Origin of the sequence: Citrobacter sp. Res13-Sevr-PEB04-36, assembly GCF_015672735.1 — a bacterium.
GTDB lineage: Bacteria > Pseudomonadota > Gammaproteobacteria > Enterobacterales > Enterobacteriaceae > Citrobacter.
The window spans coordinates 1-115,343 of the sequence record NZ_JADABY010000029.1; the positions used below are offsets into that span (position 1 = coordinate 1).

At 52.7% G+C, this 115,343-nt stretch carries 106 protein-coding genes and 7 tRNA genes (1 of these 113 running past the window's edge); 39 read left to right on the plus strand and 74 right to left on the minus strand.

Going from position 1 to position 115,343, the window contains the following annotated elements; genetic code table 11:
• Positions 1-653: 653 nt before the first annotated feature.
• The gene (locus IMQ48_RS07940; protein WP_196208594.1) at positions 654-1,829 is read right to left on the minus strand and encodes a DnaJ family molecular chaperone; all 1,176 of its coding nucleotides are present in this window, start codon (positions 1,827-1,829) and stop codon (positions 654-656) included.
• A gap of 300 nt (positions 1,830-2,129) precedes the next feature.
• On the opposite strand from IMQ48_RS07940, the gene IMQ48_RS07945 reads away from it, so the two are divergent.
• The 6 genes from IMQ48_RS07945 (at position 2,130) to IMQ48_RS07970 (ending at position 9,430) form a co-directional block, all read left to right on the plus strand.
• Positions 2,130-3,212 (plus strand): YncE family protein, encoded by a 1,083-nt coding sequence (locus IMQ48_RS07945; protein WP_196208595.1) that lies wholly within the window; start codon positions 2,130-2,132, stop codon positions 3,210-3,212.
• A 166-nt stretch (positions 3,213-3,378) separates the two neighbouring features.
• Positions 3,379-4,773 (plus strand): phenylalanine transporter, encoded by a 1,395-nt coding sequence (gene pheP / locus IMQ48_RS07950; RefSeq protein WP_196208596.1) that lies wholly within the window; start codon positions 3,379-3,381, stop codon positions 4,771-4,773.
• A 165-nt stretch (positions 4,774-4,938) separates the two neighbouring features.
• Positions 4,939-6,180 carry an MFS transporter gene (locus IMQ48_RS07955; protein ID WP_196208597.1) on the plus strand — a complete coding sequence of 414 codons (1,242 nt, stop codon included), beginning with the start codon at positions 4,939-4,941 and terminating at the stop codon, positions 6,178-6,180.
• 15 nt (positions 6,181-6,195) lie between these two features.
• Positions 6,196-7,224 carry a sugar phosphate isomerase/epimerase gene (locus IMQ48_RS07960; RefSeq protein ID WP_196208598.1) on the plus strand — a complete coding sequence of 343 codons (1,029 nt, stop codon included), beginning with the start codon at positions 6,196-6,198 and terminating at the stop codon, positions 7,222-7,224.
• Positions 7,221-8,372 carry a Gfo/Idh/MocA family protein gene (locus IMQ48_RS07965; RefSeq protein ID WP_196208599.1) on the plus strand — a complete coding sequence of 384 codons (1,152 nt, stop codon included), beginning with the start codon at positions 7,221-7,223 and terminating at the stop codon, positions 8,370-8,372. The genes IMQ48_RS07960 and IMQ48_RS07965 overlap by 4 nt, the downstream gene beginning before the upstream one ends.
• A 77-nt stretch (positions 8,373-8,449) precedes the next feature.
• Complete coding sequence (locus IMQ48_RS07970; RefSeq protein WP_196208600.1) at positions 8,450-9,430, plus strand: LacI family DNA-binding transcriptional regulator; 981 nt, start codon at positions 8,450-8,452, stop codon at positions 9,428-9,430.
• 3 nt (positions 9,431-9,433) lie between these two features.
• On the opposite strand, the gene IMQ48_RS07975 is transcribed toward IMQ48_RS07970, so the two are convergent.
• The 4 genes from IMQ48_RS07975 to IMQ48_RS07990 all read right to left on the minus strand — a co-directional run bounded on the left by IMQ48_RS07975 (position 9,434) and on the right by IMQ48_RS07990 (position 12,465).
• Positions 9,434-10,678, minus strand: a complete 1,245-nt coding sequence (locus IMQ48_RS07975) for a mechanosensitive ion channel family protein (protein WP_196208601.1) — start codon at positions 10,676-10,678, stop codon at positions 9,434-9,436.
• A gap of 64 nt (positions 10,679-10,742) precedes the next feature.
• Positions 10,743-11,396: an oxygen-insensitive NAD(P)H nitroreductase gene (gene nfsB, locus IMQ48_RS07980; RefSeq protein WP_196208602.1), complete on the minus strand. Its 654-nt coding sequence runs from the start codon at positions 11,394-11,396 to the stop codon at positions 10,743-10,745.
• Between the two features lie 119 nt (positions 11,397-11,515).
• On the minus strand, positions 11,516-11,884 hold the full coding sequence (locus IMQ48_RS07985) for an MmcQ/YjbR family DNA-binding protein (protein ID WP_115259144.1): 369 nt from the start codon (positions 11,882-11,884) through the stop codon (positions 11,516-11,518).
• Positions 11,884-12,465 carry a TetR/AcrR family transcriptional regulator gene (locus IMQ48_RS07990; RefSeq protein ID WP_196208603.1) on the minus strand — a complete coding sequence of 194 codons (582 nt, stop codon included), beginning with the start codon at positions 12,463-12,465 and terminating at the stop codon, positions 11,884-11,886. Before IMQ48_RS07990 ends, IMQ48_RS07985 begins: the two co-directional genes overlap by 1 nt.
• A gap of 189 nt (positions 12,466-12,654) precedes the next feature.
• On the opposite strand from IMQ48_RS07990, the gene IMQ48_RS07995 reads away from it, so the two are divergent.
• Both IMQ48_RS07995 and IMQ48_RS08000 read left to right on the plus strand, forming a co-directional pair.
• Complete coding sequence (locus IMQ48_RS07995; protein ID WP_196208604.1) at positions 12,655-13,767, plus strand: MBL fold metallo-hydrolase; 1,113 nt, start codon at positions 12,655-12,657, stop codon at positions 13,765-13,767.
• 15 nt (positions 13,768-13,782) lie between these two features.
• Positions 13,783-14,124 carry a RamA family antibiotic efflux transcriptional regulator gene (locus tag IMQ48_RS08000; RefSeq protein ID WP_096757950.1) on the plus strand — a complete coding sequence of 114 codons (342 nt, stop codon included), beginning with the start codon at positions 13,783-13,785 and terminating at the stop codon, positions 14,122-14,124.
• Between the two features lie 21 nt (positions 14,125-14,145).
• Here IMQ48_RS08000 and IMQ48_RS08005 read toward each other — a convergent pair whose 3' ends face one another.
• The gene (locus tag IMQ48_RS08005; RefSeq protein WP_196208605.1) at positions 14,146-14,394 is read right to left on the minus strand and encodes a DUF1158 domain-containing protein; all 249 of its coding nucleotides are present in this window, start codon (positions 14,392-14,394) and stop codon (positions 14,146-14,148) included.
• 66 nt (positions 14,395-14,460) lie between these two features.
• On the minus strand, positions 14,461-15,579 hold the full coding sequence (locus IMQ48_RS08010) for a YbdK family carboxylate-amine ligase (protein WP_196208606.1): 1,119 nt from the start codon (positions 15,577-15,579) through the stop codon (positions 14,461-14,463).
• Positions 15,580-15,967: 388 nt separating this feature from the next.
• Here IMQ48_RS08010 and IMQ48_RS08015 point away from each other — a divergent pair, with 388 nt between their 5' ends.
• Positions 15,968-16,672 (plus strand): GNAT family N-acetyltransferase, encoded by a 705-nt coding sequence (locus tag IMQ48_RS08015; protein ID WP_196208607.1) that lies wholly within the window; start codon positions 15,968-15,970, stop codon positions 16,670-16,672.
• A gap of 69 nt (positions 16,673-16,741) precedes the next feature.
• Here the strand turns inward: IMQ48_RS08015 and IMQ48_RS08020 are convergent, their stop codons facing one another.
• From IMQ48_RS08020 to IMQ48_RS08035, 4 genes are read right to left on the minus strand one after another with little or no spacing between them, the layout of a single operon-like run.
• Positions 16,742-18,253 carry an FGGY family carbohydrate kinase gene (locus IMQ48_RS08020; protein WP_196208608.1) on the minus strand — a complete coding sequence of 504 codons (1,512 nt, stop codon included), beginning with the start codon at positions 18,251-18,253 and terminating at the stop codon, positions 16,742-16,744.
• Between the two features lie 33 nt (positions 18,254-18,286).
• On the minus strand, positions 18,287-19,705 hold the full coding sequence (locus tag IMQ48_RS08025; protein ID WP_196208609.1) for an L-fucose/L-arabinose isomerase family protein: 1,419 nt from the start codon (positions 19,703-19,705) through the stop codon (positions 18,287-18,289).
• A 37-nt stretch (positions 19,706-19,742) separates the two neighbouring features.
• Positions 19,743-20,690, minus strand: coding sequence for a transketolase family protein (locus IMQ48_RS08030; protein ID WP_196208610.1), 948 nt, complete (start codon positions 20,688-20,690; stop codon positions 19,743-19,745).
• The gene (locus IMQ48_RS08035) at positions 20,683-21,513 is read right to left on the minus strand and encodes a transketolase (protein WP_196208611.1); all 831 of its coding nucleotides are present in this window, start codon (positions 21,511-21,513) and stop codon (positions 20,683-20,685) included. Before IMQ48_RS08035 ends, IMQ48_RS08030 begins: the two co-directional genes overlap by 8 nt.
• A 316-nt stretch (positions 21,514-21,829) precedes the next feature.
• Between IMQ48_RS08035 and IMQ48_RS08040 the strand changes: the two genes are divergently transcribed.
• Positions 21,830-22,780 (plus strand): sugar-binding transcriptional regulator, encoded by a 951-nt coding sequence (locus IMQ48_RS08040; protein WP_196208612.1) that lies wholly within the window; start codon positions 21,830-21,832, stop codon positions 22,778-22,780.
• A 108-nt stretch (positions 22,781-22,888) separates the two neighbouring features.
• Here IMQ48_RS08040 and IMQ48_RS08045 read toward each other — a convergent pair whose 3' ends face one another.
• The 6 genes from IMQ48_RS08045 to IMQ48_RS08070 form a co-directional block, all read right to left on the minus strand.
• On the minus strand, positions 22,889-23,977 hold the full coding sequence (locus IMQ48_RS08045) for an ABC transporter permease (protein ID WP_196208613.1): 1,089 nt from the start codon (positions 23,975-23,977) through the stop codon (positions 22,889-22,891).
• A gap of 1 nt (position 23,978) precedes the next feature.
• On the minus strand, positions 23,979-25,505 hold the full coding sequence (locus IMQ48_RS08050; protein ID WP_196208614.1) for a sugar ABC transporter ATP-binding protein: 1,527 nt from the start codon (positions 25,503-25,505) through the stop codon (positions 23,979-23,981).
• Entirely contained in the window at positions 25,505-26,113 is a 609-nt protein-coding gene (locus tag IMQ48_RS08055; protein ID WP_196208615.1) for a DUF2291 family protein, read from the minus strand. The genes IMQ48_RS08050 and IMQ48_RS08055 overlap by 1 nt, the downstream gene beginning before the upstream one ends.
• 11 nt (positions 26,114-26,124) lie before the next feature.
• On the minus strand, positions 26,125-27,066 hold the full coding sequence (locus tag IMQ48_RS08060) for a D-ribose ABC transporter substrate-binding protein (protein ID WP_196208616.1): 942 nt from the start codon (positions 27,064-27,066) through the stop codon (positions 26,125-26,127).
• A 117-nt stretch (positions 27,067-27,183) separates the two neighbouring features.
• Positions 27,184-27,846 carry an enterobactin synthase subunit EntD gene (gene entD, locus IMQ48_RS08065; protein ID WP_196208617.1) on the minus strand — a complete coding sequence of 221 codons (663 nt, stop codon included), beginning with the start codon at positions 27,844-27,846 and terminating at the stop codon, positions 27,184-27,186.
• 49 nt (positions 27,847-27,895) lie between these two features.
• Positions 27,896-30,190 (minus strand): TonB-dependent siderophore receptor, encoded by a 2,295-nt coding sequence (locus tag IMQ48_RS08070; RefSeq protein WP_181618860.1) that lies wholly within the window; start codon positions 30,188-30,190, stop codon positions 27,896-27,898.
• 252 nt (positions 30,191-30,442) lie between these two features.
• On the opposite strand from IMQ48_RS08070, the gene fes reads away from it, so the two are divergent.
• From fes to wzz(fepE), 4 genes are all read left to right on the plus strand, one after another.
• Positions 30,443-31,660 (plus strand): enterochelin esterase, encoded by a 1,218-nt coding sequence (gene fes / locus IMQ48_RS08075; RefSeq protein ID WP_196208734.1) that lies wholly within the window; start codon positions 30,443-30,445, stop codon positions 31,658-31,660.
• A gap of 30 nt (positions 31,661-31,690) precedes the next feature.
• Positions 31,691-31,909 (plus strand): MbtH family protein, encoded by a 219-nt coding sequence (locus tag IMQ48_RS08080; RefSeq protein WP_096757939.1) that lies wholly within the window; start codon positions 31,691-31,693, stop codon positions 31,907-31,909.
• Positions 31,906-35,796, plus strand: a complete 3,891-nt coding sequence (entF, locus tag IMQ48_RS08085; protein WP_196208618.1) for an enterobactin non-ribosomal peptide synthetase EntF — start codon at positions 31,906-31,908, stop codon at positions 35,794-35,796. Before IMQ48_RS08080 ends, entF begins: the two co-directional genes overlap by 4 nt.
• Positions 35,797-36,020: 224 nt before the next feature.
• Entirely contained in the window at positions 36,021-37,154 is a 1,134-nt protein-coding gene (gene wzz(fepE) / locus IMQ48_RS08090) for an LPS O-antigen length regulator Wzz(fepE) (RefSeq protein WP_196208619.1), read from the plus strand.
• A gap of 46 nt (positions 37,155-37,200) precedes the next feature.
• Here wzz(fepE) and fepC read toward each other — a convergent pair whose 3' ends face one another.
• The 3 genes from fepC to fepD are packed head-to-tail and all read right to left on the minus strand — an operon-like array spanning position 37,201 to position 39,991.
• Complete coding sequence (fepC, locus tag IMQ48_RS08095) at positions 37,201-37,998, minus strand: iron-enterobactin ABC transporter ATP-binding protein (protein ID WP_181631465.1); 798 nt, start codon at positions 37,996-37,998, stop codon at positions 37,201-37,203.
• Positions 37,995-38,987, minus strand: a complete 993-nt coding sequence (fepG, locus tag IMQ48_RS08100) for an iron-enterobactin ABC transporter permease (protein WP_196208620.1) — start codon at positions 38,985-38,987, stop codon at positions 37,995-37,997. The genes fepC and fepG overlap by 4 nt, the downstream gene beginning before the upstream one ends.
• Positions 38,984-39,991 (minus strand): Fe(3+)-siderophore ABC transporter permease, encoded by a 1,008-nt coding sequence (gene fepD / locus IMQ48_RS08105; RefSeq protein ID WP_196208621.1) that lies wholly within the window; start codon positions 39,989-39,991, stop codon positions 38,984-38,986. Before fepD ends, fepG begins: the two co-directional genes overlap by 4 nt.
• Positions 39,992-40,100: 109 nt before the next feature.
• Between fepD and entS the strand changes: the two genes are divergently transcribed.
• The gene (gene entS / locus IMQ48_RS08110) at positions 40,101-41,339 is read left to right on the plus strand and encodes an enterobactin transporter EntS (RefSeq protein ID WP_196208622.1); all 1,239 of its coding nucleotides are present in this window, start codon (positions 40,101-40,103) and stop codon (positions 41,337-41,339) included.
• Positions 41,340-41,366: 27 nt separating this feature from the next.
• Here the strand turns inward: entS and fepB are convergent, their stop codons facing one another.
• The gene (gene fepB, locus IMQ48_RS08115) at positions 41,367-42,323 is read right to left on the minus strand and encodes a Fe2+-enterobactin ABC transporter substrate-binding protein (protein WP_196208623.1); all 957 of its coding nucleotides are present in this window, start codon (positions 42,321-42,323) and stop codon (positions 41,367-41,369) included.
• A 187-nt stretch (positions 42,324-42,510) separates the two neighbouring features.
• Between fepB and entC the strand changes: the two genes are divergently transcribed.
• From entC to IMQ48_RS08150, 7 genes are all read left to right on the plus strand, one after another.
• Positions 42,511-43,686: an isochorismate synthase EntC gene (entC, locus tag IMQ48_RS08120; protein WP_196208624.1), complete on the plus strand. Its 1,176-nt coding sequence runs from the start codon at positions 42,511-42,513 to the stop codon at positions 43,684-43,686.
• A 33-nt stretch (positions 43,687-43,719) separates the two neighbouring features.
• Positions 43,720-45,330, plus strand: a complete 1,611-nt coding sequence (gene entE / locus IMQ48_RS08125) for a (2,3-dihydroxybenzoyl)adenylate synthase EntE (RefSeq protein WP_196208625.1) — start codon at positions 43,720-43,722, stop codon at positions 45,328-45,330.
• Between the two features lie 13 nt (positions 45,331-45,343).
• Positions 45,344-46,201 (plus strand): isochorismatase, encoded by an 858-nt coding sequence (locus IMQ48_RS08130; RefSeq protein WP_115259126.1) that lies wholly within the window; start codon positions 45,344-45,346, stop codon positions 46,199-46,201.
• Positions 46,201-46,956, plus strand: coding sequence for a 2,3-dihydro-2,3-dihydroxybenzoate dehydrogenase EntA (gene entA, locus IMQ48_RS08135; RefSeq protein ID WP_196208626.1), 756 nt, complete (start codon positions 46,201-46,203; stop codon positions 46,954-46,956). Before IMQ48_RS08130 ends, entA begins: the two co-directional genes overlap by 1 nt.
• A gap of 2 nt (positions 46,957-46,958) precedes the next feature.
• On the plus strand, positions 46,959-47,372 hold the full coding sequence (gene entH, locus IMQ48_RS08140) for a proofreading thioesterase EntH (protein ID WP_115259979.1): 414 nt from the start codon (positions 46,959-46,961) through the stop codon (positions 47,370-47,372).
• 184 nt (positions 47,373-47,556) lie between these two features.
• Positions 47,557-49,662 (plus strand): pyruvate/proton symporter CstA, encoded by a 2,106-nt coding sequence (cstA, locus tag IMQ48_RS08145; protein WP_096757929.1) that lies wholly within the window; start codon positions 47,557-47,559, stop codon positions 49,660-49,662.
• Positions 49,663-49,725: 63 nt separating this feature from the next.
• Positions 49,726-49,923: a YbdD/YjiX family protein gene (locus tag IMQ48_RS08150; RefSeq protein ID WP_196208627.1), complete on the plus strand. Its 198-nt coding sequence runs from the start codon at positions 49,726-49,728 to the stop codon at positions 49,921-49,923.
• A gap of 111 nt (positions 49,924-50,034) precedes the next feature.
• Here IMQ48_RS08150 and IMQ48_RS08155 read toward each other — a convergent pair whose 3' ends face one another.
• The gene (locus IMQ48_RS08155; protein WP_196208628.1) at positions 50,035-51,123 is read right to left on the minus strand and encodes an oxidoreductase; all 1,089 of its coding nucleotides are present in this window, start codon (positions 51,121-51,123) and stop codon (positions 50,035-50,037) included.
• 132 nt (positions 51,124-51,255) lie between these two features.
• Between IMQ48_RS08155 and IMQ48_RS08160 the strand changes: the two genes are divergently transcribed.
• Entirely contained in the window at positions 51,256-52,416 is a 1,161-nt protein-coding gene (locus tag IMQ48_RS08160; protein WP_196208629.1) for a pyridoxal phosphate-dependent aminotransferase, read from the plus strand.
• Here the strand turns inward: IMQ48_RS08160 and IMQ48_RS08165 are convergent, their stop codons facing one another.
• The 4 genes from IMQ48_RS08165 to dsbG form a co-directional block, all read right to left on the minus strand.
• Positions 52,417-53,034 (minus strand): ParB/RepB/Spo0J family partition protein, encoded by a 618-nt coding sequence (locus IMQ48_RS08165; protein ID WP_196208630.1) that lies wholly within the window; start codon positions 53,032-53,034, stop codon positions 52,417-52,419.
• Complete coding sequence (locus IMQ48_RS08170) at positions 53,019-54,242, minus strand: phosphoadenosine phosphosulfate reductase (RefSeq protein WP_196208631.1); 1,224 nt, start codon at positions 54,240-54,242, stop codon at positions 53,019-53,021. Before IMQ48_RS08170 ends, IMQ48_RS08165 begins: the two co-directional genes overlap by 16 nt.
• Before the next feature lie 163 nt (positions 54,243-54,405).
• Entirely contained in the window at positions 54,406-55,311 is a 906-nt protein-coding gene (locus IMQ48_RS08175) for a LysR family transcriptional regulator (protein ID WP_196208632.1), read from the minus strand.
• Between the two features lie 204 nt (positions 55,312-55,515).
• Positions 55,516-56,262, minus strand: a complete 747-nt coding sequence (gene dsbG / locus IMQ48_RS08180) for a thiol:disulfide interchange protein DsbG (protein ID WP_196208633.1) — start codon at positions 56,260-56,262, stop codon at positions 55,516-55,518.
• 371 nt (positions 56,263-56,633) lie between these two features.
• Here dsbG and ahpC point away from each other — a divergent pair, with 371 nt between their 5' ends.
• The 6 genes from ahpC to IMQ48_RS08210 all read left to right on the plus strand — a co-directional run bounded on the left by ahpC (position 56,634) and on the right by IMQ48_RS08210 (position 63,370).
• Positions 56,634-57,197: an alkyl hydroperoxide reductase subunit C gene (gene ahpC, locus IMQ48_RS08185; RefSeq protein WP_115259117.1), complete on the plus strand. Its 564-nt coding sequence runs from the start codon at positions 56,634-56,636 to the stop codon at positions 57,195-57,197.
• Positions 57,198-57,437: 240 nt separating this feature from the next.
• Positions 57,438-59,003 (plus strand): alkyl hydroperoxide reductase subunit F, encoded by a 1,566-nt coding sequence (ahpF, locus tag IMQ48_RS08190; protein WP_196208634.1) that lies wholly within the window; start codon positions 57,438-57,440, stop codon positions 59,001-59,003.
• A gap of 224 nt (positions 59,004-59,227) precedes the next feature.
• On the plus strand, positions 59,228-59,782 hold the full coding sequence (locus IMQ48_RS08195) for a molecular chaperone (RefSeq protein WP_196208635.1): 555 nt from the start codon (positions 59,228-59,230) through the stop codon (positions 59,780-59,782).
• Positions 59,779-62,049, plus strand: a complete 2,271-nt coding sequence (locus tag IMQ48_RS08200) for a molybdopterin-dependent oxidoreductase (protein WP_196208636.1) — start codon at positions 59,779-59,781, stop codon at positions 62,047-62,049. The genes IMQ48_RS08195 and IMQ48_RS08200 overlap by 4 nt, the downstream gene beginning before the upstream one ends.
• A complete protein-coding gene (locus IMQ48_RS08205) occupies positions 62,046-62,603 on the plus strand; it encodes a 4Fe-4S dicluster domain-containing protein (RefSeq protein WP_196208637.1) in 558 nt (185 codons plus the stop codon). Before IMQ48_RS08200 ends, IMQ48_RS08205 begins: the two co-directional genes overlap by 4 nt.
• On the plus strand, positions 62,603-63,370 hold the full coding sequence (locus tag IMQ48_RS08210; RefSeq protein WP_196208638.1) for a DmsC/YnfH family molybdoenzyme membrane anchor subunit: 768 nt from the start codon (positions 62,603-62,605) through the stop codon (positions 63,368-63,370). Before IMQ48_RS08205 ends, IMQ48_RS08210 begins: the two co-directional genes overlap by 1 nt.
• A gap of 70 nt (positions 63,371-63,440) precedes the next feature.
• Here IMQ48_RS08210 and uspG read toward each other — a convergent pair whose 3' ends face one another.
• From uspG to citC, 10 genes are all read right to left on the minus strand, one after another.
• The gene (uspG, locus tag IMQ48_RS08215) at positions 63,441-63,869 is read right to left on the minus strand and encodes a universal stress protein UspG (protein ID WP_196208639.1); all 429 of its coding nucleotides are present in this window, start codon (positions 63,867-63,869) and stop codon (positions 63,441-63,443) included.
• Between the two features lie 197 nt (positions 63,870-64,066).
• Positions 64,067-64,477, minus strand: a complete 411-nt coding sequence (gene rnk, locus IMQ48_RS08220; RefSeq protein WP_196208640.1) for a nucleoside diphosphate kinase regulator — start codon at positions 64,475-64,477, stop codon at positions 64,067-64,069.
• A 146-nt stretch (positions 64,478-64,623) separates the two neighbouring features.
• Positions 64,624-65,430: a ribonuclease I gene (gene rna / locus IMQ48_RS08225; RefSeq protein WP_196208641.1), complete on the minus strand. Its 807-nt coding sequence runs from the start codon at positions 65,428-65,430 to the stop codon at positions 64,624-64,626.
• A 123-nt stretch (positions 65,431-65,553) separates the two neighbouring features.
• On the minus strand, positions 65,554-67,017 hold the full coding sequence (gene citT, locus IMQ48_RS08230; RefSeq protein ID WP_196208642.1) for a citrate/succinate antiporter CitT: 1,464 nt from the start codon (positions 67,015-67,017) through the stop codon (positions 65,554-65,556).
• Between the two features lie 23 nt (positions 67,018-67,040).
• Positions 67,041-67,946, minus strand: coding sequence for a triphosphoribosyl-dephospho-CoA synthase CitG (gene citG, locus IMQ48_RS08235; protein WP_196208643.1), 906 nt, complete (start codon positions 67,944-67,946; stop codon positions 67,041-67,043).
• Positions 67,918-68,469 carry a citrate lyase holo-[acyl-carrier protein] synthase gene (gene citX / locus IMQ48_RS08240; RefSeq protein ID WP_196208644.1) on the minus strand — a complete coding sequence of 184 codons (552 nt, stop codon included), beginning with the start codon at positions 68,467-68,469 and terminating at the stop codon, positions 67,918-67,920. The genes citG and citX overlap by 29 nt, the downstream gene beginning before the upstream one ends.
• Before the next feature lie 3 nt (positions 68,470-68,472).
• A complete protein-coding gene (gene citF / locus IMQ48_RS08245; protein ID WP_196208645.1) occupies positions 68,473-70,005 on the minus strand; it encodes a citrate lyase subunit alpha in 1,533 nt (510 codons plus the stop codon).
• A gap of 9 nt (positions 70,006-70,014) precedes the next feature.
• Complete coding sequence (locus IMQ48_RS08250; RefSeq protein WP_115259109.1) at positions 70,015-70,923, minus strand: aldolase/citrate lyase family protein; 909 nt, start codon at positions 70,921-70,923, stop codon at positions 70,015-70,017.
• On the minus strand, positions 70,920-71,216 hold the full coding sequence (citD, locus tag IMQ48_RS08255) for a citrate lyase acyl carrier protein (RefSeq protein WP_196208646.1): 297 nt from the start codon (positions 71,214-71,216) through the stop codon (positions 70,920-70,922). The genes IMQ48_RS08250 and citD overlap by 4 nt, the downstream gene beginning before the upstream one ends.
• Positions 71,213-72,289 (minus strand): [citrate (pro-3S)-lyase] ligase, encoded by a 1,077-nt coding sequence (citC, locus tag IMQ48_RS08260; protein WP_196208647.1) that lies wholly within the window; start codon positions 72,287-72,289, stop codon positions 71,213-71,215. Before citC ends, citD begins: the two co-directional genes overlap by 4 nt.
• Before the next feature lie 389 nt (positions 72,290-72,678).
• Here citC and dpiB point away from each other — a divergent pair, with 389 nt between their 5' ends.
• Both dpiB and dpiA read left to right on the plus strand, forming a co-directional pair.
• On the plus strand, positions 72,679-74,340 hold the full coding sequence (gene dpiB / locus IMQ48_RS08265) for a sensor histidine kinase DpiB (protein WP_196208648.1): 1,662 nt from the start codon (positions 72,679-72,681) through the stop codon (positions 74,338-74,340).
• Positions 74,309-74,989, plus strand: a complete 681-nt coding sequence (dpiA, locus tag IMQ48_RS08270; protein WP_096757908.1) for a two-component response regulator DpiA — start codon at positions 74,309-74,311, stop codon at positions 74,987-74,989. Before dpiB ends, dpiA begins: the two co-directional genes overlap by 32 nt.
• A gap of 116 nt (positions 74,990-75,105) precedes the next feature.
• Here the strand turns inward: dpiA and dcuC are convergent, their stop codons facing one another.
• Positions 75,106-76,488 (minus strand): anaerobic C4-dicarboxylate transporter DcuC, encoded by a 1,383-nt coding sequence (gene dcuC / locus IMQ48_RS08275; RefSeq protein WP_096757907.1) that lies wholly within the window; start codon positions 76,486-76,488, stop codon positions 75,106-75,108.
• A gap of 462 nt (positions 76,489-76,950) precedes the next feature.
• Here dcuC and pagP point away from each other — a divergent pair, with 462 nt between their 5' ends.
• A complete protein-coding gene (gene pagP, locus IMQ48_RS08280; RefSeq protein ID WP_196208649.1) occupies positions 76,951-77,514 on the plus strand; it encodes a lipid IV(A) palmitoyltransferase PagP in 564 nt (187 codons plus the stop codon).
• Positions 77,515-77,701: 187 nt separating this feature from the next.
• Positions 77,702-77,911 (plus strand): transcription antiterminator/RNA stability regulator CspE, encoded by a 210-nt coding sequence (cspE, locus tag IMQ48_RS08285; RefSeq protein ID WP_000034826.1) that lies wholly within the window; start codon positions 77,702-77,704, stop codon positions 77,909-77,911.
• A 51-nt stretch (positions 77,912-77,962) separates the two neighbouring features.
• Here cspE and crcB read toward each other — a convergent pair whose 3' ends face one another.
• Positions 77,963-78,346 carry a fluoride efflux transporter CrcB gene (gene crcB, locus IMQ48_RS08290; protein ID WP_196208650.1) on the minus strand — a complete coding sequence of 128 codons (384 nt, stop codon included), beginning with the start codon at positions 78,344-78,346 and terminating at the stop codon, positions 77,963-77,965.
• Between the two features lie 89 nt (positions 78,347-78,435).
• Between crcB and IMQ48_RS08295 the strand changes: the two genes are divergently transcribed.
• Both IMQ48_RS08295 and tatE read left to right on the plus strand, forming a co-directional pair.
• Positions 78,436-79,224: a deaminated glutathione amidase gene (locus IMQ48_RS08295; protein ID WP_196208651.1), complete on the plus strand. Its 789-nt coding sequence runs from the start codon at positions 78,436-78,438 to the stop codon at positions 79,222-79,224.
• A 128-nt stretch (positions 79,225-79,352) separates the two neighbouring features.
• Positions 79,353-79,556, plus strand: coding sequence for a twin-arginine translocase subunit TatE (gene tatE, locus IMQ48_RS08300; RefSeq protein WP_135322698.1), 204 nt, complete (start codon positions 79,353-79,355; stop codon positions 79,554-79,556).
• A gap of 98 nt (positions 79,557-79,654) precedes the next feature.
• Here tatE and lipA read toward each other — a convergent pair whose 3' ends face one another.
• The 10 genes from lipA to IMQ48_RS08350 all read right to left on the minus strand — a co-directional run bounded on the left by lipA (position 79,655) and on the right by IMQ48_RS08350 (position 89,115).
• Positions 79,655-80,620 carry a lipoyl synthase gene (gene lipA / locus IMQ48_RS08305; RefSeq protein ID WP_049269752.1) on the minus strand — a complete coding sequence of 322 codons (966 nt, stop codon included), beginning with the start codon at positions 80,618-80,620 and terminating at the stop codon, positions 79,655-79,657.
• Positions 80,621-80,826: 206 nt separating this feature from the next.
• Complete coding sequence (gene lipB, locus IMQ48_RS08310; protein ID WP_196208652.1) at positions 80,827-81,468, minus strand: lipoyl(octanoyl) transferase LipB; 642 nt, start codon at positions 81,466-81,468, stop codon at positions 80,827-80,829.
• 116 nt (positions 81,469-81,584) lie between these two features.
• A complete protein-coding gene (gene ybeD, locus IMQ48_RS08315; protein WP_003022706.1) occupies positions 81,585-81,848 on the minus strand; it encodes a DUF493 family protein YbeD in 264 nt (87 codons plus the stop codon).
• Between the two features lie 106 nt (positions 81,849-81,954).
• Positions 81,955-83,166 carry a D-alanyl-D-alanine carboxypeptidase DacA gene (gene dacA / locus IMQ48_RS08320; RefSeq protein ID WP_045441033.1) on the minus strand — a complete coding sequence of 404 codons (1,212 nt, stop codon included), beginning with the start codon at positions 83,164-83,166 and terminating at the stop codon, positions 81,955-81,957.
• 142 nt (positions 83,167-83,308) lie between these two features.
• Complete coding sequence (gene rlpA / locus IMQ48_RS08325) at positions 83,309-84,403, minus strand: endolytic peptidoglycan transglycosylase RlpA (RefSeq protein ID WP_196208653.1); 1,095 nt, start codon at positions 84,401-84,403, stop codon at positions 83,309-83,311.
• A 10-nt stretch (positions 84,404-84,413) separates the two neighbouring features.
• A complete protein-coding gene (gene mrdB / locus IMQ48_RS08330) occupies positions 84,414-85,526 on the minus strand; it encodes a peptidoglycan glycosyltransferase MrdB (protein ID WP_196208654.1) in 1,113 nt (370 codons plus the stop codon).
• A 2-nt stretch (positions 85,527-85,528) separates the two neighbouring features.
• Positions 85,529-87,430 (minus strand): peptidoglycan DD-transpeptidase MrdA, encoded by a 1,902-nt coding sequence (gene mrdA, locus IMQ48_RS08335; protein WP_196208655.1) that lies wholly within the window; start codon positions 87,428-87,430, stop codon positions 85,529-85,531.
• Positions 87,431-87,460: 30 nt separating this feature from the next.
• On the minus strand, positions 87,461-87,928 hold the full coding sequence (gene rlmH, locus IMQ48_RS08340) for a 23S rRNA (pseudouridine(1915)-N(3))-methyltransferase RlmH (RefSeq protein WP_003022725.1): 468 nt from the start codon (positions 87,926-87,928) through the stop codon (positions 87,461-87,463).
• Between the two features lie 3 nt (positions 87,929-87,931).
• Positions 87,932-88,249, minus strand: coding sequence for a ribosome silencing factor (gene rsfS / locus IMQ48_RS08345; protein ID WP_096757898.1), 318 nt, complete (start codon positions 88,247-88,249; stop codon positions 87,932-87,934).
• 254 nt (positions 88,250-88,503) lie between these two features.
• Positions 88,504-89,115 carry an adenosylcobalamin/alpha-ribazole phosphatase gene (locus tag IMQ48_RS08350; protein WP_196208656.1) on the minus strand — a complete coding sequence of 204 codons (612 nt, stop codon included), beginning with the start codon at positions 89,113-89,115 and terminating at the stop codon, positions 88,504-88,506.
• 96 nt (positions 89,116-89,211) lie between these two features.
• Here IMQ48_RS08350 and cobD point away from each other — a divergent pair, with 96 nt between their 5' ends.
• Positions 89,212-90,306, plus strand: coding sequence for a threonine-phosphate decarboxylase CobD (gene cobD, locus IMQ48_RS08355; protein WP_196208657.1), 1,095 nt, complete (start codon positions 89,212-89,214; stop codon positions 90,304-90,306).
• Here the strand turns inward: cobD and nadD are convergent.
• From nadD to leuS, 4 genes are read right to left on the minus strand one after another with little or no spacing between them, the layout of a single operon-like run.
• The gene (gene nadD, locus IMQ48_RS08360; RefSeq protein ID WP_196208658.1) at positions 90,281-90,922 is read right to left on the minus strand and encodes a nicotinate-nucleotide adenylyltransferase; all 642 of its coding nucleotides are present in this window, start codon (positions 90,920-90,922) and stop codon (positions 90,281-90,283) included. The genes cobD and nadD overlap by 26 nt on opposite strands.
• A 1-nt stretch (position 90,923) precedes the next feature.
• The gene (gene holA, locus IMQ48_RS08365; RefSeq protein ID WP_196208659.1) at positions 90,924-91,955 is read right to left on the minus strand and encodes a DNA polymerase III subunit delta; all 1,032 of its coding nucleotides are present in this window, start codon (positions 91,953-91,955) and stop codon (positions 90,924-90,926) included.
• Positions 91,955-92,548 (minus strand): LPS assembly lipoprotein LptE, encoded by a 594-nt coding sequence (gene lptE / locus IMQ48_RS08370; RefSeq protein WP_196208660.1) that lies wholly within the window; start codon positions 92,546-92,548, stop codon positions 91,955-91,957. Before lptE ends, holA begins: the two co-directional genes overlap by 1 nt.
• A 14-nt stretch (positions 92,549-92,562) precedes the next feature.
• Positions 92,563-95,145, minus strand: a complete 2,583-nt coding sequence (leuS, locus tag IMQ48_RS08375) for a leucine--tRNA ligase (protein WP_196208661.1) — start codon at positions 95,143-95,145, stop codon at positions 92,563-92,565.
• 235 nt (positions 95,146-95,380) lie between these two features.
• Here leuS and IMQ48_RS08380 point away from each other — a divergent pair, with 235 nt between their 5' ends.
• On the plus strand, positions 95,381-95,863 hold the full coding sequence (locus IMQ48_RS08380) for a zinc ribbon-containing protein (RefSeq protein WP_096757892.1): 483 nt from the start codon (positions 95,381-95,383) through the stop codon (positions 95,861-95,863).
• 45 nt (positions 95,864-95,908) lie between these two features.
• On the opposite strand, the gene rihA is transcribed toward IMQ48_RS08380, so the two are convergent.
• From rihA to miaB, 10 genes are all read right to left on the minus strand, one after another.
• Complete coding sequence (rihA, locus tag IMQ48_RS08385) at positions 95,909-96,844, minus strand: pyrimidine-specific ribonucleoside hydrolase RihA (protein ID WP_196208662.1); 936 nt, start codon at positions 96,842-96,844, stop codon at positions 95,909-95,911.
• Positions 96,845-96,960: 116 nt separating this feature from the next.
• Positions 96,961-97,686 carry a glutamate/aspartate ABC transporter ATP-binding protein GltL gene (gene gltL / locus IMQ48_RS08390; RefSeq protein WP_196208663.1) on the minus strand — a complete coding sequence of 242 codons (726 nt, stop codon included), beginning with the start codon at positions 97,684-97,686 and terminating at the stop codon, positions 96,961-96,963.
• Positions 97,686-98,360: a glutamate/aspartate ABC transporter permease GltK gene (gene gltK, locus IMQ48_RS08395; protein WP_135322684.1), complete on the minus strand. Its 675-nt coding sequence runs from the start codon at positions 98,358-98,360 to the stop codon at positions 97,686-97,688. Before gltK ends, gltL begins: the two co-directional genes overlap by 1 nt.
• The gene (gene gltJ / locus IMQ48_RS08400; RefSeq protein WP_096757888.1) at positions 98,360-99,100 is read right to left on the minus strand and encodes a glutamate/aspartate ABC transporter permease GltJ; all 741 of its coding nucleotides are present in this window, start codon (positions 99,098-99,100) and stop codon (positions 98,360-98,362) included. Before gltJ ends, gltK begins: the two co-directional genes overlap by 1 nt.
• Before the next feature lie 288 nt (positions 99,101-99,388).
• Positions 99,389-100,297 carry a glutamate/aspartate ABC transporter substrate-binding protein GltI gene (gltI, locus tag IMQ48_RS08405; protein ID WP_196208664.1) on the minus strand — a complete coding sequence of 303 codons (909 nt, stop codon included), beginning with the start codon at positions 100,295-100,297 and terminating at the stop codon, positions 99,389-99,391.
• A 397-nt stretch (positions 100,298-100,694) separates the two neighbouring features.
• Positions 100,695-102,233 carry an apolipoprotein N-acyltransferase gene (lnt, locus tag IMQ48_RS08410; RefSeq protein WP_196208665.1) on the minus strand — a complete coding sequence of 513 codons (1,539 nt, stop codon included), beginning with the start codon at positions 102,231-102,233 and terminating at the stop codon, positions 100,695-100,697.
• A gap of 24 nt (positions 102,234-102,257) precedes the next feature.
• Entirely contained in the window at positions 102,258-103,136 is an 879-nt protein-coding gene (gene corC, locus IMQ48_RS08415; protein ID WP_181618902.1) for a CNNM family magnesium/cobalt transport protein CorC, read from the minus strand.
• Between the two features lie 98 nt (positions 103,137-103,234).
• Positions 103,235-103,702 (minus strand): rRNA maturation RNase YbeY, encoded by a 468-nt coding sequence (gene ybeY / locus IMQ48_RS08420; RefSeq protein WP_196208666.1) that lies wholly within the window; start codon positions 103,700-103,702, stop codon positions 103,235-103,237.
• On the minus strand, positions 103,699-104,745 hold the full coding sequence (locus IMQ48_RS08425) for a PhoH family protein (protein ID WP_003022776.1): 1,047 nt from the start codon (positions 104,743-104,745) through the stop codon (positions 103,699-103,701). The genes ybeY and IMQ48_RS08425 overlap by 4 nt, the downstream gene beginning before the upstream one ends.
• A gap of 273 nt (positions 104,746-105,018) precedes the next feature.
• Positions 105,019-106,449 carry a tRNA (N6-isopentenyl adenosine(37)-C2)-methylthiotransferase MiaB gene (gene miaB, locus IMQ48_RS08430; RefSeq protein ID WP_196208667.1) on the minus strand — a complete coding sequence of 477 codons (1,431 nt, stop codon included), beginning with the start codon at positions 106,447-106,449 and terminating at the stop codon, positions 105,019-105,021.
• A gap of 145 nt (positions 106,450-106,594) precedes the next feature.
• On the opposite strand from miaB, the gene ubiF reads away from it, so the two are divergent.
• On the plus strand, positions 106,595-107,770 hold the full coding sequence (gene ubiF / locus IMQ48_RS08435; protein ID WP_196208668.1) for a 3-demethoxyubiquinol 3-hydroxylase: 1,176 nt from the start codon (positions 106,595-106,597) through the stop codon (positions 107,768-107,770).
• Between the two features lie 136 nt (positions 107,771-107,906).
• Here ubiF and IMQ48_RS08440 read toward each other — a convergent pair.
• The 12 genes from IMQ48_RS08440 to nagB all read right to left on the minus strand — a co-directional run bounded on the left by IMQ48_RS08440 (position 107,907) and on the right by nagB (position 114,852).
• Positions 107,907-107,981, minus strand: a tRNA-Gln gene (locus tag IMQ48_RS08440).
• 36 nt (positions 107,982-108,017) lie between these two features.
• Positions 108,018-108,092: transfer RNA gene (locus IMQ48_RS08445), tRNA-Gln, on the minus strand.
• 44 nt (positions 108,093-108,136) lie between these two features.
• Positions 108,137-108,213: transfer RNA gene (locus IMQ48_RS08450), tRNA-Met, on the minus strand.
• A gap of 21 nt (positions 108,214-108,234) precedes the next feature.
• Positions 108,235-108,309: transfer RNA gene (locus IMQ48_RS08455), tRNA-Gln, on the minus strand.
• Between the two features lie 36 nt (positions 108,310-108,345).
• Positions 108,346-108,420: transfer RNA gene (locus tag IMQ48_RS08460), tRNA-Gln, on the minus strand.
• A gap of 23 nt (positions 108,421-108,443) precedes the next feature.
• Positions 108,444-108,528: transfer RNA gene (locus IMQ48_RS08465), tRNA-Leu, on the minus strand.
• An 8-nt stretch (positions 108,529-108,536) separates the two neighbouring features.
• A tRNA-Met gene (locus IMQ48_RS08470) sits at positions 108,537-108,613 on the minus strand.
• Between the two features lie 223 nt (positions 108,614-108,836).
• Positions 108,837-110,501, minus strand: a complete 1,665-nt coding sequence (asnB, locus tag IMQ48_RS08475; protein WP_196208669.1) for an asparagine synthase B — start codon at positions 110,499-110,501, stop codon at positions 108,837-108,839.
• A 253-nt stretch (positions 110,502-110,754) separates the two neighbouring features.
• The gene (gene nagD / locus IMQ48_RS08480) at positions 110,755-111,507 is read right to left on the minus strand and encodes a ribonucleotide monophosphatase NagD (RefSeq protein WP_196208670.1); all 753 of its coding nucleotides are present in this window, start codon (positions 111,505-111,507) and stop codon (positions 110,755-110,757) included.
• Between the two features lie 105 nt (positions 111,508-111,612).
• Positions 111,613-112,833: an N-acetylglucosamine repressor gene (locus IMQ48_RS08485; RefSeq protein WP_196208671.1), complete on the minus strand. Its 1,221-nt coding sequence runs from the start codon at positions 112,831-112,833 to the stop codon at positions 111,613-111,615.
• An 8-nt stretch (positions 112,834-112,841) separates the two neighbouring features.
• Positions 112,842-113,990: an N-acetylglucosamine-6-phosphate deacetylase gene (gene nagA / locus IMQ48_RS08490; RefSeq protein WP_196208672.1), complete on the minus strand. Its 1,149-nt coding sequence runs from the start codon at positions 113,988-113,990 to the stop codon at positions 112,842-112,844.
• Between the two features lie 61 nt (positions 113,991-114,051).
• On the minus strand, positions 114,052-114,852 hold the full coding sequence (gene nagB / locus IMQ48_RS08495; RefSeq protein ID WP_003022803.1) for a glucosamine-6-phosphate deaminase: 801 nt from the start codon (positions 114,850-114,852) through the stop codon (positions 114,052-114,054).
• Positions 114,853-115,195: 343 nt separating this feature from the next.
• Between nagB and nagE the strand changes: the two genes are divergently transcribed.
• Positions 115,196-115,343, plus strand: partial view of a PTS N-acetyl glucosamine transporter subunit IIABC gene (gene nagE, locus IMQ48_RS08500; protein WP_196208673.1) — the 5' end (the start) only. 1,799 nt of this gene lie beyond the right edge of the window; only the first 148 of its 1,947 coding nucleotides appear in the window; it begins with the start codon at positions 115,196-115,198; the stop codon falls past the right edge of the window.

Genomic DNA, 115,343 nt, shown 5'->3' on the forward strand with positions numbered 1-115,343 from the left:
CACGGGTAAAGTGAGTCACCCAAAAATACAGCGTTAGACATAACGATCTCCTTGAAATTTCGATGCAAGCAATCGCCTCTTTTTTATTAAAAAGAGTTCCTCGCGACGCGTGAAATGTTAAATAAAACGTATATTCCGTTCTATGTTTTGAACGTATCCTTGTTTATTTTGGTTTCAACAGATACTTTCTGTATTTATTAAAATCTTTAACTATTCTTAATGTTGATATTACACTTCGTTAAAATTTAAGATAAATCGTTTAAATCACCTCTGGGCAACTTATTGATAGATTTCGCTTATGAATCGAGTGATTCTCTTGTTTGATAGCCCTGTAAACACAGGGGATTCTGATAAGTGTAGGGCAGGGTCTAGCCAAAAAAGACCTTAATTCAGATGCATAGGGCTTATTTTTAGCGGGATGAGAGTGGTGTAAGATAATTCTTAACTTAAACCAGGCAGGAGCGGAGGGATTATGGTTGAAGGATGAAAATATTGTCATATTCGAATTTATTTACGTCTTCACTTCATTCTATAGCGTTTAATGCTTTGAGTTTATTAATTTCAGGTTTTTAGTTCTAAAATTATCTTTTTGTGCTTAATTTGAAAATCAAACGTAAGAATAGCGATTCGCTTGTTTTTTGTACGTTGCGGGGTTATCCGGCCAGCAGATCTTGCTCAACCTGGCGCACCTGATCTTCCAGCGTATTGCGGATCTCGTTTAATGCTCGCTGCTGATCGGCAAAATAGGTCTCTTTGTCTGTCACAGAGGCGGCGAGACGCCAGGCGTTCTCGGCTTCCAGTTCGCTAATCTCGTGAAGCAGGGTGCTAATTTGCTCCCTGAGCTGCTGTATCTTGCGACGTAAATGTTGCAGATCGTTGAGGCGGTCGCTTGCCATCATCGGTTCGAGACCGTTTTGCAGTTGGGTAAGCAGCGTACGAACGGCGACCAGATCGGCATTTTGTCGTGCCTGATTCAACTGCACCATCATCTGGTGCGCCTTCTCTTTGAGGTCATCTGCGACCACGTCCGGGTGGCAAAGGCGACTGGCCTGGCGCCACAGACGTTTTAGCTCATTCCGTTCGTCATGAGAAAGGTTCTTGTCGCGGTTGTAGCGATGCTGGGCGTCCTGCTGTTGCTCCTGATATTCATCATACTCGTGACGGGCTTCTTCCTGCGCCTGACGGGTGGCGCTGTCATCCTGGCGGGAAAAGTCGTTTTCCAGTCCGCGGATTTCCGCCAGCAGAGCGGTAATAAGCTCCGTTTGTTGCTGAATGCGCTGCCGGGTTTCCACCGATTCGCGCGAGTCTGAACGCTGGCTCATCCACTGTTGTTTGAGCTGGGCCAGTTGGTCGACCGCCTGAGAAATAAAGTGCTGACAGGACTGATAATCTTTTTCCCGCCGTTGGCGCTCGGCCTCCTGCTTACGTTGCGCACTGGCGGCCAGATGTTTACGCAACTCAAGAATGCGGCTCATCAGTGGCCCCAGACGCAGATGGTACAAATCGTTGAAGTCATCAAGGATTTGAATGCGTGCATTGCGCTTATCAATTAAGTCGCGCAACTGTGTTTCAAGCGCTTTCAGCTCAAGTTTGCTGGCGGCAATACCGGGATCTTGCCATGTTGATACCGCTCGCTGCGATTGCAGCCAGTCGGTGATTTCATGCAAGGCATCGCTGAAACGTCGCGCCTCAAGTGCTTGCACAATTGCCTTCGGCACGTCCGCCAACGCATCATTTTTCAAATGCACCAGTTGCTGGAAAATGATCTCTTCATCTTCCAGTTCAATGGCGCTTTTGACGATTTCAAGACGTTTAATGATCTTATTCATGACGGTCGCTGCCTGGTATGGCTTAAAAACGAGTGGCACGAATCTGGCCTGGTTCACCCGTTTGAAAATGTTGAAAAAACAGTAAAGTGCATTCTGTGGCCTGGGATGCCTTTTCGTCCAGAATAATTCACGGTAATTATAAGAAAGCGGAGGCAACGCGCATCGATAGCATTCTTCAAACCCCTGTTTCATCTTTTTTATTCACCGGTTAATTATTCTTGATTCAATAAAGATAATGCGTATAGTTCTCATTCTCTTTGTTATTAACCGTTTCCGTACACTCTGGTAAGGATCCCCGCAATGAAAAAAACAACATCCGCTCTGGCATTGCTGATTGCCGCAGCGCTAAGTGGCTGTGCCGCGCATTCAACGCCAGCCAGTCGTACGGCGGTGCAGGAAAAAGCCGCGATGCCGGCAGCCACTGATGTCCAGCAGCGCGCTCTGGCTGACGGTCTGTATGAAATGGCACTGAGCCCGGCGGGTGATGCACTGTATGTTGCCAGTGCGGAAGGATTTAAAGATGTCCAGGGCGGGGTGGTTTACAAACTGGATCCGAAAACGCTCAAGACTCTCGGCCTAAGCCATACCGATATGAAAAACTTTGGTATGGCGCTCTCGCCAGACGGTAAAACGGTGTACGTTACCAACTCACTGGATGGCGGCCTGAGTGCCCTGAATACCGCCGATGGTAAAGTGAAAAACCGCGTGCTGTTCCCGGAACGTAATGCTGAAGGCTTCCCGTACGGTGCGCGCCAGGTGTTGCTGCATAATGGCCTGCTCTACATTGGTGCGGTGGCCGACCCGGCGGTAATTTGGGTGGTGGATGCCGAAACCCTGAAGCTGAAAACCCGTATCAAAAATACCGGGAAATGGATGACCGGACTGCATTATTCTGACGCCACTCAGCGTATTTATGCCGCCAATGGCGGCGGCGAAATTCTGGTGATCAACCCGCGTAATCAGCGTATAGAGAAACGCTGGAAGCCGCTGGGTGAGAAACCGGCGCTGTTGCTGAATATGGCAGAAGACGCGCAAACGGGCCGTTTGTTTGTCACTGATAACTCGCAAGCGAAAACGACTCTGGTGCTGGATATCCACACCGGTAAATTGATCAAGCAACTCGATGTTGGCGATTCGTTAGCGGTGAAATTCAATGCAAAGCGCAACGAAATCTATATTACCCAGCGCGATGCCGGGAAACTACTTAGCCTGAATGCAACCGACTACAGCGTGAAGAAAAGCTGGGATCTGCCACCGAACCCGAACAGCCTGCTGCTCTCTGCGGATGGGCAAACGCTGTTTGTCACTGTGAAGCAGAAATTCAATAAAGACCACTCCACGGATGCACCCGACAACGTGGTGCGTATTGAGCTGAATAAATAACAACAACGCGTTGGCTTCCGCTAACGCCCGTTGATTTGTGACTTTTATCCTGCGCCTCGGTGCGTTGGGCAAGGATGCCCGGCGTATCCAAACGATTGCGCCTTGCGACAACCAGGTTGAAATGTTAAAAGAAGCCCCTTCAATAAAAACGACACAGGGGTAGGGCGTGAAAAACGCGTCATCTGCATCCGACACCAGCGTGTCCGATGCCGCGTCAACGAATGAGCCGACGCTTCAGCGGGGGTTGCAAAACCGCCATATTCAGTTAATTGCGCTGGGCGGCGCAATTGGTACGGGTCTGTTTCTGGGCATTGGCCCGGCGATTCAGATGGCAGGACCGGCGGTGCTGTTAGGTTATGGCGTAGCCGGGATCATCGCGTTTCTGATCATGCGCCAGCTGGGCGAAATGGTGGTTGAAGAACCCGTTTCCGGATCGTTTGCCCACTTTGCCTATAAATACTGGGGACCGTTTGCCGGTTTTCTGTCTGGCTGGAACTACTGGGTGATGTTTGTGCTGGTCGGCATGGCTGAACTGACGGCGGCCGGGATCTACATGCAGTACTGGCTGCCGGATGTGCCTACCTGGATTTGGGCTGCTGCGTTCTTTGTTATCATCAATGCCGTTAATTTGGTCAACGTGCGCCTGTATGGCGAAACCGAGTTCTGGTTTGCCCTGATCAAAGTTCTGGCGATTATCGGCATGATTGGCTTCGGCGTCTGGATGCTATTTTCCGGCCACGGCGGCGAACATGCGAGCATTGATAACCTCTGGCGCTATAACGGCTTTTTTGCCACTGGCTGGAACGGCTTGATCCTTTCGCTGGCGGTAATCATGTTCTCCTTTGGTGGCCTGGAACTGATCGGCATTACCGCGGCAGAAGCACAGGATCCGCAAAAAAGTATTCCGAAAGCGGTAAACCAGGTGGTGTATCGTATTCTGCTGTTTTACATCGGTTCACTGGTGGTGCTGCTGGCGCTATACCCGTGGGTTGAAGTGAAATCAAACAGCAGCCCGTTTGTGATGATTTTCCATAACCTCGACAGCAACGTGGTGGCTTCTGCGCTGAACTTCGTCATTCTGGTGGCTTCGCTGTCGGTGTATAACAGCGGCGTGTACTCCAACAGCCGCATGCTGTTTGGCCTCTCCGTGCAGGGTAATGCACCGAAGTTTTTAACCCGCGTCAGCCGTCGCGGCGTGCCGGTTAACTCACTGGTGCTTTCCGGCGCAATTACTTCGCTGGTGGTGTTGATCAACTACGTGTTGCCACAAAAGGCCTTTAGCCTGCTGATGGCGCTGGTGGTGGCGACGCTGCTACTGAACTGGATCATGATTTGCCTGGCGCACCTGCGCTTTCGCGCGGCAATGCGCCGTAAAGGGCGTGATACTCAGTTCAAAGCGCTGCTGTATCCGGCCGGAAACTACCTGTGTATCGCGTTCCTTGGCATGATTCTGGTGCTGATGTGCACCATGGATGAGATGCGCCTGTCATCGATGCTACTGCCCGCATGGATCCTGTTCCTGTTTGTTGCCTTCAAACTGCTGCGTCGTAAAGTCCGCTAATTCCTTACCGATCTCATCCCTTGCGATGAGATCGGTCATTCCCTGAACTTTATCGTGATTGATCTCCCAGTTCTGTTCTTACTGACAGGATCTTTATTTTGTAATCGATTACTTTTTATTTGAGCTGATTTGTAATCGATTACTTTTTTAAGGGTGGGGCAAAAAATGGTGTCGACAACCGAGAGTAGTGGAAAACAGAACGTACAGTACCGGCTGCTGGTGCCGAGGCTGTCGCTGATGATGTTCTTACAGTTCTTTATCTGGGGAAGTTGGTCCGTCACGTTAGGGCTGGTGATGAGCCAGCACAACATGTCGCTGCTGATTGGCGATGCGTTTTCCGCCGGACCGATAGCCTCAATCTTGTCGCCGTTTGTCTTAGGTATGTTGGTGGATCGCTTTTTTGCTTCGCAAAAAGTGATGGCGGTGATGCACCTCGCCGGGGCTGCGATCCTGTGGTTTGTGCCGCAGGCGCTGGTGGCGCAAAACGGTGTGCTGCTGATTGGTCTGCTGTTTGGCTACACGCTGTGCTATATGCCGACGCTGGCGCTGACCTATAATATCGCGTTTCACAGCCTGTCGGATAAAGACAAAACCTTCCCGGTAGTACGGGTGTTTGGCACCATAGGCTGGATTGTTGCGGGGATCTTTATCGGCGTGACCGGCATTTCAGATACCACCGGCATCTTTACGCTGGCGGCGGTTATTTCCGTGATTCTGGCTCTCTACAGCCTGACGCTGCCAAACACGCCTGCGCCCGCGAAAGGGTTGCCGGTAAAAGTCCGCGATCTGTTTTGCGCCGATGCTTTCGCCTTACTCAAAACCCGTCACTTCTTCGTCTTCTCACTCTGCGCCACGTTAATCTCGGTGCCACTGGGAACCTACTACGCGTATACCGCATCGTTTCTGGCGGATGCGGGCGTTGGGGATGTCAGTACCGCGATGTCGTTCGGTCAGATGTCTGAAATCTTCTTCATGCTGGTGATCCCATTCCTGTTCAGACGGCTGGGCGTGAAATACATGCTGCTGATCGGCATGTGTGCCTGGTTTGTGCGTTACGCCTTCTTTGCGCTGGGCATCAGCGAAGAAGGGCGCATCCTGCTGTATCTCGGTATTTTGCTGCACGGGGTATGTTACGACTTCTTCTTTGTAGTCGGCTTTATCTACACCGACCGTATTGCCGGGGAAAAAGTGAAAGGCCAGGCGCAAAGCATGATCGTGATGTTTACCTACGGGATCGGCATGTTACTGGGCTCGCAAATCTCCGGCGCGCTGTATAACCGTCTGGTAGCAGGGCAGGCAGTACCCGAGTCATGGATCCCGTTCTGGTGGATCCCGGCCGTTGCTGCGGCGGTAATTGCCGTGATTTTCCTTTTCTCTTTCAAGTATGACGAGAAAGAGCAGGCGTAATATTCAGGAGGGGTTATGAGAACCATTAAGGGACCGGGGATTTTTCTGGCGCAGTTTATCGGCGGGCAATCCCCGTTCAATACCCTGGACGGGCTGGCGCAGTGGGCAGCGGGGCTGGGCTACAAAGCTATACAGATGCCGTGTAATCATGCGTCGCTGTTTGATGTTGAACAGGCCGCTGTTAGCCAGACCTACTGCGATGATATTCGTGGAATGCTGGCGCAATACGGACTGACGATCAGCGAATTATCCACCCATCTTGAAGGCCAACTGGTTGCTGTTCATCCCACCTACGATGACGCTTTTGATGGTTTTGCGCCGCAGGCGGTACGCGGCAATCCCCAGGCCCGCCAGGCGTGGGCGACGCGGACGTTACACCAGGCAGCGGCAGCCTCACAAAAACTGGGGTTGACGGCGCACGCCACGTTTTCCGGGTCGCTGGCGTGGCCCTATTTTTATCCCTGGCCGCCGCATAATGCGCAGCGTTTTGCCGAGGCATTTCAGGAACTGGCTAACCGTTGGCGGCCGATTCTCGACGGTTTTGATGCACAGGGGGTTGATGTCTGTTTTGAAATTCATCCCGGCGAAGATCTGCACGATGGCATCACGTTCGAGCGTTTTCTTGCGCTGGTTGATAATCATCCGCGTTGCAATATGCTCTACGATCCCAGCCATCTGCTGTTGCAGCAGATGGACTATCTCGGATTTATTGACGTCTATCACTCGCGCATCAAAGCGTTTCATGTCAAGGATGCGGAGTATCGAGCCAGCAGCTGCAGCGGCGTCTACGGCGGTTACCAGCCGTGGATCGACCGCGCCGGACGCTTCCGCTCATTAGGCGACGGGCAGGTTGATTTCAAAACGATTTTCAGCAAGCTCACGCAATATGATTATCCCGGCTGGGCGGTACTGGAGTGGGAATGCTGCCTGAAAGACGCGGAAACCGGTGCCCGCGAAGGCCGTGAGTTTATTCAGCGGCATATTATTCCGGTTTCATCCCACGCATTTGATGATTTCGCCGCAGGCGATGAGGTACGCAAATGATCCAGGTTGGCATTATTGGCAGCGGGTTTATTGGGCCTGCACATATTGAGGCGCTGCGTCGGCTGGGGAATGTGCAGGTGGTGGCGCTCTGCGACAGTTCGCTGGCGGTGGCTCAGGCGCGGGCCAGCGAGTTACAGGTGCCTCATGCCTATGGCAGTGTGGAAGCGCTGTTGGCGCATCCGGGGCTGCAGGTGGTCCACAACTGTACGCCGAATCATCTGCATGCCGACATCAACCGGCAGATATTGCGTGCCGGGCTGCACGTATTTTCTGAAAAACCGCTGTGTATGACCCCCGAAGAGGCCCATGACTTGGTGACGCTGGCGGAGCAGGCGGGGGTCGTGCACGGCGTGAGCTTTGTCTATCGCCAGTTTGCGATGGTGCAGCAGGCGGCCAGCATGGTACGCAATGGCAGAGTTGGACGTCTGTTTGCCGTGCAGGGTAGCTATTTACAGGACTGGATGCTGCTGGAGACCGACTACAACTGGCGGGTTGATGCGGCGTTGGGCGGCGACTCGCGGGCGGTGGCCGATATCGGCTCGCACTGGTGTGACACGGTGCAGTTTGTTACCGGGAAACGCATTGTTGAAGTGATGGCCGATCTGGCGATCGTCTGGCCCACGCGGAAAGCGGACGTGGCCGGTGGCGCGACGTTTAATTCGCAGACGGTTGGTCGGCAGTTTGAGGATAAACCGGTGAACACTGAAGACTGCGGGTCGGTGCTGGTGCGGTTTGACGACGGCAGCAAAGGCTGCTTTAGCGTCTCGCAGGTTAGCGCCGGGCGCAAAAACCATCTGAGCTTTGAGATTAGTGGCAGCCAGTGCGCGTTGAGCTGGGATCAGGAAACCCCGCAGCAACTGTGGGTAGGCCACCGCCAGCAGGCGAACCAGATCCTGACGGACGATCCGGGGTTAATGAATGCCGATGTCGCCGCCAGCGCGCATTTCCCCGGTGGGCATATTGAGGGCTGGCCGGATGCGTTTAAAAATATGATGCTGCAGTTCTATCAGGCCGTACAGGCAGGCCAAATGCCCGCGCCACAGGCCCGACGTTTTGCCTCGTTCAGGGATGGCGCAGACGTGATGTACATCATTGATGCGATTATAAAAAGCCATCAACAGCAGCGCTGGGTGTCGGTACAGCGTTAAACCGGTACCCGGTTCGCCGGGCGGTGATTTTATGGTAGCCTCAGCACAAAGCGTAAAACGCAGGATGTGTCGTCGTTATGTCTATTCAAAAAATCGCCCAGCTTGCCGGTGTGTCGGTGGCGACGGTATCACGTGTGCTGAATAACAGTGAGTCCGTTAAGGCCAAAAACCGCGAGCGTGTGCTGCAGGCCATCAAGGAAAGTAATTACCAGCCCAACCTGCTGGCTCGTCAACTGCGCACGGCGCGAAGCTCGATGATCCTCGTGATGGTCTCCAACATTGCCAACCCGTTTTGTGCCGAGGTGGTGAAAGGTATTGAGGAGGAGGCGGAGAAAAATGGCTATCGCATTTTGCTGTGTAATTCCGGTTCGGATACAGCGCGTTCGAAGTCGGCGCTGAAGTTGCTGTCGGGTAAAATCGTTGATGGCATCATCACCATGGACGCTTTTTCAAAATTACCGGAACTGACCACCCTGATTGGCGACGCCCCGTGGGTGCAGTGCGCGGAATATGCCGATAAAGGCGCGGTTTCCTGCGTGGGCATTAACGATGTAGACGCCGCGCAGTCGGTGATATCGCATCTGGTAGACAAGGGCTATCGCCGTATTGCGCTGATCAACCATGATCTGAGCTACAAATACGCCCGTTTACGTGAACGCGGATACAAGACGGCGCTGCATGCGTTATCGCTGGAGTATCAGGCAGTGGAGTACGCCCGTGAATTAAGTTCCAGCGCCGGGATCGCGGCGATGGAAAGCCTGCTGGCGGCCGAAGTGAAACCCGACGCGGTGTTTGCGGTATCGGACACGCTGGCTGCCGGTGCGATGCGTGCTATTAGCAACGCCGGGTTACAGATCCCGCAGGATATCGCCGTGGTGGGCTTTGACGGTACGGAATTGGCTGAAATGGTCTCCCCACAGCTTTCAACCATCGAGCAACCTTCACGTGATATTGGTCGTAAGGCGGTGGGGTTATTACTGAATAAAATCGACAACCCCGATGCCCCAACCGAAAGGGTGATGATGGACTGGCGCTATATTGCACGCGCCAGTACCTGAGGATTAACGCTGAAACGCCCCAGACAGGGCACGAATATCATTCCCGGTCGGCGACTGATGAATGCGTAAACCGAACTCTTCGACCACAGCAAAAATATGGTCGAAGATGTCAGCCTGAATACTTTCATATTCCAGCCACACCACTGTATTGGTAAACGCATAAATCTCAATAGGCAACCCGTGGTCGTCCGGAGCTAACTGGCGAACCATTAACGTCATATCTTTGCGAATGCGCGGATGGTGACGTAAATATTCGTTCAGGTAGGCGCGAAACGTCCCGATATTGGTCATCCGGCGATGATTCAAGACGGATTCAGGCGCATCTAATTGCTGGTTCCACTCGTTAATTTCCTGATGGCGCGTGGTCAAATACGGTTTTAGCAGATGCGCTTTATGCAATCGCTGGCGCTCATCTTCATCGAGAAAACGAATGCTGGTGGCATCGATGCTGATACTGCGCTTAATTCGCCGACCGCCGGACGCTGACATGCCGCTCCAGTTTTTAAACGAGTCAGAGACCAGCGACCACGTAGGAATGGTGGTGATGGTATTATCCCAGTTGCGCACTTTGACGGTGGTTAAACCAATATCGATCACCGCACCATCCGCGCCGTATTTCGGCATTTCCAGCCAGTCGCCCAGTTTGAGCATATCGTTGGCTGAAAGCTGTATTCCGGCCACCAGACCGAGGATCGGGTCTTTAAACACCAGCATTAAGACCGCCGCCATGGCACCCAGACCGCTTATCAGGATGGCGGGTGATTGACCAATCAGCAGCGAAATCATCAGAATGCCGACGAGAATCGCGCCGATTAACTTGATGCCCTGAAAGATGCCTTTCAGCGGCAACTGCGAGGCGGCGGGGAGTTTTTGTGACAGATTAAGAATAACGTCGAGCAGAGAAAAGACCGACAGCAGGGCGTACATCATGATCCACAGCTGGGCGCAGGTGACTAATATATCTGAGGCTTCGCTGCCTTTTTGTAGCCACAGCGCGGCCTGTATATTGACGATGATACCTTGCAGCGTAAACGCCAGGCGGTGAAATAGCTTGTTCTGCGTGATGATTTGCAGCCACAGGCGGGAGCTGGCGTTGGCGCGTTTTTCAAATGCGCGTAGTACCACCCAGTGCAAAATAACGTGAACAATAATGGCGGTAATAAAAATAATGCCAAAAATCATCACCAGCGAAGTGGTGTGATTCATTTCAATGCCGAGGTCTTCTACTTGAGATATCAATTCCTGCATAACGTCTCCTTAATAAACAGCGGTCTATGATGACCGCTGTGCGGAGGTTATGCAAATGTGAGGATCAGACTTCCGTCAGGGTAGTTTCCTGCGGCAGACGTGATTTTGGCAGCGCGGCGTTGAAGTCTTCTACGCTGTGATGCCCCACCGGGACGATAACCACGCTGGTGAACCCTTTTTCTTTCAGGCCAAATTCTGTATCGAGAACCGCGGCATCAAAGCCTTCGATGGGTACCGCATCCAGTCCCATTGCCGCCACGCCTAACAGGAAGTTACCGACGTTCAGGTACACCTGTTTTGCCATCCAGTGCGCGTCATCTTTGAGCTCTTTGCGGTGCAGATCGGCAAAGAATGTACGGCCTTTGTGGTTGGCGGCTTTGGCTTCCGGTGTGGCGAAACGACCGTCGACTTCTTCTTGATCCACTACACGTTCCAGCCACGCATCGTCCATCGCTGTTTTGGCACAGAACACCACAACGTGGGACGCATCGAGGATTTTACGTTCGTTGAACACAAAACCACCTGCGGCGGCTTTGGCTACGCGCGCTTTGCCTTCGTCAGTGCTGGCCACGATAAAATGCCACGGCTGCGAGTTGGTGCTGGACGGACTGAATTGCAGCAGCGTTTTTAATTTTTCTGCCTGCTCAGCGGTCAGTTTTTGGGTCGGATCGAATGCCTTGGTGGAGTAGCGTTTTAAGGCGACAGAAACAATATCCATAAAAACTCCTGGTCGTTTTTCTTACCCTGCGGGTGCGTTTTGTTTCAGCAGGGTACAGGGAAAGCGGCAAAAAGATAAGACAGAAAAAGGCATAAACACTTATCGGGGTTAGCGATAAATCAGACGGGGCGCAGGCGTTTTTGATCCCGCTTAGGCAGGCCGTCCACCACTCTGTGCCACGAGTCGTTTACCAGGTCTGCCAGCAAGGACTCGGTGATATCGTCACCTGGGTAGACTGAAATCCAGTGCTTTTTATTCATGTGGTAACCGGGTTCAATACTGGGGTAGATCTGCTGATTGAGCAGAGACTTTTGCGGATCTGACTTCAGATTGACCAGCGGGCGTCCGTGATGCTCTGAGACCAGCATAAAAATCTTACCGCCGACCTTAAAGACGTCGTATTCCGGGCCAAACGGCCAGCAGTGTTCGGTAAATGGCAGTTCAAGCGCAAGGCGTTTTGCGCACGCATGTAATGTCTGACCGTCCATTATTTTTCCTCGCGGGTGAGGGCGCGCCACATGGTTTCAAACCCCATGGCAATGTATTCATCGGCGCGGGCAGGGGTGCGGGTAGCAAATTCCATTGTGGTTTCAGCCAGCGACAGAAAAAGCGCGTCACCAAAGGCGCGATACTCGTCGGACATAAACTCCGGGCGCACCGAGCGATGACAAAAATCGCGCAGTTCGGGGAACATATCTTCAGCCCGTTGCTCGGTTTCTTTGGTGATTTTCTCGCTGACGGCAAGCTGGCGGATGGCGCGATGCCCGGCGGTGTTACGCAGGCCCCAACTTATGTAGCTATTCCAGATGAAGTGAATCATGGTCTTGGCATCGGTCACTGAACGGTCCTGAATGGCCATCATTGACTGGTACATATCGTGCTTTAAATGGAGGTAAAGTTCGTTGATGAGGTCATCTTTTGTCGCGAAATAGCGAAACAAGGTTCCCTCAGCAACGCCTGCATTGCGGGCAATGACGGCGGTAGAGGCCGCAATGCCGGACTGCGCAAATGCTGTGGTTGCAGCTTCCAGTAATGCCAGTTTTTTATCTTCACTCTTCGGACGCGCCACTACACTTTACCCTTAAGTCTGTTAAAAACACGATTGAATCACGGCCTTCACAGCACCGCAACGGCGAATGTCAAAGATTGAAAATCATCTTGACGGCGAACTTTCTATTTCTATAATGAGTGCTTACTCACTCATAATCAAGAGTCAGTCGCGCAAACCAACGGAAAGGGGCGCGTTTAAGGTCAGGATATGAAGCGTCTCACCGTTTGTGTGGTTGTTATTATGCTCATTGCCGCTGCTGCAAGTTTACCGTTTGTACTTAATGCCGGGTTCGGTCAGGCGCCGCAAGGGGCACAGCTGAGTCAGGTTGAACAGTCACCACACTATCGTGAAGGACAGTTTCACAATCAGGTACCCACGCCGGGCTATACCGGCAACAAAGGCATGCTGGCAGCCTGGTGGGAATTTCTGGTCGCAAAGCGCGAAAATGCCCGCCCTGCGCAGCCGCTACCGCTGGTGGCAACCGAACTCGCGCACCTGTCACCGCAGCAGGATACTCTCGTCTGGTTGGGGCATTCCTCGTGGTATTTGCAGCTGGCGGGTCAACGCATTCTGATCGACCCGGTATTGAGTAACTACGCTGCGCCGTTTTCATTTCTGAATAAAGCCTTTGCCTGGGAGTATCCGTGGACGGCACAAAACATGCCGGAAATCGATCTGCTCATCATCTCGCACGACCACTATGATCACCTGGATCTCGCCACCATTAAGGCGTTAATGCCGAAGATTAAACGGGTGATTACGCCGCTTGGCGTCGGGTCGCATCTGCGGTACTGGGGAATGAACAGCCAGATAATTGAAGAGCGGGACTGGAATCAGTCCGTCAGAGTGACGGACTCACTGATTGTACATGTCCTGCCGGCACGGCATTTTTCGGGGCGCGGCATCAAGCGTAACCAGACCTTGTGGGCCAGTTTTATGTTTGAAACGCCGGAACAGAACGTTTATTACAGCGGAGACTCTGGTTACGGGCCGCATTTTAAAGCGATTGGCGAACAGTTCGGCACGGTCGATGTGGCGATTATGGAGAACGGTCAATATGACCAGGACTGGAAGTTCATTCATATGATGCCGGAAGAGACCGCGCAGGCATCCGCCGATCTCCATGCTAAAGCCGTTGTGCCCGGTCATGCCGGTCGTTTTGTACTGGCGAAACATAGCTGGGACGATCCCTACAAGCGTCTGGCGCTGGCCAGCCGTCTCAAAGATTACCGTCTGCTGACGCCGATGCTGGGTGAGCCGGTCGTACTGTCCGAACCGGACCAACCGTTCACGGCCTGGTGGCAGCCAGCGGCTCAATAAAAAAGGGAGATAACGATGACGATTTCTGCACAAGTTATCGAGACGATTGTCGAATGGATTGATGATAATTTGAATCAACCATTACGCATTGATGATATTGCCCGCCACGCGGGGTATTCAAAATGGCATCTGCAACGTCTGTTTATGCAGTATAAAGGTGAGAGTATCGGGCGCTACATTCGCGAGCGTAAACTGCTGCTGGCGGCGCGTGATTTACGTGATACCGACCAGAAAGTGTACGATATCTGCCTGAAGTACGGTTTCGATTCGCAGCAGACCTTCACGCGAATCTTCACCCGCACGTTCAGTCAGCCCCCCGGCGCGTACCGCAAAGAAAACCACAGCCGTACGCATTAACGACGCAGGATTCTCGCGGGGCTAATCTGCCAGCGAGAACCAGCGTCGCCAGATAAATCGCAGAATAAAATACTCAATCACCCCAAGCAGTAAAAACCACAAGCAAAATAGCAACGTGTAAAACTGGTTAAGATCCATCAAATGAAAGGTGGCGACGAGTTTTTGCGCCAGCGCCAGACCAAGCGAAGGTGCGGGCAGCAGCAGACAGGACAGAAAAGCCAACAGCAGGATCCCGGCGGCGGTCATCAGTGATTCAAGTGGGTGTTTCATAAAATTGTTAAACTTGAGTTAAAAGAGCATTGTCCGGGATCTCTTGTGCTAACGCAAACCCCCCGCTTAACGCCCCGCCCAGATCTCACAATGTTTTTTCACCAGTCCGCTTAGCGATCCGCCATCGGCCACGAAATCGCGTATACGCTGGGCTTCGTTGTGCCCATTTTTTACCTGCTGGCGTAAGGCGTCAATGGCACTGGCGGCACCTACTTTACTCGCCGAGGGGGCGACAAGCTCCAGCAGTCGAAGCGTATCATCTGCCAGGCGATGATGACTGCCGGTATGCACGTCGGTGACTATCCCTTCCAGACCAAAGCGACAGGCCTGAAAACGGTTAAATTTATACAGCAGGTAATCTCGCTCCTGGTGTTTGAAGGGACGATCTTTCAGCAGCCAGTGGGCCGTGGCTTGAATGAGTCCGGCCATGTTGATCGCATGTTCGAGGGTGAGCGGGGTGTCCATTACGCGAACTTCTACCGTACCAAAGTGCGGACTTGGGCGGATGTCCCAGTGCAAATCCTTAATGCTGTCAACGAGGCTGGTGTATGCGAGTCGGCGAAACAATCCCTCAAATTCCTGCCAGTTGTTAACCCACGGCATCGGACCGTTATCGGGAAATCCTGAGAAGATATTGAGTCGAGCGCAGGCAAATTGGGTATCAGCTTCCTGCATATATGGCGAGGCGGCAGACAGCGCAATAAAATGCGGCACAAAGCGCGACAGGCCATGCAGCAGGTAAATGGCGTCGTCGCCGTGGGTACAGCCTACGTGGACATGCTGGCCAAACACCGTTGCCTGCTGAATAAGATAACCAAAATTTTCCAGGTTGCGGCGGTAGCGTTCGTCATCGCACACTTCCTGACGTCGCCATGTCTGAAACGGGTGCGTGCCGCCGCCGCAGATCTCGAGATGATACTCTGCCGCTGTCCGCAGAATTATCTGCTGCATGGCAGAAAACTCTGCTGCTGCTTGGTCAATGTTGCGACAGACCCCGGTTGCCATCTCCAGCATGCTTTCAGTGATATCGTGCTTCACTTCTCCGGCGGTGAGCTGCGGCTTCACGGCGTCAATCAGACGGGAAGAGTCCTGGCTCAGGTCATAGCCTGGCGGATTGACCACCTGCATTTCCAGCTCAATGCCTAATGTAAACGGTTCGGAGACATGAAAGTCGGGTAGTGGCATAGTGTTCCCTTGAGCGTTGATTTTTAATCAGTATATACTCGTCGTCTTTCGAGCCGCAGGTGCGTTGACAGCGCCTGCTCATCCTGGTCACTTACTCTAGTAAGCTCCCAGGAATTTGCAGTCTTGTCGCCTTCCTGCAACTCGAAATCCTTAGAGTATAGAAGGGCTGACGGTTTTCCGTACGGTAAGGGAAATTCACATCCTGCGCTTTGAACGTAAAATGACTGGTGCTATACCCTAAATAATTCGAGTTGCTTAAAGGCGGCAAGGGAGTGAGTCCCCAGGAGCATAGATAACTATGTGACTGGAGTGAGCGTAGCCAACACATAAGCAACTTGAAGTATGACGGGTATATAACCGTTTTTCGCTTTCACTACAGGGGGGAACAGTGCCGGAAATCAATCTCTATGGACAGACGGTAGGCGATGCTCTGCCGGACTGGAAGAGTGCGTCAGTGCTGCCGCGAAGTGGACTGGAAGGACGCTATTGCCGTCTTGAGGTACTGGACGCCGACAGCCATGCCGCCGATTTGTTTGACGCCTATGCGCAAGCACCTGACGAACGAGACTGGACCTGGCTTGCCAGCGAGCGGCCGACTAGCGTTGCGACAGCGGCCCAATGGGTGGTGGGAAAATCCACTGACGCCGGGCTGGTTCCCTACGCAGTTATCGATTTACGCTCCGGGCGAGCTGTCGGGCTGGTATGCTTTATGGCGATCGACTGCGAGAACGGCTCGGTCGAGATTGGCCACGTGACCTGGTCGCCGCGCATGAAAAATACGGTGTTGGGCACGGAAACCGTCTGGCTACTGCTGCGGCAGGCATTTGCCCTCGGGTATCGTCGTGTGGAGTGGAAATGTGACTCGCTGAACGTTGCATCCCGCCGGGCAGCGGAGCGCTTAGGCTTTGTCTTTGAAGGACGCTTTCGCCAGAAAATCGTGCGCAAGGGCCGTAACCGCGACAGCGACTGGCTATCTATTATTGACGGCGAGTGGCCACAACGCGACGCCGTTTTACAACGCTGGCTGGCCCCGGAAAACTTTGATGCACAGGGACAGCAGCGTCAGTCACTGGCGGCGTGTCAGCAGGAATAGAGAGTTTCATCTTTAATATTTAGCCCGCATTCAGCAATGACTGCGGGCTAAATATTTTGTGCCAGAGTGTCATGGAAGCATCTGCCAACGGGTGCGCTCTATGGCACTTTGCCACTCGTACCAACGTTGTTGCAATCGCTCGTGACGCTTGATATCCGGCTGGAACGACACATGATCCGGTAGATAACGTCGAAGTTGGTTGGTCTCGATGCCAAGCAGTGTCTTGCGAGCCAGCAGCGCCGCGCCAGTGGCGGAAAGTTCAGGAACATCGCTACGCATTACCGGACACCCCAGTAAATCAGCCTGATACTGCATCAGCCAGTCATTTTTAGTCGGGCCGCCATCGACCATTAATGCGTTGAGTCTGAAACCGCTGTGCTGACGCATTGCCAGTACTACATCGGCAATCTGATAGGTGATTGACTCCAACGCTGCGCGAACCAGATGTGCACGTTTTACACCGCGGCTGAGGCCCTGAATTAACCCTCGGGCATTTTCATCCCACCAGGGGGCACCCAGCCCGGTGAGCGCGGGAACAAAATAGACCCCTAATGTGGAATCGACCGTTGCGGGAAGCGTATTTAACGCGTGCAGTAGTTGGTCTTCCGACAATTCACTTAACCCGGTGCTATCTGCCATCCAGGCCACGGCATCACCGGTATGTGGAATGTTGCCTTCCAGACCGTAGACCAGCGTTTCACCGTCATGCCAGGCGATGGTGGTGGCCAGTGTATTAACATCACATTGGGTCGATAATACCGGTGCCATCACCGATGAACCGGTGCCGTAAGTTGCTTTAACGCCACCTTCTGCGCCCAGGCTGTGGGCGAATAGCGCGGCATGAGAATCGCCAATCATCGCCAGTATGGGGATCCCGTCGGGGATGGTCGCCAGGCCTTTCGTCACGCCAAAATAGTGACTGGAAGGGCAAACCTCTGGCAGCGCGTGTTGCGGAATACCAAACAGTGCCAGCATCTCGTCATCCCAGTGCGCACTGTTCAGATTGAGCAACTGCGTGCGCGAAGCATTGGACACGTCGCAACGGAATGCTTCGCCCTGAGTCAGGTTCCACAGTAACCAGCTATCAATGGTTCCAAGGCAAATGTCTCCTTGCTGCGCGAGAGTCATGCCGTTGGGTACGGACTCCAGCAGCCAGCGCATTTTAGAGGCGGAGAAGAGCGGGGCGATGGGTAACCCGGTGGCGGATTTGATCTGCGCTTCTCGTCCCTGTTCGCGTAACGTGCGGCAAAAATCTGCCGTGCGCGAGCATTGCCAGGTAATGGCGGGGCCGAGTGGTTGCCCGCTGGAGCGATACCACCCCATGGCAGTTTCACGTTGATTACTGATAGCCAGAGCGGCGACGCGCTCCGTACCGACGGCGGCGATAGCCTGTGCCACAACATCCAGGGATGCTGTAAGCAGCGCTTCGCCAGACTGCTCGACCCAGCCTTCGCGAGGAGTGTGGATAGTCAGTGCGCGAGAGAACTTCGCCACCACATTTCCCACACCGTCCAGCGCGACGGCTTTAGCATTGGTAGTACCTTCATCAAGCGCAATAATGATGTCTTTCTTTGCTGACATGGTCTTCTCCAGCCCCTCTTTTATCCCTGAGTATTAGCGATGGAAAAAGGTGTCCACCCCAAGGTAGCGGGTGAAGGCTTCGTGCAGTACCTCGGCGCTGGCGGAATGGTTCATCGCGACGTGGTGTTCAAAACCGTTGCGACAGATCCATGCCAGTAATTTCTCCAGATGAGGTACCTGAATCACTGCGCGACAGCCGACCGTATCCAGCGGATCGTCTACCGATTGACCTTCGCCAACGTAGGCTTTGATCTCACCGGTTAAATCATCCGTGCTCAGGCGGAAGTAAGTCAGTTCACCACTTTTCATCCGACCGTGTACCGCACCGCAGGTGTTCTCTTTCCCAACGGTGGTACCGATGATATCGGCGGTGCCCATCTTCGGGCTTTCCAGACTGGCTGAGGCAAAGTTACCGCAATGGAACAGCACACATTTATCACGATCGTCGCCGAAGTTGTTATTCCAGTCAGCAATCGAGGCCGGGCTTAAATTACTGCTGGCGAGGGCGTACATTGACAAGGCGCCCATCACATCCACTTCGCAGGCGCTGGGCATTAACTGCCCGGACATCACGCTCATGATTGAGCATACATTGATGCCCAAATTTTCCTGCAGCGAGGTCCAGCACTGGATAGCTGTGGTATCGATATCGTTGGCAATGACCCATTCGCTGATGACGACAAACAGTTTTGCCATCGTGACCAGTTTTTCGGCAGGGATGGCGCTGGCGTCGGCGTTATCCAGCAGTAAGCGGCGTTTTTCATCCACGCGGATATCGTCATCGCGCAGACATTTGATGCGGGTAAAGACTTCAGACAGATCCAGTGTTTCAACGGCGATACCCAGCCTTTCGAGTAACTTTTCACTGTAGCGGACGGTATTAAACCCGGCTGGCCGCGCGCCGATGGCACCAACGCGCACGCCGCGCATACTGGTGACAACGCGGCAAATTTGCTCGAAGCGCTTCAGGTCTTGTTCAAACACACTGCCTGCCAGGTCGCAGACATGTTGGGTGGTCAGGGTGAATGGAATGCCGTACTGGCGCAGGTTATTGCACAGGGAAATTTTACCGCAGAAGCTGTCACGGCGCGTAGCGAGCCCCATTTTATCGAGATTGTCTTCCTGCGCCTGAACCAGTACCGGAACGTTCAGGCCGGAAAGACGCAGCGTTTCCGCTATCGCCTTTTCATCACCAAAGTTAGGCAGCAGTACCACAACACCGTGAATATCGTCGCGATGTGTGCGGAAGAGTTCAGCACAAATTTTCGCATCCTGGCGGCTTTCGACCCCGCCGAGTTCCGTCTGTGTATCGTCGAGCATAATGGTTTTTATGCCCAGTCGGTCAAAGAGTGCGTTGGCTTGTTCGCGGGCTTCAGCGACCAGATAGCTCGGGAAAAATCCCCGGTTACCAATAATCACTGCCATGGTGAGCTGTTGAGGGATACGTGACATCGCTTTCTCCAGTAAGTGTTCTGCAGTTGTTATTGTTTTATCGTTTTGTCTGTAACAGCACGGTGGCGTTTTTCACGACGCCTGCTGCATCAATTTCATGGCGCGCGCGCGTTGCTGTGCGATCGGCTGCGATGGCATATTGACCATCGGCAATGCCCAGTCGACGCAGTGGAATGGCGCAACCCGCTTCTGCCAGCACCTCTGCTACCAGACTTCCCACTCCGCCATTAATGTTATGTTCTTCCACGCTAACCACGGCTTTGCAGTGGGCTAACGCCGCCAGTAATTGTTGGGTGTTGCAAGGACGAATTGACGGTACACTGATTACACAGGCGTCAATACCCGCCTGTTCCAGCAGTGTGGCAGCATCGACAATTTCATGTACGGTGGAGCCCATCGCTACCAGTGCGACATCTTTTCCTTCACGCAAAATATCGATATTACCCGGTGCGAACTGGTAGTTTTCGTCGTGCAATTCGGGTAAGGCTTTTCCATCGAGGCGAATATAAACCGGTCCAACGTGGTTTAAGGCATAGTCGACAATCTGGCGGCATTCCACCGGACAAGAGGGCGCATAAATTTCAATATTGCCAAAACCGCGCAGTACGGAAATGTCATCAATACTGTGATGCGTACTGGCGAGTGGGCCGTAGCTGGCACCCGCGTTGAGTCCAATGAGCTTCACGTTAGTGTTGTTGTAGCAAATATCGACTTTGATTTGTTCATTGGCTCGAGAAATCAGAAACGGAGCGGCGTTACAGGTAACGGCGATTTTACCGCCCAGCGCCAGTCCGGCTGCGGCACCGACCAGCGTTTGTTCGGCGATACCAACGTTAACCAGACGACCAGGAAATTCTTTCATGAATGGCGCGATTTTGGCCGTTGATGTAGAGTCTGCGACCACTGGCACAACGTCCATCCCGCGCTCGACCGCAGCAATTAACGTATTCACCATTACGGTGGCAAGGTGTTCACTATTACGCATCTTTCAGTTCCTCCAGCGCCAGTTCAATTTCTTCACCTTTCGGCACGCGGTGGTGCCATTCCGGGCGACCCTGAATAAAGGAGATCCCGGCACCTTTGGTGGTGTGTGCTATGACGACGTGAGGTTTCCCCTCTGGGGTGAGTCCTTCCAGTGTGTGCACCACATCGGCCATATCATTCCCGTGACATTCTGTAACCTGCATACCGAAGGCTAGCCATTTTTCATCCAACGGATCGGTATTCATGATTTCTCTCGTTGCCCCGGCAAGCTGGAGATTATTTTTGTCGTTGATGATGATGAGGTTATCCAGTTTATAGTGGGCTGCGACCAGTGCGGCTTCCCAGTTGCTGCCTTCGGCCAGTTCGCCATCACCGGTGACGACGAATACCCGACGCTGGCTGTTGCTACGTTTTGCCGCCAGTGCAATTCCTACGGCGACGGGCAGGCCGTGGCCCAGCGCCCCGGTATTGAGTTCGATACCCGGCGTTTTATGTTTTACCGGATGCCCCGGTAGATGCGAATCGGCATGCTGATACGTTGCCAGCCAATCCACGGGAATGAATCCAGCTTCTGCCAGTACGCAGTAGTAACCGCCAACGGCGTGGCCTTTCGACTGGATATAAATATCGCGCTCGTCGCTCTCTTTGAGTTCTGGCGAGCAGTTCAGGATGCGAAAATAGAGCGCCGTGAGCAGTTCAACCTGCGACAGGTCAGCGCCGGTATGCCCGCCAGCTGGGCTTTCAGCATTCAACACGATGATGCGACGACGCACCGCGCGTGCTTTCTTTTCTAGCTCTGGTACTGAGAGCGAAAACGGATTCATATGACACCTCTTGAATGTTTAATCTTATATGAATAAATATTCCGTTAGGGTGCAGTAGTGCAACTGTCTTTCGATCCGCTGCGTGATCCGCAGGTAAAACAGTCTATTGTTATTGATTAGAATAAATATTCACTACTGATTTATTATTCATGATTAAAGATATGCCTTGTCTGGTAGTTTGTCTACGCCTTAAAGCACCAAATTTTGGAGAAAAGAGAAAAGGATCACAGTCCCGTCCTTACAGGAAAGGTGCAGATGGCTTGTTATCTATTCAGGTATGAATAAAAATAACAGTCAGTTTACCAGGGGGAATGCCATGTCAAAGCAGGATGAACAGCGGTTGTTGGTTAAGATCGCCACACTCTATTATGCCGAGAATAAAAAACAATCTGAGATCGCCACGCTGCTGCACTTGTCGCAGTCCTTTGTCTCTCGTGCGCTAACGCGCTGTCAGAAAGAAGGGCTGGTGAAAATCACCGTCGTTCAGCCGACGAATATTTTTGTTGAGCTGGAAAAAGCCATTGAACAGCAGTTTGGTATTCGTCAGGCGATTGTTGTGGATGTCGGTGACTCCCCCAGCAGTACACAAATTAAACACGCGATTGGCAGCGCGGCGGCGCATTACGTTGAAACCCGTCTGCGAGCTGAAGACCTGGTCGGCATTTCTTCCTGGAGTAGCACCATTCGCTGCATGGTTGATGAGATGCACCCGCAAAATATTCGTGCGGCGGGTGTTATCCAGTTGTTGGGCGGTGTAGGGCCGAATGGCAACGTGCAGGCCACGATCCTCACTCAGCAGCTGGCGGCGCATCTTGGTTGCCCGGCCTGGCTTCTGCCTTCACAAAGTATTGAGCATTCGGTGGAGGAGCGTTCACGTCTGGTCAATAGCCCGGATGTTGCAGCTGTTGTCGAAAAATTTGCTGAAGTGGACGTGGCGATTGTAGGTATTGGCGAGCTGGAACCTTCTCAGCTTCTGAAAAATTCGGGTAACTATTACAACGAAGAGATGCTGCGCCTGCTTGCCGAGCGCGGCGCGGTAGGGGATATCTGTCTGCATTATTACGATGCAGCAGGCAATCCGGTACTTAGCCACGATGAAGATCCGGTTATTGGCATGGAATTGTCGCAAATACGCGACTGTAAGCATGTAATTGCGTTGGCGGGCGGCGTGGAAAAACAAAACGCGATACGCGGAGCGTTGCAGGGAGATTATATTGACGTGTTGATTACTGATTACCCGACCGCACGAAGTTTGGTGAAGGGGTGATTTCGTTGTTACCTCCTAAACTTGTACACGTTGAATAGCGCCCGTTTGTCTACAAAGAGTGAATCCCCCGAAGGATAACCCAGGGGGGATTTTTGTCAGGCAATGTGGCTACTGACTTTCCATCGTCGCCTTTTGCGCCACCACCGCGGCTTTTTGCTGCATCCGATTTTGCATTTGGTCGATGATAACCGCGACGATAATCACGATGCCTTTAATCACCATTTGCCAGAACTCGCTGACGCCCATCATCACCAGGCCATCGGCCAGAAAACCGATAACAAATGCGCCAATCAGCGTGCCCAGAATGGTGCCACGGCCACCGGCCAGTGACGTCCCACCAAGTACCACGGCGGCAATCGCGTTCATTTCAAATGCTGTACCATTGGCAGGATGACTGGCGGAAAGTTGGGCTGAAACGACAATACCGGCAATCGCAGCGCACAGCCCGGAAAGGGTATACACCCAGATTTTCACCTGCTTAACCTTCACACCGGACAGTTCAGCTGCACGTTCGTTATCGCCAATGGCGTACACGTGACGACCAAAGGGCAGGCGACGGGCGACGTAAGCTATGACCAGCGCCAGTACGATCATCATCCAGATGGCCCATGGAAGACCTAACAGTGTCCCGGCTCCAATCTCATCAAACCCTGTGTTGCCAAGCTGCGGATTACCGGAAAGCCCAGGGAAGGTTTGCCCGTCAGAGGTCAACATTGCTGCTCCGCGCAGAACGTACATAGTGCCGAGCGTGCAGATAAAGGGCGCGACGTTATAGCGAGTAATGATCCAGCCGTTGGCCGCGCCGATAAGCCCGCCAATCAGCAGGACGATGGGGACTATCACCCAAACGCTGGGGAAAATGGCGATACCGAACATCGGTAGCACAATGCCTTTGGTGATGAGCCATCCGGCAATCATGCCGCACAGACCCAGCGTGGCTCCTATCGAGAGATCGATTCCGGCGGTAATAATGACAAACGTTATCCCCAGTGCCAGAAACGCGTTAATGGCGATGTGTTTGATCATGATGACCATGCTGCCGCCAGAAAGGAACCCTGGTACGGTAATAGCAAAAAAACCGACGATCAGAAACAGCGCAATAAAGGTGCGCAATTTCAGGATCAGCAGCAGAATGTTTTCTCGCGAGAAAGCGACCGTGGAACGCGGCGCGACGACAGCAGTTTGTAGCGTTTTCATGTCAGAACCCCTGAGCACTTGCGGTTACCAGTGCCGATTCTTCGGCACGATCGCGGACGATATCAGCAGTAAGTTTGCCACCGGACATCACCAGAATGCGGTCAGATACCGCCATGATTTCTTTTAAATCTGAGGTAGAAAAAACGACAGCAATGCCCTGTTGTGAAAGCTTTACCATCATGCGAAAGACATCGGCTTTTGCCCCCACGTCGATGCCACGCGTAGGCTCATCCAGAAATAGAATTTTGGGATTGGTGAGCAGTGAGCGACCAATCACCACTTTCTGCTGATTACCGCCGCTCAGTGCCTGGATCTCAACATCTGGCGAAGAAACTTTAATCGACAGATCGCCAATCGTACTGGCGACCACCGCCTCTTCGTCTTTGCGGGCAATGGCAAAGCCGCGATGCAGGCGCCGCCATAGGCTGGCAATCGTCAGGTTGGTCGCCACGGACGATATGGGAAAAATTCCCGTGCGCTTACGGTCTTCCGGGACCAGGCTCATTCCCATACGAATGCGATCGGCGGTGGTTAGGCGCAGCGGGACCGGTTTGCTGTCGAGCCACAGTTTGCCGAGATAGTTGCGCTCCGTACCTAACAGGCACTCAAATAATTCCGTGCGCCCGGCGCCCATCAGCCCATAGATACCGACAATTTCACCGGCATGAACATTAAACGTGACGTCATTAACTACCGCATTGCCAGCAGCATTGACACAGGTAATATGCTCCGCTTCCAGAACCGGAGCGCCAAATTCGCGACCTGCCTCGAGAAAATTACTTACCGGGTCACTCCCTAACATTTCTCGCACAATCCATGGCACATCTATATCGCTGACCCGGGCTTCCGCCTGAAACTTGCCATCGCGCAGAATAGTGATCACATCGCCAATTGCCATCAGTTCTTCCAGTCGATGCGAGATATAGATGATTGAAACACCCTGGCGGGTAAGTTCGCGAATTACGCGAAACAGGATCTCGACTTCGGTTTTGCTGAGTGCTGATGTGGGCTCGTCGAGGATCAGGATGTCCGCATCTTCGGCCAGCGCCTTGGCAATTTCGACCAGTTGTTGTTGTCCTACCTTGAGATTACCGACCAGCTCGCGGGGTGAAATTGGCTGGTCAAGACGGGTTAAAAGTTCAGCAGTACGCATTTCTTGTTCGGCTTCATTAATTGGCGTCATACCTTTTTGGATCTCCCGCCCGAGGAAAATATTTTCTGCGACGGTGAGATTCTCAAACAGATTTAGCTCCTGATGCACCATACCAATACCGTGTGCGGCGGCATCGCGGGTGCTGGAAAAGCGCACGGGGTTGCCGTTGAGCCATATCTCGCCGCTGCTGGGCTGCTGAACACCGGCGAGGATCTTCATCAGGGTTGATTTACCCGCGCCATTTTCGCCGATAATGACGTTTACCTTGCCGCGCCAGACTTGATAATCCACGCTGTCCAGCGCAATCGTGCCGGGAAACAGCATCGAAATAGCGTGAGTGTGCAGGATGGTGTCATCTGCTTGGGTAGTGCGCATTACTGAGCCTCCTGTTGCAGTGCCAGAGCCGCTGCATTTTCCGGCTTACCGGCATTCAGCGTCACAGCGAACAGTACCGTGGCTTTCTTCCCGTACCAACTTTCGTCAACGGCGGGTAAGTGTTTCACCGCTTCGCGGTTATACGCTCGCGAAAGCTGGGCAAACTGAACCTGGTTAGTAAAGTCTTCAAATTTAAAGCCGGTCGCATCGCGAATGGCATTACCGCGCATTACCGGACCAATCTGAATAGTGACCGAGGTGTCATTGACCCTCATCACGATGCTGTTTTCTCGTCCATTGCCGATGTTGACCTTTTCAATTTGACTGGTCAGGCGCACAAATACGCTTTCCGCTGTGGACGATGGTGCTTTCAGGCGCGTGTTGAGAGTCGAATCATCCAGAGCATGTTGTTGAGCTGCATCCAGTACGCGGGATTGCCAGGTTTGTTGCGCGATCTGTTCGGGAGTTTGGTTGTCGAAACTGGCTTTGGCCTGTGGGTCGGCCGGGATGATGGGTTTGCCATTTTCGTCGAGGTCAACTACCGTGCAGGCCGTCAGCAACAGGGTGGTGCACCCAACCAGTGCGACACCCCATTGTGTTAACGACATAATGCCTCCGCTTAGTGACTCAGGTTAAACTTGTTCAGCTTGCTGGCATTGGCTTCATCAATTAGCACGCAATCCATGAGCTGCTTTTCATCTTTCTGCGCTTTGCCGTTTTTCAGGTAGTAATCCGCCTGTTCAACAGCCATTTGTGCTTGCTGCCAGCCGGGTTGCAGGACGGTCGCTTTGATGTTGCTTTTATTGATTATTGAATCGCGGGTGTAGTCACTGCCGTCAAAACCGACCACGATGACGTTATTTTTCCCTGCAGCCTTCAGTGCCGCCTCTGCACCCAGCGCCATGGTGTCGTTACCGGAGATTACGCCGACGATATCCGGGTTGGTTTGCAGAATGGCTTCCATACGGGTAAAGGCTTCAGTTTGGCTCCAGTTTGCCGTTTGCTGGGCTACCATTTTCATATCCGGATAATCATCGAGTACATCGTGATACCCCTGCGAACGCACATGAGCATTGGTGTCTGACTGACGCCCCAGCAGCTCGATGTATTTCCCTTTTCCATCTAGTAGTTTGGCGAATTTTTCTGCACCGAGCTGAGCGCCCTGATAATTGTTCGATACGATTTGTGCTACCGCGATACCGGTTTTATTGATTTCACGATCGATAAGAAAAGCAGGCACGCCTGCAGCTTTGGCTTTTTCCAGCGGACCAACGGTGGCGTCAGCGCCTGCGTTATCGAGAATAATGGCTTTCGCTTTGCGGGCAATGGCGGTCTCAATTAATTGGTTTTGTTTATTAACGTCATCATCATGAGATGCGACCAGCGTGGTGTATCCCAGCTCTTTAGCTTTGGCTACCGCACCGTCGGCTTCTGCTTTAAAGAACGGGTTGTCGTGGGAAGGGGTGATAATCGCAATCAGTCCGTTGTCTGCAGCAAACAGCGAACCTGATGCGGTAAGGATCGAAGCCAGTAATACGGATTTAACGAAGGTTTTGTTCATCTTTTTCTCCACTTTGAATATTTATTCAAATATGATTTATTATTCAATCTAACGATAAGTCGAGTTAATCGAACTGTCTACGATTTGCGCAGCTAATTTCTTAAAAGGAGAAAAGGATCACGATCCTGACGAAGTGGGGGTACACAGGGTAATGATGTCATTATCGCGCTGTGTCCAGCGCACACCGACGGTTCGTCCGGCGAGGTTTGCCGAAAATGACGGCATTATTTGCACCATTAAGTGCGTGGCGGTGAGGGCGGTGATTTTGGCGCTGGCAAAGCCCGGCAGTCCGCGAGTTTGCTCACTGAATGCTTTATATACGCTCTCTTTGGCGGAGAACGCCAGGGTTAAGGCGAGCGGAAAGGGGACCGGGCAACCTTGCAAAACCTGTCGTTCATGGTTGTCGATAATACTGTCAGCCAGTTCGGCTGCGGTGTGGGGTGTAAAAATAGCGTCAATGTCCAGACCTATGGGTTGAGTGCCTACCACCGCCAATGCGGTCGAAGCGCTATGGCTGATGCTGCCAAACAGACCTTGCGGCCACAGCGGTTGGCGGCGCTCGCCGATACCGGGTACTTTTTTGCTGCCATATTCGCGCAGCGCATGGACGGCGGCAATACGCCCCGCTAAATGCTCCGCTTGTCGTTTACGTCCGCTGGTGGCGAGCTGGGCGTAATGAGGAAGCCACAGCAGATCGTGTTCATGCAGGCTGTCGGGGGCAAATTCGACGAGATGCAGCGTATGGCTGGCGAAGGACAGTGGAATGTGGGTTGTGTGCATGATGGCTCACGAATTCCCTCTCCTCAATGGAGGAGAGGGAAAAACGTTATCAGAAGTGCGTGTTAACGCTCATATACCACGTACGGCCCGGTTCGTTATAGGTGTACGCGCCTGCGCCCGCCATATAGTCGCCAGTTTTGATATCGCTGGTGGTTTGGGCATTACCTTCGCGCCACAGACGTTTGTCAAAGACGTTATCCACACCGCCGGTCAGGCTGACGGTTTTGGTCACATCCCAGGTCGCGCTCAGACCGACAATGCTGTACGGGCTGACTTCCTGAGCTGAACTGCCGGTGACCGGTTTACCCTGATAATCGTATTTCTTCGGCTGCTGTTTGCCATACCAGGTGAAGGTGGACTGCAAGGACAGATCCTCGCGTGCCTGCCAGCTCAGCGTAGAGTTCAGTGTATACTCAGGAATAATCGACAGGCGCTCGCCGGTCTCTTTATTCTTACTCTGCAGCATGTAGGTGATGTTGTTGGTCCAGTTGACGGTCTCGCTCACCGGCACGTTCAACGTCCCTTCCAGGCCTTCTACCACCGCTTTAGGCACGTTTTCCCACTGATAAATATCGGTGTAGGTTGTTGTTGTTTTACCGGTAGTCGGGTTTTTCTGGGTAATTGATGTTCTGCTTTGCGGTACAGTTCCCGCCTCGATCTTGTTACGGTAATCGTTGCGGAACCAGGTAACGCCCGCCAGCCAGCCGTCACGTTTGAACTCCAGACCAATCTCTTTGTTGATACTGGTTTCGGCTTTCAGGTCATCGTTACCCATCATGTAGCAGCCAATACCGCTGGCAGAACCGGTGGCATAGCACCCCTGGCCTTTGCTGTACAAAATATAATTCGGGTTAGTCTGGTACAGGCTCGGCGCTTTATAGGCCCGCGCGATGCCCATTTTCAGGGTAAAGTCGTCGCCCAGACCCTGAGACAGGTTCAGCGACGGACTCCAGTTATCACCCACGATACTGTGGTGATCGAAACGCAGGCCCGGCGTCAGCATGGTGCTGTCGGTCAGCTCCATGTTGTTTTCAGCAAACAGGGAGAAGATCTCAGCGTCTGAATAGGGGCTGCGATCGGTGCTGCTGGCTCCGGGTATGTTTCCGCCCATAAAGGTCTGGGTATTGGATGTCATATCCTTCATACGCTGCTGGTTCCACTCGGTACCAAGCGTCAGGTTCTGATTAACCCACAGATCGAATGGAATGCTGATTTCGCTGTGAAGGGTGACATCTGCCAGGTCAGTGTCGGTAAATTGATTACTGTTAAACAGCCCCTCAAGACCGCCTGCCAGGCCTTCACCCAAACGAGAGTTACGGGTGTGTTCGTATTGCGCCCAGTTGCTGGTGGTAATGCCGTTGTCCCAGCCGCCGTTCCATGTCAGCGCATAGTTCTGGCGGTACATACGGTTGGTTTCTTTACCGTAGTATTTTTTTACCAGCCCACTGGTTTTGTTATCGTTGTTAGTATTCTGGGTATCGCCCGCGTACAGATTGCCCTGACGGCTGTAACCCGCTTCAAATTCCAACGATTGCATTGGCGCAAAATCCCAACGCAGCAGACCGTTGATGTCTTTGTTTTTTACCCCTTCACGACCTGCGGGCATGGTATCGGCGTATGACCCCGTACGTGCAGATTGGTGACCCTCGTTGATGTCCCAGGCATCGGCCTGCGTTTTATCAAGATTACCGTTCAGACGGAAGCTGAAATCCCCGCCCAGTGGGCCATTCAGACTAAAGTTGGTGCGTTTGGTGGAGCCTTCTTCTTTGTGTTCCGGGGCGTTGAAATAGGTATTCCAGGACCCATGCCACTCGTTGCTGCCTTTTTTGGTGATGATATTCACCACACCACCTGCAGCGCCGTTGCCGTAACGCGCCGCAGCAGGACCACGCAGCACTTCAATGCGCTCAATCATTTCCGGTGCAACCCAGGCGGTATCGCCACGGGTATCACGCTCGCCGCGCCAGCCCTGACGTACGGAGTTGCGGCTGGTGACCGGCTTGCCGTCGATCAGAATCAGGGTGTTTTCTGGCCCCATGCCGCGAATATCAATCTGACGGTTGTTGCCGCGCTGACCGCTGGTTGAGTTACCGGTCAGGTTTACGCCGGGCATGGTTCGGATGATTTCTGCCACATCGCGCGCGGGAGGGTTCTTACGGATTTCATCGGCCGTGATGGTGGAAACGCCTGGCGCCTGTAGGTTCTGCTGGGCGGCGGTAACGACGATGGTATCTTCATGCGAGACGGCGGTGCTATCGGTTTTATCTTCTGCCATAGCTGGCAGCGCTATCCCGTAAATCCCTAAATTGACCAATAAGGCCAGTGAATGAATCTTGTTGTTCATTGTATGTCCTGCTTTCTTTTAGCCACGTGAACCAATGTGCCGTTGTGGGGCATTTGGCCTGATGTCGCCCGCTCCTGCGAAAACCATCCGTTCCAGAAAAAGTTCGCAGCGTCAGGTCGGTTTATGAGTGGTGAAAAACTGTACGCGCTTCCCACAGCGCGACAATACGCTATTGCAAATGCAAATAGTTATCAATAATATTATCAATATATTTCACGATTGGATTTAAAATTGCACAATAAACATGGGGTTATGACGGTGACGGCGTTAATGATGGGAAGCGAGGCGTGGTGGCAGTCAAAAAATGGCCCGGAATGGGTGCGTGAGGACAGCGGCGATTACCGCGTCACGTTTTGGTGGCGTGACCCGCAGGGAACGGAAAAACACTCCACTATCCGTCGCGTGTGGGTCTACATTACTGGCGTGACCGACCACCATCAAAATGCTGTTCCCCAGTCGATGCAACGTATTGACGGTACAGATGTTTGGTGCTGGAGCATTACCCTGAACGCCCACTGGCGCGGCAGTTACTGTTTCATCCCTTCTACACGAGACGATATTTTTGCCACGTTGAACGCAGGCGACACCCCGGACAGAACGTTACTGCGCGAAGGCTGGCGACAGTTGCTGCCACAGGCCATCGCCGATCCCCTCAATCCTCAAAGCTGGCAAGGCGGGCGCGGTCATGCGGTTTCAGCGCTGGAAATGCCTGATGCCCCCGTGCAGCCTGGCTGGGACAGTCCCCAACCTCCTGATTCACCCGCGATTTGCCTGCAATGGCATAGCGAGAGGTTGGGCAATACGCGCCGCGTGTGGGTGTTTACCACCGGCGAGGAAAATCCCAGGGAACGCCCACTGGCAGTCCTGCTGGACGGACAGTTTTGGGCGCACAGCATGCCGGTCTGGCCCGCGCTGACCTCACTGACTCGACGACATCAGCTTCCTCCTGCCGTTTATCTCCTGATTGATGCCATCGATACACCTCATCGCAGCCACGAGCTGCCGTGCAATGCCAATTTCTGGCAGGCGGTGCAGCAGGAGTTACTGCCGTTGGTGAAAGCGACCGCCGCGTTCAGTGACGATCCGCAGCGCACGGTGGTCGCCGGGCAAAGCTTTGGGGGATTGTCCTCGCTGTATGCCGGTCTGAACTGGCCGGAACGTTTTGGCTGCGTGCTCAGTCAGTCAGGATCCTACTGGTGGCCGCATCGCACAGGGCATCAGGACGGTGTCGTGATTGAACAACTGAGGGCAGGAACGTTGAGCGCGCAGGGGCTGCGTATTGTTCTGGAAGCCGGTATTCGCGAGCCGATTATTTATCGCGCCAATCAGGCGCTCTTCGCACAGTTACCCCATGCACCACGGTCTATTTTCTGGCGTCAGGTTGAAGGTGGACACGACGCGCTTTGCTGGCGCGGCGGCTTAATGCAGGGGCTGATGACGCTCTGGCAGCCGCTCACCGACACGATTTAACCGGACGATGTTCCACGACAGGAGTTGAGTATGGAATTCAGTAACCCTTTCGATAACCCGCAGGGTCAGTTTTACATTCTGCAAAATCCCCAACGTCAGTTTAGCCTTTGGCCGCAGCAGTGCTCGCTTCCTGCTGGCTGGGCCATCGCATGCGAACCGCAATCCCAGGAAGCCTGCCAGCAATGGCTCGCGGAAAACTGGACCACGCTAACACCTGCAAATTATGCCGATGTACAGGAGGCAGAATGACTCAGCGCTTACCGTTAGTCGCGGCTCAGCCGGGGATCTGGATGGCGGAAAAATTGTCCACATTACCTTCAGTATGGAGCGTCGCGCACTACGTGGAATTAACTGGGGAACTGAACGCGCCTCTGCTGGCGAAGGCGGTTGTCGTCGGTCTGGGGCATGCTGATACCCTGCGTATGCGGTTTAGCGAAGACAATGGCGAGGTTTGGCAGTGGGTTGATCCAGCGCTCACTTTTGCACAGCCAGAGATTATCGATGTCCGTGACATGGCCAGTCCGCACGACGCCGCACGGGCGTTGATGCAGGCTGACCTGCAGCAAGACTTACGTGCTGATGGCACAAAACCGCTGGTCTGCCATCAGCTAATTCAGGTGGCGGATAACTGTTGGTACTGGTATCAGCGTTATCATCATTTGCTGGTGGATGGCTTCAGTTTCCCTGCCATAACTCGCCAGATAGCCGCCATTTACCGCGCGTGGCAACGCGGTGAATCCACGCCGGAATCACCTTTTACGCCCTTTGCTGAGGTGGTGGAAGAGTATCAGCAGTATCGCCACAGCGAGGCGTATCAACGTGACGGCGCATTCTGGGCCGGGCAGCGAGGGCAGTTGCCGCCACCGGCTTCACTGTCGGGTAAACCCCTGCCGGGCCGGGCGACCAGCGCGGATATTATTCGCATGCAGCTGACCGCTCCCGACGGTGTATTTCGCCAGCTTGCCGCGCGCATACCTGACGTTCAGCCTGCGGATTTAGCGCTGGCGCTGGTGGCGCTATGGTTGGGGCGCTTATGCAGCCGGATGGATTATGCCGCCGGGTTTATCTTCATGCGCCGCATGGGATCGGCGGCGTTAACGGCAACCGGGCCGGTGTTGAATGTGCTGCCATTCGGCGTGCATCTTGATGCCGCGGAAAACCTGCCTGAACTGGCAAAACGACTGGCCGGACAGCTCAAGAAAATGCGTCGTCATCAGCGTTATGATGCGGAGCAAATTGTGCGCGATAGCGGGCGAGCGGCCGGTGAAGAGGCGCTGTTTGGTCCGGTACTGAATGTGAAAATCTTTGACTACCAGTTGGATCTTCCCGGCATTCAGGCACAAACCCATACGCTGGCGACCGGGCCGGTTAACGATCTTGAACTGGCTCTGTTCCCGGATGAAAACGGCGATCTGAGCATTGAAATTCTCGCCAATAAACAGCGTTATGATGAGGCGACGCTGGCGCAACATGCGTCGCGTTTAACCGCGCTGATGGGCCAGTTTGCCGAAAACCCGGCGCTGCGCTGCGGTGATGCCGATATGTTGTTGCCGTCAGAGCAGGAACAGCTGGCGCAAATTAACGAGACGGCGATTGATATTCCGTTCACCACGCTCAGCGCGCTGGTGGCGGAACAGGCCGCGAGAACACCGGATGCGCCGGCGTTGGCCGACGCCTGTTATCAGTTCAGCTACCGCGAAATGCGTGAGCAGGTTGTCGCACTGGCGCAGGTGCTGCGTGAACGCGGCGTGCGGCCAGGGGACGGCGTTGCCGTGGCCTTACCGCGCTCTGTGTTCCTGACGCTGGCACTGCACGGCATTGTGGAGGCGGGTGCTGCCTGGCTGCCGTTGGATACCGGCTACCCGGACGATCGCCTGCGGATGATGCTGGAAGATGCGCGCCCCTCGCTGTTGATCACCACCGAGGAACAGTTGTCCCGCTTTCGCGATATTCCGGGACTGGACAGTCTGTGCTATAACGCGCCGCTGTCGGGCGAGGGTATCTTGCCGCGCACGGTATCACGCCCGGAGCATACCGCCTATATCATCTTTACCTCGGGGTCGACCGGCAGACCAAAGGGGGTGATGGTGGGGCAAACCGCTATTGTTAACCGCCTGCTATGGATGCAAAACCACTATCCGCTGACCGCCGATGATGTGGTGGCGCAAAAAACGCCGTGCAGTTTTGATGTCTCGGTGTGGGAGTTTTTCTGGCCGTTTATTGCAGGTGCGAAGCTGGTAATGGCGGAGCCTGAGGCGCATCGAGACCCGTTGGCGATGCAGCAGTTCTTTGCACAATATGGCGTGACTACCACGCACTTTGTGCCGTCGATGCTGGCGGCGTTTGTTGCCTCGCTGACGCCGGAGACGGCGCGGGAAAGCTGCGCCACGCTGAAGCAGGTGTTCTGTAGCGGTGAAGCCCTGCCAGCAGAATTGTGCCGCGAGTGGGAACAGCTGACCCATGCGCCGCTACATAATTTGTACGGACCGACCGAAGCTGCGGTAGATGTCACCTGGTATCCGGCATGTGGAGATGCGCTTGCCGCCGTAACCGGTAACAGCGTCCCGATTGGCTATCCGGTGTGGAATACCGGCCTGCGGATCCTTGATGCCATGATGCGTCCGGTGCCTGTTGGCGTGGCGGGCGATCTGTATCTGACAGGGATCCAACTGGCGCAGGGGTATCTGGGTCGACCGGACCTGACGGCAAGCCGTTTTATTGCCGACCCGTTTGCGCCCGGCGAACGCATGTACCGTACCGGGGACGTGGCACGCTGGCTGGACAATGGCGCAGTGGAATACCTCGGGCGCAGCGATGATCAGCTAAAAATCCGCGGGCAGCGCATTGAACTGGGTGAGATTGATCGAGTGATGCAGATGCTACCGGATGTCGAACATGCCGTGGCTCATGCCTGCGTATTCAACCAGGCGGTGGCAACCGGCGGCGATGCACGCCAGCTAGTGGGATATCTGGTGTCACACTCAGGTTTACCGCTGGATATTCCCGCATTACAGGCGAGCCTGCGTGAAACACTGCCTGCGCATATGGTACCGACGGTGCTGTTACAGCTGGCGGATTTGCCGCTCAGCGCCAACGGTAAGCTGGATCGTAAAGCCTTACCGATGCCGCAGTTGACGCCACGCACGGCAGGTCGCGCGCCCAGCGCGGGCACGGAGACCACCATTGCCGGGGCCTTTTCCGCGCTGCTGGGCTGTGAGGTTAATGATGTGGCGGCGGATTTCTTTGCGCTGGGCGGTCATTCGTTGCTGGCGATGAAGCTGGCGGCGCAGTTGAGCCGTGTATTTGAACGTCAGGTGACGCCCGGACAGGTGATGGTTGCCTCCACCGTTGAACAACTCAGCGTGCTGATGGACCGTAGTGAAGATGCACAGTCACAGCAACTGGGGTTTGAAGCGCTGCTGCCGCTGCGCACAAGCCACGGTCCAACGCTGTTCTGTTTCCATCCGGCATCCGGCTTTGCCTGGCAGTTTAGCGTGTTATCGCGCTATTTGAGCCCAGAGTGGTCAATTACTGGCATTCAGTCGCCACGGCTCAATGGACCAATGCAGACGGCAGCAAATCTCGATGAAGTCTGTGAACACCATCTTAAAACGCTGCTGGAGCAGCAGCCTCACGGCCCCTACTATTTACTAGGGTATTCGCTGGGTGGCACGCTGGCGCAGGGTATTGCGGCACGCTTGCAGGCGCGGGGGGAAAGGGTGGCGTTTCTGGGGCTGCTCGACACCTGGCCGCCGGAAACACAAAACTGGCAAGAAAAAGAGGCCAATGGGCTGGATCCAGCAGTGCTGGCGGAAATCGATCGTGAGCGCGAGGTGTTCCTGGCCGCGCAGCAGGGCAATGCGTCCGATACGTTGTTTAGTAGCATTGAGGGTAACTATGCCGATGCGGTGCGTCTGTTAACCACCGCGCATAGCGTGGCTTTTGACGGTCACGCCACGCTGTTTGTCGCTGAACGCACCTTACCATCGGGCGTCAGCCCTGAACACAGCTGGTCACCGTGGATAGCCAGTCTGGATATCCATCGTCAGGATTGCGCGCACGTTGATATTATTTCGCCAGCGGCGTTTGAGATAATAGGGCCGGTAATAAACAGGCTTATTAATAATCACGTATAGAAAATATTTTGGTTATCACATGATTTGAATAACTCCATAATGAAAAATAAATGTTATGGAGTTGTTTTTTTGTGTCAATCAGATTTGACTGTAGATTTAATAAATTCCGAATATTATTTTTAGTAGGTGGCCTGGAGAAAAGAGTGTTTCGGAAAAATCTGACTAGCTGGTAGACTTCACCTACAGAAGCACGTTTCTATAGCGAAGATTTCAGGTTACACAACATGTCATCATTAAATATAAAGAAAAGTAATGATTCGGAATTTACTGCTTATCCGCAGGCTGCGGTAAACAGCAATGAAATTGATTTATTACATTTGGTTGAGGTTTTATGGCGCGCCAGAATCAAGATTATTGCTACCGTTTTTGCATTTGCCTGCGTCGGGATTCTGGTGTCTTTCCTGCTCCCGCAAAAATGGACCAGTGAGGCAATTGTCACCCCAGCTGAACCCGTGCAGTGGCAGGGACTCGAGAATGCATTAACCAAGTTGCGTGTGCTGGACATGGATATTAGCGTTAACCGTGGCGATGTATTTAACCTGTTTATCAAGAAATTTCAGTCGCCATCGCTGCTGGAAGAGTACCTGCGCTCTTCACCTTATGTCATGGATCAGCTGAAAGGCGCTGACATTGACGAAATGGCACTGCACCGGGCGATTGTCCGACTCAGTGATAAAATGAAAGCGGTTGATGCCAATCTGGGCAAGAAGAATGAAACCTCGCTGTATACCGCGTGGACGCTGAGTTTTACTGCACCGGTTGCTGAAGAAGCACGAGCGGTACTGGCGGGCTATATCCAGTATATTTCTGATCTTGTGGAGAAGGAAACCCTGGAGAATATTCGCAATAAACTGGCAATCAAAACCAGCTATGAGAAAGAAAGGCTGGCGATGGATCGCGTCAGACTCAAAAATCAGCTGGAAGCGAATATTCAGCGATTGAATTATTCACTCGAGATTGCGAATGCAGCAGGGATCAAAAAACCAGTTTATAGCAATGGTCAGGCTGTGAAGGACGATCCTGATTTCTCTATTTCACTGGGTGCGGATGGCATTGCACGTAAATTAGAAATCGAAAAATCGGTAACGGATGTAGCAGAGATCAACGGTGACCTGCGCAACCGCCAATATCACGTGGAACAGCTGTCGGCAATGAACTTCAGCGACGTCAAATTCACGCCGTTTAAATATCAGCTTTCACCGTCGTTGCCGGTGAAAAAAGACGGACCCGGGAAATCTTTGATTGTTATTCTGGCGGCTCTGCTCGGTGGAATGGTGGCGTGCGGTGGGGTTCTGCTGAATTATGCCATGCTGTCGCGTAAACGCGATATTGCGATCCTCGGACAGCAATTAGTGTGATGTACTCTCGTATGGCGGCGAAGACGTCGCCATACGATAAATAACGTTATTTTTGACGCCCGAGAGGCACTACCAGCGGTGTCCCGGCAACCGGGTCGTCAATAATCATGCAGCGCAGACCGTAGATCTTTTCGATAAGCTGCGGCGTAACAATTTCCTTCGGCGCCCCCTCGGCAATAATCTTCCCTTCACGAAGCGCGATTAAATGCGTGGCATAACGGCAGGCCTGGTTGAGATCGTGTAGCACGGCGGCCAGCGTATAGCCCTTCTCGCGGTTTAACTCACTGAGCAGCTCCAGCAGATCAATCTGATGACTGATATCCAGCCAGGTGGTTGGCTCGTCGAGCAGCATGATTGACGTTTCCTGCGCCAGCACCATGGCGATCCACGCCCGCTGGCGCTGTCCGCCGGAAAGCGTATCCACACTTTGCGCCGCCAGGTGGGTGATCCCGGTGGCTTTCATGGCGTTCACTACTGCATCCTCATCTTCTTTACGCCAGCGAGTGAACAGCGGCTGATGCGGATAACGGCCTCTGGCAACAAGTTCCTGAACGGTAATATCGCCCGGCGTAGTGGCGTTTTGCGCCAGCAGGCCAATGCGGCGCGCCACCTCTTTACTGGCGTAATGTTGAATATGTTCGCCATCCAACCACACCTTGCCGTGCGCTGGCGTCATCAGACGGCTCAATGTGCGCAGCAGCGTTGATTTCCCGCAGCCGTTGGGGCCAATAATGGCGGTAAAGTGACCGTCGGGGATCGACACGTCGAGGTTTTCTGCCACGGTAAACTTGCCATACCCTAGCGTTAACTGGTCGCCACGCAAACGGGCTACTGATTCGGTCATTTTTTGCGGGACTCCTGAATTAACAAGACGATAAGATAAATACCGCCGAGGCTTACGGTGACAACGCCGACCGGAAGCTGATAAGGCAAAAATAGCTGCTGGGCGCATAAATCGGCCATCAGCAATAACAGTGCGCCGCACAGCGCAGATTGGGTTAATCCCCAGCGCGCGGTGCCGCTAAGACGACGAGCAATGTGCGGTGCGACAAGGGCAATAAACGAGATAGGACCCGCTAGTGCGGTGGCTGCAGCGGTCAGTACAACAGCGACCAGCATCATCATCAAACGCGAACGTTCGACACTGACGCCAAGCGCACAAGCGCTGTCATCGCCCATTTCCAGCAAGCGCAGGCGGCGCACCAGCAGCGTGGCGCACACCAGCATCACAATAATCAGCGGCGCGGATGGCCAGGTTTTCGCCCAGGTCAGACCATTGAGCGATCCGGCGTTCCACAGCCCGGCCGTTAGTGCGGTTTCTAAAGAGGCTTTCAGCAGCAGCCAGGTGTTAAACGCCACCAACATGGCGCGAATACCGATGCCGATGATAATCAGGCGGAACGTTTCTATGCCGTTGCGCCAGGCCAGCGCCCACACCACCAGTGAGGTCAGAACCCCGCCGAGCATCGCTGCCAGGGCAATGGCGGTAAGGTGCTGGCCAAACAGCACCATCGCTACCAGCACGCCGCTCCAGGCGCCGGTATTGAAGCCCATTACGTCCGGGCTGCCCAAAGGGTTACGCATCAGAGACTGGAATATCGCGCCACTTACGCCTAACGCTGCGCCAATTAGCAACGCCATCAGTACGCGCGGTAAACGCCATTCCGTCACTACCAGCGTAATGCTGCGCGGCGCATCGCCCAGCAGGGCGGCAATAATTTGCTGTGTTTCCAGCGTCACAACGCCGCTACGCAGGCTCCATAATCCAACAGTGATACAGCCCACAACCAGTATCAGGCAACTGATAATCAGTCGACGAGAAAGGTACATCATGCGCCACCTCCGCGCTGCTTACGGCGTACCAGAAAAATAAGCACCGGCGCGCCGATAAACGCGCTGACCACCGACACGCGCAGCTCACCGGGCACAATCAGTCGACCGATGATATCGGCAATTAACAGCAGAGAAGGGGTTGCCAGGAGAGTGACGGGCAGCGACCAGCGGTGATCGGCTCCCACCAGCCAGCGCGCCATATGCGGCATCATCAGGCCGATAAAGGCGATCGGGCCGACAATTGCGGTCGCGCTTCCACACAGGACGGTGATTGCCAGCAGACCGATAAACTGCGTACGGGCAACTTTACTGCCCAGCGCGGTGGCGGTATCCGTGCCCAGGCTCAAACTGTTCAGGCCACGGCTGAGGAACAGGGCTACGGCTCCGGCAATCAATACCGGGAGCAGCACCACCTTCAGGGTTTGCAGACTGCGAATGTCCAGCGAACCAGCCTGCCAGAAACGCAGCTGATCGTAGACATCCGGGTTGAGCAGGGCAATACCGCTGGATAACCCCTCCAGCACTGCCCCCAGAGCCACGCCAGCCAGCGTCAGGCGAACCGGGCTGAGCTGTCCGCCGCCCTGACTGCCGGTAAAGGCCACAATTAGCGACGCGGCTAGCGCCCCGGAAAAGGCCATCAGCAGTTGTTCTTGTGGGGAGGAAAAGCCGAACAGTGAGGCCCCCAGTACAATGGCGAAGCTGGCACCGGAGTTGACGCCAAGAATACCGGGGTCTGCCAGCGGATTCCGCGTCAGCGTTTGCATCAAGGCCCCCGCCAGTCCCAGCGCGCCGCCTGCGAGCAATCCTGCCAGCGTACGCGGGAGTCGCGCGTCCAGCACGATGGTGCAATCGGCACTTTGACAACTGCCGGTGAGCGCATCCAGCACCACGGAGGCAGGGAGCGACTTGGCGCCAATAACCAGACTTAATGCCGTGGTGACAACAAGTAATAACAACAGTCCGGGCACGGCGAAGGCGCGCGTCACGGAAACAGAGCATGACATATCAACTATCCTTGATAATGATAGTAATTATCGTTATCGATCTTATTTAGGTATGTTAGCATGTGCAGCCATTGAATGGATATTGAAAAGTACCTGGTAAGGCTCTGTAATGAATCGACAATCCTGGCTGCTCAATCTCAGCCTGCTAAAGACCCACCCGGCATTTCGCGCCGTTTTCCTTGCCCGTTTTATTTCCATCGTCTCTCTGGGGCTACTCGGCGTGGCGGTGCCGGTACAGATCCAGGTGATGACCCAGTCGACCTGGCAGGTTGGTTTGTCGGTGACGCTCACCGGCAGCGCGATGTTTGTTGGCCTGATGATCGGCGGTGTGCTGGCCGACCGCTATGAACGCAAAAAAGTGATCCTGCTGGCGCGTGGCACCTGCGGCATTGGCTTTATTGGTCTGTGTTTGAATGCGCTGCTCCCGGAACCGTCACTGTTGGCGATTTATATCCTGGGTTTATGGGACGGATTTTTTGCCTCACTGGGGGTTACGGCGCTACTGGCGGCGACACCGGCGCTGGTTGGGCGTGAAAACCTGATGCAGGCGGGGGCCATCACTATGCTGACGGTACGCCTGGGATCGGTGATATCGCCGATGATAGGCGGGGTGCTGCTCGCCACCGGCGGCGTGGCGTGGAACTACGGTCTGGCGGCGGCAGGCACTTTTATTACCTTACTGCCGTTGCTGAGCCTGCCGGCGTTACCACCGCCACCGCAGCCACGTGAACACCCATTGAAATCCCTGCTGGCGGCGTTTCGTTTTCTGCTTGCCAGCCCGCTGATTGGCGGCATTGCGCTTCTGGGTGGCCTGTTGACCATGGCCAGTGCTGTGCGTGTACTTTACCCGGCGCTGGCCATGAGCTGGCAGATGTCGAGCGCGCAAATAGGTCTGCTGTATGCGGCTATTCCACTGGGTGCCGCCGTTGGTGCATTGACCAGCGGACAGCTGGCGCATAGCGTGCGTCCTGGTTTGATTATGCTGACCTCGACCGTGGCGTCCTTCCTCGCGATTGGCCTGTTTGGGCTGATGCCGGTCTGGCAATTAGGCGTGGTCTGCCTGGCGCTGTTCGGCTGGCTGAGCGCGGTGAGTTCTCTGTTGCAGTACACCTTGTTACAGACGCAGACGCCGGAAGCGATGCTCGGGCGCATTAACGGTTTGTGGACCGCACAGAATGTCACCGGTGACGCCATCGGTGCAGCGCTGTTAGGCGGTTTGGGTGCGATGATGACGCCGGTCGTGTCGGCAAGCGTCAGTGGATTCGGCCTGGCGATCGTTGGTCTGCTGCTGCTGTTGCTGTTGAGTGAGGTCCGTCGTTTTCGGCAGATGCCGGTGAATGCCGGATAAGGCGTAAACCTCATCCGGCGCTAAAGATTAAAACAGCGCGGAGAGGCGTTGCAGCAGCAGCGTGGCGCTGTAGTAATCCAGACGGAAGGTTTCAGTGCCCAGTGCGTAGACGCGTTTATTCTGCACGGCAGGCAGGTGTGCCAGCAGTGGGTTCGCGTAAATGGCGTCGGCATCTTTGCTGTCGCCCGCAAACAGGAACAGCGCCTCGCCGTTCAGTCCGGTTGCCAGATTCTCACCGCCAAGTTGCACAATGTCGTGACGTTTACCCTGACTCTGACTGGTATGCAGTCCGGCAGGCAGCGGTGCCAGCGTGAAACCTAACTGTTCCATCAGCTTGCCCTGCGCAGACTCCGGCGTCCACAGGTTGGCGCTGTGCGCGGCGGCGGTGTACACCAGCGCGCTGACCGGCTGTGGCGGCAGGGTAATGCGCTGCTTAACCGCCTGCAGTTGCTTATCAAACTCGGCAATGCGTGCCGCCGCCTGTTGTTCATGCCCGGTGATCTCACCTAACTGCGTCAGCAGCGACTGCCAGCTTTTGTCGTCGTAATTAATGATAAGTGTGGGGGCAATGGTGGACAGCTGATCGTACAGGGCGAGGGCGGAATCACCACCGGTGGCGCTGATCAGAATCAGGTCCGGCATTTGTGCGGCAACGGCCTCGGCGCTCGGTTCGCCAATATACAGACGGCTCAGCTTGCGGGCATTTGCCACCTCGCTCCACTGGCGTAAAAAACCCTGTGCGTCGCCGATGCGGTTGTTTGGCGTGGTGGCCCCGCTGGCGATAATCGGCGCATCAATGGCCAGCAACGAACCGGTCAGCGTCACGCTAGTGGAGACAATACGCTGCGGCTTCTGTTCCAGCGTGTGGGTTCCACGGCTGTCGGTGACCTGACGCGGCCAGTCTGCTGCATGGCTTAAAGAAATTCCTGAAAGTGACAGCCCAACCAGTAAGAGTGCTGTTCGGTAAAACGCGGGGAGTCGCACGAATAAGCTTCCTGTTATCAATGTAGTTAATGCTTCTCATTTTCATTGTTAGCGAACAGGGATGCAAGCCTAAGTCGCACATTGTGTGACTGCAAGAGTTGACATACCGGCGCTTTGCTTTTAGGTTAGCGACCGAAAATATAAATGATAATCATTATTAAAGCCTTTATCATTTTTGGAGGATGATATGGATACGTCACTGGCCGAGGAAATACCGCAGACTATGGCAACACTTGCCCCCGACAGCTTTTTCTTTATGTCGCCGTACCGTAGCTTTACGACGTCAGGATGCTTTGCCCGCTATGCGGAACCGGCAATTGATGGGGATTCACCGGACAGCCCGTTCCAGCAAAAAATGCACGCCCTGTTTGCCGATGCCAAATCGCAGGGTATCGCCAATCCCATCATGGTCGGGGCCATCCCCTTTGATACCCGCCAGCCATCGTCGCTGTTCATTCCCCGGTCCTGGCAGAATTTCTCCCGCACGGCGAAGCAACAATCATCGCGTTACTTTACCGCTCATCAGTCGCTGAACATCGTGGAACGTAAAGCGATTCCCGAGCAGGACGTATTTGAACACATGGTCGCCCAGGCGGCGGCCCGGACCGCCACCCCGGAAGTGGACAAAGTGGTGCTGTCACGACTGATCGATGTCACTGCCGACGCCAACATTGACAGCGGTGCGTTGCTGGAGCGTCTGGTGGCGCAAAATCCGGCAAGTTACAACTTCCATGTGCCTATCGAAGATGGCGGCGTATTGATCGGCGCCAGCCCGGAGTTGCTGTTACGTAAAGATGGTGATCACTTCAGCTCACTGCCGCTGGCGGGATCGGCGCGGCGTCAGCCGGATGACGTGTTGGACAGAGAAGCCGGGATCCGCCTGCTGGCCTCCGAGAAAGACCGCCATGAGCACGATCTCGTGACGCAGGCTATGAAAACGGTACTGCGCGATCGCAGCCGTGAACTGCAACTACCGTCTTCTCCTCAACTGGTCACCACGCCCACGCTCTGGCATCTCGGTACGCCATTTGAAGGTCAAGCTAACGCGCAGGAAAACGCCCTGACGCTGGCCTGCCTGCTGCACCCGACGCCAGCGCTGAGCGGTTTTCCACACCACGTTGCGCAGAAACTGATTGCCGAGTTGGAGCCGTTCGATCGTGAACTGTTCGGCGGTATTGTTGGCTGGTGTGACGCGCAGGGCAACGGCGAGTGGGTGGTGACGATCCGCTGCGCGAAGCTGTTGCGTAATCAGGTGCGTTTCTTCGCCGGTGCAGGCATTGTGCCTGCCTCTTCCCCGGTTGCCGAATGGCGTGAAACGGGCGCCAAGCTTTCGACCATGTTGAATGTTTTTGGACTGCATTAAGAGCCTTATTGACCAGGCCTCTAAGGAGCGATAATGAGTATTCCTTTCACCCGTTGGCCGGAAGAGTTTGCCCGCCGTTACCGTGAAAAAGGCTACTGGCAGGATCTGCCGCTGACAGACATTCTGACCCGTCATGCCGACAATGATCATACGGCAGTGATAGATGGGGAGCGCCATCTAAGTTACCGCCAGCTTAACCAGGCGGCGGACAATCTTGCCAACAGCCTGCGTCGTCAGGGCATTAAATCCGGTGAAACCGCGCTGGTGCAGTTGGGTAATGTGGCGGAGCTGTATATCACCTTCTTTGCGCTGCTCAAGCTAGGTGTGGCCCCCGTTTTTGGGTTGTATAGTCATCAACGCACTGAGCTCAACGCCTATGCGACGCAAATCAAACCGGCGCTGCTGATTGCTGACCGCGCGCATGCGCTGTTTGCTGCGGATGACTTCCTGAACGCATTTGTGAGTGAACACAGCTCGCTACGCGTGGTGCTGCTGCTCAATGACGAGGGTGAACACAACCTGCAAAATGCGATAAGCCAGCCTGCCCATGATTTTACCGCCACGTCATCGCCTGCCGATGAAGTGGCATATTTCCAGCTTTCCGGTGGCACCACCGGGACGCCGAAGCTGATCCCACGCACCCATAACGATTACTACTACAGCGTGCGGCGCAGCAACGAGATTTGCCATTTCACGGGAGAAACGCGCTACCTGTGTGCGATCCCGGCCGCGCATAACTACGCCATGAGCTCACCGGGCGCGCTGGGCGTGTTCCTCGCCGGTGGAACCGTGGTGCTGGCGACCGACCCGAGCGCCACGCTGTGCTTCCCGCTGATTGAGAAGCATCAGGTTAACGTCACGGCGCTGGTTCCACCGGCGGTAAGCCTGTGGCTGCAGGCGATTGCAGAATGGGGCAGTAATGCGCAACTGGCATCGCTGAAACTGTTGCAGGTCGGTGGGGCGCGGCTTTCTGCTTCGCTTGCCGCCCGTATTCCGGCAGAGATCGGCTGTCAGTTACAGCAGGTCTTCGGTATGGCGGAAGGGCTGGTGAACTACACCCGCCTGGACGACAGTCCTGAGCGCATCGTCAATACCCAGGGGCGCCCGATGTGCCCGGATGACGAGGTCTGGGTGGCCGATGCCGACGGTAATCCTTTGCCGCAGGGTGAGACCGGACGCCTGATGACGCGCGGGCCGTATACCTTCCGCGGCTATTTCAACAGTCCTGAACACAACGCCAGCGCCTTTGATGCCAACGGGTTCTACTGCTCAGGCGACCTGATCGCCATCGATCATGATGGTTACATCACCGTGCAGGGGCGCGAGAAGGATCAGATCAACCGGGGCGGGGAGAAGATCGCCGCCGAAGAGATAGAAAACCTGTTACTGCGCCACCCGGCAGTGGTTCATGCGGCGCTGGTCAGCGTGGACGATGAGCTGATGGGCGAAAAAAGCTGCGCCTGTCTGGTGGTGAAAGAACCGCTGCGCGCAGTTCAGGTACGTCGTTTCTTGCGTGAGCAGGGCGTGGCGGAGTTCAAATTACCGGACCGCGTCGAGTGTGTGGCGTCGCTACCGCTAACCCCGGTCGGCAAAGTGGATAAAAAACAATTACGTCAGTGGCTGGCATCACGTTCACCGGCCTGAAGGAGAAAAAGAGATGGCAATTCCTAAACTGCAGGCTTATGCACTGCCCACGGCGCTTGATGTTCCCGCCAATAAAGTTGACTGGGCATTTGAACCTGAGCGCGCAGCACTGCTGATCCATGACATGCAGGACTATTTTATCGGTTTTTGGGGCGATAACTGCCCGATGATGGAGCAGGTGGTGGCCAATATTGCCGCGCTGCGCCAGTACTGCAAAGCGCATAACATTCCGGTCTATTACACCGCCCAGCCGAAAGATCAAAGCGATGAAGACCGCGCTCTGTTAAACGATATGTGGGGACCGGGGCTGACGCGCTCGCCGGAACAGCAGAAGATTGTCGATGCGCTGGCACCGGACGAAGCGGATACAATCCTGGTGAAATGGCGCTACAGCGCGTTTCATCGCTCCCCACTGGAACAGATGCTGAAAGAGACCGGACGTAATCAACTGATTATTACCGGCGTCTACGCGCATATTGGCTGTATGACCACTGCTACCGACGCGTTCATGCGCGACATTAAGCCGTTTATGGTGGCCGATGCGTTAGCTGACTTTAGCCGCGATGAACACCTGATGTCGTTGAAATATGTTGCCGGACGCTCTGGTCGGGTGGTGATGACGCAGGAACTCTTGCCGACACCGGTGCCTGCCAGTAAAGAGGCGCTACGCAGCGTAATTCTGCCATTGCTGGATGAATCCGATGAGCCGCTGGATGACGAAAATCTGATCGACTACGGTCTGGATTCGGTACGGATGATGGCGCTGGCCGCCCGCTGGCGCAAAGTGCATGGCGATATCGACTTCGTGATGCTGGCGAAAAATCCGACCATTGACGCCTGGTGGAAACTGCTTTCCCGCGAGGTGAAGTAATGGTTGGGTTTGATTTCACAGGCAAAACCGTCTGGGTCACTGGCGCAGGAAAAGGCATTGGTTACACCACTGCGCTGGCGTTTGTTGACGCGGGTGCGCGGGTGACCGGCTTCGATCTGGCGTTTGACGGTGAAGCTTATCCGTTTGCCACCGAGGTGATGAATGTGGCAGATGCCCGGCAGGTGGCGCAGGTGTGCGAGCGCTTACTGGCGAACACTGAGCGGCTGGACGTGCTGGTCAACGCTGCCGGGATTTTACGTATGGGGCCAACCGATGCGCTCAGCGCTGAGGACTGGCAGCAAACCTTCGCCGTCAATGTGGGCGGCGCGTTCAATCTGTTTCAGCACACCATGGCGCAGTTTCGCCGCCAGCAGGGTGGGGCGATAGTCACCGTTGCATCAGATGCGGCACATACGCCACGCATCGGTATGAGCGCTTACGGCGCGTCAAAAGCCGCGCTGAAAAGCCTGGCATTGACCGTCGGTCTGGAACTGGCTACGAGCGGCGTGCGCTGTAATGTGGTTTCGCCGGGGTCAACCGATACCGATATGCAACGTACGCTGTGGGTCAGCGATGATGCCGAACAGCAGCGTATTCGCGGGTTTGGCGAGCAGTTTAAGCTCGGCATCCCGTTGGGTAAGATTGCTCGTCCGCAGGAAATTGCCCACACAGTCTTATTCCTCGCCTCCGATCTGGCCAGCCATATCACCTTGCAGGATATCGTGGTGGACGGCGGCTCGACGCTGGGAGCGTAATGATGATCTGGAAACGCCACCTTACACTCGATGAACTCAATGCCACCAGCCAGAATACGCTGGTGGCACATTTAGGCGTGGTCTATACCCGACTGGGTGATGACGTGCTGGAAGCTGAGATGCCGGTGGATCATCGTACCCACCAGCCGTTTGGTTTGCTGCACGGCGGCGCGTCGGCGGCACTGGCGGAAACGCTGGGATCGATGGCGGGCTACATGATGACTCGTGACGGACAGTGCGTGGTCGGTACGGAACTCAATGCTACCCACCATCGTGCGGTATCGCAGGGAAAAGTGCGCGGTGTCTGCCAGCCGCTGCATCTCGGGCGGCAGAACCAAAGCTGGGAAATTGTGATTTTTGATGAGCAGGGACGGCGCTGCTGTACCTGTCGTTTAGGCACGGCGGTGATGGGGTGACATTGCCGACAACGTAAAATGAAATTGCAGGCTTAACAGGTAAATGGAGTGATCTAGTTAACAATGCAATGTAAATAGTGAGTAGAGTCTCGGGTTTATGTGGTTGTCAGGTTGTTAAATTCAGGAAAAGTGTTATAGAAACAAAATGTAACATCTTTCTGGATCACGCAAACGGACAAAAACCATGAATAAATCAGGGAAATACCTTCTCTGGACATTGCTCTCCGTTATCGGAGCATTTGCCCTGGGATATATTGCGTTAAACCGTGGTGAACAGATCAACGCGCTGTGGATTGTGGTGGCGTCGGTCTGTGTCTATCTTATTGCCTACCGTTTTTATGGCCTGTACATCGCGAAAAATGTGCTGGCACTGGACCCGACGCGTATGACGCCAGCCGTGCGGCATAACGACGGTCTGGATTACGTTCCTACCGATAAAAAAGTGTTGTTTGGCCACCACTTTGCGGCGATTGCCGGAGCGGGTCCGTTAGTCGGACCGGTGCTGGCAGCGCAAATGGGCTATCTGCCGGGCATGATCTGGCTTTTGGCCGGGGTGGTGCTGGCGGGCGCGGTGCAGGACTTTATGGTGCTGTTTGTCTCTACCCGTCGCGATGGCCGTTCCCTGGGCGAACTGGTGAAAGAAGAGATGGGCCCAACGGCGGGTGTGATTGCGCTGGTGGCCTGTTTCATGATCATGGTGATTATCCTCGCGGTGTTGGCGATGATCGTCGTGAAAGCGCTGACCCACAGCCCGTGGGGGACCTACACCGTAGCGTTTACCATCCCGCTGGCGATCTTTATGGGCATCTACCTGCGCTATCTGCGTCCGGGTCGCATTGGTGAAGTGTCGATTATCGGCCTGGTGTTTCTGGTGTTTGCCATTATTTCCGGCGGCTGGGTGGCTGAAAGCCCAACCTGGGCACCGTACTTTGACTTTACCGGCGTACAGCTGACCTGGATGCTGGTGGGTTACGGCTTCGTGGCCGCCGTGTTGCCGGTGTGGCTGCTGTTGGCGCCGCGTGACTACCTGTCTACCTTCCTGAAGATTGGTACTATTGTCGGCCTGGCGGTGGGCATTCTGATCATGCGTCCAACGCTGACCATGCCTGCGCTGACCAAATTCGTTGATGGTACCGGTCCGGTGTGGACGGGCAACCTGTTCCCATTCCTGTTTATTACCATTGCCTGCGGGGCGGTTTCTGGCTTCCATGCGCTGATTGCGTCCGGCACCACGCCGAAGATGCTGGCAAATGAAGGGCAGGCTTGTTTTATCGGCTACGGCGGGATGCTGATGGAGTCCTTTGTCGCCATCATGGCGCTGGTCTCGGCGTGTATCATCGATCCGGGTGTGTACTTTGCGATGAACAGCCCGATGGCGGTGCTGGCACCTGCAGGCACGGTGGATGTGGTCGCTTCTGCGGCGCAGGTGGTCAGTAGCTGGGGCTTTGCCATTACCCCGGATACCCTGCATCAAATCGCTAACGAAGTGGGCGAGCAATCCATTATTTCTCGTGCGGGCGGTGCGCCTACGCTGGCGGTAGGGATGGCGTACATTCTGCACGGTGCGCTGGGTGGCATGATGGATGTGTCGTTCTGGTATCACTTCGCTATTCTGTTCGAAGCCCTGTTTATTCTGACCGCGGTCGATGCTGGTACGCGTGCTGCACGCTTTATGTTGCAGGACCTGTTGGGCGTGGTGTCACCAGGCCTGAAGCGTACTGATTCACTGCCTGCGAACCTGTTGGCAACGGCGCTGTGCGTGCTGGCCTGGGGTTACTTCCTGCACCAGGGCGTGGTGGATCCATTAGGCGGTATCAACACCCTGTGGCCGCTGTTTGGTATCGCCAACCAGATGCTGGCTGGCATGGCGCTGATGCTGTGTGCGGTGGTACTGTTCAAGATGAAACGTCAGCGCTACGCATGGGTGGCGCTGGTGCCAACCGCCTGGCTGCTGATCTGTACTCTGACCGCCGGCTGGCAGAAAGCGTTTAGCCCGGATACCAAAATTGGCTTCCTGGCGATCGCCAACAAGTTCCAGGCGATGATCGACAGCGGTAACATTCCGGCGCAATACACCCAGTCGCAGCTTTCACAATTGGTGTTTAACAACCGTCTGGATGCCGGACTGACCATCTTCTTTATGGTGGTGGTGGTAGTCCTGGGTCTGTTCGCTATTAAAACGGCGAGGGCCGCGCTGAAAGAGGACAAACCGACGTCGAAAGAAACGCCGTACGAACCGATGCCGGAGAATGTCGAAGAGATCGTGGCGCAGGCGAAAGGCGCACACTAATATTCTCATAACCCACAAGCCCTCTCCGCAGCGGGGAGGGCGTTTGCATGACAGGGAATGACTATGTTTGAAACACTCGCAAAAGCCGGGAAATATTTAGGTCAAACCGCCCGCCTGATGATTGGCGTGCCGGATTATGACAACTATGTTGAGCATATGCGTATTACCCACCCGGAGCAGGCGCCGATGACCTACGAAGAATTCTTCCGTGAGCGTCAGGATGCGCGCTATGGGGGCAAAGGCGGCGCGAAGTGCTGTTGATTTTTTGCCGGATGGCGCTGGCGCTTATCCGGCCTACAACACCGCATTGTGTAGGCCTGATAAGGCGAAGCCGCCATCAGGCAACCCACCATCAGGTAACCCACATCGCACTCACACCGTAAACGATTCCACCTTCTCAAACGCTGCGCGCAGGGTTTCTGGTGTTAACGTGACCGGCAGTGCGTGAATGGATTCCACCGGGCGCAACGTGTGCGCAATCACCTTATCGATCTCAGCACGGTTATTTATATCCACGTCTAACTGGGCCAACCGGGTGGGTAAATTGAAACGCTGGTAGGCTGAAGTGAGTTGAGCCAGTACATCGTCTTGCCCCAGCAGCGCACTCTGCACCAGGATGCCGTAGGCGACTTTGGTGCCGTGTAAAAACGCGTCCGTCTGCGGGAGCACCGTCAGGCCGTTATGCACCGAATGTGCCGCCGCCACGCGGGTGTAACGCTCGCCCAGACCGCCCACCATGCCGCCGCCGGCAATGATTGCATCCACCACATCGCAAAACGCCTGACTGAGTTTCCCCTGTTTCTTATCAGCCAGCGCCTGCTCGCTGTATTCCAGTAATACGTCGCGAATGGCCAGCGCGCCGTTGATCCCCAGACGTACGGTCAGCGGCAATGTTTCGGGCTGCGGTGCCAGCACGACTGCCTCGTACCACTTCGCCAGCGTGTCGCCGATGCCTGCCAGTAAGTATTCCTCTGGTGCATTGAGGATTATCTGCGGCTCCACCAGCACCAGAAAGTTGGTGTCATCGAAAATGTCAAAGTGCAGAGCCTGGCCGGCATCGTTGTACCATACAGAAAGTGGCGTCCAGGCCGCGCAAGTCGCGGCAATGGTCGGGATCGCTACAAAGGGTAGACCGAGACGACGGGCCAGCGCTTTAGCGGTGTCGAGCAATGCGCCGCCGCCCACGCCAATCACTATGCTGCGATGATCTCCGGCATCGTTGGCCAGTTGCTGAACATCCGTTTCGCTGCAATGGCCGGTAAACAGCAGGTGCTTTGCCCCGTTAAGATTAAATGCGTCAGGCAGATAAGGTCGGGCAGCGGCGATAGCGCGCTCGCCATAAACCCAGACGGCGCGCGACAGTTGATCGGTGGTGAAAAAATCATGCAGTCTGGACAGGCTGCTGGTGTGAGAAAAATAGTTGGCTGGGCCGACGACGACGCGAATTTCGCTATGACTCATGTTGTGTTGTCCTTTTGGCTGTCCTGTCCACGCAGGTTATTTTTATATAGACGTCTGAACGTCTTGATTGCCAAATACTAGCATCGTGTTATAGTGGCTTCAACCACTACATCACACGTCAGGATAACAATAATGAGTAATAACTCGCTGATTGTGCAAAGCAAACTCCCCAATTTAGGGACCACCATATTCTCGCAAATGAGTGCCCTGGCACAGGAACATCAGGCGATAAACCTGTCGCAGGGGTTCCCGGATTTTGACGGCCCACACTATCTGCAAGAACGTCTGGCGTTTCATGTAGCACAAGGCGCGAACCAATATGCTCCCATGACGGGCGTGCAGTCGCTGCGTGAAGCTATCGCTGACAAAACCGCTGAGTTATACGGCTACAAACCGGATGCTGAGAGTGATGTTACGGTGACAGCGGGAGCGACGGAAGCGCTGTACGCGGCGATTACGGCCTTAGTGCGACCTGGCGATGAGGTGATTTGTTTTGATCCGAGTTACGACAGTTACGCGCCAGCGGTAGTGTTGTCCGGTGGAGTGGTTAAACGTATTGCGTTGCAGCCACCGTCATTTCGCGTGGACTGGCAGGAATTTACTGCGCTGCTGAGCGACAGGACCCGACTGGTGATCCTCAATACGCCACATAACCCCTCTGCCACCGTCTGGCAGAAAGTGGACTTTGATGCACTGTGGCAGGCCATTAAAGCACGAGAGATCTTTGTCGTGAGCGATGAAGTCTATGAACATATCAGCTTTGCCGCGCACGGACATGCTAGCGTGCTGGCGCATTCGCAGCTACGCGAGCGTGCAGTAGCGGTTTCATCGTTCGGTAAGACTTACCATATGACCGGCTGGAAGGTTGGGTACTGTGTGGCACCAACAGCCATCAGCGCCGAATTACGTAAGGTACATCAGTATTTGACCTTCTCGGTCAACACGCCGGCACAGCTGGCGCTGGCGGATATGCTGCGGGCCGACCCAACGCATTACCGCGACCTGCCCGCGTTTTATCAGAGAAAACGCGACGTGCTGGTGAATGCGCTTCGCGACAGTCGACTGGACATTCTGCCCTGCGAAGGGACGTATTTTCTGCTGATCGATTACAGTGCCGTCTCGGATCTCGATGATGTGGCGTTTTGCCAGTGGCTGACCAAAGAGGTGGGGGTAGCAGCGATTCCTCTGTCAGTTTTTTGCGCCGATCCTTTCCCACACAAGTTGATTCGCCTGTGTTTTGCCAAGCAGGAATCGACGCTGTTGGCGGCAGCAGAACGCCTGACCGCGCTGTAGTTACTTCACCGTCCAGGCTTTGGAAAATCGACGGTCGGCGAACAATTCTTGCAGGCCGTTGATTTGCTTGAGGCGTAATACCTCATCACTGTCCATCCCGAGGTCTTTACCGATTTTTTCTTCACTCCAGCCGAGGAGTGACAATTCACGGACAATTTCAGACATGGCGTGGATTTGATGCCGTCCGCGAGCGCGGTTGTGACGAATGGTTGCAGCCATGCGTTCATGCCGCTCTCGCTGCAAGCAGGTGACAGGCAGATAACCTTTAAGCCGGGATTTCAGCGAGGGTTTACCTTTGCCTAATTCATGTCGGTGAAAACCATCAATGATTTCGTACTCTTTTTCCGCTGAGTGAACCACAACGATGGGCTGTGTGAACCCATCCGCTTCAATGGACTTCAGCAGCAGTTTTTTCTCCGGCGGTGCGACATTATTTGGGTTGTAGTCGTTAGGCGTAATATTTTTACTTTCAACCCATAGAACACAATCTACCGGCTCTTCGCGAAAAGGGCTGACACTATGGATTGCCATTCTGAATTCGTTTATGGCCTCAATTCGCTCTTTTTCGGGGAGTTCAGAAAGAAAACCGAGGAGCTCGTGTGTTAATCGTTGTTGCATAAAATCCCCCATTCCTGACGTTTTGTTTTCATACGTTCGTTATAATTTTGGTAGCTTTTGGATTTTGTGGGACTAAAAGAAAGCGCCCGACACCAGTAATCATTATTCAGCAGTACTTTGCAGATCCGCCGCCATGAGGGGATATCTTTGGACCCAATATCACCGTCCTGGTTTTGCGGGATATCGGCCATACCTTTTTTCTTATACCAATGTATATAAACGGCGATTTTGTTGCGATAGTGCTCTGCGGTCTGTTCTGGCATGCTATTGAGTAGCAACATGGCATACTCTTGCCAGCTTAAATGTTCCGGTTTTAATATTTTCCGGTGACCGTAAAAATGGTTGTCATGACCGGCATAAATGCCCCCACTTTTAACGCCGCTCACGCGGGCACGCATGGCAGCCCATCGCTGTGGTTCGATAACGTGATATAACCAGAGCCCCTGGCGTTGTTCCGGGCCAAAGGGTTCGCAAATGCGCATGTACCGCATTGGGACACCGGCCTGATACATCAGGTTGTACAATGGATTACACTGCTTTTTTGTCTTGGCAAACCAGGTCCAGATATCGGCCGTTTTCCAGTCATAGATTGGGTAAATATACCAGGTGTGTCCCCCAGGAGCGGCGGTTGTCCAGGGTTTATCATCGGCAAAGCGCTGCTTATGCGAATTGGCAATTGCGACAAAGCGGTTATATGACTCGTCGGCGCGGATCCCAACCAGCATCGCAGCAGGCCGTTTTTCTGAAAACCAGTCAGCGAATTCGCGAACGAATTGTTCAAAGGTCATGCCGGGTTGATAGAAATGGAAGAATGCGGGATCGGTAATGGCATCTGCGGGTGGTTGGCGGACCCACTGTGTATTCGGCTCCCAGCACTGCCATTCTGGTTGATATTGTGAAAGGGAGTTTTGTGTCGTTAGTGGTATTGCCACCCAGTAAAATTGTTCAATAACATCGGAATAATCCTCACGTAATGCCTGTACATAGTCAATAGTGCAGGAGAATTGGGCCTCCCAGTCAATGAATAATACGTAGATTTTTTTATGTAACTGACGAGCAAGCGTGGCGGTTAGATGTAACATCAACCCTGAATCTTTACCACCCGATAATGAAACACAAATGCGCGGTAGCGCTTCAAGCGTCCACGCGATGCGTTGCTGAGCGGCTTCAAGCACATCTTGACTTAGTGGTATTTTATAAATAGACATATTTAGGTTAGGCCAGATTTTTATTATTTATATGCATAATAGATGGTTGTAATAAGATATACCAGTTTACATGTAAGTGATCTTTAATTATTCACATACGTGCTTATTTGTTGTTTTTCATTCATATTGTGAATGTGTTTTGTTGCCATTGAATAATATAAAATCATACGTTATCTGATGTTATCCTTTTTATATATTCGGCAAAACTGCTGTTGTTAAGAGAAGCTCGATTATACATTAAAAAGAGTTCAGCAGATGGCAGTTTAATACCAATGTCGATCTCTTTTAGGTTGAAAATATGCGCATAGAACTCAAAAATGACCTTGGGGATGACGCCAATAATATCTGTACTGGCAATGACGTTGATGATTGATACCAGAGAGTTGCTACTAAAACCTATATTTCGGTTGACCAAGATCTCGCTGATTTTTGACCGATGTTCTTTTATACCCTGTTCTTCAGATATAAAAAGCGTAAACTGTTCTTCCAGTATTTGCTTAAGTGTGCTTGAATTATTTACTCTAGGGTGGTTACCACTGCAAACCAATATACTTTCAATGGTTTTGAACGGAGTACAGATTATGGAACGATTATGCACAGGTACGATCGTGGCGACCAAGTCGGCCTTCCGATAGGCTAATATACTTTCAGCCGTTTCTGCAGTCATTAATATATCATGATGTTCAATTTCGACATCAGAGTCTTCTCTGAGGAGATGAATCAGTTCTTTTATATTTAAGCTGGTTGCAAGTTGTGGGCTATAAATAACAAACTTCTTTTTCAGGCTGGAACTATGCATGATGTTTATCGTTTGTTCCAGATTATTTAAATTCTGCTCAAGATGATGGTGCAGATTAACCCCGGTTACGGTTGGGGTGATCCCCTTACCAGAACGAATAAAAAGAGGGTCATTAAACTGGGTGCGTAATCTCTGCAATGACTGACTTACGGCTGAGGGAGTGATATACAGTGTTTCGGCAGCCTTACTGATACTTAAATGCTGATAAATACACTCAAAAATAACCAGCAGGTTGAGATCGAATTTCTTGAGGTCATAGAGGTTAGCCATATGTATATTCTCATTGTTATTTCGCAGGGAAATATTTTATTTTGATATATTTAAATATTGAACTATTTTTTAATGCTATGTTTCATATGCTTAAAGAATAATTAACTTAAGCTAAAATAGCACAGTCTATGTTAATTTGACGAGCGAAAAATGTATAATGAGTGATTGGAATGAGAATGATAACAATCACTCATAATATTAATTTTAGTTATTACCCATTATAACGTCCAGTTTTTCCTTATCCGGCAACCCCACAGCCTGTTGCAATGTATTGTCTTTACTCATGTAATAGATCGCTGGTGTGACGTTTGCCCCCAAATCGTCCATCAATTTTTGGTTGATATTCAACGCCTTCATCTGCTCGGAAGGCGGCGTTGCTGGGATTTTCAGCGTGAGTTTACCTCCGGAGGCCTCGTAATCATGCCAGGTTTTAGCGGGATCTTTGGTGGCGAGAATGGCTGCGGCGGTTGCCGGACTTTCGGGTTTGATCACGCCAACCAATAGCGTACGTAACTGTACTTTGCCTGACTCAACCCAAGGGCGTGCCTGTTGCCAAAACTGTTTGCAATACGGACAGAAGGGATCAGCGAAGACATAGACAATAACCGGCGCATCTTTTTTTCCGTCCAGAATCCATGATGCTTTCTCCATACGCTGCCACATTTCGCGGCCTGCAGGTGCGTAAATTTCTTTTTCTATCAATGTATTACTAAGGTTTTCGCCTTTTTCATTATACATGTAGCCGGAAATGGCATGCTTCCCGTCAGGCGTGACATAGATAGTCACTCCCATGTCCTGGTATTTTCCCAGGTAACCCTTCATTCCACCTGGCGCATCAAATGGCTTGAGGATGGTAATGCCCTGTTTCTCGATAGCTTTAACCGGGGCTGGGAGCTCTTCGGCGTGCACGATGGCAGGGAGCAGAGCGAAGAGTAATGTACGTTTAAACATTATTTTTCCTTATAAAATCAAAAGGAAAGGGGGCTAAATTGCAAAACCTATCACAGCCATAGGTAAGACCGACGGTCTGTTGATTGCCCTTTCTTGAGTGGGGTGATGTAATCCCAATCGCTGTTACAACCTTTGTTAAGGTAATGTAGAGCGCAACACTTAGCCAGTCCGCTGGCACTGAAGTTATCTGCGGGTAACTCGGGTAATGGGCTCCCTGCAAAGGGGGCCTTTTTACTTTTTGCTACGGTTTCACAACATTTTGTTGAGTCGGTTGTTAGTTAACGCTTATTGATTTGATAAAGGAAACGCATTAGCCCTGATGAAAGATTTTCGTTAACTTATCCCTCAACGAAAACACGGAGGAAGTACAGATGTCTTTGATTAATACCAAAATTAAACCTTTCAAAAACCAGGCGTTCAAAAACGGTGAGTTCATCGAAGTTACCGAGAAAGATATCGAAGGTCGTTGGAGTGTTTTCTTCTTCTACCCGGCTGACTTTACGTTTGTATGCCCGACTGAACTGGGTGACGTGGCAGACCATTACGAAGAACTGCAGAAACTGGGCGTGGACGTTTACTCTGTCTCTACCGATACCCACTTTACGCACAAAGCATGGCACAGCAGTTCTGACACCATCGCCAAAATCAAATATGCGATGATCGGTGACCCGACTGGCGCCCTGACCCGTAACTTCGACAACATGCGTGAAGATGAAGGTCTGGCTGACCGCGCAACGTTCGTTGTTGACCCGCAGGGTATTATCCAGGCGATCGAAGTTACCGCTGAAGGTATCGGCCGTGATGCGTCTGACCTGCTGCGTAAAATCAAAGCCGCGCAGTATGTGGCTTCTCACCCAGGTGAAGTGTGCCCGGCGAAGTGGAAAGAAGGTGAAGCAACGTTGGCTCCATCCCTGGACCTGGTCGGTAAAATCTAAATTTCCGTCGTCTTTCACGTCATAGCCGTGTTGGCGTCGCCTGCTCACCCCGGTCACTTACTTCTGTAAGCTCCCGGGGATTGTCAGGCTAGCCGCCTTGCTCTGACGCGAAATACTTAGGAATTACGTCAGTCATGGGCGCAGGCGCGCCCATTTTATTCCAGCATCATGACGCAAGTTGCATTGATGCAGTCCTGTGAAATCGGCTTGCATGATGATGTTTTCAGAGAGGGAAGAACAATGCTCGACACAAATATGAAAACCCAGCTCAAGGCTTACCTTGAGAAACTGACCAAACCTGTTGAGCTGATTGCTACGCTGGATGACAGCGCTAAATCGGCAGAAATCAAGGAACTGCTGACTGAAATTGCTGAACTGTCAGAAAAAGTCACCTTTAAAGAAGACAACACGCTGGCGGTACGTAAGCCATCGTTCCTGATTACTAACCCGGGATCTCATCAGGGACCGCGTTTTGCTGGCTCCCCACTGGGTCATGAATTTACTTCTCTGGTTCTGGCGCTGTTGTGGACCGGTGGTCATCCGTCAAAAGAAGCGCAGTCTCTGCTGGAGCAGATCCGCGATCTTGACGGTGATTTTGAGTTTGAAACCTATTATTCGCTCTCCTGCCATAACTGCCCTGACGTGGTACAGGCGCTGAACCTGATGTCGGTATTGAACCCACGCATCAAGCATACGGCGATTGACGGTGGTACATTCCAGAACGAAATCACCGAGCGCAATGTGATGGGCGTTCCTGCGGTATATATGAACGGCAAAGAGTTTGGCCAGGGGCGTATGACGCTGACGGAAATCGTCGCCAAAGTCGATACCGGTGCTGAGAAGCGTGCGGCAGAAGAGCTGAATAAACGCGATGCTTATGATGTGCTGATTGTCGGTTCGGGTCCTGCTGGTGCTGCAGCGGCGGTGTACTCCGCACGAAAAGGTATTCGCACCGCCCTGATGGGTGAACGCTTTGGCGGTCAGGTGCTGGATACCGTTGATATCGAAAACTATATTTCGGTACCGAAAACCGAAGGTCAGAAACTGGCTGGCGCGCTGAAAGCACACGTTGATGATTATGATGTTGATGTGATTGACAGCCAGAGCGCTAGCAAGCTGATTCCGGCTGCGCAGGAAGGTGGCTTACATCAGATTGAAACGGCTTCCGGCGCGGTGCTAAAAGCACGCAGTATTATTATTGCTACCGGTGCAAAATGGCGCAACATGAACGTTCCGGGCGAGGACCAGTATCGTACCAAAGGCGTAACCTATTGCCCGCACTGTGACGGCCCACTGTTTAAAGGCAAGCGTGTTGCGGTAATTGGCGGTGGTAACTCGGGTGTTGAAGCAGCTATCGATTTGGCTGGTATTGTTGAGCATGTCACGCTGCTCGAGTTTGCCCCGGAAATGAAGGCTGACCAGGTATTGCAAAATAAAGTACGCAGCCTGAAAAATGTCGACATCATTCTGAATGCGCAAACCACTGAAGTGAAAGGCAACGGCAGCAAAGTTACCGGTCTGGAATATCGTGACCGCGTTAGCGGTGATGTTCACAGTGTAGAATTGTCGGGTATTTTTGTGCAGATTGGCCTGCTGCCTAACACCAACTGGTTGGAAGGCGCGGTTGAGCGTAACCGCATGGGTGAAATCATTATTGACGCTAAGTGTGAAACCAGCGTGAAAGGGGTTTTCGCTGCGGGCGACTGCACCACCGTACCGTACAAACAGATCATTATTGCTACCGGTGAAGGTGCAAAAGCATCGTTGAGCTCATTTGATTATCTGATTCGCACTACGACCGTATAAAAAGAAGTAAGACTCACCTGCAATCCCCAAACCGCCAGTTATCCGCTGGCGGTTTTTTATTTCTATCCTCTCATATTTTCAATTTTTGAAACAATAAATAGCATTAAACATTATTTTAATTAGCCTGATCATTTGTTTTGTCAAAGAAAACATTGGTGTTTCCATTATTATGTTAAGCCGCATTATGTTTTCATTTGTTGTGTGAATAAATGGTTGGTTAATTCATGGGTGAAATATATGAAACCCTGACGAACTTTGAGTCGACAGGGTTATTACTGCGTGATTTTTTTATCTCTTATGATAACAACACGCTGAAAGAAGCTTTTTTAGCTCTTGATAAAAATGCCTCAATGCTGACGGAGTCTGAGTGGCTGGAGGCCGAATACGACTTCAATGCGCTATTTGTCGGGCCTCAGACGCTGAAGGCCGCGCCATATGCTTCTGTATACCTGGAAGAAGACGCCCTTGTGATGGGCAAGTCGACGCTCAGTATTCGGGAGTTTATGGCAAAGATAGGCTTATCTATAAATAACACGAATAATATCCCGGATGATCATATTTCCTATGTATTGGAATTGACGGTTTTATTATCAGCTAATGCCAGATCGTCATCTGAATACCAGGTTGCACTTGCTCGTTATGTTCATGAGTATGTAGCTGTGTGGGTGCCTGAGTATATCGAAAAAATAAATATAAATGCACAGACTGCCACGTTGAAAACCGTAGCGGGAAAATTGTCTTTTTGGCTTGATGAATTAAATACGAGAGTATCACTATGAGTAATGATCCGGGACTTCTCAACAGACGTTCTTTCTTAAAAGGATTGGTTGTACTGGGTACGGTAGCGGCTTTGCCGGGGGGATTGTTATCATCCCGCTGTGCTTATGCGCAACCGCCTGTTCCTTTTAACCCTAAAACCTACAAAATTTATCGCAACGCCTGTCCACGTAACTGCTATGACACCTGTAGCCTAAAAACCTGGGTGAAGGATGACGTAATCACCTTTGTGGAAGGTGCATCTGAGTCAACGTTTACGCATGGGGCACCTTGTGTTAAAGGGCTGAGCTACCCACGTCGGGTATATAGCCCGGATCGCATTAAATATCCGATGGTTCAGGATGTTCGTGGTAGTGGTAACTGGCGTCGAGTTTCCTGGGATGAAGCAATGCAACGCATTGCTAGCAAGATGCTGGAAATCAAAAAGAAAGATGGCTCAATGTTGGGGCTGGCGCTGACCAAGTACTCCGGAAAATTTGGTGTGTTGAACTACGCCGTCGAAGGGATGATGTCTTCACTGGGTTATACCACCCGTTTTGCCGGAACGCCTTGCTGGCCAGCTGGTATCGATGCCCAAAATTACGATATGGGTGATATGTGGTGTAACGATCCCGAAGATTTTGTGAAAGCAAAATACATTATCATCTGGGGGGCAAACCCGGCGTGGTGCTCAATGCACACCATGAAGTACATCTATGAGGCGCGGGAGAAAGGGGCGAAAGTTGTAGTGATTGACCCACTGCTGACGCAAACGGCGGCAAAGGCAGACCTCTATCTGCGCGTACGCCCTGGTTCTGATGGCGCTCTGGCGCTGGGTATGGCACGCCATCTGGTCGATAAAGGTCTGGTTGACCAGGATTTCGTCAACAACTATTCCCATGGTTATCCGGAATTCGAAGCCTATTTGCGTGACAGTGTGACCGTTGAGTGGGCGGCTGACATCTGTGGTCTGTCCGCAGATGTCATTCGTCAGTTGGCGGAAGAATTTACGGCGGTTAACCCAGCAACCGTGTGGATTGGCTACGGTATGCAGCGCCATGTCAACGGCGGCGCGAATGTCCGCGCCATTGATGCTTTTGTCGCCATGACGGGAAATATTGGTATTGAAGGCGGCGGTGCTCGCTATGGGCATCTGCATACCTGGGGCTTTAACTACAATGCCATGCTACAGAAGCCGCCGGTGGGTTCTATCGGCATGCCAGGGGCTGCGGGAACAACCAGCGAGTTTGGTTCTGCGGGTGAAGTTGCACAATATTCCGATCGTTCCCTTAACATCAACCAAACGGCGCAAGGGCTCCTTGATGCCAATGAACCGCCTGTCCGTATGCTTTGGGTCGCCTGTAAGAACCCGTTTGCGCAAGATTTTGATCGCGGCAAGATGGAAAAAGCGTTCGAAAAACTGGAAATGGTGGTGTGCGCCGATCAGTTCTTCAACGAAACTGTCCAGCATGCCGATATTGTCTTGCCGGTCACTACAGCCTTCGAAGAGTGGAACGTAGATGCCTCTTACTGGCATTACTGGTTGTCCATCAACCAACCAGCCATTAAGCCAATGTATGAGGCAAAATGCGATCTGGAAATTGCCGTTTTACTCTCCCGGACAATCAACAAGCTGGAGCCGGGCTCTTGCACATTCCCGCAGGAATTCGATCATAAGCGCTGGCTGGACCAGGAGTTCAATGACGGGATGGCCAAAATGTTTGGCATTTCCTCCTGGGATGATTTGCTGGATGGACCGAAAAAAGCGATTCTGCCGAGCTCGGCGGCCTGGTATGACCGCAAGTTCAAAACCCCCTCTGGAAAGTTTGAGTTCAAATCTGAGCTGTGTGAGAAAAATGGCCATACGGCGTTGCCGGAATACAAACCGGAGGCCAAAAGTACGTTGCCATTCCACCTGTTTACACCGCATGTGCAATTCGGTATCCATTCTCAATTTATCAACCTTGACTGGATGCAGGTCTTCTATCCGGAGCCATTTGTTTATATGCACCCGCTTTCGGCAGAAAAAAGAGGGATCGCTGAAAACGACCTGGTAAAAGTGTTTAACACCGCAGGTGAGGTAGAACTGCGTGCGAAGGTGACCGCTAATGTTCCGGAAGACTTCCTGGTGATGTATGAGGCGTGGTTCCCGAAACGGAAATACAACGTCCAAAACGTGGTGGCAGATACCCCAGCCGATATGGGGCTGATGAAAACCGGCGCTCCAGGTGCTGCGATCCACAGTCAGTTTGCGGACATCATTTTGATCAGTAAAGGAGCAGCGGCATGAGACGCGTATTTTTGGTAAATAGCGATAAGTGCATCGGCTGCCGTGGTTGCGCGATGGCGTGCAAAAGTTTTAACCAACTGGAGCCTGAACGTTTCTGGCGCTATGTCTATCCGCTAGATAAAGAAATTTACCCACATGAGGAACGGGCATTCTACTCGTTGGCCTGTAACCACTGTGAAAATCCGGCTTGCCTGGCGGCTTGCCCGGTAGAGGCCTACACCAAACGCGAGGACGGTGTGGTGGTGCATAACCCGGAACGTTGCATCGGATGCAAAAACTGTATCCGCAACTGCCCTTACGGTGCGCCGCGCTTCAATGAAGAAACGAAAAAAGCGGAAAAATGTAGCATGTGCTACGAGCGCCTTGATATCGGTATGAACCCAGCGTGTGTGAATGCGTGCCCGGTGGGTGCGCTGACGCTTATTGACCTGGACGCCGACCCAATACCGAACAATGCCGTACAGTATCCTCCGGGATTCCCACGCATGCCACAGCTTAACCCCGGGACGCGTTTCATTCTCGCTCGTCAACCGAAGCAACCGGAGGGCAAGTAATGGAAAAGTATGAACTTCCGTTAGTCATTTTTACTGTGTTGAGCCAGATGTCGGTAGGGATGACGCTCATTCTGACGCTGCGTACGTTGCGTGGACAACTGGCAAGCAAACGTCTTTACTGGCTAGTGAGCGGATTGGTTCTGGCGGCAGCGTCCGTGGCTGCGGTATTGCACCTTGCGCATCCGGACCGCGCCTATAACGCTCTGATAAACCTGGAGCATGCCTGGCTGAGTCGTGAAATTCTCGGTGCAACACTGTACGGTGCAGCGGTAGGGGTAACGTTCCTGGCTAAAGGACATAAGGTTCCGGCGGTTCTGGCGTCTATTCTTGGCATCGCGTTGGTGGCAGTACAGGGCATGACCTATGCCGCACCGGCCATGGTGGCGATCGCCAACGGTCTGACGATGTTGCTATTCTTCATCACGGTGTGGGTATTGGGCTGTGCGGCGATTCCGTTGCTTAACCTCACGCCTGCTGTAGCCGCATTGCGTCAGGGGATTGTGGTCTGTCTGGCTGTGCTGATCGCTGCGCCGATTATTTGGCTAAGCGGCGGCACCATTATGCAGATGACGGCGCATGCCTGGATTTCGTCACCACTTTATCTGGCGAGTCTGGTATGTCTGGCGGTGGCCTTTGTGCTCAGCCGTCATGGAGAGCGTAGTGCAAAAGCACTGTTTATTTTGCTATTTGTTGGTGTCTTTCTGAGCCGTCTGACGTTTTTTGGCGATACGGTCAGCACCATCGTGAATATCGGTCACTTGTACTGATCGTGAAATAATAAAAACCCCCTGCCAGGCGTTCACCTGCAGGGGGTTTTACATAGCAAATCAGTTGCTGTTAACGTACGACCAGCACCGGCAGGGTTGCATGGCGGACAACGCTGGAAGCGTTAGAACCCAGCAGATGAGTGCTGATTGACGGATTGCGCGATCCAATGACCACCACATCGGCATTCAGTTCTTCGCCTAACTCGTTAACTACATCGCGTACGCTACCAAAGCGAACGTGCTGTTTGATGCGCGAAGGGTCAATACTGAAGTGACCGACCATTGTTTGCAGACGGGTTTCTGCTTCATGTTGCAGATGTTCCTCAAAACGGCGAACGTCAGCAGCAAAGCGATGCAGGCTCAGACTGGCGGAACCTGGAAGCACATGCAGAAGATGGATAATCCCGTTTTCCTGTGCCAGAAATTCTGCATGGCGAATAGCCTTGTCGCTCAGTTCCATTTCGAATACATCAACAGGCATTATGATTGTGTTGTACATAAACATTCTCCTTGTCATTACATGAACACATAACAGCATAGTATTAAAAATGATTCTGTCAGTCACGACACAGATTTATGTTTTGCGAGCAGGAGAGGGAAAGCGGTGACAATCTGAATGAGGGCAGGGATTTCGCCGGAAAGAGGATGCGTAAGCATCCCCTGTAAGATAAAGCGATTGGCTTTGATATGACAGAGTTAGCGCAGGTAGTCGCCTGCAGCTTCAGGTTGGTACTCAAGGGCAATGACTTCGAGATGAGTTGACGTGCCGCCAGGCAGTTCCCAGTGGATCGTATCGCCAACGCGCAGACCCAGCAGGGCTGCGCCAACCGGGGCCATCACCGAAAGTTGAGTGCTGCTGTCGGTCATATTGGCCGGATACACCAGGGTACGCACACGGACTTCACCATCGCTCAAATTGCGGAATTTCACGCGGCTGTTCATGGTGACGACATCGTGCGGCATGGTTTCTGGAGAACACATTTGGGCGCGATCCAGCTCGGCGTTTAAAGCGTCAGCAATCGGTAAACCCGCAAACGCAGGTTGCTCTAACAAGCGGTCAATGCGCTCAGCATCGAGGTCGTTAATGATGATAGTTGGTCTGGACATTTATTACTCCATGTCGTCGATACTGCGGGTGCGCAGGTAAATAATCCCAAAAGAAAACCCTCACCGTCAGGCGGCAAGGGTTTAGCTTTTACGATGATACTGAGACTTACCCCAGGTTTGAAGTGATTTAGTTCACATTCAGGGAATCAATAACCGACTTTGTCGAGGATAAACTGCTTGCCGCAGTTTCCTGGATGCGCTTGTGGCAGGAACGATGCCGCAGAAAGCGGGGCATTAATGGTGTCAGCCTTGAGCGTAAACTGGATTTCAGTCAGGTAGGCCGGGTTTCCGTGGCAGCTTAATTTCACCGCCTTCACACTTTCTTCACCCCAGGTTTTTACGACTGCGGCGTTAAATGCGCTGCGGCTGACGGCTTTTCCATAATTGTCGGCAATAAACTTACCTAATTCGTTGTTTTTTATCTCGTTATTCATTCGCACCATGGTGCCAAAGTATGCGTCAGGATCGAAACCAAAACAGGCGCCGTGCTTGGCATATTCGTAACGTTCGAGACACGATGTTCCGCCAGCACCGGGCATCACAGCACTCAGTTTTGCGGCGCTTTCCAGCGAAAGCCCCGTTTCTGGCGCGGCGCATTTGCGACTGGCGCGGGCCTCCGGCAGGTTTGGAATGGGACGTGTGGAACAGCCAAAGCGCATCCACCGACGATTATCTACGCCACGGGCGGCAATCGATCTTGGCAGGCCAGGCCACAGACCGTGGACGGTCAGGAAATCCGCTTTATTTGCGGTTTCTTTTTGCAGGCGGCATTCGTCGGGTTCCTGACGATTACGCTCGTGTTGGCTTTGACAAAAACCGGTTTGCCAGGAGAGCGCCAGCACATAGCGATCAAAGTCACCGTACTGTTTTGCCTGAAGTGGTTCGGCCTGGGCGGCAGAAACCGGCAGCAGAAGTGCCGCCAGCAAAGAGCAATAACGCCATGTCGATGTCATGATGAATTCGGATACTTATATAATTTCTGAATGTCATCTATTAAATCATAAAAAATGCCGCTCAGGTTTAGCTGAGCGGCATCATTTTCGTTACGCGTTTTTGCTAAGGACTAAGAAGTACGATTAGCTCCACATTGCCAGAATCGGCCAGCCGACCAGCAGAAGCATGGCGATATAGATAACGCCGAAGATGGCACCCAAACGCCAGTAATCTTTGGACTTCACATAACCACAGCCGTAAATGATAACGCCAGGGCCGGTGGCATACGGTGTCAGACAGCCCATAATACCGATGGACAGTACCAGCAGAATACACAGATGCTCCATTGGCACGCCCGGGATCCCTTTACCTACCGCCAGAATCACCGGCAGCATGGTTGCGGTATGTGCAGAAAGGCTGGCAAAAAGGTAGTGAGCAAAGTAGAACACCAGCACCAGCACGATCACGGTCGCGTTAGGCGAGAAGCCTTCCAGGTGCGAGCTCATGGTGTTAGCGAACCAGTCAATAAAACCAGAGCGGGTTAAGCCGTTGGCCATTACCACCAGGGTGGCGAGGTTGACCAGCGTGTTCCATGCACTGTTATAGCGGGTAATGTCTTTCCACGGAACAACGTGCAGAGCCAACATCAGAGAAACCGCCAGCAGACCCACAGCGGTGGCATCAATCATCTTGCCGCCGAATACCCACAGACCCAGGCTCAGCAGCACCAGACCGATCAGGGTCATTTCTTTACGGGTCAGTTTACCCATGGTTTTCAGTTCATCACCGGCCCATGCGGCAACTTCTGCACTGTGAGTAACTTCGGGTTTGTACAGAACGTAGGACAACCACGGCGCAACGATCAGCAAAATAATACCGACCGGCAGGAAGCTGAGGAACCACTGCAGCCAGCTGATTTGAATACCGGCAATTTTGTTAACGAATTCCAGACCCAGTACGTTTGGCGCAGCGCCGGTAACGAACATGGAGGAGCTCAGGCTGGTACTGATTACCATCATCCACATCAGATAACCGCCGATACGGCGTGCCGATGGATCGTTAGGGAATGATTTAAACAGCGGCGGCAGGTTCTTGATAACCGGGAATACGGTACCACCAGTACGCGCGGTGTTCGACGGTGTAAACGGCGCCAGCAGGATGTCGATAATCACAATCGCATAGCCCAGTGTCAGGGTACGTTTCCCCATAAACTTCACCAGGAACAGTGCGATACGACGACCCAGACCGGTGACTTCATAACCCAGTGCGAAAATGAACGCACCGAACACCAGCCATACGGTGGTGCTGGAGAAGCCTGCCAGGCCCCATTTCAGCGCCTGCTTGCCGGCGTGAAAGGTGGGGTCAGCCAGTTCTTTGGCATCAAACAGCAGGTAGTTGCTGCCGATAACACAAATCGTCACGGCGATAAAACTGATCGCTGTTGCCGGGATGGGCTCGAGGATCATGCCGACGATCATGGCCACAAATACGGCAAAGTAGTGCCAGGCCTGCGGGGGCATTCCATCTGGGACGGGGATAAGAAACATGACACCCATGACGACCAGCGGGGCCAGTAACTTCCATATACTATCTTTTGATAAAGACATGAATGATTCTCCGGAAAGGATCTTTAATGGTGATAATGATGAACTTGTGAAATCTGAGCTAAGAACCAGGTGACAATCAGCAGATCGGCGCAGCCTCCAGGACTGAGGTTGCGTTCAATGCACTGTTGGTCGAACTGGCGCAGGTAATCGAGATCGGTGGGGGTGCGAATTCCCCCTTGCTGCAATAATGTGGCGGATTGCTGCTGTAACCAGCGCAAACCTTCAGCGCCACCGCGGGAAGCTACGTTGGTATCGCCGTTGATTGCCATGAGCAGCAGTAAGGTGTCGAGCAATGCCAGTTCAGGATCGCGACCCTGAGCCAGCAACGTGCGGTAGTGCGGTAAAGCGTGGTGGATCACTAACGGATAGCCCGCTTCTGCTTCACCGCGAGCACCGGTTAATCCCAGTTGTTGGTACAGACGTTGGCCAGCCGTGAGTTGTTGATTGTTCTGGCGCAGTTCGCGCTCGGTCAGGCCGCGGCAAAAGGTTGCCGCCGTAGAGCAAATGGTTTCAGGTGTGACGGTCTGGCGGAGCTGGTGCAGGCGACCAATGGCGGCACACAGCAGTCCTAATGAAAAGATACTGCCTTTATGGGTGTTCACCCCGGCAGTGGCGCGAAACATCTCGGCCTCGCAGGCCATCCCCACCGGGCGCAGTCCTTTCAGCACATCTTCAGGTGCCAGTAGCGCACTGAAGGCGCCGTATTCGACAAAGCGTGGCAGCCAGACTTGAATTGCCTCGGCGCTGCGGTGGAAGTCGTCCAGCGCCATGTCTTTGTGTGCGCCGTTGTTAATACGATCCACCAGACCGGGTTTGGGCGACAGGTTGACTTCCGTCAGCATGGCACGCCACGCGAGCGTTGCGTAGGCTTCAGGCAGATCCTGAGGAAGAACGGTGGAATCAGTCGATGTTGCGGGAATCGGCATCATGCAGCAGTTCCTCCATGCGAATAAGTAAGTCGGAAAGCGCGTGGGTTTTACCCCGCGCGCAGTCGGCAGCGCTTTGCTCGCACCGCAGGCAGCGGCGTGCAGGGAGCGCGAAATGACGGCGGGACAGAATTTCCCCTTCCGGGGTCAGGACATCGAGGTCCCATAACCGTCCCAGCGGATGTGAATGCTCAAGCTCAATGGTGGCGAGCTTGAGGTCATGCACCGGAGCCTCAATAGACAACAGACCTTCCGGCCCGCTGGCAGAAACCAGCGCTGTTTGCTCCCTGATAATCCAGCCAGATTTTTCCGCCAGTGTGAGCAGGGCGGTCATGCCGTGATTAAAAATGCGACGCGTTAATTCGCTGTCTTTAATCGGACCCGGTGCAACCACGGTAAAAGAAACCAGTGGCGCATGGTGGCGGGTGAGCCAGGCATGCTGTCGTGCTTGTCTCTCATCGCGGCTGGCGAGCAGCTCGGGAATAGAAACCGCGTGGCAGGTGGCATGTTCAGGGAGCAGGTGCATGGCTTATTCCTTCACCTGATGCACAACGTCAATCACTGAACCGTCGCGGTAACGCACAACGGCAATCACGCGGTCGGTGAATTCGATGGCGCGCGGCTGGCCGGTAAGTTGCTGTGCACGCTCGCGCAGCCATTCGATGGAGACCACTTTCATGCCAGCTTCTTGCAGGCGTTCAGCCAGTTCAGGACGCGCAGGGTTGACGGCGATACCGTGGTCAGTGACCAGAATGTCAACGCTGGAGCCAGGGGTGACGCAGGTCAGGACGTTATCAACCAGCGTCGGGATGCGACCGCGAACTAATGGGGCGACGATGATCGACAGCGCAGCACCGACGGCGGTATCGCAGTGGCCACCGGATGCGCCGCGCAGCACGCCATCGGAGCCGGTCAGTACGTTGACGTTGAAGTGGGTATCCACTTCCAGCGCGCTCAGCACCACGACGTCCAGACGGTCAACCGATGCGCCTTTTGAGCCCCAGTTAGCGTACTGGTTGGCACTGATCTCAATGTGGTTAGGGTTGCGGGCCAGGGATTTCGCAGCAGCGCTGTCGAAACTCTGTACGTCCAGCAGTTTGCGGATTAAGCCTTTTTCATGCAGGTCAACGATGGTGGCAGTGATGCCGCCCAGTGCGAAGTCGGCGCGAATGTCACGGCTGCGCATTTTGTCTTCCAGGAAGCGGGTCACAGCCAGCGAAGCGCCACCGGTACCGGTCTGCAATGAGAAGCCTTCGTTAAAGTAGCCGGAGTTTGCAATCACCTCTGCCGCGCTGCGGGCGATCAGCAGTTCACGCGGGTTGGTCGTCATGCGGGTTGCATCTGCACCGATCTTGTCGGCATCGCCGACCTGTTCGATCTGCACGATCAGATCTACCTGATCCTGGGTGATGCTGGCCGGATTATGCGGATAGCTCAGCAGTTGTTCGGTCAGCAGGACTACCTGTTTGGCATTTTCAGCATCGACGCGGGCGTAGCCGAGTGAGCCACAGCACGCTTTACCTGTGTAGCCGTTGGCGTTACCAAACTGATCGCAGGACGGCACGCCGAGGAAAGCAACGTCAATATTTAACTCGCCGCTTTGTACCAGGTGTACGCGACCGCCGTGAGAGTGGACCTGCACAGGCTCAGCCAGTAAGCCGCGGGAGATCTCTTCTGCCAGTGGACCACGCAGGCCGGACGTGTAAATACGGCTGACGACGCCCTGGCGAATGTGTTCCACCAGTGGAGCGTGACAGTCGCTCAGGGAGCTGGATGCCAGAGTCAGGTTTTTAAAGCCCATGGCGGCAATGGCATCCATTACCAGGTTAATGGTCAGATCGCCACCGCGGAAAGCGTGGTGGAAAGAGATGGTCATTCCATCCTGTAAACCTGAACGGCGAATCGCGTCTTCCAGGTTGGCGCACAGTTTTTTGTCGCGGGGTTTCTGCGCCTGTAATTCTACTTTTGCGCTGCTCTGGAAAGCGGAAAGGTTGCTTTCAGCATGACGGCTCCAGGTCGCCACGCGATCCTGGCGTTGAGACTGTTCGATTTTCTGCGTCATTTTTTTGCCTTATTCTTCGCGAATGCCGGAAAGTTCTGCACGGGAGATAACCAGAAGGGCGCGCTCGATAACCGGGCTGTCGACCATCTTGCCGTTCAGGGAGACAACGCCACGGCCTTCGCGAGCGGCGGCTTCAGCGGCTTCTACAACCAGGCGGGCGTGCGCCAGCTCTTTGCGCGTTGGCGCGTACAGGTTGTGCAGGAGGTCGATCTGGCGTGGGTTGATGAGTGATTTACCATCAAAGCCCAATTGCTTGATGTGTGCGGCTTCGTGCAGGAAACCGGCTTCGTTGTTGGCGTCAGAATAAACGGTATCGAATGCCTGGATGCCCGCAGAGCGTGCAGCCTGCAAAATAGAGCAACGGGCGAACAGCAGTTCGGTGCCTTCCGGCGAACGCTCGGTGCGCAGGTTACGCACGTAATCTTCGGCACCCAGTGCAATACCGATCAGACGCTCAGAGGCGTGAGCGATTTCAACGGCGCGGGTGATGCCCAACGGTGATTCAATAGCGGCCAGCAGACCGGTGCTGCCGGGTTCGCGGCCGCAGGCGTTTTCGATACGCAGAATTTCGCTTTCGATGTCGATAACATCCTGCGCGGTATCGGTTTTGGGTAAACGCACGATGTCAGCGCCACCGCGAACGACCGCTTCGAGGTCATTGATACCCCATTCAGAGTCGAGGGCGTTTACGCGGACAATGGTTTCAACGTCGTGATACAGCGGATGCTGCAGCGCGTGGTACACCAGACGACGCGCGGTGTCTTTCTCACGCAGTGCAACGGAGTCTTCAAGGTCGAACATCAGCGCATCTGCCGGGTAGATAAACGAGTTGCTGATCATTGCGGCATTGGCGCCCGGTACGAACAACATACTGCGGCGTGTGCGGGATTTACGTTGTTGCAAAGATTCAGAAATCACTGGCAATCCTCCCATGGCAGTGCCGGAATGCCGCTGGCACGGGCCAGTAATGCTTCCAGTCGCGCACGTAAAATGCAGTCCAGTGCGCCTTTATCATCAACATTTAATTGCACGCCGCGTACGTTGTAGCGGGACAGAACGTCGAGGATGGTGGCGCGAATGGCATCACCAAACTGTTTTTCAACGCTACTGTTAACCTGCAGGTCGATATCCTGCGTATCGAGTGGGGCGATGCGAATCATCACATCACCTGACTCGAGAGTGCCTGCGACGGCTGCCTGCTTTATTTTCATTTTTCACCTGTTGCTAATGCGGGGGTATTTTGGCGGACTACCGCACCCGATGAGGCTCGTTCAACCATGCTTTGCAGATACTGCAGCGTGGCGTCAGGGACCAGGGATGCGATAGCCGTGAGATCTTTTTTAACCAGCAGCTTGCGCACCCAGGAGGCAGAAATCGGCATCTCCTGGAAGCACAGCCGCTCAATTTCCACCAGTTCAATCGGTGGGGCGGGGAGCGTTGGGGTCTCCAGCCAGTAGCGCATGTCGTTGTTGTACTGGGAGGTGACGGTGCAATACGGTTCGGTACCGACGAAGCGGTGCGTGACGCCGAGTGCCGGGGCCAGATACTGACGGAAGATTTTCAGGTCTATTTCGGTGTAACAATGATTAATGACGCTCTGCTCTTTAATGAAGTAGCACGGGAACGTGGCGCGGGAAATAATGTATTCCGATCCGCGATGCACGGTTAAATGCGGAATGTCTTTTGTTCCCTTAAGCACCAGATCCAGCCGGTCTTCATACGGGAAGCGTGAGGTATCTTCTTTCACCAGAAACAGGTGCAGCCAGTCGCACTGTGCCGCTGCCTGTTGGATCAGAAAACGATGACCGTTGGTAAAGGGATTGGCGTTCATGACAATACAGCCAATTTTTTTCCCTTCACGACGCTGTTTTGTCAGTGATTCAGCGTAACGTTTCAGACGTGTGGTGCTGTTTTCCATCAGCACCATAATGCCCGGAACACTGGTCAGCGTTGAGAAACCACACTGCTTAAACAGCGCTTCGTATTCGGTTTTTGTATAAATGAAGAGATGCGTGCAGTGACGCTCGTACGCGAGATTGATGAGCTCAGTAGCCAGCGTCAGCGCTAAGCCTTCGCCGCGCACGGTTTCGCTGATTGCGACACACTTAATGATGTTCCCGGCAATGCCACCGCAGGCAATCAGGTGGTCATCACGGGTGACGGTGATAAATACTTCAACGGTCGTATCCACGCTCAAATCATTCTCTTTCAGAAATTGAGCGATAGCCGCCATCTTTTTATTTTCTGAGCGTTTAACGTGCGAGAATATATTATTACCGAACATAGTAAACAGTGTCCTGATGGTATATTTGTTACTGGCTTTTAGATTTTGTTGCCAGGCTTAGCAACCTGATAACGTTTTGTTTGCAAGTGAAGGGAAGGTTTTTTTATTACGGAGTATTTCTTTTTTTCCCTACTGCATACATCGTAAGGGGTATTTTAGAGGTAAATTTTGATTTATTTCACAATAAGTTAGAAGGTTTTAATGTGTTTTATGGTTTTAAGTTTTTTAATTAACTTAACCCTGAAATAAGGTGTGGTTTTAATTTGTTTAATTGATTTAAGGTGGGGAATCTGTAACGATCCTATTTTATGCCGTGACTTGTAAATAGAACATTTCCATTACAAATACAAAGAAAAATAAGTTTCGGTTAACGTCGGTGAGGAAAGTTTATGTCACAACATAAAAATAAAACACGGTTTTCTTTTTTTCGCCGACTGGCGTTTCCATTGCGTATTTTCCTGCTGATCCTGGTAGTTTCCGTTTTTATCATCGCCGCGTTGGCAAAATACTTCACTGCCAGTTTTGAAGACTATCTGACGACACATGTCCGTGATATGGCGATGAACCAGGCTAAAATCATTGCCTCCAACGACAGTATCATCACGGCGGTGAAGCATCGAGATTACAAGCGCCTGGCGACCATTGCCGACAAGCTTCAGAGTGGAACTGATTTCGATTATGTGGTGATCGGTGACGAGAACTCTATTCGCCTCTACCACCCGAATCCGCAAAAAATTGGCTATCCTATGCAGTTTACCAAGCCCGGCGCGTTGGCAAACGGGGAAAGCTACTTCATTACCGGTAAAGGATCTATCGGGTTGGCGATGCGTGCTAAAACGCCCATTTTTGATGATGATGGCAAAATTATTGGCGTTGTCTCGATAGGCTATCTGATCAGTAAAATCGACAGCTGGCGATCGGATTTCTTACTGCCGATGGCAGGGGTGTTTCTGCTGCTGCTGTTATTACTGATGCTGCTCTCCTGGTTTTTTGCCGCCCATATTCGTCGCCAGATGCTGGGAATGGAACCCAAACAAATTGCCCGCGTGGTGCGCCAGCAGGATGCGCTGTTTAGTTCGGTCTATGAAGGCTTGATTGCCGTTGACCTGGACGGTTGCATTACTGCTATCAATCGCAGTGCACGAAAAATGCTGGGGCTACCATCACCAGGGCGGCAGTGGTTGGGAAAACCGATTGATGAGGTCGTTAACCCGTCGGACTTTTTTACGCAGCAGATTGCAGAGCAACGTCAGGATGCGATGGTTAATTTTAACGGGCTGAGCGTTATCGCCAACCGTGAGGCTATCCGTTCCGGCGACGAATTACTCGGGGCGATCATCAGTTTTCGTAGCAAAGATGAAATAGCCACCCTCAATGCCCAGCTTACACAAATCAAACAATATGTTGAGAGCCTGAGAACGCTGCGTCATGAACATCTGAACTGGATGTCGACCATTAATGGTCTGCTGCAAATGAAAGAGTACGATCGCGTGCTAGAGATGGTGCAGGGGGAATCCCAGGCTCAGCAGCAGCTGATTGATGACCTGCGCGGTGCCTTTGCCGATCGCCAGGTTGCCGGTCTGCTGTTTGGTAAAGTCCAGCGTGCGCGGGAATTGGGGCTCAAAATGACGATTGTCCCCGGAAGTCAACTTCGTCAACTTCCTGAAGGGCTGGATAGCACAGAGTTTGCAGCAATTGTTGGCAATCTGCTTGATAATGCATTTGAAGCCAGCTTACGTACCCAGCAAGGCAATAAGGTCGTTGAACTGTTTCTGAGTGATGAAGGGGATGAGGTCATCATTGAAGTCGCCGACCAAGGGTGCGGCGTACCGGATGCGTTACGTGAAAAAATATTTGAACAGGGTGTGAGTACCCGTACCGATGAACCAGGCGAACATGGCATCGGTTTGTATCTGATTGCAAGTTATGTGAGGCGCTGTGATGGGGTTATTACACTTGAAGATAACTCCCCTTGCGGCACTTTATTTTCTCTATTTCTTCCGAAAGTGAAAAAAAACGATGACGGAACCATTAACGCTATTGATCGTTGAGGATGAAACGCTACTGGCGGAAATGCATGCTGAGTATATCCGCCATATACCCGGTTTCAGCCAGATATGGCTGGCGGGTAATCTTGAGCAGGCGCGGATGATGATTGCGCGTTTTAAGCCCGGGCTGATTCTTCTGGATAACTATTTACCGGACGGTAAGGGCATTACCCTGTTACATGAACTGACCCAGGCTCGCTACCCTGGCGGCGTGGTGTTTACCACCGCTGCCAGCGACATGGATACGGTGTCTGAGGCTGTACGCGGCGGTGCATTTGATTATCTCGTCAAACCAATTGCTTACGAGCGACTGGGGCAGACGCTGACGCGCTATCAGCAGCGCAGGCGTATGCTGGCGGGTAACGATAGCGCCAGCCAAAAGCAAATTGATGAGATGTTTAACGCTTACGCGCGTGGTGAACCGAAAGGAGATTTGCCAACGGGTATTGATGCGCTCACGCTGAATGCGGTGCTGAAATTATTCGCCGATCCGACCGTGCATCATACTGCAGAAACCATCGCACAGGCGTTGACCATCAGCCGCACGACATCCAGGCGCTACCTGGAATACTGCGCCAGCCGCCATTTGATTATTGCCGAGATTATTCACGGGAAGGTTGGGCGGCCGCAGCGTATTTACCACGGCGGCTAAATGCGGATTTCTGACGTAGGCCGGATAAGATGCTTTAGTATCGACATCCGGCAACGTGCGGTTGCAATGCCGGATGGCGGCGTAACCGCCTGATCCGGCCTACATTTTGTTCGCTATCACCCCCCAATTACGGCGGTTGTAGCGGGCACCATCACTTCCGTGGCGATAATCACAATCAGCAGTCCGACCATTACCGGCACAGAAGTTCGCTTGACTACCTCAAACGGTGAAATCTTCGCCATACCCGCAACGGCGACTACCACGCCGGAGACCGGGGAGATAGTACGCCCCAGGTTCGATGCTTGCAGCATAGGGATGGAGAGGTAAGCCGGGTTAATACCAGAGGAGTGCGCCAGTTTCGGGATCATCTCAACAAAGGCATAGAATGGCGCATTACCGGAACCGGTGGTCATCGCGGCCAGCATGGTCAGAATAACCAGCACCAGCATCAGAATAATGCTCGCAGAGCCAAACGAGGTGGCGATCGAAATCAGGCTCTGAATAAAGCCGATTGTGCTCAGACCCTGGGCGAAAACCCCGGCGGCAACTAACAGCATGACTACGTTAGCAAAGGCGTCTGCCATGCCGCGGTAGGCCACTTCCAGACCCGAGAATACCTTCTGGGTATTGAACCCACGGACAAACTCCAGCACCGCGGCGATAAGCATGCACAGCACCAGAATGGTAATGATGTGCAGTTGCGGCCCCCATTTACCATCAAAAATGAGAACCCCGACAATCGGGGTAAACGGCAGGATGGCGTAAAACGACGGGGCGGTAGTGGTGATTTCGGCCACGTCTAACATTTCGTGAGAAACGTTCTCTTTTTTGTCCAGGTAACGTTGCCAGAAAAAGTGAGCAATCGCCATGCCGATAATGGCGGCAATTGAAATCGGCAGTGTGGTTTTAAACGCGAAGTCGATCAGCGGCATTTCTGCGGCTTTGGCGGCGAGAACCACATCACCCGACGTGGGGGAAAGAATAATTGCGGCGGGTGAGGCGCAAATTGCCGCTGCAGCACCGCGACTGATACCCACGTTAACCATGACTGGAAAGAGGGTTGCCATTAGCAGTACGCCCAGCCCCGTCGCTGAAGAGACCGCCAGTGACATCAGGCAGGCGACAAAGTAGGCGGCAATCATTAACACATAGGGTGAGTTGATATATTGCAGTGGTTTGGAGGCCAGTTTAACGACCATGTCGTTTGCGCCAATGTGCGTCATGTAGGCGGCAAAACCACACAGCATCATGATCATCATGCCGAGATCGCCACCGCGGCTCATCAGCAAAATTTTAATGTATTCAACGATATCTGTTGCCGTGTAGCCAGTACTTTCGGCACTACCAGGTAGAACTTTATGACCCATCAGGGCGCTGATAATCAGTAAAACCAAGCCACCGACAAATAGTACGCCGGTCGCGGAATAACCTTTAATGATGTAGCGTGCTACACCTACAATAACCATAACTCCGATAAGGAGTTCTATAAATGTCAACATTATTTCCCCTGTCACATTGACGCCCAGAAAGTAAAAAAACTAAAAAAAGCATAAAACGGTGAGAGAATGTGCCTAATAAACAGATAACTCTTGCTGATTGAAATCAATAAAAATACGGATTAAACCAATGGCTGAGCCATTTTTTCAACATAGCGGATGAACAGGGAATGCTGCAATAAAAAAGTGTGAAGTAATCTGTTGTTGTATGGTTTTTGATATCCAGTTGATCTTATTTTGTTTGTTTATTGTTAATTAATTTCACATCTGCGGATAAAAAGAGCAAGTTATTGATATTAAGAAAACAATAGCCGCATTTGATAAGACTTATGAAATATAAGGAAAATGATCTCCGCACCATATGCAGGGAATAATCTGATTTTTATCGTTAAACATTTTCGTTAAGTTAACATTAAAGATGACTTTGCTACAATTAATGCAGAACCCCAGAATGGTAATTACGTTGTGATTGTCGCGAAGCGCTATTTCCTGTTTATTTCATTTCTTTTTATTCAGTTGGCTGTTATTCCACAGGCCACTGCTGAAGATAAAGGCTGGTTTGCTACCTTTAAACAAAACGTCAGCGAAACCTGGCAGCTGCCGGAGCATTATGACCTGTATGTGCCCGCCATTACCTGGCATGCGCGATTTGCCTACGATAAAGATAAAACAGATCGTTACAATGAACGTCCCTGGGGAGCGGGATTTGGTCAGTCCCGTTGGGATGATAAAGGCAACTGGCACGGGCTTTATATTATGGCCTTTAAGGATTCCTACAATAAGTGGGAGCCCATCGGAGGATATGGCTGGGAAAAAACCTGGCGCCCGCTGGCCGATGATAACTTCCACGCTGGTCTGGGCTTTACCGCTGGTTTCACCGCGCGTGATAACTGGAACTACATTCCTGTACCGGTGATACTGCCACTGGCATCGATAGGTTATGGTCCGGCAACATTTCAGATGACCTACATACCCGGTACGTATAATAACGGGAATGTCTATTTTGCCTGGATGCGTTTCCAGTTTTGATGAACGACATGGATTGTTATACGGATAACTTAAAATCAATAAAAACAATGTGTTGTAATGATTGTGGCAAAAATAACGCGACATTTATCACTTTTTGGCAAAGTTCGACTGGACAAAGTCCACCACAATTGTTGTACTGATACCCGACACAGCATTTGTGTCTATTTTTCATGTAAAGGTAATTTTGATGTCTAAGATTAAAGGTAACGTTAAGTGGTTTAATGAGTCCAAAGGATTCGGTTTCATTACTCCGGAAGATGGCAGCAAAGATGTGTTCGTACACTTCTCTGCAATCCAGACCAATGGTTTTAAAACTCTGGCTGAAGGTCAGCGTGTAGAGTTCGAAATCACTAACGGTGCCAAAGGCCCTTCTGCTGCAAACGTAACCGCTCTGTAAGCATACGACAGCAAGAATTCAAAACCCGCTTAATTGCGGGTTTTTTTATATTCAGTGCGCCGAAGAGGCGGAAACCAACCAGAATGCCAGGGCGGTCATTGCGAAAGACCCCAACAGATTGATCAGTACGTTCACCATTGCCCAGCCAAAACGCCCATCTTGCAGTAAAAACACCACCTCTGCTGAGAAGGTTGAGAAGGTGGTCAGCCCCCCGCAAAAACCTGTCGTAATCAATACTTTCCACATAGGGTCAATGTGGGTCATACGATTAAACCAGGCGAGTCCCAGACCAATGATAAACGCGCCAATTAGGTTTGCAGCCAGCGTGCCGAAGGGAATAGCTTGATGAAGTGGGTTAAATCGCATGCTCAACAGCCATCTGGCTACGCTACCTGTACCGCCGCCAATAAAAACCGCTAAAAGGAGTTGTGACACTGCATAATCCTGCTATTTGGTTGTATATAGTGTGAGTGTAACGCCGAATAATCATCATTGGCGAGCCTAACGGTTTTTCAGGAGGGAATATGTTCGTTGCAGCAGGGCAATTTGCCGTGGGTCCCTCATGGGAGAAAAACGCTGAAACCTGTGTGTCATTGATGTCGCAGGCCGCAGGCGAGGGTGTCGCATTGTTGGTATTGCCTGAAGCGTTGCTGGCCCGTGACGATCTTGACCCCGAGCTGTCAGTGAAATCAGCTCAATTGCTGGAAGGGGGATTTCTGACGCGGTTACTGCGAGAAAGCGCACAGAATGACATGACAACCATCCTGACAATTCATGTTCCCTCACTGCCGGGACGGGCGTTTAACATGCTGGTGGCGCTACGAGGCGGAAAGGTTGTTGCTCATTACGCTAAATTACATCTCTACGATGCTTTTTCAATTCAGGAGTCGCGTAATGTTGATGCAGGGGACGCCGTGGCGCCGCTGTTGGACGTGGAAGGCCTTAAGGTAGGGTTGATGACCTGTTATGATTTACGCTTCCCTGAGCTGGCGTTAGCGCATGCTTTGCAGGGGGCGGAAATTCTGGTGCTCCCGGCAGCCTGGGTACGTGGCGCACTAAAAGAACATCATTGGGCTACGCTGCTGGCGGCAAGGGCTCTGGATGCAACCTGTTATTTGATTGCTGCTGGCGAGTGCGGTAATAAGAATATCGGTCAAAGCCGGGTAATTGATCCGTTTGGGGTGACGATTGCCGCTGCCGCAGAAACGCCTGCACTGATCGTCACTGAGATTTCTACTGAACGGGTAAGGCAAGTCAGGGCGCAGCTTCCGGTGTTACGTAACCGACGATTTGCGCCACCGCAATTATTATGACGTTTTTTTAAACAAGACTTGATTCACCTTGTTACAGATTGCTATTGTGTGCCCGCGTCGAAAGGCCGTTAAAATTCTCAGGTTAATATGGCGCGTTATGCAGCCTGGTTTAAGTGAAGAAGGTATCTATGGGTGAGATTAGTATTACCAAACTGCTGGTGGTTGCCGCACTGGTCGTTCTACTGTTTGGTACCAAGAAGTTACGTACACTGGGTGGAGACCTGGGAACGGCAATTAAAGGCTTCAAGAAAGCGATGAACGATGAAAATGCCGAAGCAAAGAAAGATGCTGATGGTAGCGTTCAGGCTGAAAAGCTTTCTCATAAAGAGTAATGTCAGGAGCATGATGCTCATACTGCATACTCTGCATGAAAAAAAACCGGCGATTTGCCGGTTTTTTTATTGCTGAAATGTAAGTGAGTATTACGCGATCACTTCACTTCCAGCCCTTTTGCCTGCATGTCTGCATGGTATGAAGAACGCACAAACGGACCGCAAGCCGCATGGGTAAAGCCCATAGCCATGGCTTCCGCTTTCATCTCATCGAACTCGTCCGGGCTAACATAGCGCTGAACAGGCAAATGGTGACGGCTCGGCTGCAAATACTGTCCCAGCGTCAGCATGGTGACGCCATGGCGACGCAGGTCGCGCATGACTTCAATGATTTCAGCGTTGGTTTCGCCCAGTCCCACCATCAGACCCGATTTGGTTGGGATCTCCGGATGGGCTTCTTTGAAACGTTCCAGCAGCTTCAGCGACCAGTTGTAATCAGCACCTGGACGTACATTGCGGTATATACGCGGTACGTTTTCGAGGTTGTGGTTGAATACGTCCGGCGGCGTAGCGGTGAGGATATCCAGTGCGCGATCCATACGACCACGGAAATCAGGCACCAGCGTTTCGATTTTAATCGACGGGCTTTTTTCACGGATAGCTGTGATGCAGTCCGCAAAGTGCTGAGCACCGCCATCGCGCAGATCGTCGCGATCGACGGAGGTGATGACGACATAGCGCAACGCCATGTCCGCAATGGTCTGAGCCAGTTTTAATGGTTCATTGGCATCCGGGGCAACCGGACGTCCATGGGCCACGTCACAGAATGGGCAACGGCGGGTACAGATCGCGCCGAGGATCATAAAGGTTGCGGTACCGTGATTGAAACATTCAGCCAGGTTAGGGCAGGAAGCTTCTTCGCAGACAGAGTGCAGGCCATTTTTGCGCATTGCTGCTTTGATGCCCTGGATGCGAGTGGAGTCCGCTGGCAGTTTTATTTTCATCCATTCCGGTTTACGCAGCAGGGCTTCGCGCTCTGTTGCTACATTTTTTACCGGGATAAGAGCCATCTTATCGGCATCGCGGTATTTAACACCGCGTTCCATCACAATGGGTTTACTCATAGCTTGCGTGTTCCAGTTGCGAATAACGAAGGAAAGCGTTTCAATTCAAGGGAATGTTGTATTTATCAACTATTTTTGAATTATTGATACGCAGTATATCATTGAAACGGGCCAGAAAGCAGCCTGACAGGCTGGCAAAATGTAAAATAGTTGTTGTTTTGTGCCATTTACCACAACATATGCTGCGGCAACGTCTGCCCTGTTTTTCAGTCTGCGACATACTCATACGGCGGGTTACCGAGTAGCGCTACTATGTTTGCCAGTAAACGGGGACGAACGCTTTCGGTTGTGGCATGACTGTCCCACTGTGTAACTTTCGCCATCTCCATTCCGGCATAACCGCAGGGATTGATGCGCAGGAAAGGCGACAAATCCATATCCACGTTAAGTGCTAAGCCGTGGAATGAACATCCTCTACGAATCCGTAATCCTAACGAACAGATTTTCTTTTCACCGACGTAAACGCCTGGCGCATCGGCCCGTGGGTGAGCATCAATACCCATTTCAGCAAGGGTATTTACCACTGTTTGCTCCAGCAGCGTGACCAGTTCGCGAACGCCCAGTTTACGGCGTTTGAGGTTCAACAGGACATACATCACCTGTTGGCCTGGGCCGTGGTACGTTACCTGACCGCCACGATCGCTCTGAATAACGGGGATATCACCCGGCACCAGAACGTGTTCTGCTTTGCCTGCTTGCCCCTGAGTGAAGACCGGATAATGCTCTACCAGCCAGATTTCATCATGACTGTTTTCATCGCGGGTATCGGTGAATTCGTGCATGGCCTGAGAGACGGGCTCGTAAGGCTGAAGACCGAGCTGGCGGACAAGAATTTTATCCTGATACAAAACGGCATCTCCGTAGATACTCACATCGAGTAGAGAATATAAAGAGGGGAAAGTATATCACAGGGGAAGGAGGGAGAGGTTACCCGAGCAGAATGCAGCGGGTAACCAACAGGCTGTTACAGCACCATACGTACGATATCGATGTTGCCTAATTCTTCGTACAGTGTTTCAACCTGCTCAATATGCGTAGCAGTGATGGTGATAGAGACCGAGTGGTAGTTGCCTTTGCTGCTCGGTTTTACCGTTGGGGAGTAATCACCTGGCGCATGGCGCTGTACCACTTCAACCACCTGATCAACCAGCTCAGGCAACGCCTGCCCCATTACTTTGTAAGTAAATGGAGTAGGGAATTCAAGCAGTTCGTTAAGTTTGGTTTTCATGTCAGCTCCGGCGTTACATCAAAAAATAATAACTCCCACGCTGAGTGGGAGTTATCTGGATACCTAGTATATGGGGACGTAAATCACACTTTCAAGTGTTCGATTTTTAGCCAAACCAGTGATGGAACATTAATTTAATGTAATCAATGATTTTACCAAAGAAGTTGCCTTCAGGGATTTCCTGCAGGACCACCAGCGGGCGCTGTTCAATGGTTTTACCATCCAACTGGAAGTTGATGGTGCCGACAACCTGGTTTTTCTGCAGCGGCGCGTGCAGTTCAGTGGTGTTCAGCACATAGCTCGCTTTCAGGTCTTTCATACGGCCGCGCGGAATGGTCAAGTAGACATCTTTATCAACGCCTAACGATGCACGATCGGTATTACCAAACCAGGCCGGTTCAGAGGCAAACTCTTTACCCACTTTCAGCGGGTTCACGGTTTCGAAGAAACGGAAGCCCCAGGTCAGCAGTTTTTTGCTTTCAGTTTCGCGACCTTTATAGGTACGTCCCCCCATGACGGCGGAGATCAGACGCATTTGACCTTCGGTTGCGGATGCCACCAGGTTATAGCCGGCTTTATCAGTGTGACCGGTTTTAATCCCGTCAACATTCAGGCTGTTATCCCACAGCAGGCCGTTACGGTTTAACTGACGAATGCCGTTGAAGGTGAACTCTTTTTCTTTGTAGATAGAGTATTCGTTAGGCACGTCGCGAATCAGCGCCTGGCCAATCAAGGCCATGTCTCGTGCTGAGCTGTACTGGCCTTCAGCATCCAGACCATGAACGGTCTGGAAGTGGGTGTTTTTCAGACCCAGCGCATTTACATAGCTGTTCATCAGACCGACGAAAGCATCCTGGCTACCGGCTGAGAAGTCAGCCATTGCCACACAGGCGTCATTCCCGGATTGCAGGTTAATACCACGGATCAGTTGCGACACGGGAACCTGCATTCCTGGTTTCAGGAACATCAGCGATGAGCCTTTAAACACCGGATTGCCGGTAGCCCACGCGTCATTGCCAACGGTAACCAGATCGGTCTCTTTAAATTTCCCGGCTTTCATTGCCTGGCCGATGACGTAGCTGGTCATCATTTTTGTCAGGCTGGCGGGGTCGCGGCGGGTGTCCGCATTCTGTTCGGCCAGAACTTTGCCTGAATTGTAATCAATCAGGATATAGGACTCCGCGTCGATCTGCGGAACGCCCGGGATCATGGTTTTAATATTCAGGTCATCGGCATGAGCAGCAGAAAGAGAGGCTGCGCAGAGAGCCGCGGTGAGCGCCATGCGCTGCACGAAACGAGCGGAAAAAGTGGTCTTCATGGTCTGAACTACGACGTCCGTGATGAAAGTAAAAAAAGTGCCCTACTATAGCAAATGCGTAACTTCCAGGCATCCGACTTTCCGCATGACTTTGTTAACGTCATTGACAGAAATTGACAGATCGGATGCCTGATTTACGTTACTACACGCCGGTAATGAAGGACTGTAATTGCGCTTCGGATTGTAGGCGCTGCTGCAACGTGCTGGCTTCCGCTTTGCTGGCGAATGGCCCCATCTGGATACGCCACACGGCACCGTTTTGTACCACGCGGCCCGGCACGCCAAACTGCTGGCTTAGCCGTTTTTGATATTGCTGCGCACGCGCCTGCTCGCTGACGGCACCGACTTGAACGACATAACGCCCATTGGTTGCGGTGACTGGCGTGGCGGCGGTTGCCGGGGCGGATACCGGTGCTGATACGGTTGTAGGCGCCGCGGCTACGGGCTGTGGAGCCGGTGTGGGTTCGCTGCCTTCGAGCACGCCTGCGGCGAGCGTGGTTGGCGCACCGAGGAAACCATTGCTGTTAACCGGCGCGCCGGTAGCGTCATCGCTTTTCAGCGTTGAATTACTGATAGGACGGATGTCGCTTTGCGGCTGACCTGCGTCTGGTGCAGAAGGCATTGTGCCACCGCCGCTTAAATCAGGACGTGAGGGCAGGGCGTAAGTCTGTTTTGCGACTGTGGTACACGCCATACCGGGGCCTGACAATGATCCATCCTGTGCAACGATGATCGGATCAATACGCACTTTGGTATTGTTCGAGGTGTTCAGGCGATCGGCGGCAGCACGTGAAAGCGAGATCACGCGATCGTTACCGTAAGGGCCACGATCGTTAATGCGCACGACGATTATCCTGCCGTTTGCCAGGTTGGTAATCCGGGCGTAGCTCGGAACCGGCAATGTTGGATGCGCAGCAGTGAGCTGCATTGGGTCAAACGCTTCACCTGATGCGGTTAAATTGCTACCAGGCTCTGCATCATAAATAGCGGCCAGTCCGGCCTGGCTAAAGCGAGAGGGATCCTGAACAATTTTATAGCTCTTACCATCACGCTGGTAATCCTGATTAGCCGTCGGGTTCAGGGGTTCAAAACGCGGGTCGGCCCCGCTGATTTCAACAATAGGACCATTACACACCGCCGGCTGCGGCGCGACAGCACCCTGTTGCTGACCATCATCATTCGAACACGCCGCGAGCATTCCTGCTGCGATGCAGATTCCAAGCCACTGCTTACGCATTGCGTACCCCTTACACGCTTTTCGACAACATTTTTCTATGGGTGTGGATCGACATCACAATCCCGAACCCGGCCATCAGCACGATCAGTGCAGAGCCTCCGTAACTGACCAGCGGGAGTGGAACCCCTACGACGGGCAGAATACCGCTCACCATACCAATATTTACGAAGACATAAACGAATAATATCAACATTAAACCGCCAGCCATGACGCGACCAAAAGTGGTTTGCGCTCTGGCGGCAATCCATAGCCCGCGCATAATCAGCAAAATATACAGCGCCAGCAGAATTAAGATCCCCACCAACCCAAGCTCTTCAGCTAACACCGCAAAGATAAAGTCGGTGTGGCGCTCGGGTAAAAACTCAAGCTGTGACTGCGTACCGTGTAGCCACCCTTTGCCGCGAAGACCGCCGGAGCCAATAGCAATTTTAGACTGAATAATGTGATACCCCGCACCCAGGGGATCGGTTTCCGGGTCGAGAAGCATCATCACGCGCTGACGCTGGTAATCATGCATCAGGAAGAACCACAGTATCGGAATAAACGCGGCGACCAGAACCACGGCAACGCCGATTAAGCGCCAGCTTAAGCCCGACAGGAACAGCACGAACAGACCAGACAGGGCAACCAGGATAGAGGTCCCTAGATCGGGCTGTGCGGCGACCAGCAGCGTTGGCATAAAAATCAATACCAGCGCGATAGCGGTATTCTTCAGCGACGGTGGACAGACATCACGGTTGATAAAGCGCGCTACCATTAGCGGGACGGCAATTTTGGCAATTTCAGAGGGCTGAAAACGCACAATGCCTAAATCCAGCCAACGCTGTGCGCCTTTGGAAATGGCGCCAAAGGCATCTACCGCTACCAGCAGGATAATACAGACAATATAGAGATAGGGGGCCCAGCCTTCGTAGACTCTGGGAGGGATCTGCGCCATCACCACCATGATGACCAGACCCATGGCGATCTGGCCGACCTTACGCTCCATCATGCCAATATCCTGGCCGCTGGCGCTCCAGATAACCAGTGAGCTGTAAACCAGCAGTGCCAGTAAAATAAGCAACATCGTGGGATCAATGTGTATTTTATCCCAGAACGTTTTTTTGTTCGGATTATCCGTCACGATTATTGGTCCTCAGCTGCGGTAGCCACTGGGTTTTCCGCAGGCAGATTGGTGTTGTTGTCGCCCAACATAATATGGTCAAGGATCTGGCGCATAATGGTACCTACAGCCGCACCAGCCCCGCCGTTTTCGAGGATTATTGCGACAGAGACCTCGGGTTTATCGTAGGGTGCGAATGCGATCATCAGCTTATGGTCGCGTAAACGTTCGGCAATTTTATGGGCATTATAGGTTTCATTGGCCTTCAGGCCGAAGACCTGAGCGGTACCGGATTTCGCCGCAATTTTATATGGCGCGCCGGCAAAATATTTATGTGCGGTGCCGTTAGGACGGTTTGCAACGCCGTACATACCGTCTTTGGCAATTTCCCAGTATCCAGAATGAATATCACCCACTGGCGGTTCATGCGGCTGAACCCACGGCACTTGTTTACCATTCTCCGTGGTACTCATTAGCAGATGAGGGACTTTTACCATGCCATCGTTGATAAGAATCATCAGCGCTTTGCTCATCTGGATAGGGGTTGCTGTCCAGTAACCCTGTCCAATGCCCACCGGAATTGTATCACCCTGGTACCATGGCTTTTTAAACCGTTTTTGCTTCCATTCACGTGTTGGCATATTTCCGGCGCGTTCTTCTGAAAGATCGATGCCCGTATAATGGCCGTAGCCGAATTTACTCATCCACTCAGAAAGACGGTCTATACCCATATCATAGGCGATTTGGTAGAAAAACGTATCCGCAGACTCCTCCAGAGAGCGGGTGATATTCAGATGACCATGCCCCCATTTTTTCCAGTCACGGTAACGTTTTTCCGAGCCGGGTAACTGCCACCAGCCGGGATCGAACAACCCGGTATTACGGGTAATTACACCTGCGCTTAACGCGGATACCGCCACGTAAGGTTTAACGGTCGATGCTGGCGGGTAAACACCTTGCGTCGCACGGTTAACCAGTGGGGTATTAGGGTCATTGAGTAACCCTGAGTAATCTTTACTGGAGATTCCGTCCACAAACAGGTTGGGATCGTAGCTGGGCATAGAAACCAGCGCCAGTACGCCGCCGGTACGCGGGTCGGTGACCACCACGGCGGCACGGCTGCCCGCCAGCAACGTTTCAATATATTGCTGGAGCTTTAAATCAAGCGTTAGATAGATATCGCTACCGGCCTGGGGAGCCACTTCTTTCAGTTGGCGAATAACGCGACCACGGTTGTTGACTTCAACTTCTTCGTAACCGGTCTGACCATGCAGAACGTCTTCGTAATAACGTTCAATACCTAGCTTGCCAATATCGTGGGTAGCGGCGTAGTTGGCGAGCTTGCCATCTTTGTCCAGGCGTTCAACGTCTTTATCGTTAATTTTCGAGACGTAACCAATGACGTGGGTCAGCGCAGAGCCGTAGGGATAGTAACGGCGCTTATAGCCTTTAACTTCCACACCGGGAAAGCGATATTGATTGACGGCAAAGCGTGCTACCTGCACTTCCGTCAGGTTGGTTTTCACCGGAATGGATGTAAAGCGATGGGAACGTGCACGCTCTTTTTTAAAGGCGGCAATATCGTCGTCATTGAGATCAACCACTTCCCGCAGCGCATCCAGTGTTAGCTGAACGTTATCGACCTTCTCTGGCATCATTTCTATCTGGTAAATGGTGCGATTGAGGGCCAGGGGAATGCCGTTACGGTCATAAATGATGCCGCGACTGGGTGCAATGGGCACCAGTTTGATGCGGTTTTCGTTTGAACGTGTTTGATAATCGGTGAAACGAACGATTTGCAGATTATAAAGGTTGGCGATCAGCACGCCAGTGAGCAGCAAAATCCCCAAAAAAGCGACCAGCGCCCGACGCACAAACAGCGCGGACTCAGCCGTATAGTCGCGAAAAGAATTCTGTAGTTTCATCCGCTGCTTAATCTACTCAAGACTCAATGATCACTCACGGTGATAAGGGTGGTTGGTGGTAATGCTCCATGCCCTGTACAGACTCTCTGCCACCAAAACCCGAACAAGAGGGTGGGGAAGGGTTAATGCAGAGAGTGACCAGCTTTGCTCCGCGGCAGCTTTACAGGCAGGGGATAGGCCTTCCGGTCCGCCAATCAGCAGACTCACGTCACGGCCATCCAGTTTCCAGCGTTCCAGCTCGGTTGCCAGTTGCGGCGTGTCCCAGGGCTTTCCGGGGATATCAAGGGTGACGATGCGATTTTTGCCAGCGGCAGCCAGCATCTGTTCACCCTCTTTATCGAGTATGCGCTTAATGTCCGCATTTTTGCCGCGTTTTCCTGCCGGGATTTCGATTAGCTCAAAAGGCATGTCTTTTGGAAACCGGCGGAGATACTCCGTAAAACCGGTTTGCACCCAGTCAGGCATTTTCGTTCCCACAGCGACAAGTTGCAACTTCACGCATTAACTCCAGAGTTTTTCCAGTTCATACAGGCGGCGGCTTTCTTCCTGTAAAACGTGGACAATCACCTCGCCGAGATCAACGACGATCCAGTCAGCCACGTTCTCACCTTCAACGCCAAGCGGCAGCAGGCCGGCAGCGCGAGACTCCTGAACAACGTGGTCAGCGATAGACATAACATGACGGCTGGACGTGCCGGTGCAGATAATCATGCAGTCAGTGATGCTGGATTTGCCCTGAACGTCTAAGGCGATGATGTCTTGACCTTTCAGGTCATCAATTTTGTCGATTACAAAATCCTGAAGTGCTTTACCCTGCAAGTGTTCCCCCTGGGTGAAAAAGAGTTAAAAACGTCTGTTAGTATACCTGAACCAGAGGCGATATCGGGACAAATGTCTCCGAAAGCGCTTTTGAGGTGCGCTATCATCCCACCCCACGCAACAGAATGCATCGCCATTTTTGTAAAACAATTTTTGCAAAGCTCTGAAGGCGGGAAAAGTCAGGCTGCGGAGAATAGCAGCCTGTCATGGGGTGTCAATGGGCGCGAGCCCCTTCGGCAGAAAAAACAGCGTATTCACTCATCCTCGCGCCATACGGCACGGCTGTTTAATACTTTCAGCACTGCAAAATCATCACAGAAATCAATCGCGCTCCAGCAACCCTGTTCAACGCGGAAATGCCACATTGCTGATGCAGGCATTGACAGAAGTCGGGCGATCAACACGCTGAGTACGCCCTGATGGCTGACCACCAGCAGGTTCTGTGAATCTTTATAATCAGTAAGTTGAGCGATGAAATGTTCAACACGTTGTGAAAACGCCTGAAAACCTTCGCCGTTGGTGGGGGGCGCATTCTGCCAGTCGTTACACCATAAGGCGTAGTTTTCGGCGTCCTCACGCGCCAGATCGCGATGGTGGCGCATTTCCCAGTCGCCAAAGAACATCTCATTAAGTGCGGGCATGATCCGCTGTGGAACGTCGCGTCCTGCCAGAACGAGTTGCGTGGTATGGCGAGCGCGCTCAAGCTCGCTGCAGAGGATGTGGTCGAAAGGAACGTTGCGTAATAGCCCGGCCAGCGTTTCAGCCTGGGTTATTCCCCGCGTGGTGAGCTGCGTGGGTGCATGCCCGCTGTATAACCCGGCAACATTAGCTTCGGTTTCTCCGTGACGTACTAACCAAAGTCTCATTTTTTCCTCGTGAGGCTATTCGCATAAAACATGATGTTTGCCCTGATTGCGTAGAGATTTTTCAATAAAATACCCTTTTTTAACTGGAGCGGCACGATGTCTTTATTGAAGAGCGCGCATGGCGGTAACACCCGGGAAGCCGCCGCATTGTTGGGCATCCCGCCTGAGCAATTGCTGGATTTTAGCGCGAATATTAATCCGCTGGGTATGCCGGCAAGTTTAAAACGCGCACTAATCGACAATTTGGACCGTGCTGAGCGCTACCCGGACGTGGATTACGCCCATCTGCATGCCGCACTGGCGGAGCATCACCACATTCCTGCGTCGTGGATCCTCGCGGGGAACGGCGAGACGGAGTCGATCTTTACATTGGTTAATGGGCTTAAGCCTCGCCATGCGATGATCGTCACCCCGGGGTTTGCGGAATACCGCCGGGCATTGCAATGGGGCGAATGTGCAATACACGAGTATGCGCTACGTGAAGAGGATGGCTGGCAGCTGACCGGGGCGATTCTCGATGCACTTACCCCAGAACTGGATTGCCTGTTCCTTTGTACGCCTAACAATCCAACCGGGTTGTTGCCCGATAATCGTCTGCTGGTTGGTATAGCACAACGCTGTGAACAACTTGGGATCGCGCTGATCCTTGATGAGGCATTTATTGATTTTATTGCCGGGGAACAGGGATTTATCCCGCTGTTGCAAAAAAATCCGCACATCTGGGTACTGCGCTCGCTAACTAAGTTTTATGCGATACCCGGGCTGCGCCTGGGGTATCTGGTTAACAGCAACGAGCAGGCTGTTGCGCACCTGCGCAGCCGACAGATGCCCTGGTCAATTAATGCCTTTGCCGCACTGGCGGGCGAAATGATCCTCCACGATAGCGCCTATCAGCAGGCGACATGGGAGTGGCTGGCGCATGAGGGGAGTCGATTCGATCAACAACTGCAAAATTTGCCGGGGCTGACAGCGTATCCCGGACGGGCAAATTATCGCCTGTTACGTTGCGATCGACCGGGTATCGATTTGCAAAAATCATTGCTGGAACAGCATGTTTTGATCCGCAGTTGCGCTAACTATCCGGGGCTGGATGCGCGCTACTACCGGGTGGCGGTTCGTGGCCTTGAAGAGAACAACCGCTTGCTGGCTGCGTTATGCCACGCGCTTAGCGGTACAACCCCTGCTGATTAATATAGTCCAGGACGGAATCTGGCATTAAGTCGTCACAGGGTTCGCCGTGTTCAAGGCGCTCACGAATGAGGGTGGCGGAAATATTGAACCACGGCGTTTCAGCCAGATAAATTTTCCCGGCAGGAAGTTGGTGTAAATCATCTGGCGAATGAGTCAGATGACGTTCCAGCCACTGCTGGTGCTGCGTCTGAGTCATCTCCAGCGGATACCCAGGTCGTCGGCAGACGATGAGATGGGTATTGTCCAGAATGGTGTCGGAATCGTGCCAGGAAGGGAAGGTGAGCAGCGAGTCCTGACCAATAATAAACGTCAGTGGTGCGAGTGGCCCTTGTTCCTCGCGCCACTCTTTGAGCGTCTGCGCGGTGTAAGAGGCGGTATCGCGTCGCAGTTCGCGTTCATCCAGTACAAACAAAGGCTTATCAGCGATCGCCAGCTCAAGCATATGTTTACGCTGTGCGCTGGAGGCTTCAGGTTGCGCACGATGCGGCGGCACATTATTGGGCATGATAATCACCCGTGAAAGGCCAATCAGATTAGCCAGAATTTCCACGGGTTTTAGATGACCATAATGCACCGGATCAAAGGTGCCGCCGAACAAAGCCTGTAATGATTTCATATCAACCATCAATAAAAACATCTGCCAGCGGTTTATGGCAGAGCAGAAGAGAAAGCCCCTCAAGCTCGGCCCATACTGACTGACCATAATCTTGTTTAAGCGTAATTTCCGTGCGCGTTAACAACTGCACTGCCTGGCGTAATTGCTCAGGCGACAGCCTGTTTAACGCATCACCCATCATGCCGCGGCGGTTTTGCCATACTCGGTGCTTATCAAACAATGCGCGTAATGGCGTATGGGCTGATTGTCGTTTCAGATTGACAAGCAGCAATAATTCACGCTGTATCGTGCGCAGCAGAATAACCGGCTCACTGCCTTCAAGCCGCAGTTGCTGCAGGATATGTAGCGCGCGTTTACTTTTACCCATCAACAGCGCATCGACCCAATGGAAGGGGGTAAAGTGCGCCGCATCGTTAACTGCTTGCTCCACGCGAGGCAGCGTGAGTTTGCCATCAGGCCATAGCAATGATAACCGCTCCAGAGCCTGCGCCAAAGCTAACAGGTTACCTTCATAGCAGTAGCATAATAGCTGATTTGCTGCGTCATCCAGTTGCAGGTTGTTTTGTTTCGCTCTGGCGGCCACCCAGCGTGGAAGTTGTGCTTGCTCTGGCGTCTGGCAGCTTACCTGAACCGCATGACTCGCCAACCCGGTATACCACGTGGCGTTTTCCTGCGCTTTGGTCAACTTATTGCCGCGAACAATCAGCAGCAGATCGTCATGGAGCAGAGTGACCAGTGTGGCGAGCTGTTCGTTAATGGCGGCATTTGGGCCGTTTTCAGGTAGTTGCAGAAGTAATGTCTGACGACTGGCAAACAGGCTCATGGCCTGGCAGAGGGAAAAAATCGCCCCCCAGTCAGTGCTGGTGTCGAGTGTGAATGTATGGTGTTCTTCGAACCCTTGTGCGGCAGCAGCCAGACGGACAGCATCCTGGCTTTCTTGCAACAGGAGGGGATCGTTGCCCAGCAATAAATACGCCGCGCGCAGCCCTTCTTTGAGCTGTGCGCGGAGTTGTTCAGGGTACAACTTGAGCATCAGTTACCCAGCGTGGTGGAAACACGCGCCGGGGAAGACGTTGGCGCTGCTGCTTGATTCTCAACAGGCTGTACGTCATCACTGGATGACTGCGCGTCGGCAATATGTACGCTTGGCAGCTTACGAATCAATTGTTCGGCCGCTTTGTCATACATTTCTTTAACGATCATATCCTGCTCGTTATCCTTCGCCAGTGCAGCCTGCGAGTTGTCAAAGAATGAACGATAAACCTTGGCGCTGATTGGGTAGATGTCATGGCCCGGAATCAAAACGGAAGCATTGACCGTCATCACCATCTGGTATTCAGCTGTTTGACCGTTCTGGAACACAGACGCTGTGTCTTTTGAAATACTTACGCGACCCAGACGCAGGGACGGAACGTCTTTACGTGTTGAACTGCTTTCGAGCAGCTCTATATCATTCAGACGCAGCTGATTACGTACCGCACGGCTTAACGGGCCGTTCGGATCGCCAGAGTCCAGAATCATGGTTTTCATCGTGGGTGGCACCTGTGTAGTGCTACGCAGATGCCATCCGCACCCGGCGGTGACCAGCACCACCAGGGATAACAACAATGTTGTCAGATGTCGCACGCTTCCTCCCGCGCTTAGCCAACGACCAGATTGAGGAGTTTACCCGGGACATAAATCACTTTACGCACGGTAACGCCATCAAGATATTTTGCCACCAGATGCTCCTGGCCAGCACGCTCACGAACTTGCTCTTCGGTGGCATTTACCGGAACGGTGATTTTACCACGTACTTTACCGTTTACCTGTACCACAACCAGCGTTGAGTCTTCGATCATTGCGCTTTCGTCAGCAACCGGCCACGGTGCGTTGTCGATATCGCCTTCGCCTTTCAACTCCTGCCATAAGGTGAAGCAAACGTGCGGGGTGAATGGGTTGAGCATACGCACAACGGCCAGCAACGCTTCCTGCATCAGGGCGCGATCCTGTTCATCTTCCTGCGACGCTTTTGCCAGCTTGTTCATCAGTTCCATAATTGCCGCAATCGCGGTGTTAAAGGTCTGACGACGGCCGATATCATCGGTCACTTTCGCAATGGTTTTGTGAACATCACGACGCAGCGCTTTTTGATCTTCGTTCAATGCTTCGACGTTCAGGGCGGCAACATCACCTTTGCTGGTGTGTTCGTAAACCAGTTTCCAGACACGTTTCAGGAAGCGGTTTGCCCCTTCTACGCCGGATTCCTGCCATTCCAGGGTCATATCAGCCGGAGAGGCGAACATCATGAACAAACGTACGGTGTCCGCGCCGTAACGCTCAACCATCACCTGCGGGTCGATACCGTTGTTTTTCGACTTGGACATCTTGCTCATGCCGGTATACACCAGTTCATGACCTTCGGCGTCCTGCGCCTTCACGATACGGCCTTTCTCGTCACGTTCAACGATGGCATCAACCGGAGAAACCCAGTTACGCTCGCCGTTTACGCCTACATAGTAGAAGGCATCAGCCAGCACCATACCCTGACACAACAGCTGTTTAGCCGGTTCGTCAGAGTTTACCATGCCCGCGTCGCGCATCAGCTTGTGGAAGAAGCGGAAGTAGAGCAGGTGCATGATGGCGTGCTCAATACCACCAATGTAGATATCAACTGGCAGCCAGTAGTTGGCGGCCTTAGAGTCCAGCATGCCTTCCTGATACTGCGGGCAGGTATAGCGCGCGTAGTACCAGGAAGATTCCATAAAGGTATCAAAGGTGTCGGTTTCACGCAGCGCAGGCATACCGTTAACGGTAGTCTTCGCCCACTCCGGGTCCGCTTTAATCGGGCTGGTAATACCGTCCATGACGACATCTTCTGGCAGAATAACCGGCAGCTGATCTTCTGGGGTTGGCAACACGGTGCCATCTTCCAGCGTGACCATTGGGATTGGAGCGCCCCAGTAACGCTGACGGGAAACACCCCAGTCACGCAGACGGTAGTTAACTTTACGCTCGCCCACGCCTTTTTCGACCAGCTTGTCGGCAATAGCGTTGAAAGCCGCTTCGAAATCGAGACCGTCGAACTCACCAGAATTAAACAGCACGCCTTTCTCGGTTAGTGCCTGCTCAGACAGATCCGGTTCTGAACCGTCCGCTGCCAGGATAACTGGCTTGATGCTCAGACCATATTTGGTTGCGAACTCGTAGTCGCGCTGATCGTGACCCGGCACGGCCATCACGGCACCGGTGCCGTATTCCATCAGCACGAAGTTTGCAGCCCAAACCGGGATCTCTTCACCGGTCAGCGGATGAATCGCTTTAAAGCCAGTGTCGACGCCTTTCTTCTCCATGGTCGCCATTTCAGCTTCGGCAACCTTGGTGTTGCGGCATTCGTCGATGAACGCAGCCAGTTCAGGGTTATTTGCTGCCGCTTTCTGCGCCAGCGGGTGACCGGCGGCAACCGCCAGGTAAGTTGCACCCATAAAGGTGTCCGGGCGGGTGGTGTAAACGGTCAGCGTGTTGTCGTAGCCGTTGACATCAAAGGTGATTTCCACGCCTTCAGAGCGGCCAATCCAGTTGCGCTGCATCGTTTTAACGGTGTCAGGCCAGTGATCAAGACGGTCCAGGTCGCGCAGCAGTTCGTCAGCGTATGCAGTGATTTTAATAAACCACTGTGGGATCTCTTTACGCTCAACTTTAGTGTCGCAGCGCCAGCAGCAGCCGTCGATAACCTGCTCGTTCGCAAGGACCGTCTGGTCGTTAGGGCACCAGTTGACCGCAGAAGTTTTCTTGTACACCAGACCTTTTTTATACAGTTCGGTGAAGAATTTTTGCTCCCAACGGTAATATTCCGGGGTGCAGGTCGCCAGCTCACGGCTCCAGTCATAACCGAAGCCCAGCATCTTGAGCTGGTTTTTCATGTACGCGATGTTGTCGTACGTCCACGGTGCCGGTGCAGTGTTGTTTTTCACTGCAGCGCCTTCAGCTGGCAGGCCGAATGCATCCCAGCCAATCGGCTGCAGAACGTTTTTGCCCAGCATACGCTGATAGCGGGCGATCACGTCACCGATAGTGTAGTTACGTACGTGGCCCATGTGTAGTCGACCAGAAGGATAGGGAAGCATAGACAGGCAGTAATACTTCTCTTTGCTCTCGTCTTCGGTAACTTCAAATGTGCGCTTCTCATCCCAGTGAAGCTGTACTTTGGATTCTATCTCTTCCGGGCGGTATTGCTCTTGCATGGCAGCCAGTGGTCCTGTTTTCAATACAGCTACAAACGTAGCTTTAGATGTGGTGTTTCAGATCCGCATAGCATAGCCCAAACGTCCGCGTCAAAACAGCCTTTCGCGCATTCAGCATTGAATTCCCGCAAGGATAAATATTGCACGAATTTACATACTCTGTGGACAGTCTTGCAAAGCGTAGTGTAAATAACGTCTATTATTATAGACAGTTAACGACCCAGGAGGCGAAGCGATGAACAAGGTTGCTCAATATTACCGTGAACTGGTGACGTCACTTAGCGAACGTCTGCGCAATGGTGAACGCGATATCGATGCGCTGGTGGACCAGGCACGTCAGCGAGTTATGCAGACCGGGGAGTTAACGCGAACCGAGGTAGAGGAACTCACCAGGGCCGTCAGACGCGACCTTGAAGAGTTCGCGCTCAGTTATGAAGAGAGTCTCGATGAGGAGACTGACAGCGTTTTTATGCGGGTTATCAAGGAGAGTATCTGGCAGGAGTTGGCGGATATTACTGATAAAACCCAGCTTGAATGGCGCGAAGTGTTTCAGGATCTGAGTCATCACGGGGTTTATCACAGTGGCGAGGTGGTCGGGCTGGGGAATCTGGTTTGTGAGAAATGCCACTTCCATTTAGCCGTTTATACGCCAGATGTGCTGCCGCTATGCCCGAAATGCGGTCACGATCAATTCCAGCGCAGACCGTTCGAACCGTGATTTTTGTGCCGGATGCGACGTGAAGCGTCTTATCCGGCCTACTCACTACGCGTAAAACTTCAGGCGCTCAGCCAACAGATCGACAAAACCTTGTCGGTCGATATCAACCATAACCGTGGCGTTGGGGTTATTTCCGCTGAGGAAAAAGTAATCCACCACGGTCATGCCTTGCGTGTATTTTCCCTGCGTCTCTACGCCGACCCAGCGTTCAACGGTGGTAAACAGTTCGGGCTTTAGTAGCCAGGCAATAGTGCACGGATCGTGTAGCGGTGCGCCAATGAATCCCCATTTCTCGTCTTTGTGATATTCGAAGAAAAAATCCAGTAACTCAGCGACAATGGTCGCCACAGGATTGCCAATCGCGCGGAATCGCTCGGTATCTTCACGATGAATTTGCGCTTTATGTGTGACGTCCAGCCCGGCCATCACAACTGGAATACCTGACTGAAACACCATCTCTGCCGCTTCGGGATCAACATAAATATTGAATTCTGCGGCCGGCGTCCAGTTTCCCAGACCCATCGCACCGCCCATAATTACGATGCGGGCGATTTTTTCATGCAGTTCGGGATGGCTGTTCAGCAGCAGCGCCACGTTAGTTTGTGGTCCGGTAGACACAATAGTGACAAGTTCAGGGCTTTCGCGCAGGGTTTTCGCCATCAACTCTACGGCGGTACAATTTTGCGGGGCGAAAGCCGGTTCCGGCAGCGCCGGGCCGTCCAGACCGCTCTCACCGTGGACGTTATCGGCGATAATCAGTTCGCGCATCAGGGGCTTTATTGCGCCCCCGGCAACGGGGATATCGCTGCGACCTAAAAGCGTCAGCATACGCAGCACATTACGCAGGGTTTTATTGGGTGTCTGGTTGCCCGCTGACGATGTTATCGCTTTAACATCAAGTTCAGGTGAGGCGAGGGCGAGAACAATTGCAATAGCGTCGTCATGACCTGGATCGCAATCAAACAGGATCGGAAGTGCCATTGTGACTCCTTGTAGATGGGACTTTGTGACAAGGTTAACGCCGGGCTGTATGTGATTCGAGAAGCGAAGAAAGAAAGCGTGATTTGGCGCGCACTTTGATGTGCGCGCCGGGAAGATTAATGCAGTATTTTGGCGAGGAAGTCTTTGGCACGGTCTGATTTCGGATTGGCAAAGAACTCTTCTTTCGGTGAGTCTTCCACAATTTTACCTTCATCCATAAAGATCACCCTGTTCGCCACCTTCCGTGCGAAGCCCATTTCGTGGGTGACCACCATCATGGTCATCCCTTCATTGGCCAACTCGACCATAACGTCCAGGACTTCGTTGATCATTTCTGGATCGAGCGCTGAGGTGGGTTCATCAAACAGCATGGCGATAGGATCCATACATAGTGCCCGGGCAATGGCCACGCGCTGTTGCTGTCCACCGGAAAGCTGAGCCGGAAATTTTTCGGCATGGGCAGATAATCCCACACGTTCAAGCAGCTTTTGTGCTTTCTCGCGCGCGGGTTTTTTATCGCGTTTAAGCACTTTCACCTGGGCCAGAGTCAGGTTTTCGATGATCGACAAATGTGGGAACAGTTCAAAGTGCTGGAAGACCATGCCCACGCGAGAACGCAGTTTGGCCAGATCGGTTTTTTTGTCATTCACCACGGTGCCGTCAACGGTGATCACACCCTGTTGCACAGGCTCCAGGCCGTTTACCGTTTTGATAAGCGTTGATTTACCGGAACCTGACGGACCGCATACCACCACTACTTCACCTTTTTTCACTTCCGTGGAGCAGTCGGTCAACACCTGAAAGTGACCATACCATTTAGAAACATTTTTCAGGGTAATCATTAAACTGTCCTTTTCTTCAAATAGCTGACCAACAACGATGCGCTCAGACTGAATACAAAATAGACGGCGCCAGCGAACAGGATCATCTCGACCTGTGTGCCGTCACGCTCGCCAATGGTGGAGGCGGTACGGAAGAAATCTGCCAGACTTAATACGTAGACCAGCGAGGTATCCTGGAACAGGACGATGCCCTGAGTAAGCAGCAACGGCACCATCGCGCGAAATGCCTGCGGAAGAATAATGAGCTTCATCGACTGCCAGTGGGTCATCCCTAACGCCAGTGCGGCGCTGGACTGTCCGCGGGAAATACTCTGGATCCCGGCTCGGATAATCTCTGAATAGTACGCCGCTTCAAACATCGAAAATGCCACCATCGCTGAGATGAGGCGAATATCAGTTTTCGGCGACAGACCTAATACGTTCTGTAAGAACCCCGGCACAATCAGATAGAACCACAGCAGCACCATGACCAGCGGAATAGAGCGGAATACGTTCACGTAGATCTTCGCAAACCAGGCAATGGGCGCGAAGCTGGACAGACGCATTACCGCAAGGATAGTTCCCCAAACGATGCCAATAATGACCGCCGTAACGGTAATTTTCAGCGTGATGAGCAGCCCGTCCAGCAGATACGGCAGGGAGGGGACAATTGAACTCCAGTCAAATTCGTACATTATTTGCCTCCCAAATTGCCAGGCAGGCGAGTTTTACGTTCAACCAGATTCATCACCAGCATAATAAAGGCGTTAATCAATACGTAGGCAAGAGTGATAGCCGTAAACGACTCCCAGGCGTGGGCAGAATAATCCAGCAGTTTGCCCGCCTGTGCCGCCATATCGACCAGACCGATGGTCGAGGCGATGGCGGAGTTTTTCACCAGGTTCATCATCTCTGACGTCATTGGCGGCACGATCACGCGGTAGGCGTTAGGCAGCAGAACATAGCGATAAGCCTGCGGTAGCGTCAGCCCCATCGCCAGCGCGGCGTTTTTTTGCCCGCGAGGCAGAGACTGAATCGCGGCGCGCACCTGCTCACACACGCGGGCGGCGGTAAACAGCCCCAGGCAGAGCATTGATGAGAGGAAGAACTGGATGTTGGGATCCAACTCCGCCTTGAACCACATGCCGATGTTTTCCGGCAGCAGTTCGGGGATCACCAGATACCAGGTAAAAAACTGGACGATAAGCGGAACGTTACGAAACAGTTCAACATACAACGTGCCAATCCCGGAAAGGAAACGGTTGGGAACGGTGCGTAAGATGCCGAATAAGGAACCGATTAGAAAAGCAATAATCCAGGCGGTGATAGATAACGCGACGGTGACCTGGAAACCACTCCAGAGCCAGCCGAGATAGGTGGTGTTGCCGAACGGGGCTTCCTGTAAAAAAATACCCCAGTTCCAGTCTATAGACATAAATCTACTCCAGAAAAAAAAGGGTAGCAGCGCTACCCTCGAAGATTGTCATTCAGCGTTTTTCGGTTTTCGAGCCTGATGGGGAACGACCATCAGGCTTATAGTCTGTCCGTGCCGAGTAACAATCGAGAGGGAGGAGAAGCCTCCCTGATTACACTTCATCCTTCAAGCTGTCTCATCGTTGGCTGCCTTTACTCATCCCGGTCACTTACTCATGTAAGCTCCCGGGAATTCGCTCAGTTGCCGCCTTGATACAACTTGAAAGATTTTGTGTACTCTTCTAATTAATTAGTTAAGTGCTTTATCATTCGGTTCTTTGAACAGGGCTTTCATCTCGCTCGACAGCTCGAAATTCATGTTCAAATTCTTCGGCGGAATTGGGTTTTTAAACCACTTATCAAACCATTTTTCCGCTTCGCCTGAGGTTTGTGCCTGCGCAATGGTGTCATCCATCAGCTTTTTGAACGCGACGTCGTCTTTACGCAGCATACAACCATACGCTTCCTGAGATTGTGGCTTGCCGACGATCTCCCAGTTGTCCGGTTTCTTCGCCTTCGCACGTTCACCAGCCAGCAGGGCATCATCCATCATAAAGGCGACGGCGCGACCGCTTTCCAGGGTACGGAAAGAGTCACCGTGGTCTTTCGCGCTGATGATGCGCATATCCATTTTTTGTTCTTCGTTGAGCTTATGCAACAACACTTCCGAAGTGGTACCGGAAGTCACAACCACCGCTTTGCCTTTCAGGTCAGCAAAATCTTTGATGTCGCCGCCTTTTTTCGCCAGCAGGCGGGTGCCGACAACGAAAATGGTGTCAGAGAACGCCGCTTGTTTCTGGCGCTCAACGTTGTTGGTGGTGGAACCACACTCAAAGTCGAAGGTGCCGTTTTGCAGCAGCGGGATACGGTTCTGGGAGGTAATCGGAATCAGTTTGACCTGCAGGTCTGGCTTGTTCAGCTTTTTCTTCACGGCCTCAACAATTGCGTTGGAGTAATCCTGTGAATAACCGACCACTTTTTGCTGATTATCGTAGTAGGAGAACGGGACCGAGGATTCACGGTGTCCGACAACGATCACGCCATTTTTAGCGATCTTATCCAGGGTGCTACCTGCCGCAGGGGCGGCATCTTCGGCGTGCGCCAGACCGGCAGACATTCCCATGACCAGCATGGCTGTGGCGAGCTTACGTAATTGCATATCCAACTCCTTTATCGTCTGCGTCAGGGACGCATTGATACCCATTGTGATGTTGTTATTGTTTGCTACTTAAAAGTGCAGTCTTGTATATGTTTGTTAACATTTAGTTTGGATGAATGTAAAGAATTTGCTGTGTTATTGTTTATTTTTGCGAAGTGCGCCGCACCATTTGGGGGCAAAAATATCTTGTTGCACTTTTCAGGTGCTACCTGTGCTCAATGCTGGTGCGACCAGGTTGCACATTCAACCAAAACAGCGTTTGCCTTGTATAACAAAGCAATAGGCGTGCCAGAATGGGGAGGAAAGGGTTTTTGTAGGCCGGATAAGCAAAGCGCTATCCGGCGTGGTGAGGCGTGATTGCCGGATGGCGGCGTACCGCCTTATCCGGCCTACGAATTTAACGGCGACGCTGGCGTAGACTCATGACGATCGCGCCAAAGCCAAACAGTGCGGTAAGCAGCCATAGCGGCCAGTTACCGGTACGCGCATACGGCGTGAGGCCCGTTGTCGGGGTAACGCTGGTGGTTAGTACCTGTCGGGTAAACTGCGGGATCATGGCCTGTACTTCACCTTGTGGGCCAATTACCGCTGTGATGCCATTGTTAGTGCTACGCAACAGCGGACGTGCCAGCTCCAGTGACCGCATGCGTGCCATCTGGAAGTGCTGCCACGGACCAATGGATTTACCAAACCAGGCATCGTTGGAGATGGTCAGCAAATAGTCCGTATCCGGGCGGAAGTTATCCCGTACTTGTTCGCCAAGAATAATTTCGTAGCAGATTGCCGCCGTCAGCTTAAAGCCGTGTGCCTGAAGCTGTGGCTGCACATACGGCCCTCGGCTGAAGGATGACATGGGTAAGTCAAAGAACGGCGCCAGCGGGCGTAGAATCGATTCCAGCGGCACAAATTCACCAAATGGGACGAGGTGGTTTTTGTTGTAGCGATTAGTGGAGTCGTAACTGTATGGACTGTCTTTGCCCAGCGTGATGATGGTGTTGTAGGTATCGTAGCGGTTCTGCTTGTTAAGGCGGGCGTCAACAATACCGGTGATTAGCGTGCTGTTTTTAGATTTTAACAGGTCATCCATCATGCCGAGGAAACGCTGCTGATTGATTTCCAGATCAGGAATAGCGGACTCTGGCCAGATGATCAGCTGCGATTTGCCCATCTCAGGCTGCGTCGCATCAAGGTAAATCTTCAGCGTGTTGATGAGCTGACCTTCATCCCACTTCAGCGACTGCGGAATGTCACCTTGCACCATCGAAACTTGGGTGGTTTTTTCTAGCTCCAGCGTATACCACTGGATGTAGCGCAGTGGGAAGGGCAGTGCAAACAGCACCACGGCAGCAACCAGGGGACGCCAGTTACGTGTGACTAGCGCCAGCGCCAGCAAACCGCTGACCATCATCAACAGGAAGTTTATCGCCTCAACGCCCATTACAGGCGCCAGACCTTTCAGCGGACCGTCGATCTGGCTGTAGCCAAACTGCAGCCACGGGAAGCCGGTCAGCACCCAGCCGCGCAAGAATTCGGTTACCTGCCAGACTACCGGTGCAGCAATCGCCACCCGCAGCCAGCTGGTTTTCGGCCACAGGCGTGACAGAATTCCAGCAAATAAACCTGTGTACAGCGAGAGGTACGCCGCTAGCAATACCACGAGGAATACGTTAACCGGGCCAGGCATACCGCCAAATTGCGCAATGCTGACATAGACCCAGTTGATGCCGGAGCCAAAAAGCCCCATTCCCCAGAAATAGCCGATAGCGGCAGACTGGAGCGGGCGGCGGTTGAGGGTTAACGCCTGCAGACCGATCAGCGAAATAATCGCCGCAGGCCAGATGTCATACGGAGAGAAAGCCAGCGTTCCGCAGGCACCGAATAATAACGCCAGCAGCAGGCGAATGCGCTGGCGTTCAATTAAAGGGGCAAATGCCATGTAGTCTTTGATCCAGTTTCGGGTTTATTCGTCCAGTTTTGGCTGGGGTGAGTCGTCCGGAATTCTGACATGAACCTGAATAATACGACGACTGTCGGCCATGGCGACCTTGAACTGGTAACCATCAATGTCGATAGTCTCTCCACGTGCGGGCAGATGACCAAAGGCCTGCATCACCAAACCACCAATGGTATCGACTTCTTCGTCGCTAAAGTGGGTGCCGAAGGCTTCGTTGAAGTCTTCAATCGGCGCCAGCGCGCGAATGGTCCAGGTGTGGCGGCTGAGCTGACGGAAATCGATATCGTCTTCTTCGTCGTACTCGTCTTCGATTTCACCGACGATCAGTTCAAGAATGTCCTCAATGGTCACCAGACCCGAGACACCGCCGAACTCGTCGATAACGATAGCCATATGGTACCGCTGAGAGCGGAACTCTTTCAGCATGCGGTCAACACGCTTGCTCTCAGGTACGACAACTGCCTGGCGTAACACTTTTTCCATGCTGAAGGCTTCGGCATCGCTGCGCATAAACGGCAGCAAATCTTTCGCCATCAGAATCCCTTCAATGTGATCTTTGTCTTCGCTGATCACCGGGAAACGCGAGTGGGCGGACTCGATGATGACATCAAGGCATTCGTCCAGGGTCTGGTTGCGTTTCAGGGTGATCATCTGGGAACGGGGGATCATGATGTCGCGAACGCGCTGGTCCGCAATGTCCATCACCCCTTCGAGCATATCGCGCGTATCTTCATCGATAAGGTCGTTTTGCCCGGAATCACGGATCAGCTCCAACAGTTCGTCGCGGTTTTTTGGTTCACCGTGGAAAAGTTGGCTCAGTAACAGGGAAAAAAATCCCTTTTTGCTGTGTAAGGTGTCACTACTGTGTGAATTGTCGTCGCTCATGGCGTCGTATGGGTTCTCATGTTAGTTAATAGGTTGCTCAAGGCACGTAAACTCAGTGCCCGGCGTCGAAATCTGCGGCCGGCTGTACCGGCAGCAGGTTATTCCTTCTCGGCAATGTACGGATCCTCATAGCCCAGAGCAAGCATAATCTCTGTTTCGAGGGATTCCATTTCTTCTGCTTCGTCGTCTTCGATATGGTCGTAGCCCAAGAGATGCAGGCTACCGTGTACCACCATGTGCGCCCAGTGGGCTTCAAGGGGCTTACCTTGCTCCAGAGCTTCCTTTTCAACCACCTGACGGCAGATGACCAGATCGCCCAGCAGTGGCAGTTCGATGCCTGGCGGAGCTTCAAACGGGAAGGACAGCACGTTGGTTGATTTGTCTTTCCCGCGATAGGTCAGGTTCAGTTCGTGGCTTTCAGCATCATCGACCAGGCGAATAGTAACCTCTGACTCTGCCTGAAACTGCGGGATCACCGCATCCAGCCATGCCTGAAACTGGCGCTCATCCGGTAAACCGGCGTTATCTTCACATGCCAGCTGTAAATCGAGAATAACCTGACTCATTTTTGTTCCTGCTCCTGGGCTTCACGCTTACGTTCCGCTGCCTGTTCGGCTTTACGTTTCTGTTCTGCTTCTTCCCAGGCTTCATACGCCGTCACGATACGGGCAACCACCGGGTGGCGTACCACGTCTTCGCTATGGAAGAAATTAAAGCTAATTTCGTCAACCTCAGCCAGCACTTCGATAGCATGCCGTAGGCCGGATTTGGTGCTGCGCGGTAGGTCAATCTGGGTGATGTCGCCCGTGATAACCGCTTTGGAGTTGAAACCAATACGGGTCAGAAACATCTTCATCTGTTCGATGGTGGTGTTCTGGCTTTCATCAAGGATGATGAACGCATCGTTCAGCGTACGGCCTCGCATATAGGCCAGCGGGGCGACCTCAATAACGTTACGCTCAATAAGTTTCTCGACCTTCTCAAAGCCGAGCATTTCGAACAGCGCGTCATACAGCGGTCGTAAATAGGGATCGACTTTCTGGCTAAGATCGCCTGGCAGGAAGCCCAGTTTTTCACCGGCTTCAACCGCCGGACGGGTCAGCAGAATACGGCGGATCTCCTGGCGTTCAAGCGCATCGACCGCGGCGGCTACCGCCAGGTAGGTTTTACCCGTACCTGCAGGGCCGACGCCGAAGGTGATGTCGTGGTCGAGAATATTGGCGATGTACTGCGCCTGATTCGGCGTACGCGGTTTGATCACGCCACGCTTAGTTTTGATATTCACCGCTTTGCCAAACTCAGGCACGCTATCTGCGCTCTGCTCAAGCACACGCGCTTCTTTAATTGCCAGGTGAATTTGTTCCGGCTCAATGTCCTGCGTCTGGCCGCGCATTGGGGCGGTATCGACATACAGGCTACGTAAAATATCTGCCGCAGCGGTGACGCAAATCGGGCGACCGGTCAGCTTAAAGTGGTTGTCGCGGCGGTTAATTTCGATGCCGAGGCGACGTTCCAGCTGTTTGATGTTGTCATCAAAAGGACCGCAGAGGCTCAACAGGCGGGCATTGTCTGCGGGTTCAAGGGTAATTTCGCGAGTGTCTATGTTCAAACCGTTCCTCTTATGCAGATATCGCCGGACGTTGAACATTTACCGGCATGTAGGGAAATTATTCACGCCACAGGGAAAAGGCGCAAGCATTGCGATAAATATGGGGGTGTAGGAAGGAAATACAAGACCCTCCCCGTCATACTTCAAGCCGCAGAGGCGTTGCCTGTACTCGCGCACCCCAGTCACATAGTTATCTATGCTCCTGGGGATTTGCTCGTTTATCGCCTTTCTGCAACTCGAATTATTCAGGGGATAGAGGAGGGGTTATGGTAATTACGGCTGATAAATGCCGACACCCAGATCGTTCTCCTTGCGGGTACGCGCAATGACCGACTCCGGACTTTCCGCGATGCGCAGGCCCATTTCGTCCTCGGTACGCACGACTTTGCCGCGTAGAGAGTTAGTCCAAACGTCGGTAATTTCAACATCCACAAACTTACCGACCATATCCGGGGAACCTTCAAAGTTCACCACGCGGTTATTTTCGGTACGACCCGACAGCTCCATCACGCTTTTACGCGACGTGCCTTCGACCAGAATGCGTTGGACAGTGCCGAGCATACGACGGCTCCAGGCCGTAGCCTGCTGGTTGATGCGATCCTGCAGGATATACAGACGCTGTTTTTTCTCTTCTTCCGGGACGTCGTCAACCATATCGGCGGCTGGCGTGCCAGGGCGGGCAGAGAAGATAAAACTGTAGCTCATGTCGAAATTGACATCGGCAATCAGCTTCATGGTCTGCTCGAAATCTTGCGTGGTTTCGCCAGGGAAGCCCACGATGAAGTCGGAGCTAATCTGGATATCCGGGCGCGCAGCGCGCAGTTTGCGGATGATCGCTTTGTATTCCAGCGCAGTATGGGTACGTCCCATCAGGTTCAGTACGCGATCTGAACCGCTCTGTACCGGCAGGTGCAGGAAGCTCACCAGTTCTGGGGTATCGCGATAAACTTCAACGATATCGTCGGTGAACTCAATCGGATGACTGGTGGTAAAGCGAATACGGTCAATGCCGTCGATCGCAGCCACCAGACGCAGTAAATCCGCGAACGAGCCGGTTGTGCCGTCGTAGTTCTCACCGCGCCAGGCGTTAACGTTTTGTCCTAGCAGGTTGACTTCTCGTACACCCTGCGCCGCAAGCTGGGCGATTTCAAACAAGATATCGTCCGCCGGACGGCTGACTTCTTCACCACGGGTGTAAGGCACCACGCAGTAAGTACAGTATTTGTTGCAACCTTCCATTATGGACACAAACGCGCTTGGACCTTCAGCACGCGGCTCCGGCAGGCGGTCGAATTTTTCGATTTCCGGGAAACTGATGTCCACCACCGGGCTACGCTTAACGCTGCCGCGAACCTTGTTGATCATCTCCGGCAGGCGGTGCAGGGTTTGTGGCCCAAAAATAATGTCAACGTAGTGTGCGCGTTGACGAATATGATCGCCTTCCTGAGAGGCGACACAGCCACCCACGCCGATAATCAGATCCGGGTTTTTCTCTTTTAAGAGTTTCCAGCGACCTAACTGATGGAAAACTTTTTCCTGAGCCTTCTCGCGAATTGAGCAGGTATTCAGCAGCAGCACATCCGCTTCTTCCGCCACGTCGGTCAGTTGATACCCGTGGGTGGCATCCAGCAGATCGGCCATCTTCGATGAATCGTATTCGTTCATCTGACAGCCCCAGGTTTTAATATGGAGTTTTTTAGTCATCGACTTGCTCTTGCGAAATTGTGGCTGAAATGCAGGGCGCATAGTGTACTGCGTTGGCGCGGTTGTGACCAGTATGACGGATGTCAGCCTCAAGGGGTAAAAAATCCTGTAAACTTACACAATACATGTAACAGGATGATTGACCATGACAAATCAACCAACGGAAATTGCCATTGTCGGCGGGGGGATGGTCGGCGGCGCGCTGGCGCTTGGACTGGCGCAGCATGGATTTACAGTGACGGTAATTGAACATGCCGTGCCTGCGCCGTTTGTGGCTGACAGTCAGCCTGATATCCGTATTTCAGCCATTAGTTCCGCTTCTGCATCTTTGCTGAAAGGGCTGGGCGTCTGGGACGCGGTGCAGGGCATGCGCACTCATCCGTATCGTCGTCTGGAAACCTGGGAGTGGGAGAATGCCCACGTGGTGTTTGACGCCGCTGAACTAAAGCTGCCCTTGCTGGGCTATATGGTGGAAAACACCGTCCTGCAACAAGCGTTGTGGCAGGCGCTGGAAGCGCATCCCAAAGTGACTCTGCGGGTGCCGGCCTCACTGATTTCTCTGCATCAACATAATGATCGGCATGAGCTTGAACTGGCCGGTGGTGAAAAGATAACTGCAAAACTGGTGATTGGTGCTGATGGCGCGAATTCTCAGGTGCGTCAAATGGCCGGGATTGGCATTCATGCCTGGCAGTACGCGCAATCCTGTATGCTGATTACCGTGCAATGTGAGAATTCGCCGGGAGACAGCACCTGGCAGCAGTTTACCCCTGACGGGCCGCGTGCGTTTTTACCGCTGTTCGATAACTGGGCTTCGCTGGTGTGGTATGACTCTCCGGCACGCATCCGCCAGTTGCAGAGTCTCGATATGGCGCAACTCCAGGTGGAGATCGCTAAATATTTCCCTTCACGTCTGGGCTATGTTACGCCTGTTGCCGCAGGAGCGTTTCCCCTTACTCGCCGCCACGCGTTGCAGTACGTTCAGCCTGGGTTAGCGCTGGTGGGCGATGCCGCACACACCATTCATCCGCTTGCCGGGCAGGGGGTGAATCTGGGGTACCGTGATGTTGATGCGTTGATAGATGTGCTGGTGAATGCCCGCAGCTACGGTGAATCCTGGGCCAGCCAACGGGTACTGAAGCGCTATCAGAACCGCCGGATGACCGACAACTTCATCATGCAAAGTGGGATGGATTTATTCTACGCTGGATTTAGCAACAACCTGCAGCCTCTGCGTATTATGCGCAATCTTGGCCTGATGGCTGCCGAGCGCGCAGGCGTGCTGAAACGTCAGGCGCTGAAGTATGCGTTAGGGTTGTAGCTCAAGTGGTGCCTGATGGCGCTGCGCTTATCAGGCCTACGCGTCATGTAGGCCGGGTAAGGCTTACCGCCACCCGGCAAAGTAGTTTACTGGTAACGGAAAAGCAAAAAGCCCGCCGAAGCGAGCTTTTCTTAAATGGCTGGGGTACGAGGATTCGAACCTCGGAATGCTGGTATCAGAAACCAGAGCCTTACCGCTTGGCGATACCCCAACGGGCGCACCCACAGAGTGGACGACTTTTTGAAATTGGCTGGGGTACGAGGATTCGAACCTCGGAATGCTGGTATCAGAAACCAGAGCCTTACCGCTTGGCGATACCCCAACAATTTTTTGGATTAACCGAACTAAATCGATACATCCTTAATATGGTGGCTACGACGGGATTCGAACCTGTGACCCCATCATTATGAGTGATGTGCTCTAACCAACTGAGCTACGTAGCCAAATACTATCATATTCTTCGATGGCTGGGGTACCTGGATTCGAACCAGGGAATGCCGGTATCAAAAACCGGTGCCTTACCGCTTGGCGATACCCCAATGACCGTTGCGGTGAACCGCTATATCGAAGAAAAATGGCTGGGGTACCTGGATTCGAACCAGGGAATGCCGGTATCAAAAACCGGTGCCTTACCGCTTGGCGATACCCCATCCGTGCAACGCTTTCGGGTGAATGGTGCGGGAGGCGAGACTTGAACTCGCACACCTTGCGGCGCCAGAACCTAAATCTGGTGCGTCTACCAATTTCGCCACTCCCGCAAAAAAGATGGTGGCTACGACGGGATTCGAACCTGTGACCCCATCATTATGAGTGATGTGCTCTAACCAACTGAGCTACGTAGCCATCTTTTTTTCGCGTTACCTTATCGGCGTTGCGGGGCGCATTATGCGTATTGAGCCTTGAAGCGTCAACCCCTTTTTCATTGAAAATAGCTGGAATGTGACTGTTTGGTTAGGTTGCGAACAGCGTGACGCAATATTCGGCAATTATTAGTTATTAATTGTTTTTCCGTGCGTAAAACCGACATAAAAAAAGAGCCCCGTAGGGCTCTTGGCTGATGATGGGGTTACTTATAAGCCGACTGGTGCACACCAACCGCACGGCCTGATGGATCGTTCATGGTTTTGAAGGCTTCATCCCATTCGATGGCTTTGGCAGAAGAACAGGCGACGGACGGGCCACCCGGCACACACTCGGCGGCGCTGGCCACCGGGAACAACTCTTCGAAAATCTGACGGTACAAATACGCTTCTTTAGACGATGGGGTATTGTACGGGAAGCGGAAGCTGGCGGTTTCCAGTTGTTGATCGGAAACGTGCTCTGCCGCCACTTCTTTCAGCGTGTCGATCCAGCTATAACCGACGCCGTCAGAGAACTGCTCTTTCTGACGCCATGCAATGCTGGCCGGCAGGTAGGATTCAAAACATTCGCGCAGGACATGTTTTTCCATCTTCCCGTTACCGCACATTTTATCCTGTGGGTTGATGCGCATCGCGACATCGAGGAATTTCTTATCGAGGAAAGGTACGCGGGCTTCAACGCCCCACGCCGACATAGCTTTGTTGGCACGGGCGCAGTCGAACATATGCAGTGCCTGCAGTTTACGTACCGTTTCTTCGTGCAGCTCTTTTGCGTCTGGCGCTTTGTGGAAATAGAGGTAGCCGCCAAATACTTCATCGGACCCTTCACCCGACAGCACCATTTTAATGCCCATCGCTTTAATTTTACGTGACATTAAGTACATCGGCGTGGAGGCGCGGATGGTGGTGACATCATAGGTTTCAATGTGATAAATCACATCGCGGATGGCATCCAGGCCTTCCTGCACGGTGAAATGGATCTCGTGGTGTACGGTTCCCAGATGGTTGGCGACTTCCTGCGCGGCTTTCAGATCCGGTGCACCTTTCAGGCCCACGGCGAAGGAGTGCAGTTGCGGCCACCAGGCTTCACTGCGCTCTTGATCTTCAACACGGCGCGCTGCGTATTTTTTGGTGATGGCGGAAATCACGGAGGAGTCCAGACCACCGGACAGCAGCACACCATAAGGAACATCTGACATCAGGTGGCTTTTAACCGCGTCTTCCAGCGCCTGACGCAGTTCATCTTTATCCGTCACATTGTCTTTTACCGCGTCGTATTCGAACCAGTCGCGCTGATAGTACTGACGGATTTCTCCGTCTTTGCTCCACAGGTAGCTACCGGCCGGGAATTCTTTAATGGTGCGGCAAACCGGGACCAGCGCTTTCATTTCAGACGCCACGTACAGGTTGCCGTGTTCGTCATGGCCCATGTACAGCGGGATGATCCCGATGTGATCGCGGCCAATCAGATATGCATCCTGCTCGCTGTCGTACAGTGCGAAGGCGAACATGCCCTGCAGGTCGTCAAGAAAGTCAGGCCCTTTTTCCTGATACAGAGCAAGGATAACTTCGCAGTCGGAACCGGTCTGGAACTGATAGCGATCGCCGTATTCAGCACGTAACGCCTGATGGTTATAAATCTCGCCGTTTACTGCCAGGATATGCGTCTTTTTCACGTTGTACAGCGGCTGGGCACCGGCGTTGACGTCGACAATGGACAGACGTTCATGTGCCAGAATCGCGTTATCACTGGCGTAAATGCCCGACCAGTCCGGGCCGCGGTGACGCATCAGACGAGACAGTTCGAGGGCTTTTTTACGCAGTTCAACTGCGTCAGTTTTAATATCGAATACGCCAAAAATAGAACACATAACCTTCTCCGTTAACCCGTTGCGTGATGCTTTTTATGTTTGCTTAATAAAGAAAATGCCGCAAAGCCGCAGGGGGCGCAAGGAGTTTGGCGAACTGAAAAGAAAAAACTCAATGATGATTGTTGAATGATGAAAAAAGATTACACAATGAGCGTGTTTATTGATGAATCTTCAATAAAATGGCGGTTTTATTAGATGGGGTTCTTTTGTGTGCCGGCTAACGCATTCTTATGGCTATCCGGCACAACGTGGCTTAAATAACATCTATTTCGGCAACGGATGGGTAGATCCAGCTTGGTCGGAACGGCATGCTGTCGATATCATCCAGCGTGGAGACGCCAGACAGTACCAGAATGGTTTCAAGACCAGCCTGGAAGCCCGCCAGAATATCGGTACGCAGGTTGTCGCCAACAATAACGGTCTCTTCCGAGTGCGCCTGCATTTTGTTGAGCGCCGCGCGGATAATCCACGGGCTGGGTTTACCCACATAAAAAGGTTTACGGCCCGAGATCTTCTCGATACCGGCGCACAGCGCACCGCAGGCAGGATAAAAACCGCGGCCGTGCGTATCCGGGTTGGTGGCAATGAAACGTGCGCCATTGGCCACAAAGTATGCTGCTTTATGCATCATGTCCCAGTTGTAGGAGCGGGTCTCTCCGACAATCACAAAATCAGGGTTAACGTCGGTAATGGTAAAACCCGCTTTGTACAGTTCGTGGATCAGCGCGCCTTCACCGACGACGTAGGCTTTTTTCCCTTCCTGGCGACGCAGAAAATCGGCGGTAGCCATGGCGGAAGTATAAAAAACGCTGTCGGGCACATTCACACCTGCGGTGGCGAAGCGGTTCGCCAGATCCTGCCCGGTCTGCGAAGGGTAGTTAGTTAGCAGGACTAACGGCAAGCCCTTTTCCAGCACGCCGGTCAAAAATTCTGCCGCACCCGGTACAGCAACATTGTCGTGCATCAGCACGCCGTCGATATCACAAATTACATTCTTAATGGTCATGGACAATCCGACATCAAAAAAAAGAAGGCGTTACTATACACAAAATACACTCAATCATTCGAGTTGCCTCAACTAACGCAGAGGCAACTTGAAGGGTGAGGTGTATTAGCTTTCCAGCAAACGTTGCAGCAATGTGCCGTTGAGCATCGCGCGTTTCACCAGTGCAAAGGCACCAATAGCGGAGCGGTGGTCCAGGGTGGAGCGAACCACGGGCAAATTATGGCGAAATGCCTTCAACGCCTGGGCATTAATGCAGCTTTCTATCGCCGGAAGCAGGACTTTATCTGCCTCAGTAATTTCACCGGCAATAACAATTTTTTGCGGGTTAAATAGGTTAATGGCGATAGCAATGGTTTTACCCAGATGGCGACCCACGTGCTCAATGACTTCTGACGCCAGGTTATCGCCTTTGTTAGCCGCCTTACAGATGGCTTTGATACTGCAATCATCCAGCGTCAGTCGGCTCGGATAGCCCTGCTTGAGTAAATTCTGGACGCGATGTTCAATGGACGCGTTGGCCGCGATGGTTTCCAGGCAGCCAAAATTACCGCAGTGGCAGCGCTCACCCAATGGCTCGACCTGAATATGACCAATCTCGCCAACGTTACCGTTACGACCAATAAAAATGCGGCCATTGGAGATGATCCCAGCACCGGTCCCGCGATGTACCCGCACCAGAATGGAGTCTTCGCAGTCCTGACTTGCCCCAAAATAGTGCTCGGCAAGAGCCAGACTACGGATATCGTGACCGACAAAGCAGGTCACCTGAAAACGTTTTTCCAGCGCCTCGACCAGCCCCCAGTTTTCAACCTGAATATGCGGCATATAACGAATGACCCCGCTTTCCGGGTCAACCAGACCAGGCAGAATAACGGAGATGGCAATCAGTTCACGGATTTTCCGCTGGCAGCTGTCAATAAAGGTGGCAATGGTATTGAGCAGCGCATATTCCAGTGTTTCCTGGGTACGCTCAGGCAGAGGGTAATGCTCTTCAGCGACGGCTTTGCTGCTCATATCATACAGCGTTAGCGTGGTGTCATGACGACCCAAACGTACGCCAATAGCGTGGAAATTGCGGGTTTCGGTGACGATAGAGATAGCGCGGCGGCCCCCGGTGGAGGCCTGCTGATCCACTTCTTTGATCAGCCCGCGTTCAATAAGCTGACGCGTAATTTTGGTTACGCTGGCAGGAGCAAGCTGGCTCTGTTCGGCAATCTGAATGCGCGAGATTGGCCCATGCTGGTCAATCAGGCGATAAACTGCCGCGCTGTTAAGCTGTTTTACGAGATCAACATTACCTATTTGAGCTTGTCCGCCTGGTGTCATTCTTTCTCTTACTCTGTGACGACCTCGTTGCCATTAACGATGGTCTTGATAATTTTAAAGTCGTGCGTGAACGCGGTCAGATTGGCGACTTTGCCAGGGGCGATACTGCCGAATTGCTTGTCCACACCGATAGCGCGAGCAGGGTAGAGTGTTGCCATACGCAGCACTTCATCCAGCGCAATGCCACAATGTTCAACCAGATTACGTACACCTTCAATCATGGTTAATGACGAGCCGCTCAGGGTACCGTTCTCATCCACACACAGTCCATCGCGGTAGTATATTGTTTTACCAGCGAAAATGAACTGTTCAATATTTGCACCTGCCGGCGCGGTGGCGTCGGTTACCAGGCACAGTTTGTCACCTTTCAGGCGTTTGGCGTTACGGATGTTAACGTAGTCAACGTGCAGACCATCGGCGATGATACCGCAGTAAATATCGGCTTCATCAAGAATGGCGCCAGCCAGACCCGGTTCGCGGCCAGTAATGTAAGGCATGGCGTTGAACAGGTGCGTTGCAAAGGTAATGCCCGCGCGGAAACCGATTTTGGCTTCTTTTACCGTCGCGTTAGAGTGACCCGCAGAAACCACAATACCGGCATTGACCAGTCGGGTGATCACGTCGACTGGGACCATTTCTGGCGCCAGCGTGACTTTGGTGATCACATCGGCATTATCGCACAGGAAATCGACCAGCGCAGCGTCAGGTTGACGGACAAAACTCGGGTTATGGGTGCCTTTTTTCACCAGATTCAGCCACGGACCTTCGAGATGAAGCCCTAATGCCTGATTCGGGTGCTTCGCCAGGTATTCGCGCATCACGCGAACGCCTTGTTTCATCAGCTCATCGCTGGTGGTGATAAGCGTTGGCAGGTAGTTAGTGCAGCCCGATCTCTCATTGGCTTTCTGCATGATTTCCAGCGTTTCAACGCTGACAGCTTCTGCCGTATCGTTGAACTGTACGCCGCCGCAGCCGTTTAACTGCACATCAATAAAACCGGGGGAAAGAATGGCCCCATTCAGTGAGCGTTGTTCAATCTCCGGCGGTAATTCAGCCAGTGGGCAAACGCTGGCTATCAGGCCATCAGCGACAACAATCGCATGGTCATCAAGAATTTCGTGACCGGTAAAGATCCGGCCCTGGGTTAAAGCATACATTCCGACCCCCGATTTCAAAAAAATGCCGCCCTGCAACGCTTTCGGCAGGGCGGAAACATCATTACAGACCTTTAATATTTTCTGCTTCTAACTCGTTAAAGTATTTCAGCGTCTTCACTTTCAGTTCCATCGTGGAAGGCTCATCACAAACCACAACGGCTTTTGGATGCAACTGCAGGCAGCTGATGGTCCACATATGGTTGACATTACCTTCAACGGCTGCCTGCAGGGCCTGCGCCTTCTGGTGGCCCAGCACCAGAATCATGACTTCTTCGGCATCCAGCAGCGTGCCCACGCCAACGGTCAGCGCATATTTCGGTACCTGGCTTACGTCGCCGTCAAAGAAGCGAGAGTTCGCAACGCGAGTGTCGTGGGTCAGCGTTTTGATACGCGTACGAGAGGCTAAAGAAGAAGCCGGTTCGTTAAATGCGATATGCCCGTCGTTGCCTACGCCACCCATGAACAGGTGGATTTTACCGTAAGAACGGATTTTTTCTTCATACTGACGGCATTCTGCATCGATATCTGGCGCATTACCATTGAGGAGGTTGATGTTTTCTGCTGGAATATCAACATGATCAAAGAAGTTGCGATGCATGAAGCTGTGGTAACTTTCAGGATGTTCCTTTGGCAGGCCAACATACTCGTCCATATTAAATGTGACAACATGTTTGAAGCTAACCTGGCCTGCTTTGTGCATTTCGACTAATGCTTTATAGGCTGTCAGCGGGGTGCCGCCGGTCGGCAGGCCCAGAACGAACGGACGATCTGCCGTTGGTTTGAATGCATTGATACGGTTAACGATATGGCGAGCAGCCCATTTGCCGACTTGCTCAGCGGTATTCAGGGGGATCAATCTCATTCTTCACCTCAGTAGTAAATGTAAGCAGTTGGCGGATTGAATCGCTGTGCAGCATTAAGCGTAACCAGGTTTGCATCGGTAAGGATCAATCCGTTTCGATTTTTTTAATGATAAAATAAGTTTTCGTAGTTAGCCAGTAGAAGGGAGGGTTAATAACGATATTTGGTGACTTTAATCACAAAAAACACGCTTTTAATTTGCGATACGAATTAAATTTCCACACACTCTGAATGTAGATGAATGGTTAATATTGTTGGTCCAGAATATCTTGCTGTCAGAATTGGTCGCACAATAAAAATATGGCTTCAAAGGAGCCTAATCGGGGTCTCGTAGGGGGAATAAAATGAATATTTTAGGTTTTTTCCAGCGACTGGGTAGAGCGTTACAGCTTCCCATCGCTGTGCTGCCTGTCGCGGCACTGTTGCTGCGATTTGGCCAACCAGATTTGCTTAACGTACCCTTCATCGCGCAAGCGGGTGGGGCCATTTTTG

Coding starts and splice junctions, on each gene's coding strand:
- IMQ48_RS07940 (WP_196208594.1), bottom strand. CDS start 1,829: ATGAATAAGATCATTAAACGTCTTGAAATCGTCAAAAGCGCCATTGAA.
- IMQ48_RS07945 (WP_196208595.1), top strand. CDS start 2,130: ATGAAAAAAACAACATCCGCTCTGGCATTGCTGATTGCCGCAGCGCTA.
- IMQ48_RS07955 (WP_196208597.1), top strand. CDS start 4,939: ATGGTGTCGACAACCGAGAGTAGTGGAAAACAGAACGTACAGTACCGG.
- IMQ48_RS07960 (WP_196208598.1), top strand. CDS start 6,196: ATGAGAACCATTAAGGGACCGGGGATTTTTCTGGCGCAGTTTATCGGC.
- IMQ48_RS07965 (WP_196208599.1), top strand. CDS start 7,221: ATGATCCAGGTTGGCATTATTGGCAGCGGGTTTATTGGGCCTGCACAT.
- IMQ48_RS07970 (WP_196208600.1), top strand. CDS start 8,450: ATGTCTATTCAAAAAATCGCCCAGCTTGCCGGTGTGTCGGTGGCGACG.
- IMQ48_RS07975 (WP_196208601.1), bottom strand. CDS start 10,678: ATGCAGGAATTGATATCTCAAGTAGAAGACCTCGGCATTGAAATGAAT.
- nfsB (WP_196208602.1), bottom strand. CDS start 11,396: ATGGATATTGTTTCTGTCGCCTTAAAACGCTACTCCACCAAGGCATTC.
- IMQ48_RS07985 (WP_115259144.1), bottom strand. CDS start 11,884: ATGGACGGTCAGACATTACATGCGTGCGCAAAACGCCTTGCGCTTGAA.
- IMQ48_RS07995 (WP_196208604.1), top strand. CDS start 12,655: ATGAAGCGTCTCACCGTTTGTGTGGTTGTTATTATGCTCATTGCCGCT.
- IMQ48_RS08000 (WP_096757950.1), top strand. CDS start 13,783: ATGACGATTTCTGCACAAGTTATCGAGACGATTGTCGAATGGATTGAT.
- IMQ48_RS08005 (WP_196208605.1), bottom strand. CDS start 14,394: ATGAAACACCCACTTGAATCACTGATGACCGCCGCCGGGATCCTGCTG.
- IMQ48_RS08010 (WP_196208606.1), bottom strand. CDS start 15,579: ATGCCACTACCCGACTTTCATGTCTCCGAACCGTTTACATTAGGCATT.
- IMQ48_RS08020 (WP_196208608.1), bottom strand. CDS start 18,253: ATGTCAGCAAAGAAAGACATCATTATTGCGCTTGATGAAGGTACTACC.
- IMQ48_RS08025 (WP_196208609.1), bottom strand. CDS start 19,705: ATGTCACGTATCCCTCAACAGCTCACCATGGCAGTGATTATTGGTAAC.
- IMQ48_RS08030 (WP_196208610.1), bottom strand. CDS start 20,690: ATGCGTAATAGTGAACACCTTGCCACCGTAATGGTGAATACGTTAATT.
- IMQ48_RS08035 (WP_196208611.1), bottom strand. CDS start 21,513: ATGAATCCGTTTTCGCTCTCAGTACCAGAGCTAGAAAAGAAAGCACGC.
- IMQ48_RS08040 (WP_196208612.1), top strand. CDS start 21,830: ATGTCAAAGCAGGATGAACAGCGGTTGTTGGTTAAGATCGCCACACTC.
- IMQ48_RS08045 (WP_196208613.1), bottom strand. CDS start 23,977: ATGAAAACGCTACAAACTGCTGTCGTCGCGCCGCGTTCCACGGTCGCT.
- IMQ48_RS08050 (WP_196208614.1), bottom strand. CDS start 25,505: ATGCGCACTACCCAAGCAGATGACACCATCCTGCACACTCACGCTATT.
- IMQ48_RS08055 (WP_196208615.1), bottom strand. CDS start 26,113: ATGTCGTTAACACAATGGGGTGTCGCACTGGTTGGGTGCACCACCCTG.
- IMQ48_RS08060 (WP_196208616.1), bottom strand. CDS start 27,066: ATGAACAAAACCTTCGTTAAATCCGTATTACTGGCTTCGATCCTTACC.
- entD (WP_196208617.1), bottom strand. CDS start 27,846: ATGCACACAACCCACATTCCACTGTCCTTCGCCAGCCATACGCTGCAT.
- IMQ48_RS08070 (WP_181618860.1), bottom strand. CDS start 30,190: ATGAACAACAAGATTCATTCACTGGCCTTATTGGTCAATTTAGGGATT.
- fes (WP_196208734.1), top strand. CDS start 30,443: ATGACGGTGACGGCGTTAATGATGGGAAGCGAGGCGTGGTGGCAGTCA.
- IMQ48_RS08080 (WP_096757939.1), top strand. CDS start 31,691: ATGGAATTCAGTAACCCTTTCGATAACCCGCAGGGTCAGTTTTACATT.
- entF (WP_196208618.1), top strand. CDS start 31,906: ATGACTCAGCGCTTACCGTTAGTCGCGGCTCAGCCGGGGATCTGGATG.
- fepC (WP_181631465.1), bottom strand. CDS start 37,998: ATGACCGAATCAGTAGCCCGTTTGCGTGGCGACCAGTTAACGCTAGGG.
- fepG (WP_196208620.1), bottom strand. CDS start 38,987: ATGATGTACCTTTCTCGTCGACTGATTATCAGTTGCCTGATACTGGTT.
- fepD (WP_196208621.1), bottom strand. CDS start 39,991: ATGTCATGCTCTGTTTCCGTGACGCGCGCCTTCGCCGTGCCCGGACTG.
- entS (WP_196208622.1), top strand. CDS start 40,101: ATGAATCGACAATCCTGGCTGCTCAATCTCAGCCTGCTAAAGACCCAC.
- entC (WP_196208624.1), top strand. CDS start 42,511: ATGGATACGTCACTGGCCGAGGAAATACCGCAGACTATGGCAACACTT.
- entE (WP_196208625.1), top strand. CDS start 43,720: ATGAGTATTCCTTTCACCCGTTGGCCGGAAGAGTTTGCCCGCCGTTAC.
- IMQ48_RS08130 (WP_115259126.1), top strand. CDS start 45,344: ATGGCAATTCCTAAACTGCAGGCTTATGCACTGCCCACGGCGCTTGAT.
- entA (WP_196208626.1), top strand. CDS start 46,201: ATGGTTGGGTTTGATTTCACAGGCAAAACCGTCTGGGTCACTGGCGCA.
- entH (WP_115259979.1), top strand. CDS start 46,959: ATGATCTGGAAACGCCACCTTACACTCGATGAACTCAATGCCACCAGC.
- cstA (WP_096757929.1), top strand. CDS start 47,557: ATGAATAAATCAGGGAAATACCTTCTCTGGACATTGCTCTCCGTTATC.
- IMQ48_RS08150 (WP_196208627.1), top strand. CDS start 49,726: ATGTTTGAAACACTCGCAAAAGCCGGGAAATATTTAGGTCAAACCGCC.
- IMQ48_RS08155 (WP_196208628.1), bottom strand. CDS start 51,123: ATGAGTCATAGCGAAATTCGCGTCGTCGTCGGCCCAGCCAACTATTTT.
- IMQ48_RS08160 (WP_196208629.1), top strand. CDS start 51,256: ATGAGTAATAACTCGCTGATTGTGCAAAGCAAACTCCCCAATTTAGGG.
- IMQ48_RS08165 (WP_196208630.1), bottom strand. CDS start 53,034: ATGCAACAACGATTAACACACGAGCTCCTCGGTTTTCTTTCTGAACTC.
- IMQ48_RS08170 (WP_196208631.1), bottom strand. CDS start 54,242: ATGTCTATTTATAAAATACCACTAAGTCAAGATGTGCTTGAAGCCGCT.
- IMQ48_RS08175 (WP_196208632.1), bottom strand. CDS start 55,311: ATGGCTAACCTCTATGACCTCAAGAAATTCGATCTCAACCTGCTGGTT.
- dsbG (WP_196208633.1), bottom strand. CDS start 56,262: ATGTTTAAACGTACATTACTCTTCGCTCTGCTCCCTGCCATCGTGCAC.
- ahpC (WP_115259117.1), top strand. CDS start 56,634: ATGTCTTTGATTAATACCAAAATTAAACCTTTCAAAAACCAGGCGTTC.
- ahpF (WP_196208634.1), top strand. CDS start 57,438: ATGCTCGACACAAATATGAAAACCCAGCTCAAGGCTTACCTTGAGAAA.
- IMQ48_RS08195 (WP_196208635.1), top strand. CDS start 59,228: ATGGGTGAAATATATGAAACCCTGACGAACTTTGAGTCGACAGGGTTA.
- IMQ48_RS08200 (WP_196208636.1), top strand. CDS start 59,779: ATGAGTAATGATCCGGGACTTCTCAACAGACGTTCTTTCTTAAAAGGA.
- IMQ48_RS08205 (WP_196208637.1), top strand. CDS start 62,046: ATGAGACGCGTATTTTTGGTAAATAGCGATAAGTGCATCGGCTGCCGT.
- IMQ48_RS08210 (WP_196208638.1), top strand. CDS start 62,603: ATGGAAAAGTATGAACTTCCGTTAGTCATTTTTACTGTGTTGAGCCAG.
- uspG (WP_196208639.1), bottom strand. CDS start 63,869: ATGTACAACACAATCATAATGCCTGTTGATGTATTCGAAATGGAACTG.
- rnk (WP_196208640.1), bottom strand. CDS start 64,477: ATGTCCAGACCAACTATCATCATTAACGACCTCGATGCTGAGCGCATT.
- rna (WP_196208641.1), bottom strand. CDS start 65,430: ATGACATCGACATGGCGTTATTGCTCTTTGCTGGCGGCACTTCTGCTG.
- citT (WP_196208642.1), bottom strand. CDS start 67,017: ATGTCTTTATCAAAAGATAGTATATGGAAGTTACTGGCCCCGCTGGTC.
- citG (WP_196208643.1), bottom strand. CDS start 67,946: ATGATGCCGATTCCCGCAACATCGACTGATTCCACCGTTCTTCCTCAG.
- citX (WP_196208644.1), bottom strand. CDS start 68,469: ATGCACCTGCTCCCTGAACATGCCACCTGCCACGCGGTTTCTATTCCC.
- citF (WP_196208645.1), bottom strand. CDS start 70,005: ATGACGCAGAAAATCGAACAGTCTCAACGCCAGGATCGCGTGGCGACC.
- citD (WP_196208646.1), bottom strand. CDS start 71,216: ATGAAAATAAAGCAGGCAGCCGTCGCAGGCACTCTCGAGTCAGGTGAT.
- citC (WP_196208647.1), bottom strand. CDS start 72,289: ATGTTCGGTAATAATATATTCTCGCACGTTAAACGCTCAGAAAATAAA.
- dpiB (WP_196208648.1), top strand. CDS start 72,679: ATGTCACAACATAAAAATAAAACACGGTTTTCTTTTTTTCGCCGACTG.
- dpiA (WP_096757908.1), top strand. CDS start 74,309: ATGACGGAACCATTAACGCTATTGATCGTTGAGGATGAAACGCTACTG.
- dcuC (WP_096757907.1), bottom strand. CDS start 76,488: ATGTTGACATTTATAGAACTCCTTATCGGAGTTATGGTTATTGTAGGT.
- cspE (WP_000034826.1), top strand. CDS start 77,702: ATGTCTAAGATTAAAGGTAACGTTAAGTGGTTTAATGAGTCCAAAGGA.
- IMQ48_RS08295 (WP_196208651.1), top strand. CDS start 78,436: ATGTTCGTTGCAGCAGGGCAATTTGCCGTGGGTCCCTCATGGGAGAAA.
- tatE (WP_135322698.1), top strand. CDS start 79,353: ATGGGTGAGATTAGTATTACCAAACTGCTGGTGGTTGCCGCACTGGTC.
- lipA (WP_049269752.1), bottom strand. CDS start 80,620: ATGAGTAAACCCATTGTGATGGAACGCGGTGTTAAATACCGCGATGCC.
- ybeD (WP_003022706.1), bottom strand. CDS start 81,848: ATGAAAACCAAACTTAACGAACTGCTTGAATTCCCTACTCCATTTACT.
- dacA (WP_045441033.1), bottom strand. CDS start 83,166: ATGAAGACCACTTTTTCCGCTCGTTTCGTGCAGCGCATGGCGCTCACC.
- rlpA (WP_196208653.1), bottom strand. CDS start 84,403: ATGCGTAAGCAGTGGCTTGGAATCTGCATCGCAGCAGGAATGCTCGCG.
- mrdA (WP_196208655.1), bottom strand. CDS start 87,430: ATGAAACTACAGAATTCTTTTCGCGACTATACGGCTGAGTCCGCGCTG.
- IMQ48_RS08350 (WP_196208656.1), bottom strand. CDS start 89,115: ATGAGACTTTGGTTAGTACGTCACGGAGAAACCGAAGCTAATGTTGCC.
- cobD (WP_196208657.1), top strand. CDS start 89,212: ATGTCTTTATTGAAGAGCGCGCATGGCGGTAACACCCGGGAAGCCGCC.
- nadD (WP_196208658.1), bottom strand. CDS start 90,922: ATGAAATCATTACAGGCTTTGTTCGGCGGCACCTTTGATCCGGTGCAT.
- holA (WP_196208659.1), bottom strand. CDS start 91,955: ATGCTCAAGTTGTACCCTGAACAACTCCGCGCACAGCTCAAAGAAGGG.
- leuS (WP_196208661.1), bottom strand. CDS start 95,145: ATGCAAGAGCAATACCGCCCGGAAGAGATAGAATCCAAAGTACAGCTT.
- IMQ48_RS08380 (WP_096757892.1), top strand. CDS start 95,381: ATGAACAAGGTTGCTCAATATTACCGTGAACTGGTGACGTCACTTAGC.
- rihA (WP_196208662.1), bottom strand. CDS start 96,844: ATGGCACTTCCGATCCTGTTTGATTGCGATCCAGGTCATGACGACGCT.
- gltL (WP_196208663.1), bottom strand. CDS start 97,686: ATGATTACCCTGAAAAATGTTTCTAAATGGTATGGTCACTTTCAGGTG.
- gltK (WP_135322684.1), bottom strand. CDS start 98,360: ATGTACGAATTTGACTGGAGTTCAATTGTCCCCTCCCTGCCGTATCTG.
- gltJ (WP_096757888.1), bottom strand. CDS start 99,100: ATGTCTATAGACTGGAACTGGGGTATTTTTTTACAGGAAGCCCCGTTC.
- gltI (WP_196208664.1), bottom strand. CDS start 100,297: ATGCAATTACGTAAGCTCGCCACAGCCATGCTGGTCATGGGAATGTCT.
- lnt (WP_196208665.1), bottom strand. CDS start 102,233: ATGGCATTTGCCCCTTTAATTGAACGCCAGCGCATTCGCCTGCTGCTG.
- corC (WP_181618902.1), bottom strand. CDS start 103,136: ATGAGCGACGACAATTCACACAGTAGTGACACCTTACACAGCAAAAAG.
- ybeY (WP_196208666.1), bottom strand. CDS start 103,702: ATGAGTCAGGTTATTCTCGATTTACAGCTGGCATGTGAAGATAACGCC.
- miaB (WP_196208667.1), bottom strand. CDS start 106,449: ATGACTAAAAAACTCCATATTAAAACCTGGGGCTGTCAGATGAACGAA.
- ubiF (WP_196208668.1), top strand. CDS start 106,595: ATGACAAATCAACCAACGGAAATTGCCATTGTCGGCGGGGGGATGGTC.
- asnB (WP_196208669.1), bottom strand. CDS start 110,501: ATGTGTTCTATTTTTGGCGTATTCGATATTAAAACTGACGCAGTTGAA.
- nagD (WP_196208670.1), bottom strand. CDS start 111,507: ATGACCATTAAGAATGTAATTTGTGATATCGACGGCGTGCTGATGCAC.
- IMQ48_RS08485 (WP_196208671.1), bottom strand. CDS start 112,833: ATGACACCAGGCGGACAAGCTCAAATAGGTAATGTTGATCTCGTAAAA.
- nagA (WP_196208672.1), bottom strand. CDS start 113,990: ATGTATGCTTTAACCCAGGGCCGGATCTTTACCGGTCACGAAATTCTT.
- nagB (WP_003022803.1), bottom strand. CDS start 114,852: ATGAGATTGATCCCCCTGAATACCGCTGAGCAAGTCGGCAAATGGGCT.